Genomic DNA, 100,815 nt, shown 5'->3' with positions numbered 1-100,815 from the left:
GTGGACATGTTCATCTGCTTTCTATACTGAGTTGGGGAATTCTAGTATATCAGACGAACATGTCTTTTTTGTTGCACTTCATTTTACAACGCGGGGTTTTTTACTTAGCGATTTCTTCTGGAGTTTTGGAAATGCTGAAATTTCAACAAGCTCTTAGTCTCGATCTATCGGTGTTTTTGATTTATATGTATTTATTTGATAATATTTATATTAATTAAACACCTAAACACGATTTTTTCTCTCATTTTTTTATTATGGTTCAATTGTTTTTCCATATTAATCATGGCAGATGCAGCTTTTTATTATCTTTTAACATGACATAAAATGTTGGTGATGATTATTACGATAAAACGCCTGCTTACGAAATAATTATCTCTAGATAATTATTTCGTAAACAAGCGTTAACGTTTTATCATAATGATGATGAGTGTTACCGCTGGCTGGACACAGCCAGCGGTAGACCAGAGCTAGACTAAGCTATTCTATCGTAAATAGCCATCATCATAACACTCAACAAAATTGATGATTTTAGACTAATTCAATGATTGCCATTGGTGCAGCGTCACCACGACGTGGTTCTGTTTTTAAGATACGAGTGTATCCACCATTGCGATCTGCATAACGAGGTGCAATCTCAGAGAATAATTTTTGAAGTGCAGTAGTAGACGTGTACTTGTCTGTTTCTTCATCATAGTTTTCTGAAGCAATTTCATTACGTACAAAAGCAGCAGCTTGACGACGAGCGTGTAAATCGCCACGTTTACCAAGCGTGATCATTTTTTCAACAGTTTTACGGATTTCTTTAGCACGAGCTTCTGTCGTTACAATAGATTCATTGATCAACAAGTCAGTTGTTAAGTCACGAAGCATTGCTTTACGTTGTGAGCTAGTGCGTCCAAGTTTACGGTATGCCATGTTTTCCTCCTCTATTATTTATCGTTTTTTAAACCAAGACCTAAGTCAGCTAATTTGAATTTCACTTCTTCAAGACTCTTACGGCCTAGGTTACGAACTTTCATCATTTCAGGTTCAGTTTTTTCTGTTAAATCAAAGACAGTATTGATACCTGCACGTTTTAAACAGTTATATGAACGGACGGATAAATCAAGTTCTTCAATAGTCCGGTCAAGCATTTTATCTTCTGAGCTTGTTTCCACTTCTTTCATAACATCAGTTGTTTTAGCAACTTCTGTCAAATCTGTGAAGAGATCCAAATGTTCAGTAAGAATTCGTGCAGAAAGACCAAGAGCATCTTCAGGGATGATTGTTCCGTTTGTCATGATTTCAAGCGATAATTTATCAAAACCGTCATTGCTACCTACACGGGCAGGTTCAACTTGGTAATTGACTTTGGTTACTGGGGTGTAAATTGCATCTACAGCCAGAGTACCGACCGGTGCATCATCTTTTTTATTACCTTCAGCTGGGACATAGCCACGACCTTTGTTAACTGTCAGGACAGCTTTAAAGTTCTTACCTTCCCCAATAGTAAATAGATAATGATCGGGATTGACGATTTCAACATCACTGTCTGATAGAATATCTCCAGCTGTCACAACAGCAGGTCCTTCTACATCAAGTTCAATCATTTTTTCGTCAGTTACATATGATTTTACAGCAATCCCTTTAATATTTAGGATGATTTGCATAACGTCTTCACGGACACCAGGAACGGTATCAAACTCGTGAAGGACACCTTCAATTTTAATTGAAGTAATCGCAGCGCCAGGGAGTGAGGCCAACAAAACTCTACGAAGAGAATTTCCTAAAGTTGTACCATAGCCACGTTCAAGCGGTTCGACTACAAATTTGCCGTAATCTTTATTTTCATCAATTTTTGTTATAGTTGGTTTTTCAAACTCAATCATTTACAGTACTCCCTCTTCAACATCGGTTGTGTAAGTTGTATGATCAATTATACACGGCGACGTTTTGGAGGACGAGCACCATTGTGTGGTACAGGAGTCACATCACGAATTGCGGTTACTTCAAGACCAGCAGCAGCAAGCGCACGAATAGCGGACTCACGACCTGAACCTGGACCTTTAACTGTAACTTCAACTGTTTTCAAACCGTGTTCTTGTGCTGATTTAGCAGCAGCTTCAGAAGCCATTTGGGCAGCGAACGGTGTAGATTTACGAGAACCTTTAAAACCAAGCGCACCAGCTGATGACCAAGCAATTGCGTTACCATGCACATCAGTGATCATGACAATTGTGTTGTTAAATGTCGCGTGGATGTGTGCAATACCTGACTCGATATTCTTTTTCACACGACGTTTACGTGTTGGTTTAGCCAATTTTTTTACCTCCTATGTTATTTTTTCTTACCTGCAATCGCAACAGCTTTACCTTTACGAGTACGAGCATTGTTTTTAGTGTTTTGTCCACGAACTGGCAAGCCACGGCGGTGACGAATACCACGATATGAACCAATTTCCATCAAACGTTTGATGTTCAAGTTTACTTCACGACGGAGGTCGCCTTCAACTTTAATACCATCTACTTCACGACGGATTGCATCTTCTTGATCTGGTGTTAAGTCTTTAACACGGATATCTTCAGAAACGCCTGCAGCTGCAAGGATTTTCTTAGATGTTTGAAGACCGATACCGTAGACGTAAGTCAATGAAATCACTACACGTTTGTCATTTGGAATATCAACTCCAGCAATACGAGCCATTTTTTCTCCTTTCTATTTTAACCTTGACGTTGTTTGTGTTTTGGATTTGCTGGGCAAATAACCATAACACGACCATTACGACGAATAACTTTGCAGTATTCGCAAATCGGTTTAACCGATGGTCTTACTTTCATTCCTATCCCTCCATTTTTTTCGACTATTTAAAGCGGTATGTGATACGGCCTCTTGTCAAATCGTATGGACTCAATTCAACAGTAACACGATCTCCGACTAAAATACGGATATAATTCTTACGAATTTTACCTGAAACTGTTGCCAAAATTTGATGGCCATTTTCAAGTTCGACAGTAAACATTGCATTGGGCATGGTATCAACTACCTTACCTTCAATTTCAATCACATCTTCTTTTGCCACGCAAAAGTTCCCCCTTTAAATTTCGATTTGATGTCCTCTGAGCACAGAGGTAACAATTATAAGTCAGACTAGTTTATCATACCACTTTTCGAGCTAAAAAGCAAGCCTAGCGACTATCTTATTTTAGACCTGACAGCACTTTTTCAATATCAGCAAAGACAAGGTCAATATCTTGGTCACCATCGATATCATGCACTAAATTTTGAGTGCGGTAATGATCGATAATAGGTTGTCCTTGAGCGATGTTGACTTCTAAGCGTCGAGCAACTGATTCCGGTTTGTCATCTTCACGTTGATAATAATCTTCTTCATTGTATGTTTCTGCTGGTGGGTTGAAAACTTTATGGAAGGTTTCACCTGTGACTTTATGAATAATACGACCGCTCAACCGTTCTTGTAGTTTAGCAGGATCAATAGAAATATTAATAACACCATCTAGTGCAATCCCCAAATCAGCTAGATTTTGATCCAAAGCATGTGCTTGGTCTATCGTTCTTGGATATCCATCCAAGAGGAAGCCTTTGGTTTTGATATCTTCTTGAGCTAATCGCTCTTTAACAATGCCATTTGTGACATCATCAGGCACTAAATTTCCTGCATCCATAAATGATTTAGCTAAAAGACCTAGTCCTGTTTCATTGCCAATTGCTGCGCGGAACATATCACCAGTTGAGATGTGTGCAATATTGAATTGTTCAACAATTTTGGCTGCTTGAGTTCCCTTACCTGCACCTGGTAACCCCATAATTAAAAGATTCATAACGACTCCTTATTTTGTTTTTCAATAAATCTGCCAATAGTGACAAACTTATTAAAAAACAAAATAGAAGAGGATGAGGTTTTTCTCCTCATACTCTTATTCTATTTTATTTAGTCATTCATAAAGCCAGTATACTTACGTTTCAACAAGTATCCTTCTAACTGTTTGATTCCTTCGATTGCTGTCGAAATGATGATCAAAAGACTTGTACCACCAAGAGCTACAGCATTTGAAAGACCAAAGGCATTTTGTGCTAAAATTGGAATGATAGCTACAAAGCCTAAGAACAAGGCGCCTACTAAAGATAAGTGTTTCAACAATTTAGACAGATAGGCTTCTGTCTCACGTCCAGGACGAACGCCATGGATGTAAGCAGCACTCTTTTGTAAATTTTCAGCAGTCCGTTCCGGATTGACTTGAACGAATGTGTAAAAGAAAGTAAACACAATGATCAAGAAAAGGTACACTAGCATTCCTACTGGTTTTGTTGTTACAAACAAATCGCCCAACTTGGATAACCAGGTTATATTTTCATTTCGAGCACTGAAGAACTGAATGATAGCACTTGGCACTGCGGTGATTGAACTCGCAAAGATAACTGGAATAACTCCTGCAGGATTTACTTTTAGTGGTAAATAAGAACTTGAAGGAGCTCCTTGAGCTAACTTGGTGTACTGAATTGGAATTTTATATTCTGCTTGTTGCACAAATGTCGTAAACATAACGATGGCAAACACAGCTAAAATAAATATAACAACAAAGATAATTGACGATGTCAATCGATCACTGGAAATATTGACAAATCTATCCTCATAAATGGAGTACATCATATTTGGCAAGGAAGAGACAATCCCTGAGAAGATAATCATGGAAACACCGTTTCCATAACCTTTATCAGAAATTTGTTCTCCCAACCAGACGACAATCATGCTACCAGCCGTCATAATCGTACCGATAATAAGATAGGTCTGCCAAGTTGGATTCGGAACCAACTGAGCGCTGGCCAATGATTCAAGACCACCTGTTACAGCAATAGATTGTACAAAAGCTAGAACAAGTGAGATCCAGCGAGTTGCTTGGTTTAATTTGCGTCGGCCAACCTCACCTTGCTTACCCCATTCCACAAATTTTGGATAGAGGTCCATTTGCAGGAGCTGAACAACGATCGAAGCTGTGATATACGGACTAACACCTAAGGCAAAAACTGAGAAGTTTTGCATGGCGTTTCCCGATACCAAGCTCAGCATATTCAAGAACGAGAGTTCACTGAGAGCACCCAGTGCAGCAGCGTTCACCCCTGGCACAGTAATGTGCGTCCCTACTCGGAAAACCAAAACAATAAAAATAGTAAATAATATTTTGGATCGTACTTGCTTGACTTTTAGTGCTTCTATTAAAAGTTTAAAAAACATATCGGGCCACCCCTTTAGATGATCTCGATCGAGCCACCTTTAGCTGTGATTGCTTCTTCAGCAGTTTTTGAAAACTTAGCTGCTTTAACAGTCAATTTTTTAGTTAATTCGCCGTTGCCAAGGATTTTAATCCCTGATTTTTCAGCTTTAACAATACCAGCTTCAACCAAAGCAACTGGTGTAACTTCAGCACCATCTTCAAAAGCGTTCAACTGATCAAGATTAACGATAGCGTATTCTTTAGCATTGATGTTAGTGAAACCACGTTTTGGCAAACGACGGAAGAGTGGTGTTTGTCCACCTTCAAAACCAAGACGTACACCGCCTCCACTACGCGCTTTTTGACCTTTTTGACCACGACCAGATGTTTTACCGTTACCAGATGATGTTCCACGACCTACACGGTTGCGAACTTTACGTGAGCCTTCTGCAGGTTGTAATTCATGAAGTTTCATTATATTTTTCTCCTATTTTTTGTAAAATGCTAGCGCCTTAGTATCAGTTAAGGTTAAGCTCATACTAAAACTCGCCTATACGATAATGGTATTTAAGTCGCGTGGTTGCCCAAGCGACTTAAATTAACAGTTTAATTAGTTAACTTCTTCAACTGTTACCAAGTGAGAAATAGTATTAACCATACCCAAGATAGCTGGGTTATCTTCTTTGATAACTGAAGAGTTTAATTTACCAAGTCCAAGCGCAACAACTGTTTTACGTTGGTTCGGTTTGCGTCCGATTGGAGACTTAGTCAAAGTAATTTTAATTTGAGCCATTTTAATCTCCTTTCTTAAGCTAAATCAGAAACTGAGATGCCACGAAGTGCAGCAACATCTTCAGCGCGTTTGAGTTGTTTCAACCCTTCAACAGTTGCACGAACGATATTGATCGGTGTGTTTGATCCAAGTGATTTAGAAGTGATATCTGCAACACCTGCTAATTCGACTACGGCACGAACCGCACCACCAGCAGCTACCCCAGAACCTTCTGCAGCTGGTTTCAACAAGACACGAGCGCCTCCAAATTCAGAGTAAACTTCGTGTGGAATTGTTGTACCAACCATAGGTACTTCGATCATGTTCTTTTTAGCAGCTTCTACTGCTTTACGGATTGCTTCTGGAACTTCTTGAGCTTTACCAGTACCAAATCCGACGCGACCATTACGGTCACCAACTACGACAAGGGCTGCAAAGCGAAGACGACGTCCACCTTTAACAACTTTTGTAACACGGTTGATACCAACCAAGCGTTCTTCAAGTTCAACTGCATTGTTGTCTTTAAATGCCATTTTTTAGTGTCCTCCCTATTAGAATTTCAATCCGTTTTCACGGGCTGCATCAGCCAAAGCTTTCACACGTCCGTGATAGAGATATCCACCGCGGTCAAAGACAACTTCAGTAATACCTTTAGCAACTGCACGTTCTGCAACGAGTTTGCCGACAACTTCGGCTTGTTCTGTTTTAGTTCCTTTTGAAACTGCTTTATCAAGAGTTGAAGCGCTAGCGAGTGTGACACCCGCTACGTCATCAATCACTTGAGCGTAGATGCCTGTATTAGAACGGAAAATGTTCAAACGTGGGCGTTCAGCTGTTCCAGAGATTTTACCGCGAACGCGACGGTGGCGTTTTTGGCGGATTTTATTTTTATCTGGTTTAGAAATCACTATATTTCTCCTCTTAATATTTGTAGTCTTTAGAAGTCTTAAGCTGTTAGAAGAAAACCCTCTAACAAGAACTTAATGTTACTTACCAGTTTTACCTTCTTTAAGACGAACGTACTCACCAACGTAACGAATACCTTTACCTTTATATGGCTCTGGTGAACGTAAGCTACGGATGAAGGCAGCAGTTTGACCAACAACTTCTTTATTGATACCACTGACGTGGATCGTTGTTGGGTTAGGCAACTCAAAAGTAATTCCTTCTGGTGCTTCAACTTCATCTGGATGAGATTTACCAACTGCAAGAACTAATTTATTCCCTTGCAATTGCGCACGGTAACCGACACCCTTCATTTCAAGCTCTTTTTTGTAGCCTTCAGAAACACCAACAACCATGTTGTTGAGAAGGGCACGGGTTGTACCGTGAATAGTTTTCATTTCTTTTGAATCGTTTGGACGGTGAAGTGTAACTTCTGTTCCGTCAATACGAATTTCAATATCTGTAGAGAGCGCACGTGACAACTCTCCTTTAGGTCCTTTTACAGTAACTACGCCATCAGCTTGAGTAACCTCAACGCCAGCAGGTAAAGTAATTACTTTATTACCAATACGTGACATATTTTAATTTTCTCCTGTTAAATTGTCAGGTCATTCGACCAGTTTTCACGGGGTGTTTGATATTAAGATAGTACTTATTCAACAAACTTGTTGAATTGAACACGGTCTAAAATCCTGATGAAAAAGATAGATTTCCTTAAAGTCCTAGAACTTCTGCGTCAATCTCCTATCTTTCATACGGAAATTTAAAGCCCTTAGTATCTTATATTACCAAACGTATGCTAACACTTCACCACCAACGTTCTTTTGACGAGCTTCTTTGTCTGTCAAAAGACCTTCTGATGTTGAAATGATGGCAATACCAAGTCCGTTAAGAACTTTAGGAATATCGTCGCGTTTTGAGTAAACACGAAGACCTGGTTTAGATACGCGCTTCAAGTTTGTGATAACTTTTTCACCATTAGCTCCGTACTTCAAGAAGACACGGATGATGCCTTGTTTGTCATCTTCGATGATTTCAACATTTTTCACAAAACCTTCACGCTTAAGGATTTCAGCAATCCCTTTTTTGATGTTTGATGCAGGCACTTCAAGTACTTCGTGTTTTGCTTGGTTAGCATTACGAATACGTGTTAAAAAGTCTGCAATTGGGTCAGTCATAACCATTTTTTATTTCTCCTCTTACTAGTAGTTTGAAATCTTCACTTGCTAGTTAATGAGCTCTTACGAGCAGTTGTGATACGTATGTATCATGTTTTTACCAAGAAGCTTTGGTAACGCCTGGGATTTGACCTTTGTATGCCAATTCACGGAAGCAAACACGGCAAAGTTTAAACTTGCGGTATACTGAATGTGGACGTCCACATTTTTCACAGCGAGTGTAAGCTTGTGTCGAGAACTTCGCAGGGCGTTTGTTCTTAGCGATCATTGATTTCTTAGCCATTTTTTACCTCCCTATTATTTTGCAAAAGGCATCCCTAAGCCTGTAAGCAATGCACGTGATTCTTCGTCAGTGTTAGCCGTTGTAACGATAACAATATCCATACCACGTGTTTTATCAACATCATCGAAGTTGATTTCTGGGAAGATCAATTGTTCTTTAACACCAAGTGTGTAGTTACCACGTCCATCAAATGATTTCGTTGGTACACCGTGGAAGTCACGGACACGTGGAAGAGAAACTGATACCAATTTATCCAAGAACTCATACATGCGTTCGCCACGTAGGGTAACTTTTGCACCGATAGCAACACCCTCACGAAGACGGAAGCCGGCGATTGATTTCTTAGCTTTTGTGATCAATGGTTTTTGACCTGAGATCAACGCTAATTCTTCAGCAGCCTTTTCAAGGTTTTTCGCGTTTGATACAGCATCGCCAACACCCATGTTGATAACAATTTTATCGACTTTAGGCACTGCCATAACTGAGCTATAATTAAATTGTTCAACTAATGAAGGAACAACTTCTGTAAGATACTTTTCTTTTAAACGATTAGCCATTATACTTCTCCTTTCCTTCGTGATTAGTCAAGCAATTCGCCTGATTTTTTATTGTAGCGAACTTTTTTACCGTCTACAAATTTGTAGCCTACACGTCCAGCAACACCATTTTTGTCCAAAACTTGTACGTTAGATACATGGATCGGTGCTTCTTTTTCAACGATAGCCCCTTGAGGGAACTCGTTGTTTGGTTTTTGGTGTTTTTTAACGATGGCTACGCCTTCAACGATAACTTTGTTTACTTTTGGTAATGCAACAAGAACTGTAGCTTCAGTTCCCTTGTCCTTACCTGCAATCACGCGAACTTTGTCGCCTTTTTTTACAAACATGGTTTTCTCCTATGTATTTCTTACGCCCTTAATGGGCACCCTAGGATAACCTAGGGGACTAAGTTTGTTTACGATTAAAGTACTTCTGGTGCCAAAGACACAATTCTCATGTAGCCACCTTCACGGAGCTCACGTGCAACTGGGCCAAAAATACGAGTTCCGCGAGGTGTTTTGTCATCACGGATAATAACAGCAGCATTGTCGTCAAACTTGATGTATGAACCATCTGGACGACGAGCACCTGTCTTGGTACGAACGATAACAGCCTTTACAACGTCACCTTTTTTAACCGCACCACCAGGAGTTGCTTGTTTTACGGATGCCACGATGACATCACCGATGTTAGCGAATTTACGTCCTGAACCACCCAAAACTTTGATGGTCAAGATTTCGCGGGCACCGCTGTTGTCAGCGACTTTCAAACGGGTTTCTGTTTGAATCATTTAAGTTTTCTCCTTTCTGGTTAATTAGATGATAACTGCTTCTTCCACAACTTCTACAAGACGGAAGCGTTTTGTAGCTGAGAGTGGACGAGTTTCCATGATACGAACGATATCGCCTTCTTTGGCAACGTTGTTTTCATCATGTGCTTTGTATTTTTTAGAGTAGTTAATACGTTTACCATAGACTGGGTGATTACGTTTCGTTTCAACTACAACAGTGATTGTTTTGTCCATTTTATCAGACACAACACGTCCCACAAGGACTTTACGTTTATTGCGTTCCATTGAAAATTCTCCTTCCCTAGTCTATTATTTGATCTCAGATTGAACCGTTTTGACACGGGCAATTTGCTTTTTAACTTCGTCAAGGCGAGCAGTTTGCTCAAGTTGACCTGCAGCAGCTTGGAAACGTAATTCAAACAATTCTTTTTTGAGTTCTGTTTCTTTTTTAGCAAGTTCTTCTTGAGAAAGGCCACGAAGTTCTTTAACAAAATCTTTAATTTCTTGAAGTTTCATGTCTTCTCCTTATTCTGCTTCGCGTTTAACGAATTTACATTTAACTGGCAACTTGTGGCTAGCAAGACGCAAAGCTTCACGTGCTACTTCTTCAGATACACCAGCAACTTCGAACATGACTTTGCCACGTTTTACTGGAGCTACCCAACCTTCAGGAGCACCTTTACCAGAACCCATACGAACCCCGATAGCTTTAGCTGTATATGATTTGTGAGGGAAAATCTTAATCCAGACTTTACCACCACGTTTCATGTAACGCGTCATCGCAATACGAGCAGCTTCGATTTGGCGGTTTGTAATCCATGAGCTAGTTGCAGCTTGGAGACCGTATTCACCGAAGTCAACTTGTTTACCGCCTTTAGCCTCACCGCGCATTTTTCCACGGAATTCGCGACGGTGTTTTACACGTTTAGGTACTAACATCTGTTATTTACCTCCTTGGTTTTTACGAGCCGGCAAGACTTCACCACGGTAGATCCAGACTTTAACACCAAGTTTACCGTAAGTTGTGTCTGCTTCTTCCCAAGCGTAATCAATATCTGCGCGAAGTGTATGAAGTGGAACAGTTCCTTCAGAGTATCCTTCTGAACGGGCGATGTCAGCACCATTCAAACGACCAGATACTTGAGTTTTGATCCCCTTAGCACCCGCACGCATTGTACGTTGGATAGCTTGTTTTTGAGCACGGCGGAAAGCCACACGTTGCTCTAATTGACGAGCAATTCCTTCACCAACAAGGTGTGCATCAAGATCAGGGTGTTTGATTTCGATGATGTTGATGTGAACTTGTTTACCTGTCAATTTGTTTAATTGTGCACGAAGTGCATCAACGTTTGCACCTGATTTACCGATAACCATACCTGGTTTAGCAGTGTGAAGTGAAACGATAACTTTGTTAACAGCACGTTCAATTTCAATAGTTGAAACAGAAGCGTCAGCTAATTCTTTTTGAATAAAGTTACGGATTGCAAGATCCTCATGGAGGTAATCCGCGTATTCTTTTTCAGCGTACCATTTGGCATCCCAGTCACGGATAATACCGACACGCATACCGATTGGATGTACTTTTTGACCCACGTTTTTACCTCCTAGTTTACTTCAGATACAACTACAGTGATGTGAGATGTACGTTTATTGATTGGTGAAGCTGAACCTTTCGCACGTGGACGGAAACGTTTCATCGTTGGTCCTTCGTTTGCAAAAGCTTCGCTAACCACCAAGTTAGCTTTTTCCAAACCGAAGTTGTTTTCAGCGTTTGCAATAGCTGAATTCAACACTGACAAGATGATGCCAGCAGCTTTGTTTGGAGTGAATGTCAAGATGGCAATTGCGTCTGCAACGTTTTTGCCACGAATAGTGTCAAGCACAAGACGTGTTTTACGAGGTGAAACACGCACTGTACGAGCCATTGCTTTAGCTGAAGTAATTTCTGCCATTGTGTTCTCCTTCTATTATTTACGTCTAGTTTTCTTGTCGTCAGCAGCATGACCTTTGTAAGTACGTGTTGGTGCAAATTCACCAAGTTTGTGACCTACCATGTCTTCCTGAATGTATACAGGAACATGTTTACGACCATCATAAACTGCGATTGTATAACCGATAAAGCTTGGAAAAATCGTTGAACGACGTGACCAAGTTTTGATTACTTTTTTCTTTTCGTCATTCGCTTGAGCTTCAACTTTTTTCATCAAATGCTCATCGACGAAAGGTCCTTTTTTAAGACTACGTCCCATTATGTAGTTTTCTCCTTTAAATTATGTACCACAACGGCCTGTCGACCAAAGTCGACTACCGAGCTGGCGGATGTGTGATCATTAGCTAACTAACCAAAGATTATTTTTGGTTACGACGACGAACGATAAGTTTGTCTGATTTAGCTTTCTTATTACGTGTTTTAAGACCAAGTGCTGGTTTGCCCCATGGTGTAGATGGCGCTTTACGACCAACTGGTGCTTTACCTTCACCACCACCGTGCGGGTGATCATTAGGGTTCATTACAGAACCGCGAACTGTTGGACGGATACCTTTCCAACGGCTACGACCTGCTTTACCAAGGTTAACAAGTCCGTGTTGTTCGTTACCTACAGTACCGATAGTTGCACGACAAGTTCCCAAGATCATACGAACTTCGCCAGATTGCAAACGTACGAGGACGTATTTGCCTTCTTGACCCAATACTTGAGCAGATGCACCTGCCGCACGTACCAATTCAGCACCGCGACCTGGTTTCAACTCAATGTTGTGTACCACTGTACCAACCGGAATGTTAGCAAGCGGAAGGGCGTTACCGACTTTGATATCAGCTTCTGGACCAGAAACAATGCGTTGACCTACTTCAAGACCTTTTGGTGCAATGATGTAAGCTTTCACACCGTCTGTATAGTGCACAAGAGCGATGTTTGCAGTACGGTTTGGATCGTATTCGATTGTTTTAACAATCGCTTCAACGTTGTCTTTGTTACGTTTGAAGTCGATGATACGGTAATGACGTTTGTGTCCACCACCATGGTGACGAACTGTGATACGACCGTTGTTGTTACGACCTGCTGTTTTCTTTAAAGAAACAAGCAAGCTTTTCTCTGGTGTATTTGTTGTAATTTCAGCAAAATCCAAAGAAGTCATGTTACGACGGCCATTTGTCGTTGGTTTATAAACTTTAATACCCACGTGAATTCCTCCTTAGATTATTCAGCTTCAACTGCGAACAACTCAATAGCTTTTGAGTCTTCTGTCAAAGTGATGATTGCTTTCTTAACTTTGTTAGTGTAACCAACATAACGACCAACGCGTTTTTGTTTTGGTTTAACTGTAACTGTGTTGACGTTAGCAACTTTTACGCCTTCAAATGCAGCTTCAACAGCTTGCTTGATCAAAAGCTTGTGTGCACGTGTGTCAACTTCGAACACATATTTGCCAGCTTCCAGCTCAGTCATAGACTTTTCTGTGATGATAGGCTTTTTAATTACGTCGTACAAATTCATTATGCAAGAACCTCCTCAATAGTAGAGATAGCTGCTTTTGTTACAAGAAGTTTGTCCGCGCTTGTGATGTCAAGAACGCTTGCAGTAGCTGCAGTTGTTACCTTAACATTTGGAAGGTTACGAGCTGACAACGCTGCGAATTCGTTCCCTTCTTCAAGGATAACCAAAACTTTTGTATCAAGGCTAAGCGCTGCAAGTACTTTCGCAAACTCAGCAGTTTTTGGAGCTGCAAATGAAAGAGATTCAACAGCTACAAATTTGTTTTCAGCAACTTTTTCTGAATAAACTGATTTCAATGCTAGGCGACGAACTTTTTGTGGAAGTTTGTAGCCGTATGACCGTGGAGTTGGTCCGAAGACAACACCACCACCACGCCATTGTGGAGAGCGGATAGAACCTTGACGGGCACGACCTGTACCTTTTTGGCGCCATGGTTTGCGTCCGCCACCTGATACAGCTGAACGGTTTTTAACCGCATGAGTACCTTGGCGAAGGCTAGCACGTTGGCTGATGATAACATCAAATACTACTGATTCATTTGGCTCGATACCAAAGATCGCGTCGTTCAATGTTACTTCGCCAGCTTCTTTACCAGCTTGATCAAACAATTTTACTTTTGCCATGTTGACTGATTCCCCTTTCCTTATTATTTAGCAGCTTTGACTGCTGATTTGATGATGATAAGAGATTTCTTAGCACCAGGTACGTTACCTTTGATAAGGATAACGTTCTTTTCTGGAACAACTTGAACAATTTCAAGGTTTTGAATCGTCACGCGATTCCCACCCATGCGTCCAGCAAGTTTTTTGCCTTTGAAAACACGGTTAGGTGCGACAGGACCCATTGACCCTGGACGACGGTGGTAACGAGAACCGTGAGCCATTGGACCGCGTGATTGACCATGGCGCTTGATAACCCCTTGGAAACCTTTACCTTTAGTTGTACCTGTGACGTCAACAACATCACCAGCTTCGAATGTATCTACAGTGATTTCTGCACCAACTTCTAAGCCTTCAATGTTTTTGAATTCACGAATGAAGCGCTTAGGAGCCGTATTTGCTTTAGCAGCATGGCCTTTGGCAGGTTTGTTGCTCAAGATATCACGTTTGTCATCAAAACCAACTTGAACAGCAGCGTAGCCATCTGTTTCAACGGTTTTCACTTGAAGCACTACGTTAGGAGTTGCTTCGATGACAGTTACAGGGATGAATTCACCTGATTCAGTGAAGACTTGAGTCATTCCCACTTTTTTCCCTAAGATTCCTTTTGTCATGAGAAAATATTTCCTTTTCTTATTTTTACTTAAAAAGTTTTTAACGAGCGTTTTTTATGCTCAGGCAATCAAATTAAAGTTTGATTTCGACGTTAACACCACTTGGCAAGTCAAGTTTCATCAAAGCATCAACCGTTTTTTGAGTTGGCTCAATGATATCGATCAAGCGTTTGTGTGTACGCATTTCAAATTGTTCGCGAGAGTCTTTGTATTTGTGAGTCGCACGAATAATGGTATAGAGACTACGCTCAGTTGGAAGTGGTACAGGACCAGCAATTTGAGCTCCAGTACGAGAAGCAGTTTCTACGATTTTTGCAGCAGCTGTATCAAGCGTACGGTGTTCGTATGCTTTCAAGCGAATGCGGATTTTTTTGTTTGCCATCTTGTTCTCCTTTTTTCGTCTATTTAAGATAATAGGCTAGCTCTTCGAGAAAACCAACACGGATTGCGTGGCAATGCAACCAAGCGTGTCGCAACCTCTCGCGTCAAAGCTAAAGCTGTAATTTTTACAGCACCATAGTATGATAACAAATCTATTGGGAGATTGCAAGCTATTTGATGTTTTTTTTATTTTTTTAATGAAGGTTGTTTATTTCTTTAATGAAGGTTGTTTATTTCTTTAATGATTCCCTTATTAAAGTGACTGAACTGATATGATCTTTCTGCTAAACCGTCTCTCTTCTATATGATGGATAGCTTGCAGAAATCGCTTTTCAGATACTACTTCATTTATAATAGAAGAAAAAGACACCTTCGACTGATAGGCCGAAGATGTTAACTACTATCGCATTTGTTTCCCAATCGTAAAGATTGCTTGGGTCCCAGGTCCAACATGGGCCGCAATGATGGGCCCCAGCGGGAACAGGTGGACTTCCTCTATAGAAGGTTCCGTGAGCAGTCTTTCTTTTATCGATTCTGCCGTTTCAATATCGTCCGCATAAGCAACGATGGCAACTGGTTCAGCGATATCCTGAAGAGCCAACTGGATAAATTCTGTCATTGCTTTTTTGCGTCCACGAACCTTAGCTACCGACTCCAGCTTACCGTCTCTTTGAATCGAAATAATGGGTTTGATGTTGACCAAACCTCCTATAAAAGCAGAAGCCTTGGAGATCCGACCACCCCTCATCAGGTGATTAAGATCATCCACCAAGAAATGAGTCTTGAGGCGAGAAGCCAGGTCTGCGATTTTGTCACAGGTCTCTTCTAGGGATAAGCCAGCGTCTCGCAGACGAGCTGCCTCCATAACCAAATACCCTTCACCCGCTGAGGCCGCTAAGGTGTCCACAATGGTAATTGTTGCCCCAGGATAATCGTCCAAAACCATGTCACGTGCCATAACAGCGGACTGATAGGTCCCAGAAAGCGCTGATGAGAAGGCAACATAAAGAACAGCAATTCCTGATTGGGCTTTTTCGGTAAAATAAGCTTCAAATTGACCAACATTGATTTGACTGGTTGTCGGCTGACTACCAGCCGCCATCTTTTCCAGCAAAACAGGGCTCGTAAGCTGGTCTGGCCCCACTGTCTCGTAATGAACCCCATCTAATTGCACGGTCAAACCAAGCACATCAACCTGATGCTCTGTCAACCATTGGGTTGCTAAATCCGCTGTTGAATCTGTTAAAATTTGAAATATCATAAAACTCCTTACTGACGATTGCGGTATACTTCATACATGAGAACGGCAGCTGCTACACTGGCGTTAAGGCTCTGCACATGCCCACTCATCGGGATGGTAATCATCTCATCTACCTGCTTTTTAATATTAGCCGAAATTCCCTTGCCTTCATTGCCAATAATCAAGGCCACCTTGCCTGCTGTGTTCCACTTGGTCGATGGGGTCCCGTCCATATCTGTCCCAAAAATCCAAAAACCCGCTTCCTTGAACTTGTCTAGAGTCTGGGAGAGATTGGTCACTCGGGCAATCGGCATATGCTCCACAGCACCTGTCGAGGTCTTTGCCACCACTGGTGTCACTCCGACCGCACGATGCTTGGGAATGATGACACCTGAAACATTGGTCGCATCTGCTGTCCGCAAAATCGAACCAAAATTATGAGGGTCATTGAGACCATCTAGAATAAGAACCAAGGGATTTTCCTCAGTTGCGACCTTTGCTAAAATCGTGTCCAACTCGGCATAAGCGTACTCCGCCACACGCAGGACAAACCCTTGGTGGACAGCTCCCTCTGTCATTTCTGACAGGGTCTTTTTAGGCGTCCAAGAAATGGATACTTTTTTCTCTGCTGCTAAAGCCTTGACCTTATCCACATTCTTGCCACGCAAGTCATCTTGCACATAGAGCTTATTGCCTGTATTGGCCTGTAAACTCTCCATTACGGCATGCACGCCGTAAACAATATCTGTTTTTTCCATAGGGCTATTATAACAAAAAGAAACTTGAATCATCAAGTTTCTTTGCTTTTGTATTTGTCTATGATAGTGATTAAGTGTATGAACTGATTATATTTCAGCAATCAATTTTATCTGGCCCTTAAGCCCAAACGGCTCCACTGTTAGGTACTGGTTTAAACCACCTCGAAATTGAGTTCCTAAAGTATTCGTCACCTCAATTCGGATAGTATTTCGTCCTGTTTTTAAAAAAGGTGCCACATCAAAGACATATGGTGGTGCAATGCGAACACCAGTTGACTTACCGTTAATAAATACTTCTACTATTTCGTATGCTCGTTCCAAAACCAAACCTATTATTTTAGAGGCCTCTTCTACTTCGAATTGACTCTCATAGGCTACTGTCCCAACATATCGCTCATATCCTGATAATTCATTTATGAACGTCAGTTCTGGTAAATTTGTTAATGTGTTAAAAACAGGGTATTCTATTGCACTTGATAGAGACACCTCCCATTTACCTTTTAATGGTAGCAACATTTCAAAGTTATTACGCGGTACGTCGATATCGATACCTCTGCCATCCTCCCCAAAAACCCACATAATGGTTTCATACGGTTTTAGGATTAGCCGATGATCTATGACTGAACTATATTTGTCAAGATAAGCATCGTAAGCTACTGGATTACCTTCTATATTTGAAAAATATACCTTCGAATTTACTATTTCTGATAAACTTTCATTAAAGAACAAATAATAATCTTTTTCGCTTTTTTGATAATGGTAATAAACTAAATCTGGAAAAGCAGTTTCTAAGATGATATCTGTCATGTTTGCCAAGGTATTCGTTAATTGAGAAAGATCCACCACTTCATATCCACTTTTTAGTTTTATAGCGGTTTTAGGCTTTTTATTAATCAGTAACACTTTGACACCATTATCAAGTAACCGATTCAAAGTAGCAACCACACGTTCTGAATAATATTCCGCCTCCGGAACCACCAATGCCTTAAAATTTTCTTCATTGATAGCAAGTTTTCCATCTTCACAACTGCCAAACTCTATATGATCTAAGCTAACAATGTCCATATCTAGCTGATGTTCCGTTAACTCTCGTGTCACAAGCTCAACTGACATCGCTTGTCCACCCCACTCCAATTCAGCTGGGTATAATACCGCAACAGAAGCGATATGTTTCCCTTCACTTAAGTAGCTCATAATGCGATTGGCATACGTTGTTAAATGATGCATGTATCGATACTGAGGATTGTGTCCATGAGCATAAAAATGTGGCGGGCAATCAAAGTCTGGAAAAGTTTTTGGAGAAAAAGCGTGGGGAACGATATAATTGATCCCTCTAACCATCAAATGATCTGTTATCCATTTCATCGTTTTAAGCCCTTCATTCCAACCGTATGCTCCAAAGGCTTCACACATAGCGCGTCCTTGCTTATGAGGAGACAGGTGAGCTGCAGACACTCCTAATTTAGCCAGCGCATAATGGTAAAACTGACCATCACTGCCCCCTGTCTGATAAGCATCATGATGATATGGCATTCCTGGAACAATTTGTCCACCTATCACATCAATCCCTGAAAAATGTTGTGCTTCCTGCCCTCTAAAAAAATGCCCAGCGCCATACCCCAATCGACTATGGGCACCATTGTCCTCTATATTATGGCCGACATAATCAACTCCATGGCTAGAGCACCATTCTGCTAAGACTTTCGTAAAATTTTGATGATATAGCTTAGTTATTAAATCCATGTATTTCACACGGATTTCTTTCTCCGAACCGTCTTTTGAGGAAGTCCATAAGAGTATTAAATGACTCGGTTCGAAAGTCAATTCTTTCTCCAAACCTGATCGCCAAGGTAACACTTGCTCTGTTCCAATTCGTGCTTGTGTTCCCTTAATGTTTCCAAAACGGGGTTCATCTGAGAAAAAGGCTGTTATTGTCCTCCCAAAATACTGACTTAACTTTTGATAATGCCTCTCATAAACTTCGTCTACCAAAACCTGAGTTGCATCCGATACTAGGGGATTAAGGTAATCCTTTGTGCTTTCTTCACCACCTTCATAAGTTGAAAAAATTACAAATACCGACCAGTCTCCCTTTGGAATATCTAAAAATATTGTATCGTCCTTATACCGGCTACTAATATCATACAACTGGCATATATCGACAGGATCCCCTTCTTCAGTGCGGTTATGAGGTCGTCCAACTAGGTAAGTTCCAATTACCTCAATTATATCTGTTTGTCCTATTTCCCATGGTCGCCCTTTTAATTGACTCGCATCTATCCGCGCACCTTCAAATGGCCCAACAAGATCAAATCTCCTATACGTTAAATATTGTTTGCGATATTGAGGATAGTGCTCTTTTATTTTCCCATTAGCATAGCCTGTAGGAAAATGCGAATCATCTAAAATCCATGCCTTAATTTCTCGCTTTTGACATTCTTCAAGAATAATTTCAAGGTCTCGCCACCACTTGTCGCCAACAAAATCAGGGTGTGGACGTGACTCTATACAAACTCCTCGCATTCCAGATTGATAAATTTTAGAAACATAATCTCGTAAAACTACCTCACTCTCCCCATGTTGCCAAAAAAAAGGATAAAAATGATTAGTAACGTTTGTCATTGTAAACCTCCAGATAAAGAATAGACTCGACTAAGAAGCCAAGCCTATTTCATTTTATGCTTTTATTTTCTTTTCTTCACCGGTTCCCAAAACAAAGTTCAAAATAATTGGAACAAAGAATGCTACTGCTGCTGCAATTATAAAGGAATACATTCTATGCAAACTATTTGTTTGTGGATCAATGAATAGAGGAAATGCCATCAAACCACCATTCCCGAAACCATAGATTTTAGCATTAGCAAAGGCTTGAATTGCTCCAGCCAGTCCTCCAGAAATAAAGGCATAGACAAATTGGCGACGATACGGAAGAGCTACACTATAAATAATCGGTTCAGTGATACCAATCAGCCCTGTAATACCAACTGAATAACCCATTGATTTATTTTTAGCATTTTTGGTTTTCAATGCAAATCCAATAGCAGCTCCAGCTAGCGCAAATACTGTAACTTGGAAGACTGCATTAATCGGATCTTGTCCAAGATTTGTAATGTTATTGATGAGTACTGGAATAAAAGCATAGTGTAAACCAAAAATAACAACTACTTGCCAGAAGGCTCCCCCAATAATTCCGAAGAGAATTGGACTAAAATTATAGATGGCCATAACAATTGCTGCTAAACCGTTTGATAACTGGGTCATCACAGGACCTAAAACTAAGAAAGCTAGTGGTGCTGTAACTACCAAAGTAATCAACGGTGTGAACATCCAACTAATTGTTTCGTGAATTCTCTGTGCTAGAAACTTCTCAATTTTAGCAGCTACAAAGGCTGCAACCATTGCAGGAAATAGTGACTGAGTATAATTAACAAGAACAACTGGAATCCCAAAGAATGAGATACTCTCACCAGCAGTTTGTAATGCAATGATATCCGGGAACACAAGAGAAGCTCCTAAAACGGCCCCTATAAATTGACTTCCACCAAATACTTTACTTGCATTAAACCCAACCCAAATAGGTAAAAAATAAAAGAAGCTCTGTGCTACAGCATACCAGATTTGATAAGCACCATCCGTTGGTTGCAGGAGTTTCATAGCAACTGCAAGAGCCAATAAACCTTTTAAAATCCCTGCAGCACCCATAATTCCAAATGTAGGGGTCATAATTCCTACAATACTCTTAAAGAATCGATTAAAAAGATTCCCTTGTTCTTTTTCGGTCGGAGCTTCCTCGTCTGTAATCGGAGCACCCATTGCTTTTAGAAATTCTTCATGAACTGTAGGAACAGTTAAACCAATAATAACTTGATATTGACCACCCGCAAAAACACTTCCATTGACTTTTTCTAGGCTGTCAATCGCCTCTTTCTGAACCTTGCTCTCGTCAACAAGAACAAGACGTAAACGCGTTGCGCAATGCGTCGCACGCGTTACATTCTCTGCCCCCCAACGAGGTCTAAAATGTTTTGAGCTAATGTTTCGTTTGTCATAAGCCTTCCCCTTTTTTATGATATTTAAATTGTAATCGTTTTCTATTAAATTGTAACTACCTATGTTTTAGAAAAAACATATCAGTTTTTTAGGACTGTTTTAGAATAACCAACAGTGTGTCATGAACAAATCGTGACATTTTAAAGGTTGTTTGATTCTTTTCTAGGTTAAACTCACACGTTGCTCCCGACCGCCTGTTATTTTCTAAATCAATAAAGTATGCATCCCGTTGACTATAATCTCCAGAAAGTTTTATCTGGATATTTGAAGGTACGTAGACTAAAATCAATCTCTCATTTTCTGCTATTCGGATTTCAGTTGCTACAGTCTTTCGTGACTCACTAGACTCCAGCATACCAGTGGACTTCCCGTTCAGCAATAGATGTTGCGCTGGTTCTATACCAAACAATTGTTCCGTCTCAAAAAATTGCCTAATAAAGCCATAGTCAGAGGCTCCTTCAAACTTTAATGCCTCTCGCCAATCATATGGCGTTTCAAAGGCTTCACCTATTGACGAATCAAAATAGAGATTCTCATCATGCCAACTCCAAATGCCATGAGCTCCGTAAGTGATTCCTGCATTCGCCCCTGCTAAAATGCTTTGCCACGCAACTTTTCTCACATCCTGTCGATTAAAACGTCCATATTCCCGACGACTATAGCCCATCATTTCATAACAAGGTTCCGAATTAATAACTGGCTTAGTCGGTTCTTTATGGTAAAAATAATCCGCTAAGCTATAAGCAGTTTCTTGAAATTGTTGGTTATGCCCAGACTGATACATATAAAAATCAACAGAAGGTTCCTTTAAAAAGTAAGCAGGAATCTCTTTATAACGACCTCTAATATGCATTGCTGTTAAAGAGTTTGGCGATAACTCTTTAACCTTTTCCAGTGCCTTACCGTAGTATTCTTCAATTACTTCTTGCGTTTGAAAATCAGTATCTCCACTAATAATGTAGAGGGGCTCATATCTATCATATCGAGAAACGATAGTCGTTACATAATCTTCAATGAGTTCTTTAGGAAACAAACCAACTTGCCTGATATTCATCTGACTAGCCCATGTATCTGGAATATAGTTTGCCCAAAGTAAAACAAGAGCAACTGTTATTCCTTTCTCATAAGCCATACCTATCATTCGTTCTGCTCTTTCAAAATAGTCCTCATTAGGCTGAGAATAATCAAAATAACCATTCTCCTTTTGACTAAATGGTAGAATACCTAAACGTGAGCTACTAGAATCCCATTGCCAAAGCATATTTACTTGTATGACATTAAATCCTTGCTCTTTACGGTAATTCAAGTAATATTCCCAATCCTCTTCTGAGATATTTGTAAAAGCACTCCAACATGTATCTGCTAAATAAAAAGTTTCTTTCCCATTTTTTGTAAATACACGCTTATTGTTACTAACTTTAAACATATCTTCTACCTCCCTTTGTAAAAGCCTCCTCGAATTGTTTTATTTGGATAAATCCACTCTAAAAACAAATCTACCCATTTGTACACCTGAGCATCTTCATTACTTGACTTAACCCCAGTTCGCAAATCGCCTAGGACTAACCCATGTTTTCCCTTATCAAATAGATGTAATTCATAAGGGATTTGATGGTAATCTAATTGCAAAGCAAATCTTAAGGCGTTCTCTGCGGGAACTAGTTTATCTTCTCTCGTATGCCAAATAAATGCTGGCGGAGTCATTGTGGTCACATGCAATATGGGGTTCATCGCATCTATCAACTCTTGGTTCGGAGTTACACTCCCGGTTGTAGCATAAGTGATAGAATCTATCTCTCCAAAATCCAACTTGCGTTTTGGTGTAAAATCTAAAGCGGCATAAGCCAAAAGCAAATGAGTAGGTCTATACAATTCTTTGGGTTTTCCCACTTTTTCTTCCAACCATTCTTCGTGCCACAAAGTTCCTAATTGAGCCGCAAGATTCCCCCCTGCTGAATATCCTGAAACAATAATTTGATTAGTATTAATTGAGAATTCTTCAGCATTTTCTCTTAAGTAAATAACTGCTAGCGCTAGTTCAATTAACGGATTAGGAAATACTGAAACCGGATTTTCAGGAAGCTCTTCAACTTTATTAACATTGAATCTCTCAAGTCCTTCTGTCGCATAATGAACTACAACAACATGAAAACCTTCTGCTAAAAATCTGAGCGCTACCGCTTCATCTTCTCGAAAAGATGTCCATAAATAAGCACCTCCCGGGCATATAACAATCGTCGGGAAAAGACGTTCACGATCTATCTCTTCATTGGCTTCTTGAAAATAGTATTTAGCATAGGCGCCGTTTTGACCGATTTTTCTCTCAAAAAATTTCATAGCTTCTCCTATCATTATTTTGTTTAATAAACTAAAAAATTTAATAGTGAATACACCTTGAATTATAACGCGTCCATGATAAAATAGAACTAACAAATCATTAGAAATACACTATCAATTCTTTAGGAGTAACGATGGATTTTAAGCGTTTAGAAAAATATTTGTTTGCATTAACTGATAGCGAGAAACGATATCTTGAAAATGATGTCCCTGATTATTACAAGCATCCAACAACAACTATTCAAAATAGATCAGTATATCATTTTTCATACAAGCAATTTCCCAAAGATAAAATAATTCCTTTCTTTATACGAAAACAAAGTCGATTTGTACCTGTTCCAGAACACGTCACAGATGTCATCGAAATTAATTATGTCTACAAAGGAACTGGGCATCAGAAAATTAACGGTAGAACCATTACTCTCAAACAAGGAGACCTAATTATCATTGATACAAATGCCAGCCACGAAGCTGAAGCTGTAGGTATAGATGATATTATTATCAGCATCAATGTTACTCAAGACTTCTTTAAACAACATTTCTCAAATCTTTCTAAAGACTCTTCAATTCTATCTCAATTCCTTTTTCAGGCTATCTCCCAAAGTCGCCATCATAACCAATATCTTATTTTTTGGGGTGAGGATACTCAAAATCTCCATCTTTTATTTCAACAATTACTGCACGAAACCTATTTTCCAACCCAATATTATGTTCAAATCCAAAGTCATTTTCTTCAATTAATTCTCCTAGAATTAATCACATCCTTTTCTGTAGAAGCAAATGGTATTAATAAAGATAGTGAAAAACAACAACTAACGTTAGATATTCTAAATTTCATTGACCATCACTATTTGACAGCAACACTATCTGACTGTGCAAAACATTTTGGTTATAATAGCAGTTATTTTAGCCAACTTGTCAAGCAAACAACCGGATTAACGTTTAAACAATTACTCCAATCCAAAAAGCTCGAAGTCAGCCTTATTCCTTTACTCCATTCCTCAGCATCTATTCAAGATATCGCTATTGATTCAGGGTTTTCAAACTTGAATCAATATTATAAACTCTTCAAAGAACACTATGGAATGACACCTGCTAAGTACCGATTAAGTAAGGGGGAACCTTCAATATAATCATTTCAACTATGCTATAACTATTTCTTAAAAAATCTGCTTCTTTCATTAAACCTCTTATCGACCGCTACTTTTCACCTTCTGGTATATGTTGTCATTACATCAAAAAAACCTAGGTTCATAGAATCACCTAGGTTTTTAAATTCGGTGTGAGCGTCATCTTTTCAGAATCTACGCTACCGTCACAATGATACGCCTATAACTTTTGAGAGGTAGTTCTGTTTGATTGCTAACTTCCGCGATCATATGTATGGTGTCTCCTGTTTTCGCATCTTCAGGGATCACGAATGATACAGCTTTCGTATCAGAGTTAGTTAGTGGTAAACTCCAATTGTTCTCCATTTGCTCAGAATGCCAGGAATCAATGACTTCTCTATTTCCAAGTTTCCATGATCTAGAGGTTAACGCTATATGGCTAAAGTCCCAATAGGTAGAAGCTTCATGATAACACCACCAGTTATACGTTAAAGCAAAACCATTAGGATCTGAGGCACTCACCTTAAGAGTGACTTCTTCTCCAGGTTTAGCTGACATGCTTTCCATTTCAGTGTCAATCTCTGGATAGTGACTGGCTTCTTCAAAGGTAGCTGCCACACACCATTTCGCACGCGCTGCAAAGTCTGACTGTATATCCTTAATCCATCGGTAAAGATTGTATTCTTGCTCAAAACGTTTTTCCTTTGGATTATAATCAATTGCTTTTTCAGTAGTATAAGTTTTAGGGTTTATTTCGGTGAAGCGTCCTCCCCATCCACCAAAACTTGGATGCTCGAATCCACGCAATCCTGTTTGTAGAAGATTGAAATAAGAAGGAGAGTCCCTTTCAGAAATAAAATCGTATCGGTCATAGTCAGGGTGGGTATCAAGCCATTCTTGTTGACCAAATTGATCTTTATCAATCTCACCTTCTAAATAGTAACCATCTCCAACCAAAGCATATTGGTTTAATAAAACTCCTTCAATGGCATCGTTATTATAGCCTATTTTTTCATTTTACAGCAAAAATTAGCAGAGAGATGCCCTAATTTTTACTTTATTTAGCACTGATTTTTTTAATCGCTACTTTTCCCATTTAAAGTCAAAAAAGAAAACCGAAGCGGCTTTCTTTTTTTTGATCTTTTATACACTGATAATCTATGAAGATGTCAATCTATTAACTGCTTGGTCCCAGCCTGCCAACTTTTCTAAACGAATAGAAGCAAAGGAGGGTTCAGGGGACATTCGATGACTACTCAGTTGATCAAGAATAGTTTCTGGATAGGCCCCACAAGATATACCAGCTAAATAGGCAACACCTGTACAGGAAGCCTCTTCTACAGTTGCAACATCAACATCTGCCTTAGCTAGATTACTTTGAAATTGCATGAGATAAGCATTCTTTGTCGGTCCACCATCAGCACTGATCCGTTTGATTTCTAGTTTCGAAACGGATTTCATAGCACTCAGAACGGCGTTGATTTGGTACGCAATACTTTCAAGACCAGCTTTAACCAATTCTGCTCGACCAGTTGTGCGCGTCATCCCAACAAAAGCAGCGGTGACATCATCTCTAAAATAAGGTGCTCCCAATCCAGAAAAAGCAGGTACTAGATATGTCTTATCCAAGGGATTCGCTTCGGCTACAAGCTGATTAAGCTCATCCATGTCTTCAAAAAGGTGAAGGCTATCTTTCAACCATGTCATAACAGCTCCAGAATAATTGATATTTCCTTCTATTACATAATGACATGTACCTTGAGACTGCCAACCTACAGAAACTGCAAGGTTTTCAGGCATAATAGATACTTCTGTCCCAATATTCATCATAATTGAAGAGCCAGTCCCATAAGTAGCCTTAATATCTCCTGCCTCGAACCCTTTGTGAGCAAAGAGTGCAGCATGAGAATCACCCATAACAGCATGAATAGGAACAGGATGGGGCAATATCCCATCAAAATCAGTCTCTCCAAAATTTGCATCTGAAGCTTCAATTTGAGGAAGACAGCTGACAGGGATCCCGAAAAGACTACATAATTCCTCATCCCATGCCCTCTTTTCAAGATTCATTAGCTGGGTGCGACTAGCATTGGAAACATCCGTCTTAAACGATTTCCCAGATGTGAGTTGATAAATCAGCCAAGAATCGACTGTCCCACAGGCAATTTGGTCAAGTTCTCCTTGATAGTGCTTTATTAACCAACTGTATTTAGCAGCAGAAAAATACGGAGATAAGGGCAACCCAGTTTTTCGTTTAACCATGGAAGCTTGAGAAACATCCATCTGATCCGTAATAGCCTTAGCACGCGCACATTGCCAGACAATTGCATTGTCAATCGGCTGACCAGTACCCTTATACCAGGCTAGGGCGGTTTCTCTCTGATTGGTGATTCCAACAGCGATCAACTTATTTTTATCAATATCTCGGATTAGTTCATCAACTAGATTAATGACATTGTCATAAATCTCTGTGGGATTATGGGAGACCCATCCCTGCTCACTGATAATCTGTTGATGAGCACAGCTGAGTTTTTTTACGATTTTTCCTTCCTGATCAAAAAGGAGTACCTTCGTTCCCTGAGTGCTTTGATCAATACCTATCACATAAGTCATAGGCTTAGCCTCGGGCAGGGCGGAAGTAGGTTGCATCATCCCCAGCCAGGTACGCCTTCACTTCATCTTCGATCGGATCGTAGAGGTCTGCTTTGATGCCTAGGTACTTACACGCTTCATAAAGCACTGGAACGACATCAGATTGAATAGCTGCCACGTGATGGATATATGGTCCATACACTAAATGTGATTCCAAACGGTTCAAATTGTCAAATTCCACATAACAGTATGTTCCTTGATTATAGGGACCATCAATTCCCTTGGCATTACCAATCAATAAAGAATACTCTCCATTATCCCCATCAAAGCGACACAAGGTATAATCTGTTTTCTTAGCTAGAAAACCAACTGAACCAGGATAATCAAAGACAAAATGGCGTGGTGGCAAAATTGGTTTTGTTTCAGCTGTTTGATAAGCAAACACCCCCAAATGTTGGAGCAATTCACCATTTGGATTTTCTGGATGGCGACAGTTAACATCAGCAAAGATAGCTCTGTGTTCTCCCATAGATGCAGCTTCTACTAAAAGTTCTGAAATCGCCCCATGAACATCTGTTTCACATACAAATGGAATGCCTTCTTCTTGCAAAAGAGACAAAGATGCGTAAGGTAAAATACCAATTTCTTCTTGAAGGGCTGTCCAACACTGAATGACACCAGCATTACAACCATAAAATTTGCACAAGTTTTCAAGAGCTACTTTTAAAGCAGCAACCATAGTCAATTCATCTGCAGTAATTTGAACTTCTGTATTTGTGTGGAACCAGTCTTCAACCGACTTTACTGTTTCAGTTTCTTCTACCTTAACGCGATTGATTTCATTGACCAATTCACGGATTGGAACTGGCGATAAGTCGATGTTGAACCGTTCCAATAACTCTCCCTCATTGCAGATAACCGTCCAGAAGTCAAATGGACGAGGACCAACTTGCAAAATACGAGTGTTTTTAAAGGTTTTGACAACATTACAAACCTTGACAAAATCTTTCACACCACGTTCAAATGCAGGGTCGTCTACATCAGAGTTCTTGATATAGGTAAAAGGTACCTTGAAACGGCGCAACACTTTTCCGATGGCAAAAAGGCCACACTGACTGTCACGCAACCGCGAACCATCTTCCGCAGGCGTTTCATCTTTTGGTCCCCACAGCAAGACAGGGACATCAAGCTGTTTTGCCAAGCGCGCAACTGCGTATTCTGTTCCAAAATTTTCGTTAGCGATAAAGAGGCCATCAATGCCTGCAGCCTTAAATTTTTCAGCAGCAGCATTGACACTCGCATCATCAAAAATCAACCCATCGTCATTAATATCCTTGATATCAATGTAATCAATAGCCCATTCATCTAATTTTTCACGTGTGTAATTAGCATACTCAATAGCTGCATCTGCACTAAACAAATTACGACGTGTTGGAGCAAATCCTAAAGTAACTTTATCCATTTTTTTACCTACCTTTTTAAGAGTTCTTTAACAGATTGACTGATACCGTCAACCGATATACCATAGTGATTGAAAACTTCCGCCGTTGTCCCAGTGACAATGTGATCGTCTGGTAGAGCCATGATTTTTAAAATACCACGTCCTTCTTGAGCAACAACAGATGCGATGGCCTCTCCGAGACCTCCATGCGGACTATGTTCTTCAACAGACACAATACCTGCTGTCTCTGTGATTGCTTTTTTTACAGTCTCTGCATCAAATGGTTTTAAACTTGCAAAATTGAGAACCCGTGCTTTAATCCCCTCATTTGCCAAGTTTTCCGCAGCGTCCATAGCCACTCGAACCGTTTCACCAACTGCTGCAATCGTGATGGCATCTCCCGATACCATCTCACGCGCCTTTCCAATTTCAAATGAAACATTATCAGCTGTGAAACAATCTTCAACTGGATTTCGGCCAAGACGAATGTAGGCTGGCTTGTCTGACTTAACTAAGTATTCAAAAACTGCTTTTGTTTCATGACGGTCTGCCGGAATAATAACTTCTAAATTTGGAATGGCCCGTGTCACTGCAATGTCTTGAAGAGAATGGTGACTCATTCCTAGAGCACCGTAGCTGACGCCACCGCTAATCCCGACTAATTTGACATTCTTGTTAGAATAAGCTACGTCAACTTTAACTTGCTCAATGCTTCGCATACTAAGAAAACATGCGGGTGATGCCACAAAGGGCCGTTTTCCATTGAGAGCTAACCCTGCTGCCACACCGACTATATTTTGCTCAGCAATACCGACTTCTATATGTTGTTCAGGTAGAGTCTCACCAAACTTGACAAGAGAAGCCGACCCTCTTGAGTCACTGGTTAGGACCACGATATCTTTATTCGATTGACCTGCTTCTACTAAAACATCGCACATCACAGCTCTGTTTGCTATCTTATTTGCCATTGACTAACTCCTCCAACGCTCGATCTAGGTCAGCAATTGCTGCTTCATACTCTTCTGAATTAAGAGCATGGTGGTGCCAGCTTGCCACCCCTTCTGCAGCAGATACTCCTTTTCCTTTTAAGGTATTCGCAATAATAACCGTTGGTTTGCCTTCAACCTTGTCCTTGTACGCAGCTAATAATTGCTCGATATCATTGCCATCTTTTACATCAACCACATGCCAACCAAAGGCTTCCCATTTGCCATGAAGATCTTTTAGTCCCATGACATCTTCCGTCGACCCAGTAATTTGAAGTCCATTGCGGTCAATAATAGCCGTCAAATTATCAAGCTTATATTGAGTAGCTGCCATAGCCGCTTCCCAGACAGAGCCTTCTGCCAGCTCACCATCACCCATCAGAGTATAAGTTTGATAGTTGGCACCATCTAATTTGGCTGCTAAGGCACTCCCTACAGAAACAGATAGACCATGCCCTAATGAACCTGTGTTCATCTCAATCCCGTCAACAAGATTATTAGGATGCCCTAATAGGCGTGAATCAAATTGAGAGAAGGTTTTTAATTCTTCCTTTTCAATAAAGCCCTTATCCGCTAAAATAGCCCAAAGGATTTCAACAGCATGTCCTTTACTTTGAATGTAGCGATCCCTTTCAGGGTCTTCTGGATTATTTGGATCAACATGAAGTTGGTGATAATACAGACTGACTAAAATATCGGTACAAGACAAGTCAGATCCCACATGGCCCGCTCCCGCCTCATAGATCATGGTCACAAAATCTTTCCGAAGCTCGATAGCCTTACGTTTTAAATCTAATAAATTCATTTTTAGACATTCTCCTTACTGAAATACCCAACACAAAGACCGACAACAACTCCTTTCTATACTTTCTATACTTTCTATAGCGTTTAGGCATTTCGTTATTCTAAAACCATCCCTTTCTAACTGAAAGGATTTTACAACCTTATTTTAAGATCTACGAGACTTTCTTGCAACCGTTTTTAATAAAAAATCACTTAATTTATTTTAGTTTAGTAAACTAATTTGACATCTCTTTTATTTTCATTTATACTTGGTTTACACTAAATTTCAAGGAAAACATTATGATTAAGTTAGAAGATATTGCTCGGTTAGCGGGGGTTTCAAAGGCAACAGTCTCGCTCGTTTTAAATGATAAGCCTGGTGTTAGTCAACAAAAGAGAGAGGAAATTCTCCAGCTTGTAAAAGATCACAAGTACCGTCCATTACGAAAACCTCGACAAAAAGAAGATAATTCTTCTCGTTATATGGTTCGTCTATTGGCTTGCAACGAAGTAAATCGATTCACTTATAATTTCCAAAAACTTCCTCATTTCAATGAGTTGATCAATGATTTTTTGGTGCTTTCTCCTGATTTTCAGATTCATCTTACTGTGAATTCCATTTCCATCAACCACCTTAAAGATGATTTAATGACTCTTGAAAACCAGCAAACTTCAGACGCTATTATCCTACTCGGAACAGATCTTCCAGAAAGTGTTCTGATTAGGATAAAAGAATTGCATGACCACATCATTGTTATCGATACCTGTTTCGACCACCTTAATAGTAATTTCATTAGCATCAATAACTATCAAGGTGCTTTTATTGCTACTGAACATCTCATTCAAAATGGTCATAAAGACATTGGTTACGCTATGGCAAAATATCGGATTCGTAACTTCCAAGAACGTTATAATGGGTTTGAAGGAGCCATGAAAAAACACGCTCTGGATTCTAAGCAATTTCATCGCTTACGGTTTTCCGCTAATTCTATTGGAACGTATCCTGATAAGATTCCTTCTTCCACATTACCAACAGCATTCTTTTGTGAGAACGATTCTATCGCCATCAGTTTAATCCGCTCCCTCCAAGCTGTAGGAATTCGTGTGCCTGAAGATATTTCTGTTATTGGTTTTGATAATATTTCAGAAGCTGCTATTATCACACCAGAATTATCTACCATCGATATCAATCGCCAGTTTATGGTGACCAAAGCTCTTGAAAAAGCTGTCTCTATCATAAAAAATGGTGAAATTAATCAAACGCAGACACGCATCAATACCCGCTTAATCATTAGGGATTCTGTTAAAACGATAAAACCCCTTAGCTAATGTGCTTTAGCTAAGGGGTTTTTAAGAAAAAATTGTACTAACGCCAGCTATCAATCTTAACAATAAATTCTGATTCCACAATCTTTAAAATATCGTATTGTTTGTCTATAAAATTTGAGTCTTATAGTACTCTTTTATTCTTTAATAGGAATAAATTCGATAGTAAATGAGTATAAGAAGTCTTCATTAAGTAGACGGTACTGCTCAGCAACCTCTGGCCCACAACTAGCTGATCCAAGTCCATATTGACCATAGTCAATATTAACCTCTAAATAGTCTTCTTTTTCTAATTCATAAGTATGCTCAGATTTATCTACTTGCTCAGTTGAATAATTTCTAACAGAAAAATCAAATGACTCCCCGTAAAACTTTAATAAATTACCTTCTCTATCACTCAACCATAATGTTCGAGTTTCGATATGATTCCCATTTTCTTGAGGGCGAACATAGTTAGTCCACATCTCTTCCACATCTGCCGTCCACACTCCTATCATTCCGGCTTCTCTACTGTCTATGTAAGTTTCATTAGGACCCAAACCATACCAACTAACTTTTTGAAATGATTCGTCTAAAGCAAACTGTAAACCAATTTTAGGTAATGTTTTTGGACCATTACCATAAGGTTTCCCAAAAATTGAAACTTTTAGTTGAGTAGAAGATAAGATCTGATATTTCGTGGTTACTGATACCCCCCACTCTTGGGCAATTGCTGCAATATCGGAAACAACCTCAACAGTATAAACACCATCGTCTCTTGAAGTACTGATGTTTACAATACGTTCTTTTAGGGCGTTTACATTTTTTTCATACCATTCTTGAACGACAGGTTTAGCATGAAATTCTTCTAAGCCTAAACGATCATTATCTGTTAATGCACGCCAAAAATTCATTTTTGGTGGAAGTTTAAATAATGACTTTCCTTTAACAAACCACTGACTCCAAACTCCGAATACTTTGCTAAAGTTGAGTTCATTTTCCTGATTTTGAAAACTCAAACTATTATCCAGTTCTACTTTAGAAACATCTTCTGTTCTCGCCATATGAATAGTGTCATTTTGCTTATAGGAAGGCATTTCACTTTGGCCCCAAGCAACTACTATTGGATCTCCATTATCATTTGACGGCAAAGTCAAATCGATAAACTTAACAGTAACTAATAAGTTATCTATGTCACTCAATCTTCTTCCCAACCATTTGTTTTGGATTGGTAACAGGATCGTACAACTAGGTGCTAATTCAATATTCGGAAGAGAATAGCGATATAAAATATTTCCTTCACATTCAAATATGACTTCTCCTTGAAGAGAATCTAAATTACGAAAAGTAAAATCATTCCTAAGCTCCATCCTTTCTGCTTCTAAATCAATCTCTATATGCACTGGTTCACATATTTTTTTCCATTCATGCAAAGCAGGAGAGGGCGTACGATCTGGAAATAAAAGGCCGTCAATTACAAAATTGCCATCATGAGGGGTGTCTTTAAAATCCCCCCCATATGCATAATGCCTTTCACCGTCTATATATTGTAAAATTCCATGATCAATCCATTCCCAGATAAAACCTCCTTGGAGTCGACGATAAGATTGAAACACTTTAAAATACTCTTTAAGGCCTCCAGGTCCATTTCCCATAGCATGCCCAAATTCACAAAGAATATGGGGTTGTTTAAGTTCTTTTCTATTTCCTTGAATAATCATCTCTTCTACAGATGTATACATTGTTGAAAAAATATCAGCAGCATTATTCTCAGAAGGATTCCCCTCTTCAAGTAATCGCCGCGTCTCGCCTTCATAATGTATAAGACGAGAGGAATCCTTACTTTTTATCCATCTAGACATAGCTAAATGGTTCTGGCCAAATCCAGATTCATTGCCTAAAGACCAAATAATAATAGAGGGATGATTTTTATCACGTTCTACCATTCTCATAACTCTATCCAGATAAGTTGGTAACCACTCAGTGTCATCGCTGAAAGCATCCCAATTCCCCAGAGGCTGCATACCATGAGTCTCTATATCCGCTTCATCAATAACATATAGTCCATAATAATCGCATAAATCATAAAATCTTGGATCATTAGGATAGTGAGCTGTTCGCACAGCATTAATATTGAATTGCTTCATCAGCTGAATGTCTTTCTCCATCAAATCAGCAGAAACAGCTCTCCCTAATTCAGGATGCCAATCATGACGATTAACCCCCTTTAAAAGCAACGGTTCACCATTGACACACATCAAACCATCTTTTAATTCTACTTCTCTAAACCCAATCTTTTGAGGAATAATTTCTACAAAATCATCATGCGTCACTTCAACTAACAGCGTATACAAATAGGGAATTTCTGCATTCCAAAGAATCGGATTAGAGATATCCAAATAGTAGTCATTATCCTCATCCAATTTAAAAACAGAGTCTGCAATTTCATGATTATTATCACTAAACAAAGTCATTCTGACAGAACCATCTAGAGTTTCGCCTTTGAAAGATAACGATAATTTCAGCTTACCTTTTAAATAATTATTCGATAACTCTGTACTAGTATTTAAATCATACACTGCTTTTCGTGGACGTTTCATCAAATAAACATCCCTAAAAATCCCGCTTAACCACCACATGTCTTGATCTTCAATATAACTTGTAGCAGCCCACTGAATAACCTGCACATGCAGTCGATTAGTCCCTATCTTTATGTAATCTTGTATCATAAATTCGGATACTTCCCTACTACCAGTGCTATAACCAACCTCTTGCCCATTAATCCAAACCTTAAAGACTGTTTCAACACCCCCAAAATGTATGATCAATTCATCATTAAAATTGAATTCACTGACCTCAAAATCTTTTACATAGTACCCTGTAGGATTCAAAGTTGGAACAAAAGGTGGGTTGACTGGAAAGGGATACTCAAAGTTTGTATAATGAGGATTCCCATATCCTTGTAGTTGCCAGTGTCCCGGTACCATCAAGTCTTTCCAATCATCTAAAAGACCCATAGATAAAAATTCTTGTGGGATGATTTCAGGTGATTCTTCTAATTTAAATTTCCATTCACCATTTAAAAGTTGAAATCCCCTTGATTTTTCTCGATCAAATGTCTTTGCATCCACTCTATTATTGTATGAGAAGAAATATGCTCGTGGCTTCTCACGATTTTGGTGTAAAAGACTTACATCTTCATAAAACGCTTTCATTCTTGTCCTCCAATTACATTGACAACTATTAATCGACTATAACTTCTTGAAGCAACCCTTCTGAATCAAACGATACTGGAGAAATGCATAACTCTCGATTGAATCCGTTTCGTCCAGCAAATTTTTCTATTGGATGCGCAAAACGTTGATAAGCAATATGAGTTATATTCCCATTATTATCTTTTAAAAAACTATGATGCCCTGTACCGAGAATGCCTTTAGATTCATTTTTTTTCAAGATAGTAGATAAAAAAGTAATTTTCCCTCTCAGTTCACGCGAAATACCATAATTTACATGATAATCAGGATCACCGGTATCATTACAGGACCACGTAAAATGATAAATACCATCTTTTTTAAATACTTCTACAGCTTCTCTAAAATCTTTTAATCCTATAATTTGTGAGAAACTACCGGGTTTTATAGTAAACATATCATCAGCCAACTCACATATAGCTGCTCCTGTATTTCCAAACAGTAAATAGTATCGATTATTTTCAATATAGATAGAGGGGTCAATAACTTGATTCATTTCAATGTCATTTTTGTAAACTAATTCTGGGGTTAACAATGGAGCAGGTTCTGCGATAAAAGGGCCCTCAGGAGAATCTGAAGTCGCTACTCCAATACAACTTTTACCATCATCTCTTTTACCACAGAAATAATAGTAGTATTTCTCATCCTTTCTAGTTATACACGGTGCCCAAGCACCCTCTGAAGCCCATGGTACTTGGTTATTATCAAATTCTAAAATGGTTCCTCTCTTTTCAAAATCATTGAGTGTTTCTGATCGTAAGACCTCAAAGGTAGAACCCGACCAATTATCATTTCCATCTGTTGTTGGATAAATATAAAAATAATTATCAAATTTTATTAAATCTGGATCAGCAAATAGTCCAGAAATTACCGGATTATTTTGATCATAAAAGCTCTTTAATATTCTAGCTTCTTCTTCTGAAATAGAAATAAACCCACCGTGCCTTTTCTTCAACTCTCCCATATTATAATTCGATCGATCAACTAACTGAAAATCTCCTTGATCTAAGTCATTGATTCTAATAGGTCGATAGCCTTTATCCTCTTTAAAAAAATCTACATAAAGATATAGAGTATCGTCAATTGAATTGTAAACAACCTGTGGACCTTCAATACCGTCTAAAGACCTGAGTAATGGCACAGAGATTTCTTGGTAATGCCCCAAAAGATCCTCTGATTTCTCCAAGATAACACGACTAGTCGTCTCATCCTTAGAAAATCTATAATAAAAGTTATCTCTATGAATAATCGTAGTATCAATAATGTCTTTTTCCTTTTCTATAAATAGAAATGGTTCTGTAAATTGTTGAAAATCATTCGTATAACTAGCGTATATATTATGCTTTTTACCATCGAAACAAGCATAATATACTAGATAAGCTTTTTTGTCTTCATCAAATATCGCTTCTGGTGCCCATAGATTACTACATCCTTTTGGAGCCAAATTTATTGCTCGCGGTTCAGACCAGTAAACCAAATCATCCGACTCCCAAATGAGCAAATCTAGACTTCCTTCATGAATAGCTTTCTCCCAAGATTGGCTTTCATAAATACTTAAATCAGTTCCTAAAATGTAAAATTTCCCAGATTGATGGCGAACAAGAAAGGGATCTCTAATCCCTTTTGTACCTATACAAGATTTTAAAATAGCTTGTTTGCTATTAAGATCCTCAAAATTGAGACCATTACTACTTAAAGAGAAGTAGACAGCCTCTTCACCTTCTTCTTCTCCAATAAAGTGTGTAAATAATATATGTGTCATTTAGACTCCCTTCTCTTAACCTCTTTCTAACTCGAACACTCGAATCATATTTAAAATATAGCATGTCAAACCAACTATCAATATCCCTACTATTGAAATCCAAGAAAAGACAATAATTGTAGTAACTAGTATTACTACAGTAGTTATCGCAACCTTCGTTAAATTATTAATTAAATAGATCCAAACTACTTTAGGCTCCTTAGCCTCACTTAGTAACCAAGCCACATTTAAAAGAAAGGATAGCACGAATACCATCAAACTCCACCACTGAAAAATAATCGAAAATGGAATCCTAATCAAAATGAGCAAATTCAATAGATTTACTACTGTCATCAAAAATAGATAAAATCCAGAACTCTTGATTTGATTAATCCATTCATTACAAAATAATTGAATAATATCTTTAACATTCCGATTAGAATCTTCACAGCAAACTTCTACTACTGCCATTCCAGCATTTAAACTGGGCATAACCCCAAAAATTCCTAAAGTGATAATTGTAGATAAGACTACTAATAAAGATAGTATAACGAATATAGATAGCCATTTCATATAGTCATAAATTTGTAGCATAAAATTAACCCTTAACAGCTCCACTTGTAAGACCTTTTACTAAGTATTTTTGGGCAAATATAAAGAAGAATACCATCGGTATAATAACCATCACACTAAGAGTCATGAAAGCTGGCCAATCAACAGTAAATTCACTTATCGCTGAATAAACTTGTAATACAAGTGTTTTCTTACTTTCACTATTTATGAAAATATTTGGTGTCATAAAATCATTCCAAATCCACATCGTTTGAAAGGTTGCGGTAGTAATTAAAATAGGCTGCAATAATGGAAAAACAATCTTCCAAAAGACTTGCCATACGGAAGCACCATCTAGATAAGCTGATTCAAAAAGATCGATTGGAATAGACTTCATGTAACCTTGAATCATAAATGAACAAAAAATTGAACCAGGAAGTGTTAAAATAATTAATCCTGTTAAACTATCAATCATATTTACTCTGGACATGAGCAAATACAACGGAATAATACTAGCTTGAGCAGGAACCATGAAACCACCTAATAAAAATATTCTAATAATATTATTAGTTTTATTCGAATTGAAAACAATTGGAAATGCAGCCATAGCACCTAACAAGACTGTTAGGGTAACTCCACCCACTGTTACAAATAAAGTATTTAAGAAACTTTGAAGTATAGGGGTCGTTTCAAGTACTCTTTCATAATTTCCAAAATATGGCTCCATAGGAAAACTCAAAGGATTTTGAGTCATTTGTTGCTGAGTCTTGAAGGTTGATACCAAAATATAGTAGAAAGGTATCAAAAAAAGTACTGCAACAAAAATCATGATAATTGACAATAGATAATTTTTTTTGTTTTTTTTCATCGTAAACGTGTCTCCCGTCTACCCATTAGGAGTTGCTGAACTACTGTTATAACAAGAACTATTAAAAAGAATACGATAGATAAGGCTGACGCTAGGCCGTAATCTCCTTCTGAGATACCTCTTTGGATAATTGCTTGCGTAACCGTGTACGTTGAAAAGCCGGGACCTCCAGAAGTTAGCGAAAATGGTAAATCATAAACTTTTAATCCACCAGTTAAAAGCAACATAACACTTACTGTCATAGCTGGTGCTAATTGAGGTAAAGTGATATGAAAGAAAATTTGTAATTTATTAGCCCCCTCTATTTCAGCAGCCTCGTAAAAATCTTCCGGAATAGATTGTAAATAAGCTATGTAAATTAATGTATGGTAGCCAGTCTGTTGCCACACCGCAACAAGAATCGTTGAAATCCTTGCTAGAATTGGATCTGACAACCATTTAATAGGCGCCACCCCTATTTGTCCTATGACCGAATTGATGACCCCCGTTCCTAAGGGATTCAATAGAAACCCCCATACAAAACCTAAAAGTAGGGCACTAGGAACAGAAGGAAAGAACAATGCTGAACGAACAAAATTATTCCCAAAAAACTTTTTATCACAAATTATAGCTAAAGGAATTGCGCAACAGGTAATTAAAAAAGTAACACCAATAGTATAAAGAATTGTATATTGTAAAGCCGAAGCCATGGATGAATCATTAAATACTTTTAAATAATTTGAAAAACCAATCAAATTATAATCTAATGAATAGCCATTAAAATCACTAATAGAATATACAAACGATTGGACCAGAGGATATAGAGTAAGTACTCCGTAAACTAGTAAAATAGGGATTAAAAAATAGCTAAATTGTCTATTCATGGCACTCGTCTTAAACATACTCAATCTCCTTATTTCATTAATTCACTTAATTTATCATCCATTGATTTTAAAACGTCTTCAGGAGTAGTTTTTCCTTGGATAAGCTCTTGCAATTGGGATCTAAAATGAGTTGTTAAAATATCCTGATATGCTGGCCAAGTCATCTGAGCTAAGTAAATCTTTCCATCTTGTACAACTTGGTTAATACTAAGTAAAGAAGAATCTAATGTACTATTGACATTCTCTGTACCTTCAATAGTATACATATTATTTGAACTCCCATCACCATTCAAAGCTACTGCAGCTTCAGGTGTTGTCATGAATTCAACAAATTTGGCAGCCAATTCCGGATTCTTAGCGTTTGCATTAATAGAGTATCCAGGCGATGGTGCTCCTGCCGCGTATTCATCTCCTACTTCCTTACCTGGAACTGGAGCAATTTCAAAATCTAAATCAGGATTTGAAGTTCTGACAGTTGAAACATTCCACGGTCCCATACATACCATAGCTACATTTCCATTTATAAATTCATTAATAATTTGGTCATCAGATAGCCCTAAGATATCTTGAGTAAAAATTTCCTTCTCATTTAATTCGTTCCACATTTCCAGAGCTTCAATGTACTCTGATGAAAATGTAGTTGTCCCATCAAAAATTTCTTCATCTCTAATCCCTCCACGGCGAGCATAGTTTGATCCAATTAATGCTGAGAGGGACATAAAGTTTCCTGATTGTCCTCCTTCATAATATGGATTAATGCCACTTTCTTTAAGTTTTAGACATAATTCAATGAATTCTTCCCATGTAGTTGGAAATTCTTCGACACCAATTTCTTTTAAAATTTCTTTATTATATGCAATACCACCACCCCATGACGAAATTGAGGCCGAGTATACTTTACCTTCTGATGAGTAAAGATTCTTATTGGTTTCATTAAGATTATCCATAAAACTAAATTCAGATAAATCTGCAACATTTCCACTTGTTATCAAATTAGTTTTATTTTCTGCTCCCATCACAAAAACATCCGCAGCAGTCTTTGACAACAATTTAGTTTGTAACCCTTGAACATATTCATCAACTGGAGGTTTGTTTGAAAATTCTATAGTTACATCAGGATATTTATCTTGAAAAGCATCTAAAGCTGGTTGCATAACCGTTTTAGTATCCCATGAATATAAAGTTAGAGTTGTATTATCTTCTCTCTGAGATTGATCTCCAGATTTACTACAGGCAGCTATTCCTAAAATACTTAAACCAATCAACATAGATAAAACAAATTTTTGTTTCTTTTTCATAAAAGAACTCCTTTTATATTTTTTTAGTTATTATAACCTCATTAGTAAGCGCTGTCAATACTTTTTGGTTTATTTTTTATATTTATTGTTGACTTTATAAACTTTTTAGTTTATTATATTTACAGATAAAGGAGTGAAATTCTATGGAATTACAATTAAACCATCAAGCTTTGCCTGTTTTAAAGGCACTAGCAAGTGATACCAGAATACAAATCATTGAATTACTATCTCATAATAAATTGAACCTTACTGAACTATCTGAGAAAACAGGCCTTTCAAGTGCTATAATCGGTAGACATGTTAAATCTTTAGTAGATGCCGGGATCGTTAAAACAGAATCTTCTCCAGGAAAATCTGGGCTCCAGAAAGTTGTCGTCTTAAAAATTGATCGCCTTAATTTAGAATTCCCACAAAAGCTCTATACTGCTTATGAAACTTACCAACAACACATTCCAATCGGTCATTTTTCTGATTTCTCAGTAAAACCAACATGTGGGTTAGCAACTACTGAAACTTATATCGGGGTATATGATGAGCCAAAATATTTCTCTGATCCGCGAAAATATGATGCTGGAATTTTATGGTTTACCTCTGGTTTTGTTGAATACCAAATTCCGAATCTTCTAGAAGAAACTGATACACTTGAAATGATAGATCTTTCTTTAGAAATAGCTTCGGAATTCCCATATTCTAATAACGTTTGGCCCTCTGATATTACCTTTACAATAAATGATATACCACTCGGTTTTTGGACAAGTCCTGGAGATTTTTCAGATACTAGGGGAATATATACACCAAAATGGTGGCCTAATGACACAAATCAGTATGGAATCCTAGTAAATTTACGTATTACAACTGGAGGAACTTATGTTAATGGTAGCAAGATTTCTCTTAATGGACTTAAAGAAATTCTACCAACATTAAATTCACAATGGAAAATTAAACTTTCTGTTGAGCAAGATTCCGAAAATGTAGGAGGATTAACAATATATGGAAAAGGCTTTGGTAATCATAACCAACATATTATTCTAACAACTTATTTTCGATAAAGATTTTTTTAAACAAAACCCAACGCGACTCCCCTGAGTTAGAAATACAAGTCCTAACTCAGGGGAGTCGCGTTGGGTTTTGTTTTTTATTCCATTTCCACCCGCTCAATGCACCAGGCGATCAGTTCTTCCAAGCGGTCGTGGCGCTCCAGCATGTGGAGGTAGCCAAGGACGGCTTCAAAACCAGTGGACATCTTGTAGGTGATAATGTCGGTGTTTTTAGCTTTGGTGTGGGTACTGGCATTACGGCCACGTTTATAGATGATTTCTTCTTCCTCGGTCAAGAGGTTTTCGTCCAGCATTTGACTGACCAACATGGCCTGGGCTTTAGCCGAGACGTAGCGGGTTGCCTTGTGGTGCAGCTGACTGGGCTTGGTTTGTCCCTGAAAGATGAGGTGACGGCGAACATACATGGAGTATACCGCATCACCTTCAAAAGCCAGGGCGACACCGTTGATCAGTTTGACATCAACTTTAGTCACGCAACCACCTCACACCATCCTTGGTATCCAAGAGCTTAATCCCTTGCTCTGCCAGTTCATCGCGGATTCGGTCTGCGGTCGCAAAGTCGCGATTCGCACGAGCTTCCTGACGCTGGGCAATCAAGGCCTCAATGTCTTCATCTAGTACTTCCGTCTTAAAGGCAATGCCAAAAACAGCCAGCATGCGGGCAAATTCCGTCTTGACCACTTCAGTGTAGTTGCCTGAATTGATCCACTTAGCCAAGTCAAAGAGCACTGTCACGCCGTTCGCCGCATTGAAGTCATCGTCCATGGCTTCCTCGAAACGCTGGATAAAGCTGTCTAATGCTGGGTCATCCGCTTGCCCAGTCAGGGGCTGTGAATAAGTGTTTTTCAGGTACTTGATATTGGTCTCCGCATCGTGGATGGCCTTCTCAGTATAGTTGACCGGACGACGGTAATGCTGGGTTGCTAGGAAAAAGCGCAAGACCTGACCATCGACCGTTTCCAGCATATCGTGAGCAGTCACAAAGTTACCTAGAGACTTAGACATTTTTTCGTTATCTATGTTGAGCATGGCATTGTGCATCCAGTAGTTGGCAAAGGTCTGACCGGTCTTGGCTTCTGACTGGGCAATCTCATTGGTGTGGTGGGGGAACTCTAAATCGGCTCCGCCGCCGTGGATATCAATGGTGTCACCAAGCAACTCCGTCGCCATGACAGAACACTCGATATGCCAACCTGGGCGCCCGTCTCCCCATGGACTGGCCCAAGACACCTCGCCCGGTTTGGCCGACTTCCAAAGAGCAAAGTCGACTGGATTTTCCTTGAGAGCCGACTCGGCATCCACACGGCCACTGGCTCCCAACTCCAGATCTTCTAGGGTCTTATTGGCGAGCTTGGCATAGTCCTTGGCCTTTTCGACGCGGAAATAGACGTCGCCACCACTTTCGTAGGCATAACCTTTAGCAATCAAATCCGCCACAAAAGCGATAATCTCATCCATGAAGTCAATGACCCGTGGGTGGACCGTTGCAGGCTTAACGCCAAGCTTGGTCACGTCCTCACGAAAGGCTGCGATAAACTTGTCCGCAAAGGCCTTGGTGTCCATCTGAGATTCCGCAGCACCTTTGATAATCTTATCGTCCACGTCCGTGAAATTGGAAATGTAAGTGACCTCGTAGCCACGGTACTCAAAGTAACGGCGAATGGTATCAAAGGACACGACACTTCTGGCGTTACCGATATGAATGTAGTTGTAAACTGTCGGTCCGCAGACATACATCTTGACCTTGCCCTCTTCCAGAGGAACAAATTCGCGTAAACTGCGGCTCATGGTATCGTAAATGCTAATCACAGGTTTTTCCTTTCAAAAAGAGGCTTACTTTCGGGCAATGTAGTAGAGGTAGAAAAAGACAAGCAAGGCAAAGGCTAAAATAGCAAGAGCTGCTAAAGGATTCCCAGCGTGAAACTGAGCAGAGCTCGACAGCAAGCTTCCCACAAGATAGATCGCAAAAAACTTATTTTTCTTAAAAAAGGCTTTCATTTAAAGCTCCTTAGCAATAGCTAAAGCGATCTCGAAGAAGGTCAGTACATCTGCTGTCCGCTCTTCTTGGCGTTTGTCCCACTGGTTGGTCGTGTGGTCTACATAGTCTGCCGTGTAGAAGAACTGGTAGACCTTGGCTGAGCGAAACTGGGCCCAGGCCATGATGGCAGACGCTTCCATATCGACTACGGATGCCCCAACCGCCAAGCGACGTTTGACCTTATCGGCCGTCTCTCGGTAAAAAGCATCGGTCGTCCAGGCCTTGGCACGAACGTGTTCAATCCCGTGTTTATCTAGGGCTTTTTCCATGGTCAAAAGCAGAGCTTCCTCATAGGCGATCTCATCGCTAGCTGGTGCATAGTGGTAGCTGGTCCCCTCGTCCCGTAGGGCTGACGCTGGCAGAATAATCTTATCGGCTCCGATGGACTTGTCCAGAACCCCACAAGAGCCCAAAACAATGAAATTCTCAAAACCAAAAGCCTTGAGTTCTTCCAGTTGTCCTACTGCCATGGCTGCGCCAACCACCGCCATCATGACCGCCACCTTGAGCCCATCTTTTTCATAAAGATAGACCGGATTGTGGCCGTTAATGCTGTTGACAAATCCAATCTGCTTGACGCCTGGCATCTGGCTCACGCGCTGCACAATTTCCCCATTGAAAGAATAAATCAAGGTCGGACAGACCTCGTCCATCCGGTGACTGACGCCCAGATTACTTGGCTCAATGACCGCAGGACCATTTTCAAATTCTTCTAGTAGCATTTAGCCTCCTTGGGGATAGTCCAGATAAATGATTTGCGTCTGTTCGGCAAAGCCGATTTTTTCATATAGACGCATTGCGCCAACATTATCATCTTCCACAGCAATCTGAAAGGCCTTGTCATTTTGCTCTATCAGGGTATTGACAATCGATTGGACCAAATAGGTTCCGTAGCCTTGACCTTGATGACTAGGCAAAACAGCTAAGCCGTAGAGGTAATTGTAGTCTGAACTCACATCAACAGTACAAGAAGCGATGACTTCCTCGCCTTTTTGGAGAAGGTAGAGCAGGCTGTCAGGATCTCCTATGGCTTCTCTAGCATAGCGCAGACTGACGTCATAAGAATTGTCAAAGACCTGACTTTGAAAAGTGGCTATCGCTTCACTATTTTCCAAAGTCGCCTGGTCAAACACAATATCCTTCCGGCTACTCAGAGGATAGGACGTCCGCTCACGAACCAACCAGGTGTCTCTATCTGGATTTTCAACCAGGCCCCAATGTTTCGGCAAACAAGGGTTCTTTTCTAGAAAGACCCGCTCTGTCCAAAAGGTCACTTCTGTAATCGGATAGCTAGTTGTCTCTGCCTGAAACGTCTTAAATAGCTGCCTGGCAATGCCTTTTTGCCGATGGTCTGGATGAACCAGTATAGCTAACTCAGCTTCCTCATCATCCGCATAGACGGATAAAAGGCCAACTAATTGATCTTCTTCATAAGCCAAGAAAAAAGCTGGCATGGTCGGATCAAAATTCAGCATATTTGACAGATAAGGGACACGAGCTGTCCCATCTGCATTTTGAACAGCTGCAATCAAGCTTTTAGAGGCAGCTAACTGGTCGTCTGTTAACCGAGAAACGGCTGTTATCATGGTCTTTCTCCTATATTCTTTTGACGAAGAAATGCTCCGAGTAGCCGTCTGTTTCATGACGATAATGGCCAACCTCTTCATAGCCGATGGCTTTATAAAAGTCATAGCCCTGCCAGTCAAAGGTATCCAGACGTATGGTGTTGGCACCTAATGCCTTAGCCTGCTTTTCCATTTCTAACATGAGCTGACGCCCTAGGCCCGCTCTGCGGTAAGACTCTGAGACAAACACCGTCGACACATAGAGAATGTTAAAAGCGGTCATCGTCGCAGCTAAGCCAGCGATTAGTGTTCCAGTGTCATCTTTAATCCCGATAGAGACCTTACCCTCTTTGGGATAACGGATAAACTGACGGTCATACTTGTCAAGGTTATTTTCTAGGGTTGTTACTTCCTTTTCGGTCAAGGTTACCATTTCCATTTTTTCTACCTACAAATGCGAGGAATGGTGGCTGGCATCACGCATAGCTTCCAGTTTTGTTGTGTAATACTGCCCTTCTCGGACTTCTTCCAGTTGATGGATGGCTTCTTCGTCTTTTTCGCCATGGACACGGACAACCTTGGCTGGTATACCTACTACCGTTACGTCTTCTGGGACATCTGCCAGAACCACTGAAGCCGCTCCAACTTTGGCATTGCGGCCGACTTCAACCGGCCCAATCACTTGTGAATGGGCTGAAATCAGAGCGCCTTCTCTTATAGTCGGATGGCGCTTGCCCACATCTTTTCCTGTTCCGCCAAGGGTTACCCCATGATAGAGCATAACACCTCGCTCAACAATAGCTGTCTCCCCAATCACCAGTCCAGACCCGTGGTCGATGAAGACCCCCGGAGCAATCTGAGCCCCTGGATGGATCTCAATCTGCGTCCAAAACCGCCAAAATTGACTATGCATGCGGGCTAATAACTTAAAATTATGGTTCCAGAGAAAGTGGCTAATTCTATGCGCAGCTAGAGCCTTGATGCCAGGGTAGGTCAAAACCACCTCAAGACCATTTCGTGCCGCTGGGTCTAAGTCTTTTACAATGTCAATGGATTCTCTCCACCAGCCCATAGGCCACCTCCTTTCATCTGGTTCTGTCAAAACGGATTGATTGATAAAGCGACGAGGCTGGCTTTTGGCCCGCCTCATCTCATTGTATTACTGGTCACGTTTCACTTCGTGGAATTTCAGTCCACCAAAGCTATTGTCATCTTGGCGCGGTTTGCGGTTATGATCGTGAGTCTTGCTATGATTGTTATGCGCCTTATAGTCACGTTGACGACGTTCTGGTTTTGCTGGCTCCTCATAACCTTCCGGTTTTGGAAGGAGTGCTTTCATAGAGGCATCGATACGGCCTTTCTCGTCAATCTTGATGATTTTAACATCGACGTCATCACCGATTTCAACCAAGTCCTCAACGCGATTGGTTCGTGCCCAAGCCATTTCAGAGATATGCACCAGGGCATCTGTCTTTTCAAAGAGGTTGACAAAAGCACCGAATTTTTCAATGCGAACAACTTTAGCGCCTGTGAAGACTTCGCCGACCTTAGCTTCGCGCAGGAGGTTTTGAATAATTTCTTTGGCTTTTTCAATGGCATCCCGATCGCTCGAGAAGATAGACACATTACCTTCTTCGTCGATATCGATTTTCACACCGGTTTCTGCGATAATCTTATCAATAGTCTCGCCACCTTTACCGATAACAATCTTAATCTTATCGACATCAATCTTAATGGTATCAATCTTAGGTGCTGTTGGTGCCAAGTCAGGACGGACTTCTGGAATGGTCGCTTCAATCACATCAAGGATTTCAAAGCGGGCTTTCTTAGCTTGCGCAAGGGCCTCTGTCAAAATCTCTGGCGTAATCCCTGAAATCTTGATGTCCATCTGAAGGGCAGTAATCCCCTCACGGGTACCTGCTACTTTGAAGTCCATGTCGCCGAAGTGGTCTTCAAGACCTTGAATATCGGTCAAGACGGTGTAATTGTTGCCGTCTGAAATCAGACCCATGGCAATCCCTGCCACTGGCGCCTTAATTGGCACACCACCTGCCATAAGGGCAAGGGTCCCCGCTGTGATGGATGCCTGAGATGAGGAACCATTTGATTCCAAGACTTCTGCCACCAGACGGATAGCATAAGGGAACTCTTCAAAGCTTGGCAAGACTTGCTCAAGCGCACGCTCACCAAGCGCTCCGTGACCGATCTCACGACGGCCTGGCGCACCGTAACGGCCGGTTGAGCCGACAGAGTATTGTGGGAAGTTATAGTGGTGCATGAAACGTTTCTTGTACTCGTCTCCAAGGCCATCAATGATTTGTGTTTCACCGAGTGGCGCCAAGGTCAAGACAGAGAGCGCCTGGGTTTGGCCACGGGTAAAGAGACCTGAACCGTGTACATTTGGCAAGAAGTCAACTTCAGCATCGAGCGGACGGATTTCATCGACACGACGGCCGTCAGGACGAACCTTGTCTTCCGTGATAAGGCGACGCACTTCTGCGTGCTCCATCAACTCCAAGATTTCATTGACATCACGCATGATGGTGTCAAAATTCTCGTCGCCTTCAAACTTCGCTTCGTAGTCGGCAATCACACGCTCACGCACGCTATTAGTCGCGTCTTCGCGCGCCAATTTTTCCTCGACTTGGACTGCTTTCTTTAAGTCATCGTTGTAGATAGACACAATCTCAGCTTGCAAGACTTCATCCACATGGAGCAATTCCACTTCCGCTTTAGCTTTGCCAACCGCTGCCACGATTTCGTTTTGAAATTCCAAGAGTTTTTGGATTTCGGCATGGCCCAATAGCAGAGCTTCCAGCATGATCTCTTCTGACAACTCTTTGGCACCAGACTCTACCATGTTAATGGCGTCTTTGTTCCCAGCCACAGTCAATTCAAGCAAGGATTCTGCTTGCTGGTCTTCTGTAGGGTTGATGACCAGTTCACCATTGACATAACCAACCTGAACACCCGCGATAGGACCGTCAAATGGGATATCTGAGATGCAAAGGGCCAGAGATGAGCCAAACATAGCAGCCATCGGTGCGGACGCATCGCCATCGTAAGAGAGAACGGTGTTGATCACTTGGACTTCGTTGCGGAAGCCTTCAGCAAACATGGGACGGATTGGACGGTCAATCAAGCGCGCTGTAAGGGTCGCATCCGTTGATGGACGGCCTTCACGCTTGAGCCAGCCACCAGGGAATTTCCCTGCGGCATACATTTTTTCTTCATAGTTGACTTGAAGAGGGAAGAAATCGCCTGTCGACATCTTCTTGGACATCACAGCAGCCGTCAAGACAGTACTGTCACCGTAGCGAACCACTACAGCACCGTTAGCTTGCTTGGCGACTTGGCCTGTTTCAACAATAAGGGGACGGCCTGCAAAGGTCGTTTCAAAAACTTGTTTTGTCATTTGTTCTCCTGACATCACTCCGTAAAACCCAACGAAATTCTCATCGCTGACACATTTATCACGATTGATTTTTTCGTAACTCTTACAGATTGGTCTATTGTTTTTATTCGGACGTGTTTTCCACAAAAAACAACCGGCTAAAAGAGAGCAAACCCATTGACCAGCTCTTCTTTGTACAAAACCACGTACCGCCTTCTATTTTAGCATATTTTTAGCAAAATCAAAAACAGCAGTTCATAAAAAACCACTGTTTTTGAGATTTTTTCAAAAAAGAGGAAGAATTTCTAATAGCTAGCTCCCCAGACTAACATCTAAAAGAATTGTTCAACAACCTATGACAAACTGACTCTCTTAGCCTTCTTCATCATCACTTGTAAAAAGAGAAAAGCCCCACCAGCGTTTCCAGTCAGCCTTGGTCAAGCGAAAGACGAATGCCGACAATAAAATGGCGATTAGAAGAGATACGAGGACAAAGACTTTGGAGAGGCGTAACCCATCATATCCAAAGGTTGGAATCGCATAAACCATGATGCCAGTAAAGATCAGTGTAATCAGCAATTTGTACCAACGAAAGCCTTTGCCGTCCGCATGATTAAAGGCATAAACAAAAGGAAAAATAAGGCTTATAGGCGGCACACCATAATGACTTCCCGTATCTTGGAACATCAGGAGGGTTGTCATTCCCATCCAGATGGCCCAGTTAACCAAAAACCACTTTAGCCACTCGAATAAGTATTTCTTAGCTGTCATTTGACCACCTCTTTTCGCGCGAAAGCCTTTCTAATACTAATATAGCAGTTTATCCGGCTTTGTCAATATAGCGTTTTCATAGATTGCTGTTGCCATTTTTTGCATGGTTTTTCTCAAGTTATTGAACAAATCCCTTGAAATTTTCTTGGAATTTCCTTAAACTATTTTCATATGGAGGAAATCATAATGAAAAAATTTGTTGCCGAATTAATCGGTACATTCATGCTTGTCTTTTTCGGGACAGGTGCAGTTGTCTTTGGAAATGGTGTTAACGGTGTAGGTCACTTAGGTATCGCCTTAGCCTTTGGTTTGAGCATTGTTGCTGCAGCCTACTCTATCGGTACAATTTCAGGTGCTCACTTAAACCCAGCTGTTTCGATTGCTATGTTTGTGAATAAACGTTTAGATGCTAAAAATCTTGGCATCTACATCCTTGCTCAACTTGCTGGTGCTCTTCTTGGGTCAGCAACTCTCTACTTCTTCTTGCTGAACGCAGGTGTTGAAGTGACTAGTCTTGGAGAAAATAGCTTTTCACAAGTGAACGCTTTTGGCGCATTCTTGTTTGAATTGATTGTCTCTTTCATCTTTATCTTGGTTATTGTTACCGTAACTTCTGCTACTAAAGGCAATGGCAAAATTGCTGGTCTCGTTATCGGTTTGACATTGGCCCTTCTCATCCTAGTTGGTCTTAACGTGACTGGCCTTTCAGTTAACCCAGCCCGTAGCTTGGCTCCTGCCTTGTTTATCGGTGGAGCTGCTCTCAAGCAAGTTTGGGTCTTCATCCTTGCTCCAATCGCAGGTGGTGTTCTCGCTGCCCTTGTTGGCAAACACCTTCTTGGTACTGAAGAAGCTTAATCAATAACAGATGAAAACAGCAGATGAACGTCTGCTGTTTTTTGTGTGTTCGTCATTTTAATGATCGTTTTATATTACATAGCATTGTATGGACTTAACCCACCAGGCAAGCTAACAAAATCTCCTCAGACAATAAGAAAAGTCCTCTCAATCTAAAGAGCTTTCACAGAGGATAACTACTAAGTGGTTGAATGCTTTGAGGCTAGGGAGCGAAGCCGTAAATTGGACTTGAGTCCATCAGGGCACACTGAAACGCATCAAAAATCAGGCATGCAAAAAGACACCCTTAAAGCAAGGATGCCTAATTGAACTCGGTCTAAGGTCTTTGCGAAGCAACGACCGATTAGTGCCCTTGTATTTTTTCAAATAGAGTGGCTATAATCTAGGCAGGGCGCTGGTGATAAACCTTGAGGTTATCACCAGCGCTCTAACGAAGAGTAAAGACACTTTATTGAAAAAATTAACGACGAAGTCCGAGTGAGTTGATTAATTCACGGTAACGGTTAACATCGTTCTTACGCAAGTAAGCCAAGAGGTTACGACGGTGACCGATTTTTTTCATCAAACCACGGTAAGTTGCGTGGTCTTTTTTATGTTGTTGGATGTGGCTGTTAAGGTGGTTGATTTCCCAAGTAAGGACAGCAACTTGTACCTCTACTGAACCAGTGTCACCTTCGTGACGTGCGTATTGTGAAATGATTTCATTTTTTTTCTCTTTTGAGATTGCCATGAGTTTGTTCTCCTTTTTGTTTACTGCTTAATCCGAGTGATAGGTTGGCAGCCTATAACCAAGAAAAAGTTTTGTCGTTCAAGACGACACCTAGTATTCTAGCAAGATTTCCTAGGTTTGTCAAATGCCTTTGCTCTTTATTTGCCTTGACCAATACCTTTCTTTTCTTTACAATGAGGGTAATAAAAGAAAGCAGGTGCGTTATGGAAAGTCTTGACCGTATCAAAGAAATGGGTGAGCGCTATGATGTGAGCATCACCCAACTAGAAGAACTCCGAGCTCGTTTAGCTTTGTTAAAAGCAAATAAAACTAATTACAATACTTTATTAGACTATTACAGCCAAGATTGGGCGGGCGATTATGAGGCTTCTAACCTTCCGGACTTTCCTAGAGAAGCGAATCACGCCATCCTAAGCCAAGATGCTATTTTTGATTTGGTCAGTGATTACCAATCTTTGGCCATCGAGATGATTGAAGTTGCCCTTAGTTATTTGAAATAAGGCTGGCAAATTTAGGCTAGTCTCCAGTAGTATAGACCTGCAGATGGGATGGCAGGATACTAAGGGTAACTGGGAGACGATCTCCTTCATCTCCATCAACGTTTAGAGTTAAGGTGTCTTGCGAATCAAGCAAGGAAATGGTAATGTCTTTAAAATCTTGGTAGGCGACAAACTCATTGGAGCTGTCTACGCCTGAAACCAGACTTGGGATGGCTTGAATGGTTTCTAAGAGATTCTTGTCCTTAAGGTAGATGAGGTGCAACTTGCCGTCATTGACCTTAGCTTCTGGCAATATACTTTCAAAGCCGCCGATGGAATTCGTGAGCCCGATGATAATGGTCGTGCTAGTGATTTCCTTTTCCTCCCCATCAATGACTAGCTGAAAACGATAGGGTGACGTGCTGACCAGATTTTCAATTCCGGCAATCAGATAGGCGAACTTGCCATATTTGGTCTTTTCCTTGCTGTCAACATCATTAATGGACTCGGGAATAGCTCCAATCGCAACAACATTCATGAAGTACTTATCATTAACCTTACCGATATCCAGTGGTCTGGTCCTGCTCAAATCCAGCTGGGCGATGGCTTCAGCTGGGTCTAATGGCATCTTGAGGGCACGCGCTAAGTCATTGACCGTGCCCAAAGGGAAAAAGCCAAAGGCTGGACGATAAGTTTCTTCAGCCAATCCACTAATCCCCTCATTAACTGTCCCATCCCCTCCCATAACAAAGACGGCATCAAAATGCTCACGGGCAGCGGTTTTGGCAAAGGTGAAGGCATCCCCGGCTTTTTCAGTGTAGCTGACCGTTAGGTCATCAAATGCTGTGGCTAATTTTGCTTTTGCTGAGGCTTCGTATCCCAAGGCTTTCTCACCACCAGCACTAGGATTTATGATCAATAAGGCACGTGTCATGGCAGACCTCACTTTCTTTTTGTGCTGCTACTGTGCTTTTTTCTTATTTTACCAAAAATTGTTCTGATTTTCAGAGAATTATCTTTATTTCTGAAATCGTTTTCCTTTTTCGGGATTTTGTGATATAATTTACATATCATTATTAAAAATTGGAGGTCTTTTATGAAAGCAGCACGTTGGTATAACAAAAAAGATGTTCGCGTTGAGGAGATTGAAACTCCCGAAACACTAGGAGCAACTGAAGTGAAGTTAGCTGTCAAATACGCTGGTATTTGCGGAAGTGATTTGCATGAATATTTAGGCGGACCTATTTTCATCCCAACTGAACAAGAGCATCCTTACTCTCATCGAAAAGCTCCTATAACAATGGGACATGAGTACTGTGGGGAAGTGGTTGCCGTTGGTGATCAGGTTACTAATCTTGTGCCTGGTGACCGTGTTGTGGTAGAGCCGATCTTAACAGCTGACGGTCAATTGGTTGGCCAATACAATATTGATCCTAATCTCGGCTTTATTGGTCTTGCTGGTGATGGTGGTTTCGCTGAATTTTCAGTGGTCGAAGCCTGCAACTGTCACAAGTTACCAGACGGTGTTGATTTCCAACAAGGAGCTTTGACTGAGCCTGCAGCTGTTGCCTTATATGCGGTTCGCCAAAGTAAATTCCGCGTGGGAGATTCTGCTGTTGTCTTTGGTGCAGGCCCTATCGGCCTTTTAATCATTGACGCCTTAAATGCCGCTGGTGCTACTGAAATCTATGCGGTAGAAGTCTCTCCAGAACGACAAGAATTGGCACGCGAACTAGGAGCCATTGCGATTGACCCGACCGCTGAGGATGCTGTAGCTAAAATTCAAGAATTAACTAACGGCGGAGCGGATATTTCCTTTGAGGTAACAGGTGTGCCAAAAGTTCTGGCACAATCCCTTGAAGCGCTCAAAAATGACGGGGAATGTATCGTCGTCAGCATTTGGGAAACAGAAGCTAGTTTCCATCCAAATGAGCTCGTTATCAAGGAAAAAACGATGAAAGGAATCATCGCTTACCGTCATATTTTCCCTGATGTTTTGAAATTGATGACACAAGGTTACTTCTCTAAAGATAAGTTGGTGACCAAGGTTATTAAACTCGACGACATTGTGGAGGAAGGCTTTGAAGCCCTTGTCAAAGAAAAATCTCAAATCAAAATCTTGGTTAGCCCAGAATAAAGAATTGCCCCCATAGAGCTCCATGTAGCCCTTTGGGGGTTTGTCGTTTGATAGACATCCTATTCTTATTAATGATCGATGCGATGTATTAAAAGGTTGCCAGCTCTGGCAAGCACAGGGTCTTCTCATGATTCTAGCAAGTTGAGAGTGAGTCGAAGCTGGGCAAAAAGTCTCGAAAAACAGAAAATGGCATAGAATAACGTTGATTCTTTGCCATTTTTCTTTTAAAAGAATAATTAAAATATAACTTTTTCCCCCAGCCTCGTCCCACTCTCATCTATTTTCTGTAGCTTATAATATCATTTCGAATAAACCGTAGTGATGATTGTCTGCCTTTAAAGTTGGGGCGTAATGTTCTGTGATTTTTCCTTGATGTATTAATGCTCCCACTGCCAGAGCCTTGCGGGCTTTGATTTCTTGATAGATAGGGTAGGTGAGGGCGGAGCCTAGTCCTAAATGGTCTGGTGCCACTCCAAGGTAGAGGATGAGATAGCGCTTCGCTTTCTTGCGAATCTTGAGCAGTTTTAAGAGATTGATAGGATGTTTTTTTTGATAGACGAGGTTTCCGTAATCAGGGAGGGTGATGAGAAAACCGACCAACTGATCATCTTTATAGGCTAACTTAACCATCGAAAAGTCTAAAATATAGCGATAAGGCGCAAAAAGTTCCTTGAAAGAGTCCTCAGAGATGGCATGATAAAGAGGAAAGTCCGCATACAGGGTTGACAACAAGCGAAAGACTTGAGCAGATACCCTCGTCCAATCGTTGGGTTTGGGAGAAAGGATAGTGTAGCCCTTAGATAAAAATTGGTGGTAACGCTTTTCTAATCTCCCCTGATGATCGTCTAGAGGCACACGACGGTAAAAAACTGAACCATAAGTCTCGCTTAATTGAAAACCAGCCCTCTGCCATAGTTTAGGATAGAAAGCTAGACCAGTGGGCTCTCCTGTAAAGGGAGGCTGATCAAAGTGGTCCAACTTCATACGGTAACCTAGCCAAAAACTAGCATTAACTGGTCCAACAAGATGGGTCTTGCCTTGTGCTCTCACTTTTGCTTTGACCGTTTCAAATAGTTTTCGAACTGTCTGCCAGTCATTTTGAGCCTCGAAATAACCTATATAGGCCTTGTTTTCCTTGGGATAACCGATGATGGCCAATCGAGCTGTAGGCCTGCCCTCCTTGTAGGCCACCAAAGCCTCAAGTTGGTAATAAGAACTCAGCTCATGCTCTCCTAAGAGTTGGGCTTTTTCTTCAGTCTCAGATTGTGTTAAAAAAGTTGGCTGATACAAGGTTTTGGGAAGGGCTAAAAAATCTTGCATCTCTTTAGAATTTGGTCTTACTTCCTTAATCTCAATCATCTTGGTCTCCTTCTAGCCGTTCAATTTGACCAGTTAAGCCATCCATGATAACCCAATCACCATCCTGAAACAGTTCCGTCGCATGTTTAACGCCCACAACGGATGGAATCCCGAGTTCCCTTGAAATAATGGCAGTGTGAGACAAAAGCGAACCTTTTTCAGCTATAATACCTTTGGACTGGGATAAAAGGTAAACCCAACCAGGATCGGTCATCTGGGTGACAATAATGTGATCTGATAAAGGACCTACCTGAGTGACATCTTTAACGACCTTGATCTGTCCCTTAACCTTTCCTTTAGCACACCCTATTCCCTGGACGAATCGTGTTTGAGCAAACGTCTGGCCTGTTTCGGTACTCTCTGTGACTTGGCGATCAAAAGCCTCCCCCAAATAAACAAGGCGGCTAAAGGTTGGAAGCTTAGCATCTTGCTGGTATTTGAATCGCCTTTGGGCAATGATATCTGTCATCGATTGGCTTTTTCCCAGTGCCAAGTCAAACAATTCCGGATAAGTGAGGTAAAAACAGTCTTCCAGCTGGTCCAATTTCCCATTATGGACAAGGTCTTTTCCTATATTTAGAAAAATTTCACGCATCATTCCGTAGATACGGGTGCGGTTGAGACGGGAACTTTCTCTATTGCGAATCCCCTGGATAGCCTGCTCTTGAATAAACCCTGCCTTTTGAGGAGGAGTTTGAGGGAATGCACTTTGGACATCCTGGCTGTGTTGTTGAGCCAGATGGGCCACTAAGCGTTCTGGATTGGTGCGAAAAGTCGCTGTTTCCATTTTTAATTCTTCTGGAGCTCGGTCCCCATAAAGCTGGATAAAGGTCGCCATCTCCTGAGCTAACGAAGCTGTACTCCCTAGCCATTCCTGTAATTCTTCTTTTGTGAATTGCAAAAGTCTGTCTTGCTGCGAGCGAGGTAATTGCTGGAATTGAGCTGTTAATGCCTGCATGGCATGAGCCGGTTTCATACTTTCTATCTGTGAAATACCAGCTATTGTGGCTTGTACATCCTCTGATGGTCTGTATTTTTTCAAAAGCCCTGTATAAATAAAGGCGTAAAGATCATTGATTAGGGTGATATCCCAATGGTCTAAAACTTGAGTCTTGAGTTCTTCAAAGAGGTTGTATAGGGCCTGAGGGCTCTGATCTTTAGTTATCTGTTGCCAAAAATACCGCTCGATTTCAGCAAAATCTTTTTCCAAATCAGCCATTTGCTTGGGTGTCGAGAGGAACTGCTTCATAATCTGTCCACTGGTCTTTACCCTTTGCCAAAACCCAAGCTTTATTGGGATTGCGCTATAGGTTTTATCCTCTATTCCTAGCATGTCTTGCCAAATGGGGATAATCTGTTTAGAAAAAGGCAGAATCTGTAAGAGCTGATACCAGGAGGATATTTGATAATACAGCCGACTATTAACCGCAGTCACCATTTGCTGAAAGGTTGGCTCATAGGCCTCAAGGGCTACCTGATTACCTCCTAACAATCGAGTTGCCAGGCTCCTAAAAATACTGGTATAGGCTTCCTTCACAAAACTAATGGTTAAAGGAGTGCTTAACCCAGGATAAGATTCAACAATGTTGCTATTATCTAGTATGAGGGGTTGGCCATCGGGAAGCGTGGTAATCGGTCTCACCTGCAAGAGGTATAAATGATCTTCAACAAAGGTAAACTCAATGTCTAAATAAGGACCAAATAGGCTGATACAAGACCTTGCTGCACCTCTTAGACTTGACAATTGAGAAGCATTCAAAAGGGGTAGTCCCTGAGTATATGATAAATCATCCAAGGGATGGTAAACTGTCATTGTCGTCTCTATCCGATCTTCAACGACTTGACTCCCATCGCCTTCTCCGACAACAATAACATGCTCACTAATTAAGCCTTGAGGATTGGCAGTAAAATAAATGCCCGATAACTGGCCAACCGCCATCTCTTGAACAAGGGCTACCATTTCCAAATCAGCTACCTGCAGTCCCTGCTCAAAGGCATAGGCTAAAGCAGAAACCTCATATAAGGATAATAAGGTTTCTAACAAGGCACTTTGGAGGTCAGAGGGGTGCTGGTATAAGGATGTGTGAAATTGTCCAGCAAAAGAAGACTGCGCAGAATCCTCAATGGTTGCTGAAGACCGAACAGAAAACAGGGCTGTTGACGGTTCTATCATCTCCTTGACGGTGGACAACTCTTCCAAGGGAAATTGCTGCCGAGCCCATGTCTTTAAGGTTTGGCTCAAGCCTTCAATCGTGTACAGGCCATTGGTATAAGCTTCCTGAAAGTTTTTTAGGGTTGAACGGTTCTCTGGTAGATCAAAGAGGTCGTAACTGTATACCTCAAAGGGTGGCACAGGAAGACCAGCTTCCCGCAAGCGGTCTAAATGATAGGCTTTGGCTCCTGCTTTTTTAGCGGTAATAGGAGAGATAGGTTTCATTTAAAAACGTCCAATCAAAAGGTAGAGAGCGACAGCGACAACCATGGTTGTTTCTGTAATGTAGGTATAGCGTTCCACACGTTCTTTAATACTAAAGCGAGTTGGATCCTTGATATACTGCTGAAATTGGATTGTCATCCATAAAACGTTGACGACTAAAACAAGAACACCAAGTTTTGAAATTCCCCATAGCAAGGCAATATTGGTTAGAATATCAAGCAAGGTAAGAAATTGAACAAAACGGGTCACTCTTTGGTAGCCAAACAGTTTAGAATAGGTGACATAGGCTGTTTCATCCTTGGGAGCTCTTATTTTACGGCTAATTTCCCATATCAAACTCGGAAAATACATGGTAAAGGCGAGTAAAACGGTCGTCCATGACAGGAGAGGGAGTTGGTATTTGTAACAAACGAAGGAAATGGTATAAATATTGAGAACCATCATGACGGGATTGTGGGTGACCAGCGCCATAGGGAGTGAATTCTGAATCTTATCTTTTTGGAAAAACCAAAAGGACATGAGGGTTCCATAGATATAAAGAAACAAAAACCAGCCGATATTATTCATAAATAGGATGTTCAAAAGAACAGATATCGCCACAACCACCCCCAAGGCAATAGCCAAGTCAGATTTTTTCACGCGTCCTGATGGCAAGGCTCTCTCTGGAAATAAGCGGCGATCCGTCTCATAATCCTTAAAGTCATCCGCTATGCGTAAAATCATTAGAAAGACAAAAATGGTGAAGATACCGACAAATTCTTGAATCCCAATGTCAAAGGTGTGCACACCTTGATTGAGCAATAGGACAAAGTAAATTTCAAAAAACATGATGACCGCTAGTAAAAAGCGAGGGATGATCGGGTACATTTCTTTGTAATAGGTGGCTAATCTTGATAACATGTTGTGTTCTCCTTTTTTCTACCAATGGCTTGGCCCATTTTGACTTGAACCTCTATACCACGCTTTGAATACTCTAAAATTTCCTGGTCAAAGGATACCTTATTTTTTTGATATAGCACTAAAATGCTAGAGCCCCCTAGACTAAAATAGCCTTTTTCTTGACCTCTACTAGCTTCCAAGTGTCCTGGATTATGAATCGCGCCAACCAGTAACGCACCAACCTCCATCTGAAGCACCTGACCAACAGAGGTTTGGTACACCTCAAAGGCTCTCCGATTTTCCTTAAAAACAGGCAGTTCTTGATGCACCATGTCGCGAATGCTGTGGAGTTTCCCTGGGATCCTTTTGCTAGCCAAAACAGGACCGGTCTCCGCATAAAGGTAACGGTGCACATCCTCTACCCCTAAGCGGTATAGGCATAGCCACCCACCCTCAAACAGTGAAGCTAAAGTCTGATCTTGCAAAAGTTCTGCTAGAGGGTAGATTTGACCTTTGACTACGATAGTCTCTCCTGCACTGATAGATTGTACCCGCAATTTCGCATCCGCAACCGCCATCACCTGCTCCTCTGAACAACGAGGACGCGCTTTAAGGAGGGGAGTTCTTGTAAAGAAGGCTGCAAAGTGAGGGTAATCCCGTGTTTCAAACTCAGCTAAGTTAATCTGATAAGTGTCGCAAAACGTTTGGATTTTCCGACGGGAGCTGGGAAGTTTTTCTTTTACCAGAAGCAGTTCTGAAAAAGGAGGCCAAGTGACGATGGGTTGTAAAAACCTTCCCCATTTTGTTTTATACAGCTTATCGACCAGCTGTGATTGGTAATCCGGCAAGTCAATGAGCTGTCTTTTTTCCTTATGATAAATCTGTGTCATAGCATTAACGAGAGACCAAGTAAGGTCACTAAAGCCAATACGACAAAGACGATATAGGCTTTTTTGTTGGGTTTTGGAATTGGATGGTTCCAAATAAATAAGAGACTCATCAAGGGGCCTAAAAGCATCCAAACATAGCCTGAAGAGCCCTTTAGAAAGATTTCACAGAGCCAATAGCTCAGAGGAAATGCGAGGGCCCCATAAGTTACGGGAACCCCAACAAAATGGGTGGTGCTTCCTTCTTCTCCTTTTGTTAAGCGGTTAAAATGCGCCAACCGTGTGACCGCAGCCAAGCTATACAAGACGGCCAAAACAACATTCAACCCTGAAATTGGGACCTGCGTCATGAGCAAAATAGCCGGTAAGGCTGCAAAGTTGATCATATCACAGAGGGAATCAATCTCAACCCCGAACTGCTCTTGCGCCTTTGTTCTCGTCATTCTACGCGCGACAACCCCATCGAACAAGTCACAAATCCCACTGATCACAAATGCCATCATCGCCAAGGCTAATTGGTCATTGATGACCGCACCAATAGCCAAAAGGGCAAAGACGACACCTAGGTAGGTTAAAAGAACTGATTTATTATACTCACCTAGCCACATCTACACTTCCTCCTCTATAATCATAATCTCACCACTTGTCCCATTTATCGTTACTCGCATGCCTGTTTTCAAATGCTTGGTGGCGTCCACCGCACAAACGATTGCTGGAATCCCACATTCTCTCGCCACTATGGAAGCATGAGATAAAACACCGCCATACTCTGTGACCAAGCCAGCTATCTGCCCAAAAGCGTAGGACCATCCTGTATCTGTATACGGAGTCACTAGGATTTCACCTGATTGGATAAGGGATATGTCAGACAAATCTTTTAAGACTCTCACACGCGCTGTGGCAATGCCGTGATTAGCGCCACGACCTTTCAAGGCTGTCTGTCCAACTATAGCTCGCACTTGGTCCGCCCGTAAATCATTGGGCGCCCTAAACTGTTGATAAGCCTTGTAATAGGTCTTCTCATTTCTGATGCGCTCCTGCCAGGTCGACGGATCGACCAAATCCTCGGGGGTTAAAAAGAATAAGTCTTCTGCTTGTTCGAGCAGACCTTGCTTGACATAATGCTCGCCCAAGGCCAATGTCCCTTTCCGGATGAGGTGATAGGTTTTGGTGGAAACATCTTTTAATGCTTCTCGCCACCAGAGCAAGTCCCGTAATTCCTGGACGATGGCCTTCACACGCTTGGTCTGACCTGTCGACAATTTGCTATAAATAGCCTCTAAGTCCTCGTCTCTATTAACCTTAGGGGCTAGACGTTTTTGAAAACTTTCAAAGGCCTCTCGGTTTTGGGATAAGTAGGCGACCTGCTCCCTGATAGGTGTCATATCCTCCTCGTAGCTAGGGGTCAAGAGATCAAGCTCACGACTGGAGTGATAGCCAAAACGCTCTTTGAAGTCTAAGAACGCTTTTTCAGAATCATCAGCTTGCACAGCGTTAGCGATGGCACGTAGAGGATCTGTATGGGATAACTGACCTAGGTCTTCAATCAGAATGAAGAAATCTTCTAGCGATACCTTTTTTAAGAGTGCTGTCTTTTTCATGGCTAATAGGACCGTGTTTAAAAAGACTTGTCTAAAGTATAAGCCTTCGTACTGACTATGGATGTCCTGCGTCAGCTGGAGCCACCATTTTTCCAAATCAGCCGTTGGTTGATAACTGGTCATGTGAGAGAGTTCTTGGACCAGTTGCTCTAAATGGCTCTGCGCGTCCTCAAAGACCTTTTCGATGGTTGTCTGATGGTGGCGATTCATTTGTCGAATGCGCCACGCAATTCCAGCCAGATGAAACGCCTGTTTTACTCGCCATGGTGTTACTTCTCCCATGCCTTCATAATACTTGGCAACTCCTAGCTCATCATCAAAGTCTGCTTCCACATAACCTGGGATTTTAGCCATAGCTTTTTTGACTTGACCTAAGTTCCAATAAAGCCTTGAAAAACGGACTATAGATAGCGACCCTATTTCGAATGGCTTAAATAACCCAGCCTCAATCATAAACTGAGAAAGACTTGCTTGCCAAACCCGCTGGTATAGCCAACGCATGAGTGGGGGACTGGATGACGCCGACACACCGCCATCTCTGAAGTTAGTTGTTGTCCAGCTTCCGCTAGCAACGATTAAGGGGAGTTCGGTGATTGGTCGAGCTTGAAGGAGGTAAAGGCATTCCCCCACAAAGGCAAACTCAATATCCATTGGATGACCAAAGTTAGCCATAACCTCTATACCCATCGTATGAAGTTGTTGCTGCTGGCTAATGGTTAAGACGCTAGATTCAAATTTTGGAAAAAACCAGTCCAAGGTGAGAAATTCTGGTCGTTGGTAACCATCAACGAGACTTGAACCATTTCCCTCGACGACTTCAATCAACATCCTGGTATCTGATTGTCCTTCTGGAGCTGTTGTAAAGCAAACTCCTGAGAAATCGGGATGAAGTTCTTCTTGGATAAGGAGTGCTAACTGATAAGCTTTAGCCATCCCCAATCGCTCCCAATAAGCCTGGACCTGGTCTTGAAAAAGAGACGCGATACACTGTTTGATGGCTGACCACACGGTCTCCAAATTCTCACAGCCTCCAAAGGAATCGTATTGGCCCGCAAAGGAATGCTCTTGCCCATCTTCATGTAAAGCACTGGAGCGGACAATATAGGTCCGATCAGCTTTATGCCAGCTGGCCCAGGCTTGAGAAAGGGATTGCGGAATAGGTAAGTCCTCTAGACAAGTAAGAACCTCCTTAGGCCTTAGCCGTCCCCAACTGTCTCGTGGAAAACGAGATAGCACAATCGGTTGCCAGAGAGCCGTTAGCTCCTCTTCTGGAAAGAGCAAGGCCTCTGGAACAGCATAGCCAAGTCCTTGTATGCTTATGAGACCATTAGCCTTCCCACCAAAAGAAGGCTGAGGCGTATTTTCAGTGATTAAGTTTTCCATTTAAAATTGGGTCTTTCTGAGTTTCAAGAGAAACAAGAGCTGATTCACGCCGACATGTGTTAAGGCACCTAGGGCAATAAAGCCTAGATAAAGCCAAATAGACATAGGATAAACCAGTGCTAAAACAGCTACACATCCAATGAGGGAATCGATTTGATCGAGAAGGAAGAAAAAGAGTCGTTGGTTTTTAGGATGGGCTAACTGTCCAGGGATAATATCAAACCGTCTCTTTAGCCAGCTATTTGGCAACTCGCATAAAACATAGGCGAAGCCTAGACCAGCGCCAAACAGACTATTAAACCAGAACGTATTTGGTTGGGTTTCATAAACCATGTTGAGCCGACTCAGGGCAGGTATGACATGGCCCAGGCCACCCCAGAAAACCTGAAAGAAGTAGCCAAACCCAATCATGCCAACAAAACCCTTCCAGGTTTTATGGTCCCCAAAAAGCCGTTTCCCATCCGAAAGGATCTTCCCACGGTCAATCGGTCGATACCAGGTTTTAGCTATTTCACTACGACAAAAAGCCATATTGGCCATACCAGCTAAAATAACTGGAAACAGCGTCGCATACATTCGGATTACAAGCATGATTCTCCTTTTTGAGAGTCCCAGGTTAACCACTATTCCCGTCCTCTCTTCTGATGATTGCTTCTTTGCTGAAATGGCAGAAGAGTCTTAACCAGATCCCTTATTAGCTTTCGTTAACACTATTTTGGCGCATTTTCCAAAACAATATGATGCTTAATACCAGACCAGCAAGAGCATAAATGCCATAGGCTCCTGCTCCAAATGTTGGTAGTTTTTCGAGAAGAGGGGGTAATAAGGAGGAGGTTGCCCCTCCAGTATTGCAACCCACTAAAATGATGGTCATCACCGCGTTAAGCAAGGCTTGAGGCGTTTGTTCTGAAGCCATATTAAAGACTAACGTTAGGACTAGGCTATAAAAGAAGCCTGTCACCATCGCACCGATGTAAAGGACAAGAAGGTTCATCGGCTGGGTCACCAAGAGAATACAGAGTGAAAAGATTAGCACTGAGACAGGAAGCAAGGCATTTTTTAGGTGACCTAAGAGATGGCTAAAGGCCATACCAGCTAGAATACCCATCAGCATCATGGCACTAAGAATAAGACTAGCCTGCTGAGGTGTAGCAATCCCAGACTCCTGTACCATAACAGGGATTCGCAGGGTCAGAGCCGAATTGACATTGATGACAAAAAAGGCAACCACCGCTAACCCAAGGGCTCTTAGCCAATCCCTTTGACTGAGTTTGGCCTTAGGACCATCCAAAGCTTCCTCTGCTTTGTCTGCTTCTGCAGGAACAAAGCGCAGGTAGAGAAAGAGAACCACAAGGGCTAAGAGATAGATGGAAAAGGCTATAGGCCACCCAAAGCCCAATAAAGCACCGACGATAGCAGTCAAGATAGCTGACCCCAATACCTCTGTAGAACCTCTAAGCCCCATCATCTGGAGCCGTTCCTTCCCCTTAAAATGAGTGCTGACCATATTGATTGCTCGTGCATTGATCATCCCTAGTCCAAAACCAAGAAAGAGACGCCCAATAAATAAGATGGCATAAACCTGGCTTAATAAGGGCACCGATCCTCCTAGCGCTACCAACAGTAGCCCGATAGAAATCATGGCCCGCTCGGATACCCATCTGGTCAAAACAGGGTTTAGAACAAGGCTAGTCATAATAGCAAAGGACGTCACTGTAATCAAAAAACCGACCTGCTGCTCTGAATAACCATCTTGTGCAAAATGGTCTAGCATGGCTGGCAGGGCTGGAGAGACTGCAAAGGTCGACACCAACATAAATGACAATGAAAGAATACTCATTTTTTCTAAAAAGCGTTGCATAAGCTTGTCCAATCTCTCTCTTACTTGAAATCGTGTTTTGATTTATTATACAGGAAATCCCCTTAAAACACAAAGTCCCCTTAATTGAAAATCTTTTATTCTAAACGTTTTTGTGGTATAGTAAGACTATTACTTAACCCCTTGAAAAAAGACTGTCGAGCTTTAACTTCACCTTTATCATAGGATTCATGTTCTTAAAGGGAGGATACCTAGAGGACTGTTCCCTCATCCTAGACAGTTTTTTTGAGGATTCACAGTTATAGTTTACAGAGAAACGGAGACATCATGACTGTTATTGAAAAATTAACCCGTGCGAGCCATCTCATCGATATGAACGATATTATTCGGGAAGGCAACCCGACCTTACGTCAGGTAGCTGACGAGGTGGCCTTGCCCCTCTCAGACCAGGACATCATCCTCGGCGAGAAGATGATGCAGTTCCTCAAGAATTCGCAGGATCCTGTCATGGCTGAAAAACTAGGCCTGCGCGGAGGTGTCGGACTCGCTGCTCCCCAGCTCGACATTTCAAAACGCATTATTGCCTGCCTCATTCCAAATCCCGAAGATGAAGAGGGGAACCCTCCCAAGGAAGCCTATTCCCTAGAAGTTATCATGTATAATCCTAAAATCGTTGCCCACTCTGTCCAAGAAGCGGCACTGGCAGATGGCGAAGGCTGCTTATCCGTCGACCGTCCGGTAGAAGGCTATGTCATCCGCAACAGCCGGGTAACCGTGGAATACGTGGACAAGAACGGTGACAAGCAACGGGTCAAACTTAAGGGCTACAACGCCATTGTCGTCCAACACGAGATCGACCACATCAATGGCATCATGTTCTACGATCGCATTAATGAGGACAACCCATTTGCTATCAAAGAAGGCCTCCTGATTATCGAATAAGGCTTAAGACAATCCCCCGTATTCTCAGATACGGGGGATTTTGTGTCACTTGCTTAGCTCTCTTTTTTAACACTACTACTCCATTAAAGCATCAAAAAACCAGCCCACTAGCTGGTTTTCAAATAGAGATAGTTAACGGAGTTGCTCGAAGCGCAAATGCACGGCGTAGCGGTCATCAAAACCGATTCGCTCCAAATCGCGTTGAAGGCGGTACTCAATGTAGTGCTGAGCAATCTTGAAATAACCCGCGTCCAAAAGGCGGTACTCTACCTGGGACTGCACCATACCAATGGTCGGGCGCTCCGCTTGGGCTTCACTCAAATCCAACACAACCTTTTTGGTCACTTCCGCCAAGTCATAACGCAACTTGTCATCTAACACATAAACCGTCTGAGCCGCTTTTAAAATCGCTTGGTAAATCTTATCCGGATCAAAGTCTACGACCTGACCATTACGTTTGGTAATCTGCATAGGCACCTCCATTTTCTGAAAACAGTTTCTTTACTCTATTATCCTTATTTTAAGAGCATTTGTCAACTCTAAAAATCGCTTGGCATCACGTTTTCAAACCATTTCCATAAATAGTTTTGAAAAATAGCAGAGCTACCGACGCACCCTTTCTGGCTACCCTTCGTGGCTGGCCAATTTGCGACCTCAGATCACTGTTTATCAGACAAGACCGGCCTCTAACAAGGCCTTTTTGAGAGCTGTGACCTTGTCTGCTAAAACCAGGTCGTAATGGTCTGGCTGCGCGTAGCTATAATCGACCCCATTTCCAGAGCTGGTTGGGTCTAACGCCCACCCTTTAAAACTGGCGTGGACTTGGGCGATTCCAGTTTCGCGAATGAGGTCAACCACATTGTCTGCTGAGATACCAGCTCCCATGCAAAAAGCCATCTGCTGGCCAAACCTGGCCTGCAGTTGCCTGAGCAGGTCGCGACCTTCCGGTGCTGTCGCCATCTGACCTGACGTCAAGATCCGGTCACAACCTAGGGCGATCAACTGCTCTGCCATGTCAAAAGGATCCTTAACAACATCAAAGGCCCGGTGAAAGACAAATTCCGCACCATGGCTATGGCAAAGGGCAATAAGCTCCGCGGTGAAGGATGTATCCAGCTGGCCATCAGGGGTCAGGGCACCGCTAGCAAGGCCATCCGCTCCAGCTTCTAGTAGGAGCTGGGCATCAAGGCGCATGACAGCTTTTTCCCTATCCGAATAGCAAAACCCCGCAGCCCGAGGGCGAACCATGCAGATGAGGGGCAAAGTGACTGCTTGCTTGGCCAGTCTGACGGTCGCAAGGCTTGGGGTGAGCCCCCCCAGGTGCAAGGCACTATTGAGTTCAATCCGGTCAGCTCCTGCGACTTGAGCTGTCAAGCAGTCCTCTAAAGAACCCGCACACACTTCAATGATCATGAGAAGCCTCCTCTTTTTTCTTTCATTATAACACAGAAACCCCAGCTGGCCTATGGCTAGCTGGGGTTATACTTAAAACAAATCATCAAAGAGGCTGAGTTGGTTGTCCTCAGGCATGTTGCCGAGCACCCCCATATCGTCCATCTTCTCAACCAGTGTCGACGAAAGGCCACCGCGTTTTCGGAGCTCGGTCTTGGAGAGGAATTCGCCTTCTGCACGCGCTCGAACGATTTGGCGGGCAACGTTATCCCCCAGACCATCCATAGCTGAAAACGGCGGAATCAAGGTGTCACCTTCGATTAAAAATTCGGTCGCATCGCTCTTGTAGAGGTCTAGCTTGCCAAATTTGAAGCCACGCTCCAACATTTCATTGACAATTTCCAATGTCGTGTAAAGGTCATTTTCCACGTTTGAAGCTAGATTATTTTTCTTCTTCTCAGCGATTTCAGCCATCTTGGCTTTGACGCGGTCAAGGCCACCAGACATGGTCGCCAAATCAAAGGCCTTGGCCCTGATAGAGAAGTAAGCACAGTAATAATAGAGAGGGTGGTGGACCTTGAAATAGGCCACCCGAAGGGCCATCATAACGTAGGCTGCCGCGTGGGCTTTGGGGAACATGTACTTAATCTTCCCACAAGACTCGATGTACCAGTCAGGCACATTATTAGATCGCATGGCCTCAATATAGCCATTGCGCTCTTCCTCTGAAATCTTGAGCCACATGCCTTTACGCACGCGCTCCATGATATTAAAGGCCATCTTGGGCTCAAGGCCAGCATGCATGAGGTAAACCATGATGTCATCCCGACAACCGATAACCGTAGACAGGTCGGCAATGCCTGAACGAATCAAGTCCTGGGCATTCCCCAGCCAAACGTCTGTCCCGTGCGATAGGCCTGAGAGCTGCAACAGCTCGGCAAAGGTCGTGGGATGAGTCTCATCCACCATGCCGCGGACAAAATTGGTCCCAAACTCAGGAATCCCCAACATACCCGTCGGTGTCCCGATCTGCTCTGGCGTGACTCCTAGGATTTCAGTCCCTGAAAAGAGGGCCATGACTCCAGGGTCATCGGCTAAGATCGTCTTCGGATCGATGCCTGAGAGGTCCTGAAGCTTACGAATCATGGTCGGATCATCGTGACCCAGAACATCGAGCTTAAGGATGTTTTCATCGATATCGTGGAAGTTAAAGTGGGTGGTCTGCCATTCAGCCGTTACATCATCTGCAGGGTACTGGACAGGGGTAAAGTCATAGACATCCATGTAGTTCGGGATAACGACAATCCCGCCTGGGTGCTGACCAGTCGTCCGCTTAACCCCGGCAGCTCCTGCAGCCAAACGCTCGACTTCGACATCGCGGTAAAACTTGCCATAATCCCGTTCATAGCCACGGACAAAGCCATAGGCTGTCTTATCAGCAACGGTACCCACCGTTCCGGCCCGAAAGGCATACTCCGACCCAAAGATATCCCGAACATCTAAGTGGGCACTCGGTTGGTCATCTCCTGAGAAGTTCAAATCGATATCGGGAACCTTATCCCCGTCAAAACCAAGGAAGGTCTCAAAGGGAATATCCTGGCCATCTTTCATCAGCCGTTTCCCACAGTTAGGACAGTCTTTGTTAGGCATGTCAAAGCCGGACCCGTAGGAGCCATCTGTGATAAATTCCGAATACTGGCAATCTGCACAGTAATAGTGAGGCGAGAGCGGGTTAACTTCTGTAATTCCAATCATAGTCGCCACAAAGCTAGACCCGACAGACCCCCTGGAACCGACCAGGTAGCCCCGCTCATTGGAGCGCTGTACCAGCATCTGAGAGGCCAGGTAAATCACGGCAAAGCCATTCCCCAAGATAGAGGAGAGTTCTTTTTCGATCCGCAGGTCAACAATGTCTGGCAGAGGATTGCCATACATTTCAAAGGCCTTGGCATAGGTCATCTCAGCCACCTGCTCCTCTGCCCGCTCAATAAAGGGCGTATAGAGGTCACCCTTAACCACTTGCACCGTTTCAAAACGCTCTGCCATGGCTTGGGTATTGGTCACGACCACGTCATAGGCCAAATCCTTGCCTAAAAAGGCAAACTCGTCCAAGAGTTCATTGGTGGTGCGAAAATGTGCCTTGGGCAGTGGCGCTGGCTGGGCATTTTCCCCATGTCCAATATTGCGGTTAATCATAGCCCCTTGGCCGAGACTGCGCACAATAATCTCCCGGTAAATCTCCTGTTCAGGATCTAAGTAGTGGACATTTCCTGTCGCCAAAACTGGTAAATCCAGGCGCTGACCAACCTCGATCATGGCTTTAATGATTTCTTGAATCTCTGCGTCGTCTTTGACCTGTTCACGCGCGATCAGAGGCGCATAGATGGCAGGTGGCATAATCTCGATAAAATCATAATAGCGGGCGACCTTGACGGCCTCATCAGTCCCTTTTGAAGTAACAGCATCAAACAGTTCCCCGTCTGAACACGCTGTTCCCACGAGAAGCCCCTCACGGTGGGCATCCAAGACCGTCTTAGGAATCCGCGACACGCCTTCAAAATACTGGGTGCTGGACAGGCTGACCAGCTTAAACATGTTTTTCAACCCTGTCTGGTTCTGAACGTAGAGAGTCGCGTGTTTGACACGGGCTTTTTTATAAGAATCCTCAGCAATCAGCTGGGTATTGAGCTGATTGAGGTTGGTCAGGCCATGCTTTTCCGCGGCTTCTTTTAGGAAAATAAAGAGCAAGCGTCCGGTAGCCTCCGCATCGTAGTTGGCCATGTGGTGATGCTCGAGAGCCACCCCAAACCGCTTGGTCAGAGGGCCTAAGCCGTGACGCTTGTACTCCGGATAGAGGTTACGGGCCAGCTCCAAGGTATCGATGACCGGTTGACTGATTTCAGGCAGGCCATGTCGCTTGTAGTTGACATCCATGAAGCCCACGTCAAAGCTCGCATTATGAGCGACTAGGACAGCACCGTCACAGAAGTCCTGGAAGGCCTTGAGGACTGTCTCTAATGGACGGGCATTTTTGACATGCTCATCTGTAATCCCTGTTAGATCCGTCGTAAAGGCAGATAGGGGGTGGCCTGGGTTGATAAATTCGTCAAATTCGGCAATAACATTGCCCTTATACATCTTAGAGGCCGCAATCTGAATCAGGTCATTGTAGATGGCAGAGAGCCCTGTCGTCTCCACGTCAAAGACCACATAGGTCGCTTCAGATAAGTCGACATCTGCTTCATTGTAGGCAATCGGCACACTGTCCTCAACGATATTGGCTTCCATACCGTAGATGAGCTTGATGCCCCGTTTCTTGGCCTGCTTGTAGCCATGGGGGAAGGATTGGACATTGCCGTGGTCTGTGATGGCTAGAGCCGTGTGGCCCCAGTCTGCTGCTCGGTCCACCAGATCCTCAACCGTTGGCAGAGCATCCATGGTAGACATGTTGGTGTGAGCATGAAATTCGACCCGCTTCTCCCCTTCAGGCATCAGGTCCTTACGACCTGGCTTGGTCACTTCCATAATGTCCTGAGCGTTCATGTTCAGGTCATTGGTAAAAGGGTTAAGGCTGATATTGCCTCGGACACGGAGCCAGGCGCCTTTTTTGATCATGTCAAACTTCTGGGCTTCTTCCTCGTTTTTGGCCCATTTTTGGAGAGCAAACGACGAGGTGTAGTCTGTCATCTTGAAGTTAATGAGGCAACGTCCAGTCTTTGTGACCTTGGTTTCTACAGCAAAGACCAGACCTTCAAAGACCAGACGGTTTTCCTCGGTGGTCACATCAACCATCGGTGTGATGTCAGCCTTGTCCAATTTGGCGTTAGATTGGCGAATCTTAGCTACCTCTCCAAAGTCGAAGGCAGGCTTGCTGTCTGCCTGAGGCGGTGGCGTTTGCTTGTCTAGAGAGGTCAGAGCATTTAGCGCTTCTTCGTTGGCTGCTTGGACAATCTGCTCATTTTTGGCAACATAATCAGCCTGCTGGCTCTGGGTCAACTCCTCACTGACTTGAACCTCAATGCTGAGGGAACCAAAGCCAAAAAGAGCCAGTTGCTTTTCCAAGTTTGGTAGGTGATTTTTCCGAAAATGCGGGTTAGTAATAGACTCAGGCCCACAAATAGTCAAGGTCTGCTCCTGCAAATGAACCTCAAGATGCTGAAAAATAGACTTGAAACCGATACTTTGGCAGAGCTCTTCGGAAAAGGCTTCTTGGTAGTAGGCCTGAATGAGCTCGGGGCCATCAGACTGATCAGCCACAGTAATGTCAAAGGTCACACGGTTGCCCAAGGCCTCAAAAGTTGTCGTCAAGCCATGCTTGAGGGCTTGATAAGAAGCAATCGGCAGGAGTTTGTCAAACTGGAAATGAAATTCCCAGTGCTTGCTGAGTTTATGGAGCTGGACCGCACGAATCTGACCACTGGAAAAAGCGCTAGATTCTTGCAAATCCAGCGGTAAATTAATCTGAGCCATCAGCAGTTTAAAGGTATTTGACATGTCCAACTCCTCAACACTTAGTCTTTCCATTTTACCACAAAGCCCTCTATTTTTCGAGCTAGAGGGTAGCCGTAAAACCCTAACATTTGAAAAGGTTCCTTCATATAGTGATAGCGCTTTAGCTGAAATATGATATAATAGGCCTAGAATTGTTTAAGGATGAGATTATGACGAAAGTAAGCAACACGATTGCCATTATTGAAAAAAATCTGTCAGCGATGACGGAGGTTGAAGCGCAAATCGCCCAGTATTTTACCACCCATGCCCTAACGGCAGATGACCTTTCCTCCCAGCAGGTCGCTATGGACCTTCATGTGTCTCAAGCTGCCTTGACCCGGTTTGCCAAAAAATGCGGGTTCTCTGGTTATCGGGCCTTTATTTTTGAATACCTCAATAGCAGAGATTCTGTGGAACAGTCCTTCGAGCACTTAAAACACCCCTTAACCAAGCGGGTGTTGTTGGATTATGATGATATTACCCAGCAAAGCCACCAGCTAATCGATGAGGACCAATTGCAGCGCATCGCTGAGCTGATTGAAGAAGCTGATCGGGTCTATTTCTTCGGGCAAGGTAGCTCTGGTCTCGTAGCCAGAGAGATGAAGCTTCGTCTCATGCGTCTTGGTGTGATTTGCGAGGCTTTGACGGATCAGGAAAGCTTTGCATGGACCATCAGTATCCTTGATCCTAAGTGCTTAGTCATCGGTTTTAGTCTTTCTGGCTCTACCATGACAGTCCTCAACAGTCTTACCGCTGCCAAGGAAAAGGGTGCTAAAACGGTTCTCTTTAGCACCCAAGCCGCTGACCACAAGGAAGAGTACACTGAAACTGTCACACTAGCCTCTGTCCCTCACTTGGATTACGGCAATCGCATCTCACCACAGTTTCCAATGTTGATTCTACTGGACATACTCTATGCCTATTTTCTGGAAATTAACCGTGAGCAAAAAGAAGCCATCTTTAACGCCTACACCTTCCCACCAGCCAATCAAAAGGTCTGAGCCAAAGCTCAGACCCCTTTTTTGATCGTTCGCGATACTTTAACATAGCGATAGCTATAGAAGATTGCCATCCCCAAAAACAGATAGAAGGGCAGCACCCTTAGGAGGGCAAAGGGCAGTTCAAACAGGACTGCTTTCCACATCAAGTCCTTAGGCATCTGCCAAAGTCCTTCTGCCATAAACCACCGACTAGGTATTAAGTAGTCTCCTAAATGGATTCCTTTATTTCCCATCATAATCGCAACGTATAAAACACAGGCAGATCCTGTTGAGATTGCTCCATCCAGCATGCGTTTCTTCATGGCTTTTTTAGATTCCCAATCTGAAAAGATTTCCGTATCCGGAGTCTGACCTTCTTGGACGAAATACTGCTGGCCACCAAACATTACTCCTGCAAGGTGTTTCCAGCCAGCGTCTTCAAAGAAGGTCACGTACTCTTTATGAGAGCGACTGGAATAAAAGTCACGGTAATCAATTCTGATTGGTTTAGGCGACGTTGTTGGTTCAAACTCATACCGAAAGCGCCATGGCTCAACCTTAACCAATTGATAGCCTTGGGCTTGAATAGCATCGATCCAGCTTTCTTCTTGGCTAGGGTCAGCGAATAGTTTGTACTTTTTCATGGGTTCCTCCTTATAATCCCAGTTTTTCTGCTAACTGGCTCAATTGTCTCAAACGGCCAACTTCTAAGGTTAAAATTTCCTCTCCAAGAGACGTGATTTGATAGACCTTCCGCCGCTTGTCCTCAGAAGCTACTGACTTGATCCATTTGAGCTTGAGTAAATTTTCGATAGCCCCATACATGGTTCCTGCAGCAATCCGCACATCGCCACAGCTCAACTCTTCCACAGTCTGCATGATGACATAGCCATGCGATGGCTGCCTCAGTGCCAGCAAAATGTAAAAGGTCGTTTCTGTTAGGGGCAAATGTTTGTTTCGTTTCACCCTGACCTCCTTGTTTTTATATACAGTTCGACTTTACATTTATATTATACAACGCCGAACTATACATGTCAACTGTATATGTGCAAAACTCAAAAAAACCAGCCACTGAGCTGGTTTTTTCATTCATAGTTTCCTATCCCCTACAAGCCCAAAACCTTGGTGCCAAAGAGTTTGTCAAAGACATAGTCGTTGACCTTGACATTGAGGGCATCATGGCCATAATCAGGTAAAAGCTTGATGTCCTTGTCACAAGTCAAGCGGTTGTAAATGGCATACTGGGTCGAAGGCGGGCAGATGATGTCATCTAAGCCCGTCACCATGTGCACAGGGCAGGTGATCCGGTGAGCCAAGTTCTTCACATCGATGTACCCCAATGTATGCAGGAAGGTCTCTTCTGTTTCATGGAAGGGGTCTGAGAAACGGAAATAACGGAAGAGTTCATTGTATGGTTCGTTGACGTCATTGAGTTCCATCACCCGCTTGAAGTCAGACAAGAAGGGATAGATGGAAACAACCCGCTGGATGCGAGGGTTGAGGGCTGCAGCCACCAAGGCCAAAGCGCCGCCCTGAGAAGCCCCATAGCTATAGAGTGCTTGGTCATCCACACGGTCAAAGCTTGCTACAATCTCAATCAACTGGTAAACATCCAGATAGACATCCTTGTAAAAAAGGTGTTCTGGCCCTTCAACAGCCCCGCGAATCACCTGGCCTTTCACCGTCATGCCCTCAAATTGGCCCATATCGGTCGAGCGACCCGCTTGGCCACGTACGTCCATACAGACGACCCCGTAACCAGCCGCTACAAACTTCAGGTTTTCTGTCCAGTCAGGACTTTGGCCTTGGTAGCCATGGAAGTAAAAGAGCACAGGAACAGGTTTCTCTGACTTTGGAAAGACGCACTTGGAGAAAATAGTTGAGCCATTTTCAGCGGTAAAGGTTAAGGCATAAAAGTCTGCGTTAGGAACGTCAAAATCCTGCTCTATCAGTTCATAATCTGGTAAGTCTTGATGTTTAGCCAGCTGGCCATCCCAAAATTGGTCAAAATCCTCTGGCACTTCCTGACGGCCACGATAGGTCTGCATGGCCTCCAGAGACATGGTATCAAACATAGTATCTTCCTTTCACAAACTTAGGCCTGAGCCCGTTTTTCCTGTTGATTCTTAAAGTTATAATAAGCCCCAAACATACCCGCAGTGTTGAGATGCTGGGCAAAGACCAGCTCTGTCTTTTCAGCGATACTTGGTACTAAGTACCCTTTTAAGGCTGTCTGAAGTTTTGGTTTTAAAATGGCTTCTTGGGCCATGATGCCACCACCTAGGACGACCTTTTGCGGATTAGCCACAAAGCAGATATTGGCAATCCCTTGGGCCAGATAATCCACCATGCGATCAATCCCTGCGATACAATGGGTGTTTCCTTCTGTTGCTTCTGTAAAGACCCTAAGACCATTCCACTGGTCTACAGGATCGCCGTGCTGCTGGGCCACATAATGGACCAAGGCTGTGGTTGAGGCCAAATCTTGAAAGGGGCCATCGTTCAGGTGCATGTAGCCCACTTCACAGGCAGAGTTGCTATAGCCATGAAAGACCTGGCCGTCAATCACCAAGCAACCGCCAATCCCGGTACCTATTGTCAAACAGACCGCCACTGGGCTGCCTTGGGCACTGCCTGACTTCACCTCAGCGAGACCAGCACAGTTCACATCATTTTCAATTTCACAGGGCAGGTTAAAGGTTTCTTCCAACTCTTTTTTAAACTGGGTGCCAGCATAGTTTGGGATCTGTGGACCTGCATAAAAGATTTCCCCCTTATCAGGATCCACCATACCAGCCGACGACAGGCAGATGCCAGATAATGCTTCTTCTGCCTGATAGTTGGCTACTATATCCTTGACCTTTGCCATAATGCCTGGGCCACCAAGATGGGCTTCTGTCGGCATCTCGTGCCCTTCAACCAAGGTCTCCTTGTCATCAATTAAGCCATATTTGATACTGGTTCCACCAATATCAATGGCGACATACCTACTCATTTCATCATCCTCCTCATAAAAGGGTTTCAATAAGAGGTGGGAGGCCGCCCATCGGCCCCTCCCACTGATTTTACTTATAAAAAGCGTTCCTTAGCTTCACGTATCAAACGCGCAGCCTCTTCAACGACACTAGCATCCTCCTCACAAACCGGCATCAACGGTTCACGAACAGAGCCCAGCTCCAAGCCTTCATTAATCTTGAGCGTTGCTTTAATGACACCATACATATTCCCTCGAGCCACGACCAAGTGACCGATGATGTTGTTAATGGCATACTGCAATTCACGCGCAGTTTCAAGGTCTTTTTCCGCAATCAAGCTATCCAACTTGAGGAAGAGTTCTGGCATGGCACCATAAGTACCGCCAATCCCACCTGCTGCTCCCATGAGGCGTCCACCAAGGAACTGCTCATCTGGACCATTGAAGACCACATGGTCATCACCACCGAGCGAGCGGAAAATTTCGATGTCCTGAATCGGCATGGAGGAGTTTTTAACCCCGATGACCCGTTCATTTTTCAGCATTTCACGGTAGAGCATTGGTGTCAAAGCAACTCCAGCTAGCTGTGGAATATTGTAGATGATAAAGTCTGTATTAGGCGCAGCCGCACTGATGTCATTCCAGTATTTGGCGATGGCATGCTCCGGCAAACGGAAATAAATCGGTGGAATGGCTGCAATAGCATCGACACCAAGGCTTTCTGAATGCTTAGCTAGCTCGATACTATCGCGCGTACTGTTGCAGGCTACATGGTTGATGATGGTCAATTTGCCCTTAGCCACCTTCATGACATGTTCAAGGACCAATTTGCGGTCTGCGACACTCTGATAAATACATTCACCCGAGGACCCATTGACATAGAGTCCTTTGACACCCTTGTCAATAAAGAACTGGGTCAAGGCTTCAACACGTTCAGGGCTGATGTTGCCTGCCTCATCATAGCAAGCGTAAAAAGCAGGAATAATTCCATGGTATTTGCTTAAATCACTCATTGTTTGCTCCGTTTAAACTTTTAGTCGTCCCTAAATAGGGTTTGAAAATTTTTTCCATAATCCAGACTTGACCAAACCCAAGACTTGAAAAGCCTGCTAGTAGCAAAAGGCTAAGGCCTAAGAGGAAGGTCAGGCTGGTCGTATATAGCAATGTTGTTAGTAGCAGGATAACCCCAATCATGAGGAAGGTCCAGGGAAAATGAACCCCCGCCAGCACAAAGGCATTTTTTAAAATATCTTTTATCCCAAGATCAAATCGTGTTGCAATCGGGTACGCATAGAGAAAGAGAATGGTTGCCAAAATCAAAACCGCCATGGCCAAGACTTGAATCAAACGCGCTCCTGCCATATCCAAACGGCTGACCAAGAGCAGGTCCAACACACAAAAGCCAACAATCACCAATTCCAGAGCACCTAGACGAAGGCCAAGTTTCCCATGCTTTTTAAAAGCAGCTAGATAACTGTTGATAATAGCTAAGCGTTTTTGTCGCTTGAGGTCAAAAAGTACCTGATAAAGGCTCATCTTAGCGATTCCAATCGTAATAACAGGCAAGCAAGTCAAAAGAAAGAGGAGATTGAGAACCACTAGGTCCAAAACCCGCTCACAGGCGCGAACAAAGGCATTGTCAACCCCAAAAACTGTTTTGACTAATTTTTCTGTTTTCTCGCCCATAAGGTTTCCTCTCTATTCTTTCTTTTTAGCACACATTTCTCTAATCAATCAAGACCTTGACCACACATTTTTTGACGGTTTCACCAGCGTTGGCATAGACATTTGGCCGATGGGCTTCGCCAGGAAAATAAATGGCAAAGTGGTCAGGGTCAATCACCACATCCATTTCCCGTTCACAGGTTTCCTGACCAAAATCGATAGTCGGGTCATAGGCTTTGCTGACCTCACGGTCGCCAAAACCATACTTAATGATTTCTCTACCCTCTAATAAGAATTGCAAATCTAAGTAATCTCTGTGAACTTCAAACTCAGGACCAATATCCTTATCCAGTCTATTTTCCTGAAGCATGAAGAAGGAATTGTTGCCATCAATGCTGTGCTTCCCAAGATCTAACATTATTAAATCAAGTTCTGCTAGAGCATCAATAGCCGCATCTAAATTGGGATGTAATCCCTTGTAATTGCTCAGTTCTGATAATTGATCGTAAATCATAAGCTATCTCACTTTTAAAAGCATTATCCTTTAACGGCTCCCATAGTAATCCCTTGGGTAAAGGATTTTTGGAAGATCAAGAAGATGACAACAATCGGTACTGCCGCTAAAGCAGCTCCCGCCATGATAAGACCGTAGTTGGTTGCCATCTCGGCCTGCATGGTCGCTACCCCCAACGAAATGGTTAGGTTTTGACGAGACGTCAACATAACCAATTGCATAAAGTAGTCATTCCACGAGTTGATAAAGGTAAAGATGGCAAGCGCAGCAAACCCTGGTTTAACGATCGGGAAAGCAACGCTCCAGAAGGTCCGAAGCTCGCTACAACCATCAATTTTAGCAGACTCTAATAGCTCTGTCGGAATGTTTTCTGAGAATTGCTTCATCAAGAACACCCCAAATGGCCAACCAACCAAAGGCAGGATAACCGCTGCCAAGGTGTCGTGAATCCCCATGAAGTTGACAATGCGCACCAGTGGTACTAGTACCACCTGCTTAGGCAAAGCCATAGCGGCGATGAAGATCGAAAAGAGCAATCGTTGGCCGTAAAAGCGTTTCTTAGCAAGAACATAGCCAGCCAAAGCAGAAGTCGCACAAACCAAAAGCATGGTCGCTAGCGAAATAAAAATAGAGTTCCACAACCACTGGAGGGCTGGGTTTTGCACCACCAATTTTTCAAAGTTTTCTAATGTTGGCTCAGCAGGCCACCATTGCGGTGGTATTTTTATAGTAGCAGGTTGTGATTTAAAAGCCCCTGTCAAAATCCAATAAAAAGGAAAGATAAAGAGGACTGTTAAGAGTAGAAGAACGATATTACTAATCACACCAAATACAGTTATTTGTTTCTTTTTCATATCATGCCTCCTAATAGTTGACGTCGTCGCCTAAAATCTTGAACTGAGCGTAAGAAATCAAGGCAATCAAGACCGCCAAGAACACACCCATGGTATTGGCATAACCATACTCAGACAATTTGAAGGCTTTTTCGTAAAGGTAGTACATCAGGGTTGATGTTGAATAGTTTGGTCCTCCAGAAGTCAACAGCTGAATCAAGGCAAAACACTGGAAGGAGTTGATGGTTGTAATAACTGCGATGTAAAGGGTTGTCGGCAAGAGTGATGGCCACTTGATGTTCCAGAACACTTGTGTTTCAGTTGCCCCATCCACACGCGCCGCCTCAACGAGAGAGTTATCAATATTTCCTAAGGCTGCGATATAAAGGATGATTGGTTGCCCCACAGAAGTTGTCAGCAAAATGATGATAATGGCCCAGAGTGCCCACTGCTTGTCCCCTAGCCAGCTAATGTTTTGATCAATCACACCGCCAGTTTTCAATACGAAATTGAGAATCCCTGATAGCGGGTCGTAAATCCATTTCCAAACAACGGTTACGGCCACACTCCCTGTAACAACCGGCAGGAAGAAGACAAACCGATAGAAGGAACGCGTAATCACATTCTTGTCATAGGTTCTTGCTGCCACAAAGAGGGAGAAGAAAACAACGACCGGAACAGAGCCAATAACGATAATGACCGTGTTAATTAACGACTTGATGAAGATTTCATCGTTAAACATACGGATGTAGTTGTCAAGTCCAATAAAAGTGAACTCTGTCATCGTGTATTTAAAGAAACTCGTCACAAATCCCATGATCATAGGCGCCAAGACAAAAACGGTAAAAAACACCAAAATCGGCGCCAAGAAGGCATAAGAGACGATGGTTTCGCGCATTCTAATCTTATTAACTCGCACGATAAATACCTCTCTATTTAGAATTTTTTCCAAAAAGGATGTGAGGTCATCTCTCTGTGTTGAACACCTTTTCCCTAATGCTCAATACAGAGAATGCGCCATCACTTAACAGAAAACCCCCTCTTCCAGCACACATAGACTGTCATGGGGAAAAGGGGGCATCGTCAGAAATTAGTTAGCTGGTTTGATTGTTGCGTTTGCTTTTTCTGTGAATGATTTCAAAGCTGCTTCTGGCTCATCATCACCGTTAGATACGGCTTGAAGAGTTGGGAACCAGAGGGTACGCATTTCAGCAAAACCATCGATAGTGTTGTAGTATGGAGAGTAGTATTGAGTCCATCCGCTGATGGTTTCCATACGTTCGTCATCATAAAGGGTACCAAATGATGTGCGAACAGGGAAAGCGCCTGTACGAACAACGTTCTTAGGACCCCATTCTTCATCGTCAGCGATGAATTGGATGAATTTCTTAGATGCTTCAACTTTAGCATCGTCTCCGTTATTAAAGACTGCAAAACCATTTACCAAGTACTCAAGAGCTGGTGTGCCATCTTCTGATGGGAATGGTACTTCAACGACTTCAACACCACTTGATTCAAGCAATTGCCCTTGGATACCGTTTTGAGCAGGTGCCCAAAGGATTGTGTAAGAGGTTTGACCGTTGGCAAAGTTTTGGATATCGGCACCACCATCGTATTGAGAACCGTTCATGATGAGCCCTTCATCCATCCAACCTTTAACGGTTTCAAGGGCTTTAACCATCTTAGGATCGTCAGTTGTATACTTCGTTACTGCTTCATCAGTGATACTTCCGCTGTAAAGGTTAGCCAAGAAAGCACGGTTACCTTGGTCACCACCTTGACCGTTAGCAAAGAGTGAACCCGGGTTATAGCCTTTGTCTTTAAGAGCTTTCAATACTTTTTCAAAGTCTTCTGTTGTCCAGCCTTCTTTCACGAGGTCAAGGACACCAGCATCTTCTAACATCGCCTTGTTCATAGCCATGTAGAATGGTGCTGAACTGATTGGATACATGTAAGCTGTATCACCGGCTTTACTTGCTTGGATGATATTGTCATTGTCAACATCCTTGATGTACTCGTCTGTAAAGAGGTCATTCAAGTCTGCTAATTTGCCATTTTTTCCGTAAGTGATAATACGGCCTGGTGCGTCAAAGAGTACGTCTGGTGCTGTACCCGCTTCAATAGCAGTCGTGATTTTTTCAGGACCGGCAGTAAAGTCAATAGTTTCAAGATTTACCTTGATGTCTGGGTTCGCTTCTTCAAAGGCTGCGATAATTGATTTTTCGTAAGTCCCTACAGCGTCGCTAGTGTTTTCTTGTGTAAAGACAGGGAATGCCCACCATGTGATTTCTGTTTTAGCACCGCCAGTGTCTTTAGCTTCTGACGATGTGCTTGTTTTTTCACCACCTGAATTGCCACAGGCTGCCAAAGCCAGCAAGGCTGCACCTGTTAATAGGGTACGTGCAAATTTCTTCATTTCCTTACTCCTTTAAGTAATTTTTTAGTCTTAAAAGTTATCCTTTAGGGATGCCAACGATATCTTTTTCTTACCGTCTATCTCATCAATCACTCCATTCTTTCTTGGTTTAGGGCTTTCTGCCCTTAGTTTAATGACGATTTAGTTGCTGCTACAAAGCGCTCTGTGATTTCTTTTGGCCGGGTAATGGCTCCGCCAACAACGATACCTTTGACACCGAGAGCTTGAATCTCCTTAACCTGCTCTGGTGTATGGATCTTACCTTCTGCAATCACATCAACACCTGCATCACAAAGGGCACGAATCAGTTCAATGTCTGGGCCACTCTCCTGTCGGCTGTACGAGGTGTAACCAGAGAGTGTCGTTCCAACAAAGTCGACGCCAGCTTCATAGGCTGCCAAGCCTTCTTCTAAAGCGCTAGTATCTGCCATAAGGAGTTGATCAGGGTATTTTTCTTTAACCTTTCGGATAAAGGTCCCAATTTCTTCCCCATCAAAACGTTCCCGCTGGGTACAATCCAAGGCGATAACCGCAATATCAAGCTCAGCTAATTCGTCGACTTCCTTCATGGTCGCTGTGATAAAAGGTTCTTGCGGGGGATAATCCCGTTTGATGATGCCGATAATCGGCAAGTCTGTCACAGCCTGAATTTCTTTAATATCACGGACGCTATTAGCACGAATTCCTACGGCTCCACCTTCTTCTGCAGCTTTTGCTAGAAGTGGCATGACACCTCCGGCTTCCGTGTAAAGCGGTTCGCCAGGAAGAGCCTGACAGGAAACGATAATGCCTCCCTGAATCTGACCAATCAGGTCTTCTTTACTTAACTTGACCATCTGGCCCCTCTCTTTCTTTTTTAATTAATATATGACAGCGTTTACAATTAATATTATAAAAAAAGAAAAGTCATTTGACAATACCAATAAGTCATTTAGATTTTACAATCACAATTATGACCTTTGAAGAGATTCTTTGAAAGTACTTTCAAAGAAAAAAACTAACTCCCATAAGAACTCAACCGTTCGTTTGGAAGTTAGCATTGCTATAAGATACCGCCCTTTTAACTCAAGTCAAATTGAGTCCATCTTGCTCATTAAGGACGTTTTTTTTGAAAAAACTCAATAGGCAGTCTTATTTTACCTTTACAATAAAATGAACAATTAGCATAAGAGTAAGTTGACAACATCTTCTTTTAATTCCCAGGAAGCGTTTTGTCAAGTACCTTTTCTTATTTATTGACGCAACCATTTGACATGAAAAGTGGTTTATGTTATACCAATCATACAAATCATACTAATGGTTGGGAGGTAGTAATATGAAACACCCAGAAGGGAAATACGCTTGGACTGTTAAGGTAGGAGAAAAAGGGCAATTTGTTATACCTAAAGAGGCTCGTGATGTTTTCAACATTAAGCCCGGCGATACTTTAATTGTTCTAGCAGATGTAAATAAAGGTATAGCCATTCCCCCTAAAAATATGTTCTCACATTTGATGGATACAGTTTTTAATCAAAATGCAGAAAAGGAGGACAAAGAATGAATTCAATAATCATTAAAGAACTTACAAAAAAATACGGAAGTGTAGTTGCCGTAAATAATCTTAATTTGACAATTGAACAAGGAGAGTTGTTTGCATTACTTGGTGTAAATGGTGCAGGAAAAACCACAACGATAAAAATGTTATCTTGTTTGATAGAACCCACAAGTGGTGATGCTTTGCTTCTTAACGACAGCATTATCTCAAATCCCAATGCGATAAAAGAAAAAACCAATATTTCACCACAGGAAACGGCAGTAGCTGCAAACCTATCTGTTTTAGAGAATTTAGAACTTATCGCGGGAATATATGGACAAAATAGTAAAACAGCGAAAAAAAAAGGCTCATGAAATGGCACAAAAATTTGGTTTGGAAAATGAATTGAGTAAGAAAGCCAAAAATTTGTCTGGTGGAATGCAACGCCGCCTTTCTATTGCTATGGCTCTGATTTCAGAACCTCAAATTTTATTTTTAGACGAACCGACTTTAGGACTTGATGTCTTGGCTCGTCGTGAACTATGGTCTTCCATCAAATCATTAAAAGGAAAAGTTACAATAATTCTTACAACTCATTATATGGATGAGGTCGAAAATTTATCCGATCGAGTGGGAATAATGGCAAAGGGACAATTAACAGCAGTAGGTACAGTACCAGAATTAACTACACAAACGGGTACTTCTAAATTAGAAGATGCCTTTGTTATGCTTTCAGGAGGTATATTATGAGAATGTTTCTATTTGCAAAGCGTAATATAAAAGAGATTTTGCGTGACCCTATCAATCTTTTTTTTGGTCTTGGCTTTCCACTTGTTTTGTTAGCCTTGTTATCTATTATCAATTCTGCTATTCCGCCCGAAGCAAAAAACACGATGTTTCAAATAAATAATCTCGCACCGGGCTTGACAATGTTCGGTAGTGTATTTATGGCGTTATTTGCAGGTATGTTGTTATCAAAAGACCGTACCTCTTCTTTCCTAATGCGTTTATTTACATCTCCTATGACTGCGACTGATTTCATTTTAGGTTATACTTTACCTATGATAGTTATGACAATCGTACAAGCTACAATAACCCTATTAGTAGCAGGATTTTTGGGACTTGATATAAATATCAATATTCTTTTTGCGATTATTATGACCGCTTTAACTTCATTATTATTTGTTGGTACAGGTTTGTTTTTCGGTAGTATTCTGAATGATAAAGCAGTTAGTGGAGTTTGTGGTGCATTGTTGACTAATGTCGCAGGTTGGCTATCTGGAGTTTTTATTCCAATTGATTTGATAGGCGGTGCTTTCAAAACAATAACTAATATTTTACCGGTTTATCATAGTGTTGAAGCAATAAGGATAAGTTTAAGCGGTAATTTCAATAATCTTCTTCCTCATTTGCTTGTCGTAATAGGATATACCATAGTCATTTTTATTTTCGCTATTATAATTTTTAACCGCAAAATGAATGGCGAAAAAGCATAAAAATAAATAAATCACTTATGTTGGATACTCTGTTTAAGATGGTAGCTAATACCAAAAACAACATCCCAACAGGTACCTGTTTATTTTTCTTTAACTTCATTAAATATCCTCTCAAATTCTAATTTGATTATTTCTTTTTTTTCGGTTTTGGTGCAGGTAACTCATCATACATTGAATTGAATAAGCCGGTTAAAAATTCTTTGTTGTCAACATCATCTACCAATAACATTTCCTTTGCTCCATCATATGGTAACTCATACTTTGCATTTGGCATATATGCTATTGCAGACTTAATAGGCTTCACTAAAAACCTATCATCATAAATTCCACCAATAATTCTCCCGCGATAATAAACAATATATTCACCCATCATTGCTTTATATGTTATTTCTTCCAACTCAGATAGTTGTTCTAAAATAAAATCCAAATATTCTTTACTTGAAGCCATACCTTGCACCTCCACAACTTCAAATTTGTCTACACCGCTTTAATCTTCTCATTTATCGATTCAATAAATGCTATCACAGTTGCTCCTATCATCGGAAGCCCATATGGACTAAATAGGAAACCGATGATACACCTATTCCGACTTCTCCTTGAATGAAAGATGCTAACGCCCCAAATATGCAGAACACCATAACGATATACAGTAATGCTGTTCCTATACCAAGCAGGAATGTCAGAAAAGCAGTCAAAATTGATAAGACAAGACTAATCGGAAATAAGATAATTTTTAATATCCATCGCATACACTACCTCTTTTTCTCTTTGGTTTATGTGCTGCTTACAACCATTATTTTAATAGATAATGGCTCTAAGCAACACATAAACTATCAGTTTCTTCAGTTTTTAACTTTGGTAGAAGCTTCAAAACCTTTGATTTTACTGAACTATTTGCCTCTGTCATTATTATGACACGAAACCCGCAGCAAGGATCGTAGACACGGCCCTTGAACGGCTGAAGCACTTCGACAAGGATACGTACGACACAGGAAGGAGTAAAGAACTCTCCTCCGCGTTTACCTTCCTGTTCAGCAAACATGGAAAGGCAGTATTCATAAGTTCGTCCAAGAATATCTTTTTCATCGCCGTGCTCAATCATCTGAACATTGGTGAAAAGATCGACAACATCTCCAAGACGTCGCTTATCCAATTCGGGACGAGCGAAGTTTTTCGGCAAAATATCCTTCAGCCGCTTGTTCTCTTTTTCAATAGCACGCATAGCATCATCAATCACAACTCCGATTTCCGGGGTATGAGCCTTTGATGCGATTTCGCTCCACCGCGCTCCGACAGGGACGAAGAAAATGCCTTCAGAAGTATACTCATCAATATCTTCTTCAAAGCCATCTCCTTCATCAACCAATTCCTGGTATTTCGCCTCGAAGCGGTCCGAAATATATTTCAGGAAGATGAGGCCAAGGACAACATTTTTATATTCTGACGCATCCATGTTGCCACGTAGCACACAAGCTGCATCCCAGATCTGCTTCTCAAACCCGATATCTGCAGTGACTTTTTCTGCCATGATCTTTATTCCTCCTCAATGACTTCCATCAGATCTCCAATATCGCAATGAAACACTTTGCACAGGCGGATCATTATCTCCATCTGTACCGGTTCGTCCTTGTTTAACTTGGACATCATGTAATCGCTGATTCCGGCGGCTTTTGCAAGTTCGCCTTTCTTCATCTTGTTCTGTCTGACAAGGTTCCAAAGCTTATTGTAACAAATTGCCATGAACACCCCTCCTGTTCTGAAAACATCGCTGGTGTTGCCTTAGTAACCTGGGTATATCGCCAAATCTTGCTGCTTCAGCAGGATACAATTCAACATTTTGGATTATACCACAAAAACCCACACATTTTCAAGATGAATTCCCTGACGAGCCGTGATGTTGACGGTTATAAACATCAAGATAAGCCTTTTTCTTCATTTCACTACTTGGTTATCAGGAATTCCTGATAAACTTGGCAAGCAGGGTCTGGAACGCTATTTTCGTCCAGACGCTTGCATGTTGGGGATTCCCAAACCCTTTGAATCACACTTCGTGTGAGCTGCGCATTTTGCAAAAACGCTTATATAGCCGGATACCTTACTCAGGAAAAACGAAAAGCCAGGGCAGGTGATATCGGATCATTTTCCGATTTCCTGCTCTGGCTTCGGTTTCATTTTTTGATTATTGGAATTATCGTCCCCAGCCGGTTTTACCAGTTCTCGTACCGTTCATGCTGATCAAGTTCCCGGATCCTCTGCATATCCTTTTTGCTCAGTTCGAAATCAAAGATGTCATAGTTTTCGGCAATATGGTCCGGATTGGAGGAACCGGGGATGGCGATAAAGCCTGCCTGCAGCTGCCACCGGAGGATGATCTGCGCAGAAGACTTTCCGTACTTTTCTGCCAGTTCTTTGATCACTTCATTTCCGAAATGCTCGGATGTGTGGCCCCGGCCTCCGAAGGATCTTCAGGACCTTTCCGTTTACATGTGCATAAAACATTCTGTCCGTTCCTTCCGGTAATGAAGATTTTGTGCTATAAGGTTCCGAAGCTTCATTCTCAGATGCCGGTTCTTTAGCTGTCGGGAGAGTCGTTTCTTCCGCCGAGCCGGACTCTGTGAGTGCTCCTGTCTCCGCTGGCCCGGTGCTGCTGCAGCCTGTGAGAAGAAGGAGCATCAGGGCCAGCAAAAGAGCAGATATACGGCTTCTGTTACTTAAGCGATTTCCCGAATTCATAAGCTTCATCCTGTTCCTCCTTTTTCCCGGAGGCCTCATCCGGATCGGAGATGCCGCCGCAGAAGAGTGATCCGGCAAGCTCTGCCTTTTCAAAACAATCGACCCAGCCCTGCAGGCCGCTTATGGCTTTTTCAGGCACATAGTCTTCATCTTCCGTGGCTGTCATCAACATATAGACTTTACGGAATCTGTAATCCGAGGGATACAGAGGATTCAAACGGTCCAGCAGCGTCTTCATCTGGCCGCTCATTTCATAGTAGTAGATCGGTGTGGCAAACACGAGGGTATCCGCGTTTTTGACCTTTTCGGCGATCCAGACCGCATCGTCTTTCAGATCCAGTATTTATTTTCCAAACATGCGGACGATGCCTTTCAGCAGATGCCCGTTGGCGATTTCCAGCATGGCATGTACGACGCCGTTCTTCAAGCCACCGAAAATCTGCATACTGCGAAGCGGGCTACCCGCGGAGGAGGCCATCATCATCCGAAACTCCGGGTTCTCATAGTCGACTTTTCCTCCGAAGCCTTTGGCAATTGTCTTTTCGACAGCTTTGTACATGATCTTCATCAGCAATGAGAAATCCTTCATTTCAGCGACTGTATGATCCATGGTAAACAGTCCCTTGATGAGTTTGGGAGGAATGTACGCTCTCCCAAGCATACGTTCAAACTCCTCTACGGACGGAACCCCCTTAGGTGCTTCGTACCAGGAGTCTGCCTGCCAATCCGGGACTTCAAGCGTTTCATCGCCCCGGTGTACAACGGCACGTAACGGAAGGTCGCGACTCGAAGAACCCACACAGACTGTATATTCACCGGCAGGCACTTTCCACCCGTTCTGCCAGACCGCAAAAGCCCGCTCATCCAGCTTAAATGCAATTTGTCGGCTTTCTCCCGGCTGCAGAAAGACTTTCTGAAAGCCCTTCAGCTCACGCAGCGGGCGATGGATCCCGACCTGCGGCGCCTCGATATACAGCTGGGCGATCTCCGCGCCGGCACGGTTCCCCGTATTGATCACAACTGCCTCCGCGGTATTTCCGGTCACCACCAGATCAGAATAGGCAAACGTTGTGTAGCTCAGGCCGAAGCCAAAGGGAAAGCGGACAGCTGTCCGCGCCTTGTCGTAGAAGCGATATCCAACATAGATGCCCTCACGATAAAGCGCGTCCTTCGTCTTGCCATAGTAAGAGGAAGATGGGCAATCCTCGTAGGAAATCGGCCACGATTCAGCCAGTTTGCCGCAGGGATTCGCTGCACCGTAAATCAGATCGCTGATAACAGCGCCGCCTTCCTGCCCCATGAGACCCATATATAAAATCGCCTTGACCTTGTCTGCCCATGGCGTTTCTACAGGGCTGCCCGTCAGCAGCACAACGATCGTATTCGGATTTGCTTCGGCAATGGCTTCGATCATGCGATTATGGCCTTCCGGCATCTGCATATTTTCCCGATCAAAGCCCTCAGACTCATATCGGTCCGGCAGACCGGCAAACACGATTGTAACCTCGGCCCCCGCCGCAACTGTTCTCGCTTCTTCCAGCAGCGCATCAGACGTATCGCCCCGGCTGTCGCAGCCCGCGGCAAATACTGCTCCCGGAAAGCAGTCCAGAGGAATGGTCAGCCTTGTCGGATTGATGTGGCTCGATCCCGCCCCCTGATAGCGCGGCTCCTGTGCCATCGTACCGATTACGGCAAGCCTGACGGTTTTTGCAAGAGGCAGCAGATGATCTTCGTTTTTCAACAGCACCGCACCGGAGAGGGCCGCCTTCCTGGCAACAACTTTGTGCGCGTCATAATCACAAGATGCCTGTTTGCTTTTGTTCTCATCTGCTCTCAGCACAAGACGCAGCACCCGTGCGGCGCATGCGTCAATCGCGCTTTCGGGAAGGTCGCCGCGTTTGACCGCGTCGATCGTTTCCCGAATCATATAATTGCTGCCTCCCGGCATGTTCAGATCGCACCCTGCCCGGAACGCTTCGACCCGATTGTTCATTGCACCCCAGTCCGTCACAACCAGGCCGTCAAAGCCCCATTCAGCGCGCAGAATATCGGTCAAAAGCGCTTTATTGTCGCTGCAATGTGTGCCGTTCAGCTTTGGATAGGCACACATCACCGTGGAAGGTTTGCCCTCTTTGATGGCTGTTTCAAAGGCGGATAGGTAAAGCTCCCGCATCGTGCGCTCATCCATCACACTGTCAGATGTGAAGCGATCCCGCTCCTGTGAATTCGCCGCAAGGTGCTTCAGGCTCGTGGCCACGCCCTCGCTTTCCGCACCGCGGATATAGGCAGCGGCCAGCTTGCCGGTCAGGTAAGGGTCTTCAGAAAAATATTCAAAATTCCGTCCGCACAGTGGATTTCGCTTCAGATTCGCACCCGGGCCAAGAACAAGTCCGACACCCTGCGCCTTCGCTTCCTGCGCAATTGCTTTTCCGATTTCATCAAGCAGTTCTGTATCCCATGAGGCACCGGTTGTCACCGCGGTGGGAAAACAGGTCGCCGGCAGAGATCGGTTCAAGCCGAGCATATCCGCCGCATCCTCCTGCTTGCGGAGGCCATGAGGCCCATCACTCATAAAAATGGTCGGGATGCCATACTGCGGAAATGCTTTAGTCGTCCAAAAATCCTTGCCTTCACAAAGAGCAATCTTCTCCTCCCGAGACATGCGCTGAATGATTTCGTTTACATCTTTCATCTTGTTTCCTCCGTGTAAACATAGGCCCCTGCACGGATAGTTTCGATCCTGCCGTCCGGTAAGATCAGCTTCGCCGCGCAGCCTGCCGGTACCGTGAAACGATAGATCGTTCTATCCTCCTGCCTCTCCCATGCGCTGGAAACCTCACCGTATATACTCTGATACAATGCTCTTGCACAGGTGAACGTGCCGCCCGGGTGTGGCGCCAGGATGAAATGATTCTCGCCATCCACGCGAATACCGCACATGGTTTTGAACAGCCACTCTACAACCGCACCCTTGGAGTAATGGTTGAGACTGGCAATGCCGCCCTGGGCTTCCGTTCCCTCCCAGCTTTCCCAGATGGTGGTGGCGCCCACCTTGGGCATATAAAGCCAACCGGGCATCTCCTCATTTTCGAGCAACCGATACGCGGCGTCCATGTCGATCTGACTAAGCACATCCAGAATCAACGGTGTAGAGAGGAATCCGGTACCCAGCCTCCAGCCGTAATGATCAAGCGCTTCCACAAGCCGTTTCTCGGCGAATGCCTTCTGCTTCTTTGTCAGAAGGTTAAAGGCCAGAGGCCGCACGAGCTGTGACTGCCTGTCCGTGTCGAGCTCTTTCCCAAATTTTTTCTGATATGCAGCCTTGCATCCGGCCGAGATGGCGTTATATTTTGCCGCGTCCTCCGGGTGATGAAGCTCCTCCGAAATCTCCGCCAGGCATTGCAGGACATAGGCGGTGTAGGCAGTGCTGACCTCCGGATGCGGCAGCACCGCGTCCTTCCAGTCATTGGGCATGACGTCCGTGGGTTCCGCCCATTCGCCAAAGCTTTGTCCTTTTCGTACAACACCATCCCTAGAAATACGCCGAATCATAAATTCCGCATACTTCTTCATGCGATCATAATAGCTTTCGAGAATCCGCCTGTCCCCGTATTTTTTCCAGAAGCGATAGGGCAGCAGGATGCCGATATCCGACCAGCCCACCGAACCGTTCATCGTCCACATATAAAAGTCTACACCGCCGTAAGGCGCGATTTGGGGAAGCAGTCCATTGCGCTTTTGCCAGTCAAAAATATCCCGCAGATATTTCTGCGAAAAGGCCGCATAGTCGAACAGGTAGGAAGCCGTTTCAAAGAAGATCTGTGCATCCCCCGTCCAGCCGTGACGCTCACGGGTGGGACAGTCGGTTGGAATGTCGAGGGAATTGGACTTAGTCGACCATTTTGTAGCCTCCACAAAGCGGTTCAAAAGCTCATTGGAGCTTTCGAAGTGTCCGGTTTCTGCTATGTCTGAGTAAACGGCAACAGCCTCCACATTCTCTGGCAGAAGCTCCAGGTCCGTTTCCACCTCTGCATAACGAAATCCAAAGACAGCAAAGGTGGTTTTGTATTCGTTAAGTCCTTCGCCGCAGATATATTCGATCTGCTGCAAAGGCGTCGTCTTCTTTTTGCCAACACATTGAATATTTTTCAGCGTCAGATTTCCATCAGTGTCCAACATCTCACCAAAGCGCCAAAGCATCCGCTGAGCGGCATGGGCATTCACCTGGAAAAACACATAACCTGCCAGGTTCTGCCCGAAGTCCAGGAGTTTCCTGCCGTTGGGAGCGGTGCTGATGACAGGATGAAAGCGCTCATGCTCGGTTACAACAACATTGTTGGAAGCGGATGGAACAACATTGTGTTTCGACTCTCTCGCTTTGCCCTGATACAGTGGCTTGCGGAAGGCCTCCACAACCTCGCCGTCCTTATTGTCAGCAAAACGGATGGGGCCGTCGTTGGCCCACTGCCAGCTGCCATCGGAACTCACGTTTTCCCTCAGACCGCTTTCGTCCTCATACTCCAGCTGACATATAAGCTTTGTCTCTGTGCCGTATTGGTTGGTGATGCCCCAGGCTCCGCAGCTTCCCCGATACCAGCCGTCAGCCAGCTGAACGGTCAATTCGTTTTCGCCGGCATGCAACATGTTCGTTACATCATAGGTCTGATATTGGACTCGTTTGCGATAATCCGTATGGCCGGGGGCCAGGCAGAAGTTACCCACCTTTTCGTCGTTCAGTTTTGCCTCATACAGTCCGCAAGCAGTGATATAAAGCCGTGCATGACAGACAGGCCCCTTCACCCGAAAAACCTTTCGGAAGCAATCCACCGGATAGCGTTCTTTCTTGTTCGGCGTATAGTCTCCGGTGATCCATGTGGCTTGCCAGTCACTTTCCTCCAGCAAACCCATCTCGAAGAAAGCCTCAGACCATTCGCCGGGTTCGTCGTTTTCATCCCATAAGCGTATCTTCCAGTTCACTCGCTCGCGGCTGTGAAGTGGCTGCGGATATACAGTTTGCATGGAGCCGCACTCCACCCTGCCGCTATCCCAGTTGTCTGTAACAATCTGATAAGCGGTCTGCCTGATTCCGCCCTCGCAGTTCCACATCAGGCGAGGATTCAGCAAATCAATTCCAACGGGATTTACAAGGTACTCGGTTTTCAGCCGGATCGCTTTCATGTTTTAGCCTCCATTCTTACCCCTGATTTTTTTCTTCCATATTATAATAATTCAAATTGATTGAAATCCATATATCCCTCTCCGACATAAGTAAAATAGAGCGGAGAAACTTCTTCCGGCAAAGCCACACCGATCACAGGTGATAACCGCCATTCAGCTGAAGGCTCAACCTCTATCCGCCCAATTACACTGCCTTCGGGTCCTGTCCTTAGTTCCACCTTGCCCTTTCCGTTCCCCCTTGTCATGATTTGAATTCTTGAAGCGCCTTCGAACCGAAAATATTTAAATCCAGCCACGCTTCCATCGGTCATGTTCGCGATATACTGATCCCCATTCTCATCCCTGTCCCCGCCGGACTGCGTAAAATATGGGTGCATGCCATCTTTATCTTTCTCAAAGCTTTTTTCATATTTGAAAGTTCCTTCCCGACTCATCAGATGGCAGGCGATTCTCGCTTCGTAGGCTCCCCTACCGGGCAGCGGACCATTATTCAACCCGCAGCTCGTAAGCTCCGCCTGGGGTATGGAGCCATCCGGCAGAATCGTGATTTTTTCCGCACATCCCTGCCTGCAACATTTCTGCCTGTTGGTCTGGCGGTGGTAAAAGATATACCACTGGCCGTTGATTTCCGCCATGCCGCCATGGGTGTTCCCCAGATAGTTCATTGCCTTTTGATTCCCGTCCAGCCCTATATCACCGATGCTGATCAACGTGCCGCCGTAGCGGAATGGGCCCAGCGGGGCATCCCCGGTTGCATAGCATAATTCATGACTCAGTTCGGAAGAATAGACGAAATAATATTTCCCCCGCACCTTGCGCATACTGCTTGCTTCATAAAAGGCATGGCCCTCAAAGCCGGTTCCCGATACAAGCAACGGCCCCGGCGCCACCATCACAGCTTCTCCCTTCAGCGTGAGCATATCCTGTTCCAGTTCCATTCCATAGGCCCCGTCCAGATTACCCCGCATTCCCATGACAGTGCGCAGGAACCCTCTATCCGGTGCAAATCCGCTGTAAAGATAGATCCTTCCGTCCTCATCCATGAATACCGCCGGGTCGAAATTGTAGGCCTCGCCATGCTTTTTCCCGTACAAGGTGCCATCCTTATGCCTCACATATCCATAAAATGTAAAGGGGCCCTCCGGGCGCACCGATACCGCCACGGAAACCACAGTGAGCATGCTGGCCACATAATACAGATAATAACGCCCGTCCGGACCTTTCTGTACATCCGGCGCATTCAGGACAGACAGCCCCTTCTTATTCTTCGGATCCTGTGTCTTCCGATAGATCACACCCTCGTATTTCCATTCCCCCAGATCAGAAACCGGCGCAGACCAGCACACATAATCCCCAAGGCAGAAATTTTTCCCGTTAAATTTATCATGGCTCCCATACACATATAGTCTGTCGCCGAAAACATACGGTTCTCCGTCAGGCACATATTCATAGCTTGGCAGATAGGGGTTAAATACCTGTTTTTTCATAAGCTCCTCCCATAACGGTCTGTGGCCTGGATGGCTGACCTGTCAGATATTTCAATTCGCGTTTATCAGGGGGAACTGCTCCATTCTAAGATTCAAAAGATCCACCTTCCCTTTTCCAAAGTACTCAAGGTACAGTGGGAGTGTTCCAACCGCGGCAAATTGAGCAAAACCCGATTCGCACCAGTTTGGCTGAAATGGAAGCTCAATCTCGGCCAGCGGATACCCCGGTTCCGTCATGACGCGGAGTTTTCCTCCGCCGTGCCGATAGGTTACGCACAGGCTTGAATTCCCTGTGAAAGCAAAGTATTTGTAACCAATCAATGTTTTGTTCTCTATATCTCTGATAAAGCGGCTATCGCCTTCGTGACTAATATTGGGAGAATAGCGATTGGGATGGGCGTTGCTCAGATGCGGCATGTGCCCGTTGGTCAGGTTGCAGCAGATGGCGGCTGGATATGTACCTTCTGCTCTGAGTGGACCGCCGTTAAGGCCACAGCTCGTCATCTCTACTTGCCGTATTGTGCCACCTCCGTCGATCTGAATAGGTTCAGCGCAACCCTGTCTGGAAAACGCCGTGTTATGGGTCAGACGGTGGTAGAAGATGTAATACTGTCCGTTGATCTTTTCAATACTGCCGTGATTCGTGCCTGTGGCACAAAGACGATCCTTTGCCTTGCGGCCGTCCATTCCGATATCTCCATTGGAGATGATCACGCCCCGATAGGTGAAGTCCCGATCCGGATATTTTGAGGTCGCATAACACAGCTCATGATTCACATGACTCGAGTAGATAAAATAATACAAATCCCCAAACTTGCGCAGCGAGGCCGCTTCGTAGAAGCTGTGATCACGGAGGGCTGTTTTTTTCGGTGCGTTGTTCATTGCAGGAAGAATGCGCTTCGGTTCTCCTTTTACGGTAAGCATATCCGGCTCCAGCTCCACAACATTGGCGCCGAGAATACTCAGAGGTTCTTCCTCCTGTATTTCCCGGATGCTCTTATTAAAGATCTTGCTCATTACCTTCGGCATGACTCGACGAAGAATGGGAGCATGCGTATCGATTCCCAGTCCCCAGCCATAACTCAGCCAGATTCTCCCGTTGTCGTTCAGTACTGCCGGGTCAAAAGGAATAAAGCGCAGCAGAGGCCGGCCATCCGGGTAATGCACATCCCCGTAATATTCATACTTTCCCGCAGGGGTATCGCAGACCGCAACACTGATTGGTCCGTCGAAGCCATGGTTACCCTGCCCGGAAAGATCATAATACAGATAAAATCTTCCATCCGGACCTTGAACCGCATCTGGAGCATACATATCCTGCCGCTCTCCGGAATAATGGCGACACTGCTCTGCACGATAGATGGTGCCTTCACAACGCCAGTCACTCAGATCATGTACCGAAGCTGACCAGCATTCATAATCCAGCAGGCAAAAATTCGTTCCCCCTTCTGCGTCATGACTGCCGTAAACATACACTCGATCACCAAAAACGTGAGGCTCTCCATCGGGAATATATGTGTCCAGAGGCAGATAAGGATTGAAAGCCTGTTTCTTCATTTGCGAAGCTCCTTTAAGTCGTACTGCTGTATAACCTTTTCTATAGCGGGGCGAATATAATTCTCACACCAGCGCAGCTGTCCTTCATGGTTAAGGTGGATCTTGTCAGAGATAAACAGCTCCTCAGCATAGTTCTCTCCGTCAAAGGTCATATCCTCCGCGTTGACAAAGGTCATGTAGTCAGCATGCTCGGCACAAAGGGTTTCCAATTGTCGGTTGATTTCCTGCGTCAATACTGTATACCTACTGCGTCCGGGCAGCAGCAGGCCGCTCATGACAACAAACTTTGTCTCGGGAAGCTGTTCATGAAAGGTCTGAAACATCTGCTTTTTGCGAGCCATGCAGGCAATGACCTTCTCCTCGTCTGAACCAGACAACTCTACATAGTCGTTAGAGCCGGTCTGAAAGAACACAATCGCAGGTTCATAGGGATACAGAATCCTATCAGCATACTGCATGAGCAGTATGTCAGTGCTGCCGCCGAAGCCATGATTCTGAACCTTATATTCTGCCAGATCGTTTTCCATCTCTGACCAGAGGCGGAAGTTGGACGCGCCGTAAAAGACGATCTCACCTTTGCGCGTATTAGTGTCGTACTTTTGCTCGATGGCAACGACCTCGCCCTCGAAGCCTTTGAACAAGCCACGGAACGGACCCCAGCCGATCTCATAGCCAGTCACAGCCTGTCCGATCAGGCAGGCCGCAAAGAAGCCGGATCCGATTCCCAGTACGATCTTACTTTTGTTTTTCATTTCAATTTCTCTCTACAAGTTTTATCAAACAGATGCGCTTTTCCGTCAAACCATATCAAGCCGTTGGGATCGTTCGCCCAACCGCTAGGAACGCTTGCATGGTATTTCGGCCTGTACCGGTCATTGCCGTTCCTTCTGTTCTTTTTCCTATCCGAATTCACGATCCCCTTTCACACAGGACAGCTTCACGATCTGCCTTGTTCCTGACGTTCCTGCACATATCTCCACTTCCGTATCTCCGTCCTCGTACCCGGCGCGGAAAACGGCCTGTGCCCTTCCATAATACGTTTTATGGAGATTCGATGTAAATCCTTCCCCTGTGACAGGAGCCGCGCTCCCGAAGCCAGCCAATGACACTTTGGAATCTTCCGGCAGCCTTATGGAGATTTCCCATTCGCTGTCCGGCACCGGATATCCGTCTTTATCTACAATGGTAAAATCCATATAGCATAAATCCTGCCCGTTGGCCCGCAATATGTCCTTTGAGGTCTGGACCAGAATTCTTTCTGCCGCCCCGGCTGTGACAAGCTCCGTTCTTCCTGTTTCCCTTTTCTCCCTGTCTAACAGGACAGCTGTCAGTGTCCCCGGTTCATATTTGACCTTAAAAGAGGCCTTATACTTCCTTACCTTTTTTGTTCCGATGACTTCCCCGTTCCTGAGCAGCCTCACATACGGTGCATCCGCAAAGACCTCCGCTGCGGTTCTTTCCCCCTCGTGCCCATGCCAGGTCCAGGAAGCATATACATCCGTCATCCGCCAATTCCGCCTGATACACCTGACGTTCGCAATGTCCAGAGGCCGGACCCCCAGATATGGCTCAGGAAGTTCTCCCCATACCGCCTGCTGGTATGCCATCTGGGCGTCCGCCATTCCGGTGATATCTATGGTTCCTCCACCATACAAAAGAGGCAGCCCTTTCTTATTTTCATATTTCCAATGTCCGATATTGGCTTCCCCGATATAATCGAACCCTGTCCATACAAAATCCCCAATCAGGTACGGATGCTTCATCACTCTGGGCCAGTTGTACCACTGTCTGCCTACCAGGGTCTCGGAACCAAACAGGATCCGGCCTGGATTTGCTTTTCCCTCCTCGTCGTACCTGCATTCGCCGTAATTATATCCCACAATGTCCAGGCTGTCCGCCAGGCCGGAAATCATCCGATCCGACTTTCTGCCCTTAACGAATATCCCCATGGCCGCTCCCAGCTTCAGCATCAGGGCATTGAAGAACGCCGAGCCTCCCTCGTCCTTTACCTCGCAGTCCGGCAGGTGTTCTTTCCTGTATTCTCCCTGCTCCGTGAACGTAGAATTCCATTTCATCAGCATAATGTTCAGCCCACAGGTGACGGGCCGCTCCCCATCCAGCCCCTTAATCTCCTGTATCAGCGCCCTCCCGGTCCGGATCCCTTCTTCTGTCCGGGGTTCCGTGACCTCGTTGCCGATGGAATACATGATGACGGACGGGTGGTTTCTGTCCTTTTCCACCATGGCCCTGACGCTGTCCCGCCAGGTTTCCTGAAAATATCTTGCGCTGTCGTGGTAAGTCTTTGGAATATACCAGCCGTCATACAGTTCATCTATCACATACATCCCCAGGCTGTCGCAGGCCTCCAGCAGCTCTTCCGAACAGGGATTATGGGCGCTGCGGATGGCGTTATAGCCGTTCTCCTTCAGTATCCTGACCTTGCGAAGCTCCGCGTCCGGATAAGTGCAGGCCCCCAGGATGCCATTATCGCTGTGTAGGCAGCAGCCCCGCAGCTTTGTCTCCTCGCCGTTTACAAGGAAGCCCTCCCTGGCGCTCCAGGACAGCTTCCGGATCCCGAACCTCTGCTCCACACAATCCTTTTCCGATTTCAGCCTTGCCAAGTACAGCTTCGGGCTCTCCGCGCTCCAAAGCGCCGCCCCCGGCAGGGTGATCCGCCCTGCCGAGCCGCTGTAGATACAGTCCTCCCCGTCCATGATCTCCACTGTCACAGGAGCGGGCTCATCTTTCCGGCTCCCGTTTTCCCTGCTGTTCCTGACGCAGGCTTTTATCTCAACTTCCGCCGGGCTGACCGAACGGGTAATGATCTCCACATCCTCAATATGCTCCCATGGCCTGACGAGCAGGCTCACCGGACGGATCAGGCCGGAGCCGGAGTACCAGCGGCAGTTAGGGGTATAGGAATTGTCGCACTTTACCTGGACCTCGTTCTCCCCCTCCGCCACAGCCCCGGAAATATCTGCCTCAAACGCCGTGAAGCCATAAGCATGCCTGCAGACCTCATGCCCGTTTACCAGAACCGTGGTGAGCCCATAAGCCCCATCGAAACAGAGCAGGATCTGGCAGGAAAGCATCTCCCGGGATATCATGAACCGCTTTTTATAAAGGTAGCATCCCCCTGGATAGAACCCGCTCCGGTCTCCATTATTCGTCTCCTGGCGGCGGGGCTCATGAATCATGGCATCATAGGGCAAATCTATTTTCTTCCCCGGACCTGCTGCACCGCCGCTTTCCCTCTCCACCATCCAGCCTCTGTTGAAGTCATACCGCATCAGCTTTCCTTCCTTTCCGTCTCCCGCTTCCTTAGATCCCGCTCGACCCTCAACAGAACGAACAGCCCGATGATGACCAGCGTCCCTATCACTTCCACGCCGTAATAACTCCACAGGATCCCATGGATCGTCCGGCTGCTCTGCTGAGCGGCCACCGTCACCCCGTCCACCAGGCTGGGGGCCACATAGCCGGTCCTGGCCAGGATCAGGTTGAACACGCTGGTACAGATTCCTGTGGTGATAGTCAGGATAATGCTGTACACGGACATGGCAAATCCGTCGCAGCGGAACTTATGCTTCCACTCAAAGTGATCCAGGCAGTCTGCGAACAGGGCCATGAAAATATAGGAAGTGGGAATACAGCCCACATTTTTGATGACATGCCCGATAATCACCGTCACCATATTGGCCGGGCTCGTCAGACAGATCAGGTTTCCGGTCACCAGCAGTACATTCCCCGCCAGAAAAAGGGTGCGCTTCTCGAATTTCTTCGTCAGGGGGATAATGACGAACATCCCCAGCCCCATGGGGACGCCTCCCAGCACCTGCAGGATGGTAGGCGTGATGCCGTCGTTATAGCTCCCCAAAATGTAGTTGCAGTAATATAAGAGGCTGGTATTCCGCAGGATGGTCACGAACTGAGTGATGGCAAATATCACCAGAGCGATCACCATGTACTTATCCGTAAAGCAGACTTTCATCTGGGCGGCATAAGGGAGCTCCTCTTTCTTCCCTTCTAAAGCTTCCGTCTCCCTTGACGCCTCCGTCACGCGCTCCTTCGTAAAGTAGTATTCCAGCAGCCCCAGCGGCAGCACGATAATGGATACCACACAGACCATGGTGATCCAGCCCTGCTTGTTCACCCCGATTGCAGGCAGCACCAGCATCGGAACCAGCACCGCCGCAATGGTTCCGGCAAATACAATGTTGGCGATGCTCGCAAAGGTGGAAAGCGTGGTCCTTTGCTCCGTATTCCTGGTGGAAAGGGGAATCATCATATTGTGGCTCATGTTATAAGTCGTGTAGCTTACGGCGTAATACAGGTTATAGGACACCACCACCCAGACCAGCTGCACCGACATGCTGGCATTGGGGATCACATACATCAGAATACCGGCAATGGGCATCATCACTGCCCCCAGCAGAATATAAGGGCGGGCCTTTCCCTGTTTCGTTCTGGTATGATCGATGATATAGCCCATGAGCACGTTGGTGACGGCATCCAGAATCTTTGATACCAAGGGGAAAACCGCCAGAAAAGCGCCTCCCGCCACTACCGTCAGCTTCAGCACGTCCGTATAGTACAGGTTGATATACCCGCTCACGATGGTATTGAACAGCAGCGCTCCCACGGGTCCGACCAGGTATCCGAAAACCTTTTCCTTTCCAGTCACATCCTCCGAAACGATACGGCTGTCCCATATCTTTTTCTCCAAAAATCCATTCTTTCCTCTCATCTTACGCTCCGTTCCTTTCCCGGACGCTTCTGCAGGCTGCAGGGAAAGCTGTGGCGTCCGCTGGCCAGTTCCTTTTTCTCTCCGTCAGGCATGGTAAGCATGCAGGCAGTCGATATGGTGCCGCGCTTTCCTCCGCCCATGCCCATGGCGCGGATGGGCAAGTAGTCTGGTGCGTGCATGACTTTTTGAATACCGTCTTTATCAAAGCCTAATTGCTTGCTTGCCATCATAATTCCTCCTCAGTAGTGTCTGTTCTCCGCGATGCTTCGAATACATCTTCGGTATGCTGTAGTAAGTATATCAAAAACATTCACATGAAGCTTGCATATTTGTTTGTTTTTCTATATAATTGTTGGTAAATCCGATAGGAGGTGATTTTGTATGAAAAAGGCGGATCTGGAGTATATCTGCAAAATCGTAGCTGACCTGTCAGGTATTCCAATTCGCGTGTATCTAGGGGAACAGCTGCTGCTCTGGCACTCTCTGATTCATCTGCCAAAGGATCCACTATTGGCCTGCAAAGAAGAGCTGTGGAGAATTACCGACCAGGTAGGCTACTATGTTACGCCGCAATTTCTATATTACGGTATTGTCAACTTCGAGGAGACCAGAATCATCTTTGGCCCTACCTTTCATATTGCCGGCTCAGAGCAAAGCCTTCACACACTTGCCTTCCAGATCGATGTTTCTCCCGAAGATACAAGAGATTTTGTCCAAGGCATGAGTCAAATCAATTCTCTGCCGCTGGAAAGTATGCTGCAGATTCTCTGCATGCTGAATTATGTCTTCAGCGGAAGAAAAATTCAGATGAAGGATCTCATCATTCATGAAGAGGAACAATCTCAGTTTCATCAGGCAAGCCAGGAAGACCAGGTCAGGAAAGTTACCGGGAATATCATGGAGCCGGTCACCCTGCATAACACATACGACTTGGAACAGATGCTGTTATCCATTGTCCGAAAAGGAGACAGTGCTGCGCTGCGTGAATGGGCATCTTCACCACCGGCAGTACGGCCAGGAACGCTTGCCATGGATTCCCTCCAGCAGCTGAAGAACACGATCATCTGTACAACAACGTTGGTTACCCGCGCCGCGATCCGCGGCGGGATGGATGTGGAGGACGCGCTTTCTCTCTCCGATGCCTACATTCAGCGCTGTGAAGAGATCAACAGCCAGGAGAAACTAATCAATCTTCAATTTCATATGATTTCTGACTTTACAGATCGTGTAGAAAGGGTTCGCCTGGGAGGGCAAAACTCAAAACTAGCCATTCAGGTAGCGAGCTATGTACAGAAGCATCTTTCTGAACCTGTCAATACAGAAGCGCTGGCGAATCACCTCTATATGAATCGGACGCATCTCTCCGCACGCTTTCATCAGGAAACAGGGATGACATTGAGTACGTTCATCACGCTGGAAAAAATGGAGGAAGCAAAACGCCTCCTCCGCTACTCAGATAAAACTTTAACTGCAATCAGCAGTTATCTTGGCTATTCTTCACCCGGGCATTTCACCAATGTATTCAAAAAGCATATCGGAACGACCCCGACTGAATACCGGGAAAAACATAACTGATCATGCTGATCCATCTAATACCAAGCGTATGAAAACTTTCATTCAAAGGATATAACAAAGTCGGATGATGTTTTCTTAACTAAACGGGCAGATAGTCAAAAATGAAGGATGCGGCAATCATTGGTCTGCGAGCTTCCTTAACAAAATGCAGAATCTACTTGACAAATTTTTGTGTCTTCTGACAGACAAGACAGCCAATGCAGAATTTCAGTTCCTTACCCTTCAGGCTGATATGTTCGACTTCATGTCCTGCATCCTGAGCGCCTTTGATCAGACTCTCTGTCAGGATGTCCGAATTGCTTTTCGCCCGGAGGCTGGTGGAAATTACAAGTACGCTGCTCATACGGTTCTCCTTTACTGCAGATGTTCGGTGAAAAATGCATCCAGCTTGTCGAACGGGATGGCATCTTTTCCACCGCCATCGTAGAGATCGGTGTGGACGGCACCGGGGATGATCATGAGTTCCTTGTTGTCCGTGTATTTGCTGTCTTTGATCATGTCGGCATAGGCGTCTTTGCTGAAATAGCAGGAATGGGCGTTCTCGCCGTGAATCAGAAGGACTGTGCTTCGGATCTCATTGGAATACTGAAGGATCGGCTGGTTGACAAAGCTCTCGCAGCCGATGACGTTCCAGCCGCCGTTGGAATTCAGGGAACGGGCGTGATAGCCTCGCTCAGTTTTGTAATAGTCGTAGTAATCCTTCACAAAGAAAGGCGCGTCTTCCGGAAGCGGATCGACCACACCGCCGCCAAGTTTATACTCGCCGTTTTTCAGGCATCCTTTGCCGGGCAATAATCATGACCACCCGTCTAACGGGTGGTTTGAACAGGGGCTATAAGCCCACATCACCAGCCAGCGCCTAAAGACGCTGGCTTTCACTTTGTTCAA

The 100,815-nt window shown here is 43.5% G+C and carries 104 protein-coding genes and 5 pseudogenes; 12 read left to right on the top strand and 97 right to left on the bottom strand.

Annotated elements, in window-relative coordinates; all coding sequences use genetic code 11:
* Nucleotides 1-528: 528 nt before the first annotated feature.
* The 36 genes and pseudogenes from rplQ to J2S23_RS04825 all read right to left on the bottom strand — a co-directional run bounded on the left by rplQ (nt 529) and on the right by J2S23_RS04825 (nt 23,253).
* On the bottom strand, nt 529-915 hold the full coding sequence (rplQ, locus tag J2S23_RS04995) for a 50S ribosomal protein L17 (protein WP_307121652.1): 387 nt from the start codon (nt 913-915) through the stop codon (nt 529-531).
* A gap of 14 nt (nt 916-929) precedes the next feature.
* A complete protein-coding gene (locus J2S23_RS04990; RefSeq protein ID WP_307121651.1) occupies nt 930-1,868 on the bottom strand; it encodes a DNA-directed RNA polymerase subunit alpha in 939 nt (312 codons plus the stop codon).
* A gap of 47 nt (nt 1,869-1,915) precedes the next feature.
* Entirely contained in the window at nt 1,916-2,299 is a 384-nt protein-coding gene (rpsK, locus tag J2S23_RS04985) for a 30S ribosomal protein S11 (protein ID WP_004195509.1), read from the bottom strand.
* 17 nt (nt 2,300-2,316) lie between these two features.
* Nucleotides 2,317-2,682 carry a 30S ribosomal protein S13 gene (rpsM, locus tag J2S23_RS04980; protein WP_307121650.1) on the bottom strand — a complete coding sequence of 122 codons (366 nt, stop codon included), beginning with the start codon at nt 2,680-2,682 and terminating at the stop codon, nt 2,317-2,319.
* A gap of 17 nt (nt 2,683-2,699) precedes the next feature.
* Nucleotides 2,700-2,816 carry a 50S ribosomal protein L36 gene (gene rpmJ / locus J2S23_RS04975; protein ID WP_001808836.1) on the bottom strand — a complete coding sequence of 39 codons (117 nt, stop codon included), beginning with the start codon at nt 2,814-2,816 and terminating at the stop codon, nt 2,700-2,702.
* Between the two features lie 23 nt (nt 2,817-2,839).
* Nucleotides 2,840-3,058, bottom strand: coding sequence for a translation initiation factor IF-1 (infA, locus tag J2S23_RS04970; RefSeq protein WP_018374463.1), 219 nt, complete (start codon nt 3,056-3,058; stop codon nt 2,840-2,842).
* Between the two features lie 118 nt (nt 3,059-3,176).
* On the bottom strand, nt 3,177-3,818 hold the full coding sequence (locus J2S23_RS04965; RefSeq protein ID WP_307121649.1) for an adenylate kinase: 642 nt from the start codon (nt 3,816-3,818) through the stop codon (nt 3,177-3,179).
* Nucleotides 3,819-3,928: 110 nt separating this feature from the next.
* The gene (gene secY / locus J2S23_RS04960) at nt 3,929-5,230 is read right to left on the bottom strand and encodes a preprotein translocase subunit SecY (protein ID WP_307121648.1); all 1,302 of its coding nucleotides are present in this window, start codon (nt 5,228-5,230) and stop codon (nt 3,929-3,931) included.
* Between the two features lie 14 nt (nt 5,231-5,244).
* A complete protein-coding gene (gene rplO, locus J2S23_RS04955; RefSeq protein ID WP_307121647.1) occupies nt 5,245-5,685 on the bottom strand; it encodes a 50S ribosomal protein L15 in 441 nt (146 codons plus the stop codon).
* Nucleotides 5,686-5,820: 135 nt separating this feature from the next.
* Nucleotides 5,821-6,003 (bottom strand): 50S ribosomal protein L30, encoded by a 183-nt coding sequence (gene rpmD, locus J2S23_RS04950; RefSeq protein ID WP_307121646.1) that lies wholly within the window; start codon nt 6,001-6,003, stop codon nt 5,821-5,823.
* A gap of 14 nt (nt 6,004-6,017) precedes the next feature.
* A complete protein-coding gene (gene rpsE / locus J2S23_RS04945) occupies nt 6,018-6,515 on the bottom strand; it encodes a 30S ribosomal protein S5 (protein WP_307121645.1) in 498 nt (165 codons plus the stop codon).
* An 18-nt stretch (nt 6,516-6,533) separates the two neighbouring features.
* On the bottom strand, nt 6,534-6,890 hold the full coding sequence (rplR, locus tag J2S23_RS04940) for a 50S ribosomal protein L18 (protein ID WP_307121644.1): 357 nt from the start codon (nt 6,888-6,890) through the stop codon (nt 6,534-6,536).
* Nucleotides 6,891-6,968: 78 nt separating this feature from the next.
* On the bottom strand, nt 6,969-7,505 hold the full coding sequence (gene rplF, locus J2S23_RS04935; protein ID WP_307121643.1) for a 50S ribosomal protein L6: 537 nt from the start codon (nt 7,503-7,505) through the stop codon (nt 6,969-6,971).
* 207 nt (nt 7,506-7,712) lie between these two features.
* Nucleotides 7,713-8,111: a 30S ribosomal protein S8 gene (gene rpsH, locus J2S23_RS04930; RefSeq protein ID WP_307121642.1), complete on the bottom strand. Its 399-nt coding sequence runs from the start codon at nt 8,109-8,111 to the stop codon at nt 7,713-7,715.
* A gap of 91 nt (nt 8,112-8,202) precedes the next feature.
* Nucleotides 8,203-8,388 carry a type Z 30S ribosomal protein S14 gene (locus tag J2S23_RS04925; RefSeq protein WP_001085697.1) on the bottom strand — a complete coding sequence of 62 codons (186 nt, stop codon included), beginning with the start codon at nt 8,386-8,388 and terminating at the stop codon, nt 8,203-8,205.
* A 14-nt stretch (nt 8,389-8,402) separates the two neighbouring features.
* Nucleotides 8,403-8,945 (bottom strand): 50S ribosomal protein L5, encoded by a 543-nt coding sequence (rplE, locus tag J2S23_RS04920; protein ID WP_307121641.1) that lies wholly within the window; start codon nt 8,943-8,945, stop codon nt 8,403-8,405.
* Between the two features lie 23 nt (nt 8,946-8,968).
* On the bottom strand, nt 8,969-9,274 hold the full coding sequence (rplX, locus tag J2S23_RS04915; RefSeq protein ID WP_307121640.1) for a 50S ribosomal protein L24: 306 nt from the start codon (nt 9,272-9,274) through the stop codon (nt 8,969-8,971).
* Nucleotides 9,275-9,348: 74 nt separating this feature from the next.
* Complete coding sequence (gene rplN, locus J2S23_RS04910; RefSeq protein WP_307121639.1) at nt 9,349-9,717, bottom strand: 50S ribosomal protein L14; 369 nt, start codon at nt 9,715-9,717, stop codon at nt 9,349-9,351.
* 24 nt (nt 9,718-9,741) lie between these two features.
* Entirely contained in the window at nt 9,742-10,002 is a 261-nt protein-coding gene (rpsQ, locus tag J2S23_RS04905; protein ID WP_018374475.1) for a 30S ribosomal protein S17, read from the bottom strand.
* 24 nt (nt 10,003-10,026) lie between these two features.
* Nucleotides 10,027-10,233, bottom strand: coding sequence for a 50S ribosomal protein L29 (gene rpmC, locus J2S23_RS04900; protein ID WP_307121638.1), 207 nt, complete (start codon nt 10,231-10,233; stop codon nt 10,027-10,029).
* Nucleotides 10,234-10,242: 9 nt separating this feature from the next.
* Nucleotides 10,243-10,656 (bottom strand): 50S ribosomal protein L16, encoded by a 414-nt coding sequence (gene rplP, locus J2S23_RS04895; protein ID WP_307121637.1) that lies wholly within the window; start codon nt 10,654-10,656, stop codon nt 10,243-10,245.
* A gap of 3 nt (nt 10,657-10,659) precedes the next feature.
* A complete protein-coding gene (gene rpsC, locus J2S23_RS04890; protein ID WP_307121636.1) occupies nt 10,660-11,310 on the bottom strand; it encodes a 30S ribosomal protein S3 in 651 nt (216 codons plus the stop codon).
* An 11-nt stretch (nt 11,311-11,321) separates the two neighbouring features.
* Nucleotides 11,322-11,669, bottom strand: coding sequence for a 50S ribosomal protein L22 (rplV, locus tag J2S23_RS04885; RefSeq protein ID WP_307121635.1), 348 nt, complete (start codon nt 11,667-11,669; stop codon nt 11,322-11,324).
* A gap of 15 nt (nt 11,670-11,684) precedes the next feature.
* The gene (gene rpsS / locus J2S23_RS04880) at nt 11,685-11,966 is read right to left on the bottom strand and encodes a 30S ribosomal protein S19 (RefSeq protein ID WP_000533766.1); all 282 of its coding nucleotides are present in this window, start codon (nt 11,964-11,966) and stop codon (nt 11,685-11,687) included.
* 100 nt (nt 11,967-12,066) lie between these two features.
* A complete protein-coding gene (rplB, locus tag J2S23_RS04875) occupies nt 12,067-12,900 on the bottom strand; it encodes a 50S ribosomal protein L2 (RefSeq protein ID WP_307121634.1) in 834 nt (277 codons plus the stop codon).
* Between the two features lie 17 nt (nt 12,901-12,917).
* A complete protein-coding gene (locus J2S23_RS04870) occupies nt 12,918-13,214 on the bottom strand; it encodes a 50S ribosomal protein L23 (protein ID WP_307121633.1) in 297 nt (98 codons plus the stop codon).
* The gene (gene rplD / locus J2S23_RS04865; RefSeq protein ID WP_307121632.1) at nt 13,214-13,837 is read right to left on the bottom strand and encodes a 50S ribosomal protein L4; all 624 of its coding nucleotides are present in this window, start codon (nt 13,835-13,837) and stop codon (nt 13,214-13,216) included. The genes J2S23_RS04870 and rplD overlap by 1 nt, the downstream gene beginning before the upstream one ends.
* A 23-nt stretch (nt 13,838-13,860) precedes the next feature.
* Complete coding sequence (gene rplC, locus J2S23_RS04860) at nt 13,861-14,487, bottom strand: 50S ribosomal protein L3 (protein ID WP_307121631.1); 627 nt, start codon at nt 14,485-14,487, stop codon at nt 13,861-13,863.
* Between the two features lie 73 nt (nt 14,488-14,560).
* Complete coding sequence (gene rpsJ / locus J2S23_RS04855; protein WP_307121630.1) at nt 14,561-14,869, bottom strand: 30S ribosomal protein S10; 309 nt, start codon at nt 14,867-14,869, stop codon at nt 14,561-14,563.
* 399 nt (nt 14,870-15,268) lie between these two features.
* On the bottom strand, nt 15,269-16,129 hold the full coding sequence (locus J2S23_RS04850; RefSeq protein ID WP_307121629.1) for a DegV family protein: 861 nt from the start codon (nt 16,127-16,129) through the stop codon (nt 15,269-15,271).
* An 8-nt stretch (nt 16,130-16,137) separates the two neighbouring features.
* Nucleotides 16,138-16,866: a 23S rRNA (guanosine(2251)-2'-O)-methyltransferase RlmB gene (gene rlmB, locus J2S23_RS04845; RefSeq protein WP_307121628.1), complete on the bottom strand. Its 729-nt coding sequence runs from the start codon at nt 16,864-16,866 to the stop codon at nt 16,138-16,140.
* 87 nt (nt 16,867-16,953) lie between these two features.
* Complete coding sequence (locus J2S23_RS04840; RefSeq protein WP_307121627.1) at nt 16,954-19,488, bottom strand: hypothetical protein; 2,535 nt, start codon at nt 19,486-19,488, stop codon at nt 16,954-16,956.
* A 54-nt stretch (nt 19,489-19,542) separates the two neighbouring features.
* The gene (locus tag J2S23_RS04835; RefSeq protein ID WP_307121626.1) at nt 19,543-20,679 is read right to left on the bottom strand and encodes a PTS transporter subunit EIIC; all 1,137 of its coding nucleotides are present in this window, start codon (nt 20,677-20,679) and stop codon (nt 19,543-19,545) included.
* A 126-nt stretch (nt 20,680-20,805) separates the two neighbouring features.
* A pseudogene (locus J2S23_RS11310) lies at nt 20,806-20,901 on the bottom strand (PTS transporter subunit EIIB); the annotation flags it as partial.
* 103 nt (nt 20,902-21,004) lie between these two features.
* A complete protein-coding gene (locus J2S23_RS04830; RefSeq protein WP_307121625.1) occupies nt 21,005-22,342 on the bottom strand; it encodes a glycoside hydrolase family 140 protein in 1,338 nt (445 codons plus the stop codon).
* Nucleotides 22,343-22,347: 5 nt separating this feature from the next.
* Nucleotides 22,348-23,253 (bottom strand): alpha/beta hydrolase, encoded by a 906-nt coding sequence (locus tag J2S23_RS04825; protein ID WP_307121624.1) that lies wholly within the window; start codon nt 23,251-23,253, stop codon nt 22,348-22,350.
* Between the two features lie 134 nt (nt 23,254-23,387).
* Between J2S23_RS04825 and J2S23_RS04820 the strand changes: the two genes are divergently transcribed.
* Nucleotides 23,388-24,386: an AraC family transcriptional regulator gene (locus J2S23_RS04820; RefSeq protein ID WP_307121623.1), complete on the top strand. Its 999-nt coding sequence runs from the start codon at nt 23,388-23,390 to the stop codon at nt 24,384-24,386.
* 171 nt (nt 24,387-24,557) lie between these two features.
* Here J2S23_RS04820 and J2S23_RS04815 read toward each other — a convergent pair whose 3' ends face one another.
* The 5 genes from J2S23_RS04815 to J2S23_RS04795 form a co-directional block, all read right to left on the bottom strand.
* Nucleotides 24,558-25,319, bottom strand: a complete 762-nt coding sequence (locus J2S23_RS04815; protein WP_307121622.1) for a nucleoside hydrolase-like domain-containing protein — start codon at nt 25,317-25,319, stop codon at nt 24,558-24,560.
* Between the two features lie 201 nt (nt 25,320-25,520).
* Nucleotides 25,521-26,975: an FGGY-family carbohydrate kinase gene (locus tag J2S23_RS04810; RefSeq protein WP_307121621.1), complete on the bottom strand. Its 1,455-nt coding sequence runs from the start codon at nt 26,973-26,975 to the stop codon at nt 25,521-25,523.
* Nucleotides 26,976-26,979: 4 nt separating this feature from the next.
* Nucleotides 26,980-28,416: an L-fucose/L-arabinose isomerase family protein gene (locus tag J2S23_RS04805; protein WP_307121620.1), complete on the bottom strand. Its 1,437-nt coding sequence runs from the start codon at nt 28,414-28,416 to the stop codon at nt 26,980-26,982.
* 8 nt (nt 28,417-28,424) lie between these two features.
* Nucleotides 28,425-29,363 (bottom strand): transketolase family protein, encoded by a 939-nt coding sequence (locus J2S23_RS04800; RefSeq protein ID WP_307121619.1) that lies wholly within the window; start codon nt 29,361-29,363, stop codon nt 28,425-28,427.
* On the bottom strand, nt 29,353-30,186 hold the full coding sequence (locus tag J2S23_RS04795) for a transketolase (RefSeq protein ID WP_307121618.1): 834 nt from the start codon (nt 30,184-30,186) through the stop codon (nt 29,353-29,355). The genes J2S23_RS04800 and J2S23_RS04795 overlap by 11 nt, the downstream gene beginning before the upstream one ends.
* Nucleotides 30,187-30,464: 278 nt before the next feature.
* Here J2S23_RS04795 and J2S23_RS04790 point away from each other — a divergent pair, with 278 nt between their 5' ends.
* Complete coding sequence (locus J2S23_RS04790) at nt 30,465-31,493, top strand: LacI family DNA-binding transcriptional regulator (RefSeq protein WP_307121617.1); 1,029 nt, start codon at nt 30,465-30,467, stop codon at nt 31,491-31,493.
* A gap of 134 nt (nt 31,494-31,627) precedes the next feature.
* On the opposite strand, the gene J2S23_RS04785 is transcribed toward J2S23_RS04790, so the two are convergent.
* The 6 genes from J2S23_RS04785 to J2S23_RS04760 are packed head-to-tail and all read right to left on the bottom strand — an operon-like array spanning nt 31,628 to nt 40,042.
* Nucleotides 31,628-34,684: a glycoside hydrolase family 2 TIM barrel-domain containing protein gene (locus J2S23_RS04785; RefSeq protein ID WP_307121616.1), complete on the bottom strand. Its 3,057-nt coding sequence runs from the start codon at nt 34,682-34,684 to the stop codon at nt 31,628-31,630.
* A gap of 28 nt (nt 34,685-34,712) precedes the next feature.
* Entirely contained in the window at nt 34,713-36,482 is a 1,770-nt protein-coding gene (locus J2S23_RS04780) for a glycoside hydrolase family 43 protein (protein ID WP_307121615.1), read from the bottom strand.
* Between the two features lie 15 nt (nt 36,483-36,497).
* A complete protein-coding gene (locus J2S23_RS04775) occupies nt 36,498-37,055 on the bottom strand; it encodes a hypothetical protein (protein ID WP_307121614.1) in 558 nt (185 codons plus the stop codon).
* Between the two features lie 4 nt (nt 37,056-37,059).
* On the bottom strand, nt 37,060-37,881 hold the full coding sequence (locus tag J2S23_RS04770) for a carbohydrate ABC transporter permease (protein ID WP_307121613.1): 822 nt from the start codon (nt 37,879-37,881) through the stop codon (nt 37,060-37,062).
* The gene (locus J2S23_RS04765; RefSeq protein WP_307121612.1) at nt 37,878-38,762 is read right to left on the bottom strand and encodes a carbohydrate ABC transporter permease; all 885 of its coding nucleotides are present in this window, start codon (nt 38,760-38,762) and stop codon (nt 37,878-37,880) included. The genes J2S23_RS04770 and J2S23_RS04765 overlap by 4 nt, the downstream gene beginning before the upstream one ends.
* A gap of 11 nt (nt 38,763-38,773) precedes the next feature.
* Complete coding sequence (locus tag J2S23_RS04760) at nt 38,774-40,042, bottom strand: ABC transporter substrate-binding protein (RefSeq protein ID WP_307121611.1); 1,269 nt, start codon at nt 40,040-40,042, stop codon at nt 38,774-38,776.
* A gap of 143 nt (nt 40,043-40,185) precedes the next feature.
* Between J2S23_RS04760 and J2S23_RS04755 the strand changes: the two genes are divergently transcribed.
* A complete protein-coding gene (locus tag J2S23_RS04755) occupies nt 40,186-41,091 on the top strand; it encodes an ArsR/SmtB family transcription factor (RefSeq protein WP_307121610.1) in 906 nt (301 codons plus the stop codon).
* Between the two features lie 86 nt (nt 41,092-41,177).
* On the opposite strand, the gene J2S23_RS04750 is transcribed toward J2S23_RS04755, so the two are convergent.
* The 9 genes and pseudogenes from J2S23_RS04750 to J2S23_RS04710 form a co-directional block, all read right to left on the bottom strand.
* Nucleotides 41,178-41,573 carry a Mini-ribonuclease 3 gene (locus J2S23_RS04750; protein ID WP_307121609.1) on the bottom strand — a complete coding sequence of 132 codons (396 nt, stop codon included), beginning with the start codon at nt 41,571-41,573 and terminating at the stop codon, nt 41,178-41,180.
* Entirely contained in the window at nt 41,566-42,909 is a 1,344-nt protein-coding gene (cysS, locus tag J2S23_RS04745) for a cysteine--tRNA ligase (RefSeq protein WP_307121608.1), read from the bottom strand. Before cysS ends, J2S23_RS04750 begins: the two co-directional genes overlap by 8 nt.
* Before the next feature lie 24 nt (nt 42,910-42,933).
* Entirely contained in the window at nt 42,934-43,098 is a 165-nt protein-coding gene (locus J2S23_RS04740; protein ID WP_307121607.1) for a hypothetical protein, read from the bottom strand.
* Nucleotides 43,099-43,860 carry a nucleoside phosphorylase gene (locus J2S23_RS04735; protein ID WP_307121606.1) on the bottom strand — a complete coding sequence of 254 codons (762 nt, stop codon included), beginning with the start codon at nt 43,858-43,860 and terminating at the stop codon, nt 43,099-43,101.
* Nucleotides 43,861-44,724, bottom strand: a complete 864-nt coding sequence (locus J2S23_RS04730; RefSeq protein ID WP_307121605.1) for a GNAT family N-acetyltransferase — start codon at nt 44,722-44,724, stop codon at nt 43,861-43,863. It lies immediately after the preceding gene.
* Between the two features lie 10 nt (nt 44,725-44,734).
* Nucleotides 44,735-45,142 carry a GNAT family N-acetyltransferase gene (locus tag J2S23_RS04725; RefSeq protein WP_307121604.1) on the bottom strand — a complete coding sequence of 136 codons (408 nt, stop codon included), beginning with the start codon at nt 45,140-45,142 and terminating at the stop codon, nt 44,735-44,737.
* A gap of 9 nt (nt 45,143-45,151) precedes the next feature.
* Entirely contained in the window at nt 45,152-45,775 is a 624-nt protein-coding gene (cysE, locus tag J2S23_RS04720; RefSeq protein ID WP_307121603.1) for a serine O-acetyltransferase, read from the bottom strand.
* A 209-nt stretch (nt 45,776-45,984) separates the two neighbouring features.
* Nucleotides 45,985-48,118: pseudogene (gene pnp / locus J2S23_RS04715) on the bottom strand (polyribonucleotide nucleotidyltransferase); the annotation flags it as partial.
* Between the two features lie 351 nt (nt 48,119-48,469).
* Entirely contained in the window at nt 48,470-48,868 is a 399-nt protein-coding gene (locus J2S23_RS04710) for a hypothetical protein (RefSeq protein WP_307121601.1), read from the bottom strand.
* A gap of 186 nt (nt 48,869-49,054) precedes the next feature.
* Here J2S23_RS04710 and J2S23_RS04705 point away from each other — a divergent pair, with 186 nt between their 5' ends.
* Complete coding sequence (locus J2S23_RS04705; protein WP_307121600.1) at nt 49,055-49,723, top strand: MIP/aquaporin family protein; 669 nt, start codon at nt 49,055-49,057, stop codon at nt 49,721-49,723.
* Between the two features lie 460 nt (nt 49,724-50,183).
* Here the strand turns inward: J2S23_RS04705 and rpsO are convergent, their stop codons facing one another.
* On the bottom strand, nt 50,184-50,453 hold the full coding sequence (gene rpsO, locus J2S23_RS04700) for a 30S ribosomal protein S15 (RefSeq protein ID WP_307121599.1): 270 nt from the start codon (nt 50,451-50,453) through the stop codon (nt 50,184-50,186).
* Nucleotides 50,454-50,656: 203 nt separating this feature from the next.
* Between rpsO and J2S23_RS04695 the strand changes: the two genes are divergently transcribed.
* Entirely contained in the window at nt 50,657-50,953 is a 297-nt protein-coding gene (locus J2S23_RS04695; protein WP_307121598.1) for a DUF4298 domain-containing protein, read from the top strand.
* Nucleotides 50,954-50,969: 16 nt separating this feature from the next.
* On the opposite strand, the gene J2S23_RS04690 is transcribed toward J2S23_RS04695, so the two are convergent.
* Nucleotides 50,970-51,866: a diacylglycerol/lipid kinase family protein gene (locus J2S23_RS04690; protein ID WP_307121597.1), complete on the bottom strand. Its 897-nt coding sequence runs from the start codon at nt 51,864-51,866 to the stop codon at nt 50,970-50,972.
* A gap of 162 nt (nt 51,867-52,028) precedes the next feature.
* Here J2S23_RS04690 and J2S23_RS04685 point away from each other — a divergent pair, with 162 nt between their 5' ends.
* Entirely contained in the window at nt 52,029-53,069 is a 1,041-nt protein-coding gene (locus J2S23_RS04685; RefSeq protein ID WP_307121596.1) for a 2,3-butanediol dehydrogenase, read from the top strand.
* Between the two features lie 291 nt (nt 53,070-53,360).
* Here J2S23_RS04685 and J2S23_RS04680 read toward each other — a convergent pair whose 3' ends face one another.
* From J2S23_RS04680 to J2S23_RS04645, 8 genes are all read right to left on the bottom strand, one after another.
* Nucleotides 53,361-54,428 carry a hypothetical protein gene (locus tag J2S23_RS04680; protein WP_307121595.1) on the bottom strand — a complete coding sequence of 356 codons (1,068 nt, stop codon included), beginning with the start codon at nt 54,426-54,428 and terminating at the stop codon, nt 53,361-53,363.
* The gene (locus tag J2S23_RS04675) at nt 54,421-56,865 is read right to left on the bottom strand and encodes a phosphoenolpyruvate synthase (RefSeq protein ID WP_307121594.1); all 2,445 of its coding nucleotides are present in this window, start codon (nt 56,863-56,865) and stop codon (nt 54,421-54,423) included. Before J2S23_RS04675 ends, J2S23_RS04680 begins: the two co-directional genes overlap by 8 nt.
* Entirely contained in the window at nt 56,866-57,765 is a 900-nt protein-coding gene (locus J2S23_RS04670) for a UbiA prenyltransferase family protein (protein ID WP_307121593.1), read from the bottom strand.
* Nucleotides 57,750-58,634: a phosphatidylserine decarboxylase gene (locus J2S23_RS04665; protein ID WP_307121592.1), complete on the bottom strand. Its 885-nt coding sequence runs from the start codon at nt 58,632-58,634 to the stop codon at nt 57,750-57,752. Before J2S23_RS04665 ends, J2S23_RS04670 begins: the two co-directional genes overlap by 16 nt.
* Nucleotides 58,631-59,239 carry a CDP-alcohol phosphatidyltransferase family protein gene (locus J2S23_RS04660; protein ID WP_307121591.1) on the bottom strand — a complete coding sequence of 203 codons (609 nt, stop codon included), beginning with the start codon at nt 59,237-59,239 and terminating at the stop codon, nt 58,631-58,633. The genes J2S23_RS04665 and J2S23_RS04660 overlap by 4 nt, the downstream gene beginning before the upstream one ends.
* Nucleotides 59,240-61,615, bottom strand: a complete 2,376-nt coding sequence (locus J2S23_RS04655) for a PEP/pyruvate-binding domain-containing protein (protein WP_307121590.1) — start codon at nt 61,613-61,615, stop codon at nt 59,240-59,242.
* Entirely contained in the window at nt 61,616-62,206 is a 591-nt protein-coding gene (locus J2S23_RS04650; protein WP_307121589.1) for a CDP-archaeol synthase, read from the bottom strand. It abuts the gene before it with no gap.
* A 103-nt stretch (nt 62,207-62,309) separates the two neighbouring features.
* The gene (locus J2S23_RS04645; RefSeq protein WP_307121588.1) at nt 62,310-63,476 is read right to left on the bottom strand and encodes an MFS transporter; all 1,167 of its coding nucleotides are present in this window, start codon (nt 63,474-63,476) and stop codon (nt 62,310-62,312) included.
* Between the two features lie 285 nt (nt 63,477-63,761).
* On the opposite strand from J2S23_RS04645, the gene def reads away from it, so the two are divergent.
* Nucleotides 63,762-64,376 carry a peptide deformylase gene (gene def / locus J2S23_RS04640; protein WP_307121654.1) on the top strand — a complete coding sequence of 205 codons (615 nt, stop codon included), beginning with the start codon at nt 63,762-63,764 and terminating at the stop codon, nt 64,374-64,376.
* Between the two features lie 132 nt (nt 64,377-64,508).
* Here def and J2S23_RS04635 read toward each other — a convergent pair whose 3' ends face one another.
* The 3 genes from J2S23_RS04635 to J2S23_RS04625 form a co-directional block, all read right to left on the bottom strand.
* Nucleotides 64,509-64,847, bottom strand: coding sequence for an ATP cone domain-containing protein (locus J2S23_RS04635; RefSeq protein ID WP_307121587.1), 339 nt, complete (start codon nt 64,845-64,847; stop codon nt 64,509-64,511).
* Nucleotides 64,848-65,045: 198 nt separating this feature from the next.
* Nucleotides 65,046-65,789 (bottom strand): copper homeostasis protein CutC, encoded by a 744-nt coding sequence (locus J2S23_RS04630; protein ID WP_307121586.1) that lies wholly within the window; start codon nt 65,787-65,789, stop codon nt 65,046-65,048.
* Nucleotides 65,790-65,861: 72 nt separating this feature from the next.
* The gene (locus J2S23_RS04625; RefSeq protein ID WP_307121585.1) at nt 65,862-70,262 is read right to left on the bottom strand and encodes a PolC-type DNA polymerase III; all 4,401 of its coding nucleotides are present in this window, start codon (nt 70,260-70,262) and stop codon (nt 65,862-65,864) included.
* A gap of 167 nt (nt 70,263-70,429) precedes the next feature.
* Here J2S23_RS04625 and J2S23_RS04620 point away from each other — a divergent pair, with 167 nt between their 5' ends.
* Entirely contained in the window at nt 70,430-71,260 is an 831-nt protein-coding gene (locus J2S23_RS04620; RefSeq protein ID WP_307121584.1) for a MurR/RpiR family transcriptional regulator, read from the top strand.
* Between the two features lie 8 nt (nt 71,261-71,268).
* Here the strand turns inward: J2S23_RS04620 and J2S23_RS04615 are convergent, their stop codons facing one another.
* The 11 genes from J2S23_RS04615 to J2S23_RS04565 form a co-directional block, all read right to left on the bottom strand.
* Nucleotides 71,269-71,883 carry a DUF2812 domain-containing protein gene (locus tag J2S23_RS04615; RefSeq protein ID WP_307121583.1) on the bottom strand — a complete coding sequence of 205 codons (615 nt, stop codon included), beginning with the start codon at nt 71,881-71,883 and terminating at the stop codon, nt 71,269-71,271.
* Nucleotides 71,884-71,893: 10 nt separating this feature from the next.
* Nucleotides 71,894-72,205 carry a PadR family transcriptional regulator gene (locus J2S23_RS04610; protein ID WP_307121582.1) on the bottom strand — a complete coding sequence of 104 codons (312 nt, stop codon included), beginning with the start codon at nt 72,203-72,205 and terminating at the stop codon, nt 71,894-71,896.
* Nucleotides 72,206-72,345: 140 nt separating this feature from the next.
* Nucleotides 72,346-73,314 carry an alpha/beta fold hydrolase gene (locus J2S23_RS04605; RefSeq protein ID WP_307121581.1) on the bottom strand — a complete coding sequence of 323 codons (969 nt, stop codon included), beginning with the start codon at nt 73,312-73,314 and terminating at the stop codon, nt 72,346-72,348.
* Nucleotides 73,315-73,334: 20 nt separating this feature from the next.
* Entirely contained in the window at nt 73,335-74,234 is a 900-nt protein-coding gene (locus J2S23_RS04600; RefSeq protein WP_307121580.1) for an ROK family protein, read from the bottom strand.
* A 74-nt stretch (nt 74,235-74,308) separates the two neighbouring features.
* Nucleotides 74,309-75,226 carry a dihydrodipicolinate synthase family protein gene (locus J2S23_RS04595; RefSeq protein ID WP_307121579.1) on the bottom strand — a complete coding sequence of 306 codons (918 nt, stop codon included), beginning with the start codon at nt 75,224-75,226 and terminating at the stop codon, nt 74,309-74,311.
* Nucleotides 75,219-75,899, bottom strand: a complete 681-nt coding sequence (locus tag J2S23_RS04590; RefSeq protein WP_307121578.1) for a DUF624 domain-containing protein — start codon at nt 75,897-75,899, stop codon at nt 75,219-75,221. The genes J2S23_RS04595 and J2S23_RS04590 overlap by 8 nt, the downstream gene beginning before the upstream one ends.
* A gap of 40 nt (nt 75,900-75,939) precedes the next feature.
* A complete protein-coding gene (locus J2S23_RS04585; protein WP_307121577.1) occupies nt 75,940-76,392 on the bottom strand; it encodes a NanQ anomerase/TabA/YiaL family protein in 453 nt (150 codons plus the stop codon).
* 23 nt (nt 76,393-76,415) lie between these two features.
* On the bottom strand, nt 76,416-77,246 hold the full coding sequence (locus tag J2S23_RS04580) for a carbohydrate ABC transporter permease (protein ID WP_307121576.1): 831 nt from the start codon (nt 77,244-77,246) through the stop codon (nt 76,416-76,418).
* 10 nt (nt 77,247-77,256) lie between these two features.
* Nucleotides 77,257-78,144 (bottom strand): carbohydrate ABC transporter permease, encoded by an 888-nt coding sequence (locus J2S23_RS04575; RefSeq protein WP_307121575.1) that lies wholly within the window; start codon nt 78,142-78,144, stop codon nt 77,257-77,259.
* 171 nt (nt 78,145-78,315) lie between these two features.
* Nucleotides 78,316-79,641, bottom strand: coding sequence for an extracellular solute-binding protein (locus tag J2S23_RS04570; protein WP_307121574.1), 1,326 nt, complete (start codon nt 79,639-79,641; stop codon nt 78,316-78,318).
* A 125-nt stretch (nt 79,642-79,766) separates the two neighbouring features.
* Nucleotides 79,767-80,477 (bottom strand): N-acetylmannosamine-6-phosphate 2-epimerase, encoded by a 711-nt coding sequence (locus J2S23_RS04565; RefSeq protein ID WP_307121573.1) that lies wholly within the window; start codon nt 80,475-80,477, stop codon nt 79,767-79,769.
* Between the two features lie 479 nt (nt 80,478-80,956).
* Here J2S23_RS04565 and J2S23_RS04560 point away from each other — a divergent pair, with 479 nt between their 5' ends.
* From J2S23_RS04560 to J2S23_RS04545, 3 genes and pseudogenes are all read left to right on the top strand, one after another.
* Entirely contained in the window at nt 80,957-81,181 is a 225-nt protein-coding gene (locus J2S23_RS04560; RefSeq protein ID WP_307121572.1) for an AbrB/MazE/SpoVT family DNA-binding domain-containing protein, read from the top strand.
* A pseudogene (locus tag J2S23_RS11305) lies at nt 81,178-81,904 on the top strand (ABC transporter ATP-binding protein). Before J2S23_RS04560 ends, J2S23_RS11305 begins: the two are co-directional and overlap by 4 nt.
* Nucleotides 81,901-82,650, top strand: a complete 750-nt coding sequence (locus tag J2S23_RS04545; protein WP_307121569.1) for an ABC transporter permease — start codon at nt 81,901-81,903, stop codon at nt 82,648-82,650. The pseudogene J2S23_RS11305 and the gene J2S23_RS04545 overlap by 4 nt, the downstream one beginning before the upstream one ends.
* A gap of 127 nt (nt 82,651-82,777) precedes the next feature.
* On the opposite strand, the gene J2S23_RS04540 is transcribed toward J2S23_RS04545, so the two are convergent.
* The 15 genes and pseudogenes from J2S23_RS04540 to J2S23_RS04475 form a co-directional block, all read right to left on the bottom strand.
* Nucleotides 82,778-83,098: a TfoX/Sxy family protein gene (locus tag J2S23_RS04540; protein ID WP_307121568.1), complete on the bottom strand. Its 321-nt coding sequence runs from the start codon at nt 83,096-83,098 to the stop codon at nt 82,778-82,780.
* A gap of 29 nt (nt 83,099-83,127) precedes the next feature.
* Nucleotides 83,128-83,399: pseudogene (locus J2S23_RS04535) on the bottom strand (CD1845 family protein).
* A 65-nt stretch (nt 83,400-83,464) separates the two neighbouring features.
* Nucleotides 83,465-84,178 (bottom strand): HsdM family class I SAM-dependent methyltransferase, encoded by a 714-nt coding sequence (locus tag J2S23_RS04530; RefSeq protein ID WP_307121567.1) that lies wholly within the window; start codon nt 84,176-84,178, stop codon nt 83,465-83,467.
* Between the two features lie 5 nt (nt 84,179-84,183).
* The gene (locus tag J2S23_RS04525; RefSeq protein WP_307121566.1) at nt 84,184-84,390 is read right to left on the bottom strand and encodes a helix-turn-helix domain-containing protein; all 207 of its coding nucleotides are present in this window, start codon (nt 84,388-84,390) and stop codon (nt 84,184-84,186) included.
* A gap of 467 nt (nt 84,391-84,857) precedes the next feature.
* Nucleotides 84,858-85,067: an aldo/keto reductase gene (locus J2S23_RS04520; protein WP_307121565.1), complete on the bottom strand. Its 210-nt coding sequence runs from the start codon at nt 85,065-85,067 to the stop codon at nt 84,858-84,860.
* A gap of 290 nt (nt 85,068-85,357) precedes the next feature.
* Nucleotides 85,358-85,717: a flavodoxin family protein gene (locus tag J2S23_RS04515; protein ID WP_307121653.1), complete on the bottom strand. Its 360-nt coding sequence runs from the start codon at nt 85,715-85,717 to the stop codon at nt 85,358-85,360.
* Between the two features lie 9 nt (nt 85,718-85,726).
* Nucleotides 85,727-88,075, bottom strand: coding sequence for a glycoside hydrolase family 3 C-terminal domain-containing protein (locus tag J2S23_RS04510; protein WP_307121564.1), 2,349 nt, complete (start codon nt 88,073-88,075; stop codon nt 85,727-85,729).
* Nucleotides 88,072-90,561 carry a family 78 glycoside hydrolase catalytic domain gene (locus J2S23_RS04505; RefSeq protein ID WP_307121563.1) on the bottom strand — a complete coding sequence of 830 codons (2,490 nt, stop codon included), beginning with the start codon at nt 90,559-90,561 and terminating at the stop codon, nt 88,072-88,074. The genes J2S23_RS04510 and J2S23_RS04505 overlap by 4 nt, the downstream gene beginning before the upstream one ends.
* 41 nt (nt 90,562-90,602) lie before the next feature.
* A complete protein-coding gene (locus J2S23_RS04500) occupies nt 90,603-92,048 on the bottom strand; it encodes a family 43 glycosylhydrolase (protein WP_307121562.1) in 1,446 nt (481 codons plus the stop codon).
* Nucleotides 92,049-92,099: 51 nt separating this feature from the next.
* Nucleotides 92,100-93,605: a family 43 glycosylhydrolase gene (locus tag J2S23_RS04495; RefSeq protein WP_307121561.1), complete on the bottom strand. Its 1,506-nt coding sequence runs from the start codon at nt 93,603-93,605 to the stop codon at nt 92,100-92,102.
* Complete coding sequence (locus J2S23_RS04490; RefSeq protein ID WP_307121560.1) at nt 93,602-94,357, bottom strand: GDSL-type esterase/lipase family protein; 756 nt, start codon at nt 94,355-94,357, stop codon at nt 93,602-93,604. The genes J2S23_RS04495 and J2S23_RS04490 overlap by 4 nt, the downstream gene beginning before the upstream one ends.
* The gene (locus tag J2S23_RS11300) at nt 94,354-94,518 is read right to left on the bottom strand and encodes a hypothetical protein (protein ID WP_370868693.1); all 165 of its coding nucleotides are present in this window, start codon (nt 94,516-94,518) and stop codon (nt 94,354-94,356) included. The genes J2S23_RS04490 and J2S23_RS11300 overlap by 4 nt, the downstream gene beginning before the upstream one ends.
* Nucleotides 94,505-96,895 carry a glycoside hydrolase family 2 TIM barrel-domain containing protein gene (locus tag J2S23_RS04485; RefSeq protein WP_307121559.1) on the bottom strand — a complete coding sequence of 797 codons (2,391 nt, stop codon included), beginning with the start codon at nt 96,893-96,895 and terminating at the stop codon, nt 94,505-94,507. Before J2S23_RS04485 ends, J2S23_RS11300 begins: the two co-directional genes overlap by 14 nt.
* Entirely contained in the window at nt 96,895-98,352 is a 1,458-nt protein-coding gene (locus J2S23_RS04480; RefSeq protein ID WP_307121558.1) for an MFS transporter, read from the bottom strand. The genes J2S23_RS04485 and J2S23_RS04480 overlap by 1 nt, the downstream gene beginning before the upstream one ends.
* Nucleotides 98,349-98,582: a hypothetical protein gene (locus J2S23_RS04475; protein ID WP_307121557.1), complete on the bottom strand. Its 234-nt coding sequence runs from the start codon at nt 98,580-98,582 to the stop codon at nt 98,349-98,351. Before J2S23_RS04475 ends, J2S23_RS04480 begins: the two co-directional genes overlap by 4 nt.
* A gap of 151 nt (nt 98,583-98,733) precedes the next feature.
* Here J2S23_RS04475 and J2S23_RS04470 point away from each other — a divergent pair, with 151 nt between their 5' ends.
* Complete coding sequence (locus J2S23_RS04470) at nt 98,734-99,927, top strand: helix-turn-helix domain-containing protein (RefSeq protein WP_307121556.1); 1,194 nt, start codon at nt 98,734-98,736, stop codon at nt 99,925-99,927.
* Nucleotides 99,928-100,081: 154 nt separating this feature from the next.
* On the opposite strand, the gene J2S23_RS04465 is transcribed toward J2S23_RS04470, so the two are convergent.
* A complete protein-coding gene (locus J2S23_RS04465) occupies nt 100,082-100,270 on the bottom strand; it encodes a flavodoxin family protein (protein WP_307121555.1) in 189 nt (62 codons plus the stop codon).
* An 11-nt stretch (nt 100,271-100,281) separates the two neighbouring features.
* A pseudogene (locus J2S23_RS04460) lies at nt 100,282-100,698 on the bottom strand (alpha/beta hydrolase); the annotation flags it as partial.
* Nucleotides 100,699-100,815 lie beyond the last annotated feature (117 nt).

The organism is Streptococcus moroccensis (assembly GCF_030812835.1).
GTDB classification, from domain to species: domain Bacteria; phylum Bacillota; class Bacilli; order Lactobacillales; family Streptococcaceae; genus Streptococcus; species Streptococcus moroccensis.
Note: the sequence above shows the minus strand (reverse complement) of the source record. Positions and strands in the feature narration are given on the sequence as shown.

What these genes read in the sequence shown, in the direction of transcription:
- rplC (WP_307121631.1), bottom strand. Translation starts at nt 14,487, where the DNA reads ATGACAAAAGGAATCTTAGGGAAAAAAGTGGGAATGACTCAAGTCTTC.
- J2S23_RS04925 (WP_001085697.1), bottom strand. Translation starts at nt 8,388, where the DNA reads ATGGCTAAGAAATCAATGATCGCTAAGAACAAACGCCCTGCGAAGTTC.
- J2S23_RS04665 (WP_307121592.1), bottom strand. Translation starts at nt 58,634, where the DNA reads ATGACACAGATTTATCATAAGGAAAAAAGACAGCTCATTGACTTGCCG.
- J2S23_RS04595 (WP_307121579.1), bottom strand. Translation starts at nt 75,226, where the DNA reads ATGAGTGATTTAAGCAAATACCATGGAATTATTCCTGCTTTTTACGCT.
- J2S23_RS04705 (WP_307121600.1), top strand. Translation starts at nt 49,055, where the DNA reads ATGAAAAAATTTGTTGCCGAATTAATCGGTACATTCATGCTTGTCTTT.
- J2S23_RS04870 (WP_307121633.1), bottom strand. Translation starts at nt 13,214, where the DNA reads ATGAATTTGTACGACGTAATTAAAAAGCCTATCATCACAGAAAAGTCT.
- J2S23_RS04830 (WP_307121625.1), bottom strand. Translation starts at nt 22,342, where the DNA reads ATGTTTAAAGTTAGTAACAATAAGCGTGTATTTACAAAAAATGGGAAA.
- J2S23_RS04630 (WP_307121586.1), bottom strand. Translation starts at nt 65,789, where the DNA reads ATGATCATTGAAGTGTGTGCGGGTTCTTTAGAGGACTGCTTGACAGCT.
- J2S23_RS04525 (WP_307121566.1), bottom strand. Translation starts at nt 84,390, where the DNA reads ATGGCAATTTGTTACAATAAGCTTTGGAACCTTGTCAGACAGAACAAG.
- rpmD (WP_307121646.1), bottom strand. Translation starts at nt 6,003, where the DNA reads ATGGCTCAAATTAAAATTACTTTGACTAAGTCTCCAATCGGACGCAAA.
- J2S23_RS04670 (WP_307121593.1), bottom strand. Translation starts at nt 57,765, where the DNA reads ATGTTATCAAGATTAGCCACCTATTACAAAGAAATGTACCCGATCATC.
- J2S23_RS04480 (WP_307121558.1), bottom strand. Translation starts at nt 98,352, where the DNA reads ATGAGAGGAAAGAATGGATTTTTGGAGAAAAAGATATGGGACAGCCGT.
- J2S23_RS04625 (WP_307121585.1), bottom strand. Translation starts at nt 70,262, where the DNA reads ATGTCAAATACCTTTAAACTGCTGATGGCTCAGATTAATTTACCGCTG.
- J2S23_RS04465 (WP_307121555.1), bottom strand. Translation starts at nt 100,270, where the DNA reads ATGAGCAGCGTACTTGTAATTTCCACCAGCCTCCGGGCGAAAAGCAAT.
- rplP (WP_307121637.1), bottom strand. Translation starts at nt 10,656, where the DNA reads ATGTTAGTACCTAAACGTGTAAAACACCGTCGCGAATTCCGTGGAAAA.
- rplQ (WP_307121652.1), bottom strand. Translation starts at nt 915, where the DNA reads ATGGCATACCGTAAACTTGGACGCACTAGCTCACAACGTAAAGCAATG.
- J2S23_RS04565 (WP_307121573.1), bottom strand. Translation starts at nt 80,477, where the DNA reads ATGGTCAAGTTAAGTAAAGAAGACCTGATTGGTCAGATTCAGGGAGGC.
- J2S23_RS04690 (WP_307121597.1), bottom strand. Translation starts at nt 51,866, where the DNA reads ATGACACGTGCCTTATTGATCATAAATCCTAGTGCTGGTGGTGAGAAA.
- rpmC (WP_307121638.1), bottom strand. Translation starts at nt 10,233, where the DNA reads ATGAAACTTCAAGAAATTAAAGATTTTGTTAAAGAACTTCGTGGCCTT.
- rpsO (WP_307121599.1), bottom strand. Translation starts at nt 50,453, where the DNA reads ATGGCAATCTCAAAAGAGAAAAAAAATGAAATCATTTCACAATACGCA.
- J2S23_RS04730 (WP_307121605.1), bottom strand. Translation starts at nt 44,724, where the DNA reads ATGATAACAGCCGTTTCTCGGTTAACAGACGACCAGTTAGCTGCCTCT.
- J2S23_RS04770 (WP_307121613.1), bottom strand. Translation starts at nt 37,881, where the DNA reads ATGAAAAAAAACAAAAAAAATTATCTATTGTCAATTATCATGATTTTT.
- J2S23_RS04685 (WP_307121596.1), top strand. Translation starts at nt 52,029, where the DNA reads ATGAAAGCAGCACGTTGGTATAACAAAAAAGATGTTCGCGTTGAGGAG.
- J2S23_RS04825 (WP_307121624.1), bottom strand. Translation starts at nt 23,253, where the DNA reads ATGAAATTTTTTGAGAGAAAAATCGGTCAAAACGGCGCCTATGCTAAA.
- rlmB (WP_307121628.1), bottom strand. Translation starts at nt 16,866, where the DNA reads ATGGAAAAAACAGATATTGTTTACGGCGTGCATGCCGTAATGGAGAGT.
- rplF (WP_307121643.1), bottom strand. Translation starts at nt 7,505, where the DNA reads ATGTCACGTATTGGTAATAAAGTAATTACTTTACCTGCTGGCGTTGAG.
- J2S23_RS04485 (WP_307121559.1), bottom strand. Translation starts at nt 96,895, where the DNA reads ATGCGGTATGACTTCAACAGAGGCTGGATGGTGGAGAGGGAAAGCGGC.
- J2S23_RS04840 (WP_307121627.1), bottom strand. Translation starts at nt 19,488, where the DNA reads ATGACAAACGTTACTAATCATTTTTATCCTTTTTTTTGGCAACATGGG.
- rplE (WP_307121641.1), bottom strand. Translation starts at nt 8,945, where the DNA reads ATGGCTAATCGTTTAAAAGAAAAGTATCTTACAGAAGTTGTTCCTTCA.
- J2S23_RS04725 (WP_307121604.1), bottom strand. Translation starts at nt 45,142, where the DNA reads ATGGAAATGGTAACCTTGACCGAAAAGGAAGTAACAACCCTAGAAAAT.
- J2S23_RS04545 (WP_307121569.1), top strand. Translation starts at nt 81,901, where the DNA reads ATGAGAATGTTTCTATTTGCAAAGCGTAATATAAAAGAGATTTTGCGT.
- J2S23_RS04790 (WP_307121617.1), top strand. Translation starts at nt 30,465, where the DNA reads ATGATTAAGTTAGAAGATATTGCTCGGTTAGCGGGGGTTTCAAAGGCA.
- J2S23_RS04605 (WP_307121581.1), bottom strand. Translation starts at nt 73,314, where the DNA reads ATGTTTGATACCATGTCTCTGGAGGCCATGCAGACCTATCGTGGCCGT.
- J2S23_RS04680 (WP_307121595.1), bottom strand. Translation starts at nt 54,428, where the DNA reads ATGATTGAGATTAAGGAAGTAAGACCAAATTCTAAAGAGATGCAAGAT.
- J2S23_RS04760 (WP_307121611.1), bottom strand. Translation starts at nt 40,042, where the DNA reads ATGAAAAAGAAACAAAAATTTGTTTTATCTATGTTGATTGGTTTAAGT.
- J2S23_RS04615 (WP_307121583.1), bottom strand. Translation starts at nt 71,883, where the DNA reads ATGAAAAAGTACAAACTATTCGCTGACCCTAGCCAAGAAGAAAGCTGG.
- J2S23_RS04785 (WP_307121616.1), bottom strand. Translation starts at nt 34,684, where the DNA reads ATGAAAGCGTTTTATGAAGATGTAAGTCTTTTACACCAAAATCGTGAG.
- rplO (WP_307121647.1), bottom strand. Translation starts at nt 5,685, where the DNA reads ATGAAACTTCATGAATTACAACCTGCAGAAGGCTCACGTAAAGTTCGC.
- J2S23_RS04990 (WP_307121651.1), bottom strand. Translation starts at nt 1,868, where the DNA reads ATGATTGAGTTTGAAAAACCAACTATAACAAAAATTGATGAAAATAAA.
- rpsE (WP_307121645.1), bottom strand. Translation starts at nt 6,515, where the DNA reads ATGGCATTTAAAGACAACAATGCAGTTGAACTTGAAGAACGCTTGGTT.
- J2S23_RS04580 (WP_307121576.1), bottom strand. Translation starts at nt 77,246, where the DNA reads ATGAAAAAGAAACAAATAACTGTATTTGGTGTGATTAGTAATATCGTT.
- J2S23_RS04490 (WP_307121560.1), bottom strand. Translation starts at nt 94,357, where the DNA reads ATGAAAAACAAAAGTAAGATCGTACTGGGAATCGGATCCGGCTTCTTT.
- rpsH (WP_307121642.1), bottom strand. Translation starts at nt 8,111, where the DNA reads ATGGTTATGACTGACCCAATTGCAGACTTTTTAACACGTATTCGTAAT.
- rplD (WP_307121632.1), bottom strand. Translation starts at nt 13,837, where the DNA reads ATGGCAAAAGTAAAATTGTTTGATCAAGCTGGTAAAGAAGCTGGCGAA.
- J2S23_RS04470 (WP_307121556.1), top strand. Translation starts at nt 98,734, where the DNA reads ATGAAAAAGGCGGATCTGGAGTATATCTGCAAAATCGTAGCTGACCTG.
- J2S23_RS04600 (WP_307121580.1), bottom strand. Translation starts at nt 74,234, where the DNA reads ATGAGTAGGTATGTCGCCATTGATATTGGTGGAACCAGTATCAAATAT.
- J2S23_RS04805 (WP_307121620.1), bottom strand. Translation starts at nt 28,416, where the DNA reads ATGGATAAAGTTACTTTAGGATTTGCTCCAACACGTCGTAATTTGTTT.
- rpmJ (WP_001808836.1), bottom strand. Translation starts at nt 2,816, where the DNA reads ATGAAAGTAAGACCATCGGTTAAACCGATTTGCGAATACTGCAAAGTT.
- J2S23_RS04655 (WP_307121590.1), bottom strand. Translation starts at nt 61,615, where the DNA reads ATGGAAAACTTAATCACTGAAAATACGCCTCAGCCTTCTTTTGGTGGG.
- J2S23_RS04495 (WP_307121561.1), bottom strand. Translation starts at nt 93,605, where the DNA reads ATGAAGAAACAGGCTTTCAATCCTTATCTGCCTCTGGACACATATATT.
- J2S23_RS04645 (WP_307121588.1), bottom strand. Translation starts at nt 63,476, where the DNA reads ATGCAACGCTTTTTAGAAAAAATGAGTATTCTTTCATTGTCATTTATG.
- rplX (WP_307121640.1), bottom strand. Translation starts at nt 9,274, where the DNA reads ATGTTTGTAAAAAAAGGCGACAAAGTTCGCGTGATTGCAGGTAAGGAC.
- J2S23_RS04740 (WP_307121607.1), bottom strand. Translation starts at nt 43,098, where the DNA reads ATGAAAGCCTTTTTTAAGAAAAATAAGTTTTTTGCGATCTATCTTGTG.
- J2S23_RS04795 (WP_307121618.1), bottom strand. Translation starts at nt 30,186, where the DNA reads ATGAATTTATTAGATTTAAAACGTAAGGCTATCGAGCTTCGGAAAGAT.
- J2S23_RS04765 (WP_307121612.1), bottom strand. Translation starts at nt 38,762, where the DNA reads ATGTTTAAGACGAGTGCCATGAATAGACAATTTAGCTATTTTTTAATC.
- rplN (WP_307121639.1), bottom strand. Translation starts at nt 9,717, where the DNA reads ATGATTCAAACAGAAACCCGTTTGAAAGTCGCTGACAACAGCGGTGCC.
- J2S23_RS04965 (WP_307121649.1), bottom strand. Translation starts at nt 3,818, where the DNA reads ATGAATCTTTTAATTATGGGGTTACCAGGTGCAGGTAAGGGAACTCAA.
- rplV (WP_307121635.1), bottom strand. Translation starts at nt 11,669, where the DNA reads ATGGCAGAAATTACTTCAGCTAAAGCAATGGCTCGTACAGTGCGTGTT.
- J2S23_RS04540 (WP_307121568.1), bottom strand. Translation starts at nt 83,098, where the DNA reads ATGGCTTCAAGTAAAGAATATTTGGATTTTATTTTAGAACAACTATCT.
- J2S23_RS04695 (WP_307121598.1), top strand. Translation starts at nt 50,657, where the DNA reads ATGGAAAGTCTTGACCGTATCAAAGAAATGGGTGAGCGCTATGATGTG.
- J2S23_RS04675 (WP_307121594.1), bottom strand. Translation starts at nt 56,865, where the DNA reads ATGAAACCTATCTCTCCTATTACCGCTAAAAAAGCAGGAGCCAAAGCC.
- J2S23_RS04710 (WP_307121601.1), bottom strand. Translation starts at nt 48,868, where the DNA reads ATGACAGCTAAGAAATACTTATTCGAGTGGCTAAAGTGGTTTTTGGTT.
- secY (WP_307121648.1), bottom strand. Translation starts at nt 5,230, where the DNA reads ATGTTTTTTAAACTTTTAATAGAAGCACTAAAAGTCAAGCAAGTACGA.
- rpsM (WP_307121650.1), bottom strand. Translation starts at nt 2,682, where the DNA reads ATGGCTCGTATTGCTGGAGTTGATATTCCAAATGACAAACGTGTAGTG.
- rpsS (WP_000533766.1), bottom strand. Translation starts at nt 11,966, where the DNA reads ATGGGACGTAGTCTTAAAAAAGGACCTTTCGTCGATGAGCATTTGATG.
- J2S23_RS04820 (WP_307121623.1), top strand. Translation starts at nt 23,388, where the DNA reads ATGGATTTTAAGCGTTTAGAAAAATATTTGTTTGCATTAACTGATAGC.
- J2S23_RS04660 (WP_307121591.1), bottom strand. Translation starts at nt 59,239, where the DNA reads ATGTGGCTAGGTGAGTATAATAAATCAGTTCTTTTAACCTACCTAGGT.
- J2S23_RS04635 (WP_307121587.1), bottom strand. Translation starts at nt 64,847, where the DNA reads ATGCAGATTACCAAACGTAATGGTCAGGTCGTAGACTTTGATCCGGAT.
- J2S23_RS04570 (WP_307121574.1), bottom strand. Translation starts at nt 79,641, where the DNA reads ATGAAGAAATTTGCACGTACCCTATTAACAGGTGCAGCCTTGCTGGCT.
- rpsJ (WP_307121630.1), bottom strand. Translation starts at nt 14,869, where the DNA reads ATGGCAAACAAAAAAATCCGCATTCGCTTGAAAGCATACGAACACCGT.
- J2S23_RS04560 (WP_307121572.1), top strand. Translation starts at nt 80,957, where the DNA reads ATGAAACACCCAGAAGGGAAATACGCTTGGACTGTTAAGGTAGGAGAA.
- J2S23_RS04780 (WP_307121615.1), bottom strand. Translation starts at nt 36,482, where the DNA reads ATGACACATATATTATTTACACACTTTATTGGAGAAGAAGAAGGTGAA.
- J2S23_RS04775 (WP_307121614.1), bottom strand. Translation starts at nt 37,055, where the DNA reads ATGCTACAAATTTATGACTATATGAAATGGCTATCTATATTCGTTATA.
- J2S23_RS04810 (WP_307121621.1), bottom strand. Translation starts at nt 26,975, where the DNA reads ATGACTTATGTGATAGGTATTGATCAAAGCACTCAGGGAACGAAGGTA.
- J2S23_RS04585 (WP_307121577.1), bottom strand. Translation starts at nt 76,392, where the DNA reads ATGATTTACGATCAATTATCAGAACTGAGCAATTACAAGGGATTACAT.
- J2S23_RS04620 (WP_307121584.1), top strand. Translation starts at nt 70,430, where the DNA reads ATGACGAAAGTAAGCAACACGATTGCCATTATTGAAAAAAATCTGTCA.
- J2S23_RS04510 (WP_307121564.1), bottom strand. Translation starts at nt 88,075, where the DNA reads ATGAAAGATGTAAACGAAATCATTCAGCGCATGTCTCGGGAGGAGAAG.
- cysE (WP_307121603.1), bottom strand. Translation starts at nt 45,775, where the DNA reads ATGGGCTGGTGGAGAGAATCCATTGACATTGTAAAAGACTTAGACCCA.
- rpsQ (WP_018374475.1), bottom strand. Translation starts at nt 10,002, where the DNA reads ATGGAACGCAATAAACGTAAAGTCCTTGTGGGACGTGTTGTGTCTGAT.
- J2S23_RS04530 (WP_307121567.1), bottom strand. Translation starts at nt 84,178, where the DNA reads ATGGCAGAAAAAGTCACTGCAGATATCGGGTTTGAGAAGCAGATCTGG.
- J2S23_RS04755 (WP_307121610.1), top strand. Translation starts at nt 40,186, where the DNA reads ATGGAATTACAATTAAACCATCAAGCTTTGCCTGTTTTAAAGGCACTA.
- J2S23_RS04800 (WP_307121619.1), bottom strand. Translation starts at nt 29,363, where the DNA reads ATGGCAAATAAGATAGCAAACAGAGCTGTGATGTGCGATGTTTTAGTA.
- J2S23_RS04650 (WP_307121589.1), bottom strand. Translation starts at nt 62,206, where the DNA reads ATGCTTGTAATCCGAATGTATGCGACGCTGTTTCCAGTTATTTTAGCT.
- def (WP_307121654.1), top strand. Translation starts at nt 63,762, where the DNA reads ATGACTGTTATTGAAAAATTAACCCGTGCGAGCCATCTCATCGATATG.
- J2S23_RS04835 (WP_307121626.1), bottom strand. Translation starts at nt 20,679, where the DNA reads ATGGGTGCTCCGATTACAGACGAGGAAGCTCCGACCGAAAAAGAACAA.
- J2S23_RS04850 (WP_307121629.1), bottom strand. Translation starts at nt 16,129, where the DNA reads ATGATATTTCAAATTTTAACAGATTCAACAGCGGATTTAGCAACCCAA.
- J2S23_RS04505 (WP_307121563.1), bottom strand. Translation starts at nt 90,561, where the DNA reads ATGAAAGCGATCCGGCTGAAAACCGAGTACCTTGTAAATCCCGTTGGA.
- J2S23_RS04590 (WP_307121578.1), bottom strand. Translation starts at nt 75,899, where the DNA reads ATGGGCGAGAAAACAGAAAAATTAGTCAAAACAGTTTTTGGGGTTGAC.
- J2S23_RS04500 (WP_307121562.1), bottom strand. Translation starts at nt 92,048, where the DNA reads ATGAAAAAACAGGTATTTAACCCCTATCTGCCAAGCTATGAATATGTG.
- J2S23_RS04475 (WP_307121557.1), bottom strand. Translation starts at nt 98,582, where the DNA reads ATGATGGCAAGCAAGCAATTAGGCTTTGATAAAGACGGTATTCAAAAA.
- J2S23_RS04735 (WP_307121606.1), bottom strand. Translation starts at nt 43,860, where the DNA reads ATGCTACTAGAAGAATTTGAAAATGGTCCTGCGGTCATTGAGCCAAGT.